100 protein-coding genes (2 of these 100 only partly in view) are annotated in these 114,026 nt (G+C 70.0%); 46 read left to right on the forward strand and 54 right to left on the reverse strand.

What is annotated here, in order from left to right; all coding sequences use genetic code 11:
- The 6 genes in view from AC07O8_RS21725 to AC07O8_RS21750 are tightly spaced (at most 59 nt apart) and all read right to left on the reverse strand, a layout consistent with a single transcriptional unit that may run on beyond the window.
- Positions 1–125 carry the 5' portion of a hypothetical protein gene (locus tag AC07O8_RS21725; protein WP_495050011.1) on the reverse strand. 973 nt of this gene lie to the left of the window's left edge, so only the first 125 of its 1,098 coding nucleotides appear in the window; the start codon lies at positions 123–125; its stop codon lies off the left edge, out of view.
- Position 126: 1 nt separating this feature from the next.
- The gene (locus AC07O8_RS21730) at positions 127–2,280 is read right to left on the reverse strand and encodes an FHIPEP family type III secretion protein (RefSeq protein ID WP_495050012.1); all 2,154 of its coding nucleotides are present in this window, start codon (positions 2,278–2,280) and stop codon (positions 127–129) included.
- Between the two features lie 59 nt (positions 2,281–2,339).
- Positions 2,340–3,566 (reverse strand): hypothetical protein, encoded by a 1,227-nt coding sequence (locus AC07O8_RS21735; protein ID WP_495050013.1) that lies wholly within the window; start codon positions 3,564–3,566, stop codon positions 2,340–2,342.
- Positions 3,567–3,597: 31 nt separating this feature from the next.
- Positions 3,598–5,397, reverse strand: a complete 1,800-nt coding sequence (sctC, locus tag AC07O8_RS21740; RefSeq protein WP_495050014.1) for a type III secretion system outer membrane ring subunit SctC — start codon at positions 5,395–5,397, stop codon at positions 3,598–3,600.
- Entirely contained in the window at positions 5,394–5,534 is a 141-nt protein-coding gene (locus AC07O8_RS21745) for a hypothetical protein (protein ID WP_495050015.1), read from the reverse strand. Before AC07O8_RS21745 ends, sctC begins: the two co-directional genes overlap by 4 nt.
- Entirely contained in the window at positions 5,512–6,327 is an 816-nt protein-coding gene (locus AC07O8_RS21750) for a FliH/SctL family protein (RefSeq protein WP_495050016.1), read from the reverse strand. Before AC07O8_RS21750 ends, AC07O8_RS21745 begins: the two co-directional genes overlap by 23 nt.
- Positions 6,328–6,575: 248 nt before the next feature.
- Here AC07O8_RS21750 and AC07O8_RS21755 point away from each other — a divergent pair, with 248 nt between their 5' ends.
- The 4 genes from AC07O8_RS21755 (at position 6,576) to AC07O8_RS21770 (ending at position 9,523) form a co-directional block, all read left to right on the forward strand.
- Entirely contained in the window at positions 6,576–7,661 is a 1,086-nt protein-coding gene (locus AC07O8_RS21755) for a FliM/FliN family flagellar motor switch protein (RefSeq protein ID WP_495050017.1), read from the forward strand.
- Positions 7,658–8,347 carry a type III secretion system export apparatus subunit SctR gene (sctR, locus tag AC07O8_RS21760; RefSeq protein ID WP_495050018.1) on the forward strand — a complete coding sequence of 230 codons (690 nt, stop codon included), beginning with the start codon at positions 7,658–7,660 and terminating at the stop codon, positions 8,345–8,347. Before AC07O8_RS21755 ends, sctR begins: the two co-directional genes overlap by 4 nt.
- 8 nt (positions 8,348–8,355) lie before the next feature.
- Positions 8,356–8,625: a type III secretion system export apparatus subunit SctS gene (gene sctS / locus AC07O8_RS21765; RefSeq protein WP_297527022.1), complete on the forward strand. Its 270-nt coding sequence runs from the start codon at positions 8,356–8,358 to the stop codon at positions 8,623–8,625.
- A gap of 148 nt (positions 8,626–8,773) precedes the next feature.
- Positions 8,774–9,523 (forward strand): sigma-70 family RNA polymerase sigma factor, encoded by a 750-nt coding sequence (locus AC07O8_RS21770; RefSeq protein ID WP_495050019.1) that lies wholly within the window; start codon positions 8,774–8,776, stop codon positions 9,521–9,523.
- A gap of 68 nt (positions 9,524–9,591) precedes the next feature.
- Here AC07O8_RS21770 and ubiB read toward each other — a convergent pair whose 3' ends face one another.
- Positions 9,592–11,145, reverse strand: a complete 1,554-nt coding sequence (gene ubiB / locus AC07O8_RS21775) for a ubiquinone biosynthesis regulatory protein kinase UbiB (protein ID WP_495050020.1) — start codon at positions 11,143–11,145, stop codon at positions 9,592–9,594.
- A gap of 8 nt (positions 11,146–11,153) precedes the next feature.
- Positions 11,154–11,687 carry a hypothetical protein gene (locus AC07O8_RS21780; protein WP_495050021.1) on the reverse strand — a complete coding sequence of 178 codons (534 nt, stop codon included), beginning with the start codon at positions 11,685–11,687 and terminating at the stop codon, positions 11,154–11,156.
- Between the two features lie 136 nt (positions 11,688–11,823).
- On the opposite strand from AC07O8_RS21780, the gene AC07O8_RS21785 reads away from it, so the two are divergent.
- The 12 genes from AC07O8_RS21785 to AC07O8_RS21840 all read left to right on the forward strand — a co-directional run bounded on the left by AC07O8_RS21785 (position 11,824) and on the right by AC07O8_RS21840 (position 25,704).
- On the forward strand, positions 11,824–13,218 hold the full coding sequence (locus tag AC07O8_RS21785; RefSeq protein WP_495050022.1) for an undecaprenyl-phosphate glucose phosphotransferase: 1,395 nt from the start codon (positions 11,824–11,826) through the stop codon (positions 13,216–13,218).
- A gap of 22 nt (positions 13,219–13,240) precedes the next feature.
- A complete protein-coding gene (locus AC07O8_RS21790; RefSeq protein WP_495050023.1) occupies positions 13,241–14,413 on the forward strand; it encodes a porin family protein in 1,173 nt (390 codons plus the stop codon).
- Positions 14,414–14,500: 87 nt separating this feature from the next.
- Positions 14,501–15,523: a UDP-glucose 4-epimerase GalE gene (galE, locus tag AC07O8_RS21795; RefSeq protein WP_495050024.1), complete on the forward strand. Its 1,023-nt coding sequence runs from the start codon at positions 14,501–14,503 to the stop codon at positions 15,521–15,523.
- 156 nt (positions 15,524–15,679) lie between these two features.
- Complete coding sequence (locus AC07O8_RS21800; RefSeq protein ID WP_495050139.1) at positions 15,680–17,089, forward strand: mannose-1-phosphate guanylyltransferase/mannose-6-phosphate isomerase; 1,410 nt, start codon at positions 15,680–15,682, stop codon at positions 17,087–17,089.
- Between the two features lie 104 nt (positions 17,090–17,193).
- Positions 17,194–18,474, forward strand: coding sequence for a nucleotide sugar dehydrogenase (locus AC07O8_RS21805; RefSeq protein ID WP_495050025.1), 1,281 nt, complete (start codon positions 17,194–17,196; stop codon positions 18,472–18,474).
- Between the two features lie 60 nt (positions 18,475–18,534).
- Positions 18,535–19,593 carry a dTDP-glucose 4,6-dehydratase gene (rfbB, locus tag AC07O8_RS21810; RefSeq protein WP_495050026.1) on the forward strand — a complete coding sequence of 353 codons (1,059 nt, stop codon included), beginning with the start codon at positions 18,535–18,537 and terminating at the stop codon, positions 19,591–19,593.
- Between the two features lie 3 nt (positions 19,594–19,596).
- Entirely contained in the window at positions 19,597–20,478 is an 882-nt protein-coding gene (gene rfbD, locus AC07O8_RS21815) for a dTDP-4-dehydrorhamnose reductase (RefSeq protein ID WP_495050027.1), read from the forward strand.
- Positions 20,479–20,491: 13 nt separating this feature from the next.
- Positions 20,492–21,382, forward strand: coding sequence for a glucose-1-phosphate thymidylyltransferase RfbA (gene rfbA, locus AC07O8_RS21820; RefSeq protein WP_495050028.1), 891 nt, complete (start codon positions 20,492–20,494; stop codon positions 21,380–21,382).
- Complete coding sequence (gene rfbC, locus AC07O8_RS21825) at positions 21,382–21,933, forward strand: dTDP-4-dehydrorhamnose 3,5-epimerase (RefSeq protein WP_495050029.1); 552 nt, start codon at positions 21,382–21,384, stop codon at positions 21,931–21,933. Before rfbA ends, rfbC begins: the two co-directional genes overlap by 1 nt.
- A 7-nt stretch (positions 21,934–21,940) precedes the next feature.
- Positions 21,941–23,092: a non-hydrolyzing UDP-N-acetylglucosamine 2-epimerase gene (wecB, locus tag AC07O8_RS21830; RefSeq protein ID WP_495050030.1), complete on the forward strand. Its 1,152-nt coding sequence runs from the start codon at positions 21,941–21,943 to the stop codon at positions 23,090–23,092.
- A gap of 265 nt (positions 23,093–23,357) precedes the next feature.
- A complete protein-coding gene (locus AC07O8_RS21835) occupies positions 23,358–24,422 on the forward strand; it encodes a glycosyltransferase (protein WP_495050031.1) in 1,065 nt (354 codons plus the stop codon).
- 127 nt (positions 24,423–24,549) lie between these two features.
- Positions 24,550–25,704 (forward strand): glycosyltransferase, encoded by a 1,155-nt coding sequence (locus AC07O8_RS21840; protein WP_495050032.1) that lies wholly within the window; start codon positions 24,550–24,552, stop codon positions 25,702–25,704.
- On the opposite strand, the gene kdsA is transcribed toward AC07O8_RS21840, so the two are convergent.
- The gene (gene kdsA, locus AC07O8_RS21845; RefSeq protein WP_495050033.1) at positions 25,652–26,491 is read right to left on the reverse strand and encodes a 3-deoxy-8-phosphooctulonate synthase; all 840 of its coding nucleotides are present in this window, start codon (positions 26,489–26,491) and stop codon (positions 25,652–25,654) included. The genes AC07O8_RS21840 and kdsA overlap by 53 nt on opposite strands.
- A gap of 221 nt (positions 26,492–26,712) precedes the next feature.
- Here kdsA and AC07O8_RS21850 point away from each other — a divergent pair, with 221 nt between their 5' ends.
- Positions 26,713–27,678, forward strand: coding sequence for an O-fucosyltransferase family protein (locus tag AC07O8_RS21850; RefSeq protein ID WP_495050034.1), 966 nt, complete (start codon positions 26,713–26,715; stop codon positions 27,676–27,678).
- Here the strand turns inward: AC07O8_RS21850 and AC07O8_RS21855 are convergent.
- The 27 genes from AC07O8_RS21855 to AC07O8_RS21985 all read right to left on the reverse strand — a co-directional run bounded on the left by AC07O8_RS21855 (position 27,650) and on the right by AC07O8_RS21985 (position 59,833).
- Complete coding sequence (locus AC07O8_RS21855) at positions 27,650–28,807, reverse strand: acyltransferase family protein (RefSeq protein WP_495050035.1); 1,158 nt, start codon at positions 28,805–28,807, stop codon at positions 27,650–27,652. The genes AC07O8_RS21850 and AC07O8_RS21855 overlap by 29 nt on opposite strands.
- Before the next feature lie 115 nt (positions 28,808–28,922).
- Positions 28,923–29,720 (reverse strand): glycosyltransferase family 2 protein, encoded by a 798-nt coding sequence (locus AC07O8_RS21860; RefSeq protein ID WP_495050036.1) that lies wholly within the window; start codon positions 29,718–29,720, stop codon positions 28,923–28,925.
- 147 nt (positions 29,721–29,867) lie between these two features.
- A complete protein-coding gene (locus tag AC07O8_RS21865) occupies positions 29,868–31,220 on the reverse strand; it encodes a UDP-glucose dehydrogenase family protein (protein WP_495050037.1) in 1,353 nt (450 codons plus the stop codon).
- 52 nt (positions 31,221–31,272) lie between these two features.
- Positions 31,273–32,280: an NAD-dependent epimerase gene (locus AC07O8_RS21870; protein ID WP_297527060.1), complete on the reverse strand. Its 1,008-nt coding sequence runs from the start codon at positions 32,278–32,280 to the stop codon at positions 31,273–31,275.
- A 281-nt stretch (positions 32,281–32,561) separates the two neighbouring features.
- Positions 32,562–33,584 carry a glycosyltransferase family 2 protein gene (locus tag AC07O8_RS21875; protein ID WP_495050038.1) on the reverse strand — a complete coding sequence of 341 codons (1,023 nt, stop codon included), beginning with the start codon at positions 33,582–33,584 and terminating at the stop codon, positions 32,562–32,564.
- Between the two features lie 123 nt (positions 33,585–33,707).
- Complete coding sequence (locus AC07O8_RS21880) at positions 33,708–35,012, reverse strand: glycosyltransferase (RefSeq protein ID WP_495050039.1); 1,305 nt, start codon at positions 35,010–35,012, stop codon at positions 33,708–33,710.
- Between the two features lie 13 nt (positions 35,013–35,025).
- Positions 35,026–36,069, reverse strand: coding sequence for a glycosyltransferase (locus AC07O8_RS21885; RefSeq protein ID WP_495050040.1), 1,044 nt, complete (start codon positions 36,067–36,069; stop codon positions 35,026–35,028).
- Positions 36,069–37,076: a polysaccharide pyruvyl transferase family protein gene (locus tag AC07O8_RS21890; RefSeq protein WP_495050041.1), complete on the reverse strand. Its 1,008-nt coding sequence runs from the start codon at positions 37,074–37,076 to the stop codon at positions 36,069–36,071. Before AC07O8_RS21890 ends, AC07O8_RS21885 begins: the two co-directional genes overlap by 1 nt.
- Positions 37,073–38,572: a lipopolysaccharide biosynthesis protein gene (locus AC07O8_RS21895; RefSeq protein WP_495050042.1), complete on the reverse strand. Its 1,500-nt coding sequence runs from the start codon at positions 38,570–38,572 to the stop codon at positions 37,073–37,075. The genes AC07O8_RS21890 and AC07O8_RS21895 overlap by 4 nt, the downstream gene beginning before the upstream one ends.
- Before the next feature lie 10 nt (positions 38,573–38,582).
- Entirely contained in the window at positions 38,583–39,608 is a 1,026-nt protein-coding gene (locus AC07O8_RS21900; protein ID WP_495050043.1) for a glycosyltransferase family 2 protein, read from the reverse strand.
- The gene (locus AC07O8_RS21905; protein ID WP_495050044.1) at positions 39,605–40,450 is read right to left on the reverse strand and encodes a WecB/TagA/CpsF family glycosyltransferase; all 846 of its coding nucleotides are present in this window, start codon (positions 40,448–40,450) and stop codon (positions 39,605–39,607) included. Before AC07O8_RS21905 ends, AC07O8_RS21900 begins: the two co-directional genes overlap by 4 nt.
- Positions 40,451–40,483: 33 nt before the next feature.
- The gene (locus AC07O8_RS21910) at positions 40,484–41,692 is read right to left on the reverse strand and encodes a glycosyltransferase family 2 protein (protein ID WP_495050045.1); all 1,209 of its coding nucleotides are present in this window, start codon (positions 41,690–41,692) and stop codon (positions 40,484–40,486) included.
- On the reverse strand, positions 41,685–43,013 hold the full coding sequence (locus AC07O8_RS21915) for a glycosyltransferase family 4 protein (protein ID WP_495050046.1): 1,329 nt from the start codon (positions 43,011–43,013) through the stop codon (positions 41,685–41,687). The genes AC07O8_RS21910 and AC07O8_RS21915 overlap by 8 nt, the downstream gene beginning before the upstream one ends.
- Positions 43,014–43,018: 5 nt before the next feature.
- Positions 43,019–44,497 (reverse strand): Atrophin-1 multi-domain protein, encoded by a 1,479-nt coding sequence (locus AC07O8_RS21920; RefSeq protein ID WP_495050047.1) that lies wholly within the window; start codon positions 44,495–44,497, stop codon positions 43,019–43,021.
- Between the two features lie 19 nt (positions 44,498–44,516).
- Positions 44,517–45,149, reverse strand: a complete 633-nt coding sequence (locus AC07O8_RS21925; RefSeq protein ID WP_495050048.1) for a serine acetyltransferase — start codon at positions 45,147–45,149, stop codon at positions 44,517–44,519.
- Entirely contained in the window at positions 45,146–46,720 is a 1,575-nt protein-coding gene (locus tag AC07O8_RS21930) for an Atrophin-1 multi-domain protein (protein ID WP_495050049.1), read from the reverse strand. Before AC07O8_RS21930 ends, AC07O8_RS21925 begins: the two co-directional genes overlap by 4 nt.
- Positions 46,721–46,722: 2 nt before the next feature.
- Positions 46,723–47,766 carry an acyltransferase family protein gene (locus AC07O8_RS21935; RefSeq protein ID WP_495050050.1) on the reverse strand — a complete coding sequence of 348 codons (1,044 nt, stop codon included), beginning with the start codon at positions 47,764–47,766 and terminating at the stop codon, positions 46,723–46,725.
- On the reverse strand, positions 47,763–49,307 hold the full coding sequence (locus AC07O8_RS21940) for an O-antigen ligase family protein (RefSeq protein WP_495050051.1): 1,545 nt from the start codon (positions 49,305–49,307) through the stop codon (positions 47,763–47,765). Before AC07O8_RS21940 ends, AC07O8_RS21935 begins: the two co-directional genes overlap by 4 nt.
- 53 nt (positions 49,308–49,360) lie before the next feature.
- Positions 49,361–50,122 carry an exosortase C-terminal domain/associated protein EpsI gene (locus tag AC07O8_RS21945; protein ID WP_495050052.1) on the reverse strand — a complete coding sequence of 254 codons (762 nt, stop codon included), beginning with the start codon at positions 50,120–50,122 and terminating at the stop codon, positions 49,361–49,363.
- Positions 50,123–50,144: 22 nt separating this feature from the next.
- Positions 50,145–51,071, reverse strand: a complete 927-nt coding sequence (gene xrtB / locus AC07O8_RS21950) for an exosortase B (protein ID WP_495050053.1) — start codon at positions 51,069–51,071, stop codon at positions 50,145–50,147.
- Between the two features lie 95 nt (positions 51,072–51,166).
- Positions 51,167–52,072, reverse strand: a complete 906-nt coding sequence (locus AC07O8_RS21955; protein WP_495050054.1) for a polysaccharide biosynthesis tyrosine autokinase — start codon at positions 52,070–52,072, stop codon at positions 51,167–51,169.
- On the reverse strand, positions 52,072–53,466 hold the full coding sequence (gene epsF, locus AC07O8_RS21960) for a chain length determinant protein EpsF (protein WP_495050055.1): 1,395 nt from the start codon (positions 53,464–53,466) through the stop codon (positions 52,072–52,074). Before epsF ends, AC07O8_RS21955 begins: the two co-directional genes overlap by 1 nt.
- Before the next feature lie 75 nt (positions 53,467–53,541).
- Positions 53,542–54,408: a polysaccharide export protein EpsE gene (gene epsE, locus AC07O8_RS21965; protein WP_495050056.1), complete on the reverse strand. Its 867-nt coding sequence runs from the start codon at positions 54,406–54,408 to the stop codon at positions 53,542–53,544.
- Complete coding sequence (locus tag AC07O8_RS21970; RefSeq protein WP_495050057.1) at positions 54,405–55,415, reverse strand: EpsD family peptidyl-prolyl cis-trans isomerase; 1,011 nt, start codon at positions 55,413–55,415, stop codon at positions 54,405–54,407. The genes epsE and AC07O8_RS21970 overlap by 4 nt, the downstream gene beginning before the upstream one ends.
- A 390-nt stretch (positions 55,416–55,805) precedes the next feature.
- Positions 55,806–57,731, reverse strand: coding sequence for a S8 family serine peptidase (locus AC07O8_RS21975; RefSeq protein WP_495050058.1), 1,926 nt, complete (start codon positions 57,729–57,731; stop codon positions 55,806–55,808).
- 10 nt (positions 57,732–57,741) lie between these two features.
- Positions 57,742–58,434: a DVUA0089 family protein gene (locus tag AC07O8_RS21980; protein WP_495050059.1), complete on the reverse strand. Its 693-nt coding sequence runs from the start codon at positions 58,432–58,434 to the stop codon at positions 57,742–57,744.
- A 328-nt stretch (positions 58,435–58,762) separates the two neighbouring features.
- Positions 58,763–59,833, reverse strand: a complete 1,071-nt coding sequence (locus AC07O8_RS21985) for an AraC family transcriptional regulator (RefSeq protein WP_495050060.1) — start codon at positions 59,831–59,833, stop codon at positions 58,763–58,765.
- 173 nt (positions 59,834–60,006) lie between these two features.
- Between AC07O8_RS21985 and AC07O8_RS21990 the strand changes: the two genes are divergently transcribed.
- Positions 60,007–61,224 (forward strand): MFS transporter, encoded by a 1,218-nt coding sequence (locus AC07O8_RS21990; protein ID WP_495050140.1) that lies wholly within the window; start codon positions 60,007–60,009, stop codon positions 61,222–61,224.
- A gap of 27 nt (positions 61,225–61,251) precedes the next feature.
- Entirely contained in the window at positions 61,252–62,322 is a 1,071-nt protein-coding gene (gene curA / locus AC07O8_RS21995; protein WP_495050061.1) for an NADPH-dependent curcumin/dihydrocurcumin reductase, read from the forward strand.
- Positions 62,323–62,370: 48 nt separating this feature from the next.
- Here curA and AC07O8_RS22000 read toward each other — a convergent pair whose 3' ends face one another.
- From AC07O8_RS22000 to AC07O8_RS22010, 3 genes are all read right to left on the reverse strand, one after another.
- A complete protein-coding gene (locus AC07O8_RS22000) occupies positions 62,371–63,927 on the reverse strand; it encodes a methyl-accepting chemotaxis protein (protein WP_495050062.1) in 1,557 nt (518 codons plus the stop codon).
- A 172-nt stretch (positions 63,928–64,099) separates the two neighbouring features.
- Positions 64,100–66,010, reverse strand: a complete 1,911-nt coding sequence (locus tag AC07O8_RS22005) for a bifunctional diguanylate cyclase/phosphodiesterase (RefSeq protein WP_495050063.1) — start codon at positions 66,008–66,010, stop codon at positions 64,100–64,102.
- Between the two features lie 68 nt (positions 66,011–66,078).
- Positions 66,079–66,492 carry a response regulator transcription factor gene (locus AC07O8_RS22010; protein WP_495050064.1) on the reverse strand — a complete coding sequence of 138 codons (414 nt, stop codon included), beginning with the start codon at positions 66,490–66,492 and terminating at the stop codon, positions 66,079–66,081.
- Between the two features lie 383 nt (positions 66,493–66,875).
- Between AC07O8_RS22010 and AC07O8_RS22015 the strand changes: the two genes are divergently transcribed.
- From AC07O8_RS22015 to AC07O8_RS22040, 6 genes are all read left to right on the forward strand, one after another.
- Entirely contained in the window at positions 66,876–68,975 is a 2,100-nt protein-coding gene (locus AC07O8_RS22015) for a CocE/NonD family hydrolase (protein ID WP_495050065.1), read from the forward strand.
- Between the two features lie 166 nt (positions 68,976–69,141).
- Positions 69,142–69,636 (forward strand): hypothetical protein, encoded by a 495-nt coding sequence (locus AC07O8_RS22020; RefSeq protein WP_495050066.1) that lies wholly within the window; start codon positions 69,142–69,144, stop codon positions 69,634–69,636.
- Between the two features lie 68 nt (positions 69,637–69,704).
- Positions 69,705–70,649, forward strand: a complete 945-nt coding sequence (locus AC07O8_RS22025; protein ID WP_495050067.1) for a DUF2145 domain-containing protein — start codon at positions 69,705–69,707, stop codon at positions 70,647–70,649.
- Between the two features lie 173 nt (positions 70,650–70,822).
- Positions 70,823–72,010 (forward strand): glycerophosphodiester phosphodiesterase, encoded by a 1,188-nt coding sequence (locus tag AC07O8_RS22030; protein ID WP_495050068.1) that lies wholly within the window; start codon positions 70,823–70,825, stop codon positions 72,008–72,010.
- A gap of 104 nt (positions 72,011–72,114) precedes the next feature.
- Positions 72,115–73,215, forward strand: a complete 1,101-nt coding sequence (locus AC07O8_RS22035; protein ID WP_495050069.1) for a hypothetical protein — start codon at positions 72,115–72,117, stop codon at positions 73,213–73,215.
- An 89-nt stretch (positions 73,216–73,304) separates the two neighbouring features.
- A complete protein-coding gene (locus tag AC07O8_RS22040) occupies positions 73,305–74,168 on the forward strand; it encodes a HEAT repeat domain-containing protein (RefSeq protein WP_495050070.1) in 864 nt (287 codons plus the stop codon).
- Here AC07O8_RS22040 and AC07O8_RS22045 read toward each other — a convergent pair.
- Entirely contained in the window at positions 74,126–74,725 is a 600-nt protein-coding gene (locus tag AC07O8_RS22045; protein WP_495050071.1) for a DUF4411 family protein, read from the reverse strand. The genes AC07O8_RS22040 and AC07O8_RS22045 overlap by 43 nt on opposite strands.
- 1 nt (position 74,726) lies before the next feature.
- Positions 74,727–75,584: a DUF8813 domain-containing protein gene (locus tag AC07O8_RS22050; protein ID WP_495050072.1), complete on the reverse strand. Its 858-nt coding sequence runs from the start codon at positions 75,582–75,584 to the stop codon at positions 74,727–74,729.
- 286 nt (positions 75,585–75,870) lie between these two features.
- Between AC07O8_RS22050 and AC07O8_RS22055 the strand changes: the two genes are divergently transcribed.
- The 9 genes from AC07O8_RS22055 to AC07O8_RS22095 all read left to right on the forward strand — a co-directional run bounded on the left by AC07O8_RS22055 (position 75,871) and on the right by AC07O8_RS22095 (position 84,774).
- Positions 75,871–76,788 (forward strand): LysR substrate-binding domain-containing protein, encoded by a 918-nt coding sequence (locus AC07O8_RS22055; protein ID WP_495050073.1) that lies wholly within the window; start codon positions 75,871–75,873, stop codon positions 76,786–76,788.
- Positions 76,789–76,938: 150 nt separating this feature from the next.
- The gene (mdcA, locus tag AC07O8_RS22060) at positions 76,939–78,618 is read left to right on the forward strand and encodes a malonate decarboxylase subunit alpha (protein ID WP_495050074.1); all 1,680 of its coding nucleotides are present in this window, start codon (positions 76,939–76,941) and stop codon (positions 78,616–78,618) included.
- 63 nt (positions 78,619–78,681) lie between these two features.
- Positions 78,682–79,005 (forward strand): malonate decarboxylase acyl carrier protein, encoded by a 324-nt coding sequence (mdcC, locus tag AC07O8_RS22065; RefSeq protein ID WP_495050075.1) that lies wholly within the window; start codon positions 78,682–78,684, stop codon positions 79,003–79,005.
- On the forward strand, positions 79,002–79,991 hold the full coding sequence (locus AC07O8_RS22070; protein WP_495050076.1) for a biotin-independent malonate decarboxylase subunit beta: 990 nt from the start codon (positions 79,002–79,004) through the stop codon (positions 79,989–79,991). Before mdcC ends, AC07O8_RS22070 begins: the two co-directional genes overlap by 4 nt.
- 11 nt (positions 79,992–80,002) lie before the next feature.
- Positions 80,003–80,704: a biotin-independent malonate decarboxylase subunit gamma gene (locus AC07O8_RS22075; protein WP_495050077.1), complete on the forward strand. Its 702-nt coding sequence runs from the start codon at positions 80,003–80,005 to the stop codon at positions 80,702–80,704.
- A gap of 41 nt (positions 80,705–80,745) precedes the next feature.
- Positions 80,746–81,426: a malonate decarboxylase holo-[acyl-carrier-protein] synthase gene (gene mdcG, locus AC07O8_RS22080; protein WP_495050078.1), complete on the forward strand. Its 681-nt coding sequence runs from the start codon at positions 80,746–80,748 to the stop codon at positions 81,424–81,426.
- Entirely contained in the window at positions 81,423–82,325 is a 903-nt protein-coding gene (gene mdcB, locus AC07O8_RS22085; RefSeq protein ID WP_495050079.1) for a triphosphoribosyl-dephospho-CoA synthase MdcB, read from the forward strand. Before mdcG ends, mdcB begins: the two co-directional genes overlap by 4 nt.
- Complete coding sequence (locus AC07O8_RS22090; protein WP_495050080.1) at positions 82,322–83,245, forward strand: ACP S-malonyltransferase; 924 nt, start codon at positions 82,322–82,324, stop codon at positions 83,243–83,245. Before mdcB ends, AC07O8_RS22090 begins: the two co-directional genes overlap by 4 nt.
- Positions 83,246–83,403: 158 nt before the next feature.
- Positions 83,404–84,774: an SLC13 family permease gene (locus tag AC07O8_RS22095; protein ID WP_495050081.1), complete on the forward strand. Its 1,371-nt coding sequence runs from the start codon at positions 83,404–83,406 to the stop codon at positions 84,772–84,774.
- A 7-nt stretch (positions 84,775–84,781) separates the two neighbouring features.
- Here AC07O8_RS22095 and AC07O8_RS22100 read toward each other — a convergent pair whose 3' ends face one another.
- Positions 84,782–85,144 carry a DUF3331 domain-containing protein gene (locus tag AC07O8_RS22100; protein ID WP_495050082.1) on the reverse strand — a complete coding sequence of 121 codons (363 nt, stop codon included), beginning with the start codon at positions 85,142–85,144 and terminating at the stop codon, positions 84,782–84,784.
- An 89-nt stretch (positions 85,145–85,233) separates the two neighbouring features.
- Here AC07O8_RS22100 and AC07O8_RS22105 point away from each other — a divergent pair, with 89 nt between their 5' ends.
- Entirely contained in the window at positions 85,234–85,884 is a 651-nt protein-coding gene (locus AC07O8_RS22105; protein ID WP_495050083.1) for a TetR/AcrR family transcriptional regulator, read from the forward strand.
- Between the two features lie 126 nt (positions 85,885–86,010).
- A complete protein-coding gene (locus tag AC07O8_RS22110; protein WP_495050084.1) occupies positions 86,011–86,613 on the forward strand; it encodes a thioredoxin family protein in 603 nt (200 codons plus the stop codon).
- Positions 86,614–86,719: 106 nt separating this feature from the next.
- On the opposite strand, the gene AC07O8_RS22115 is transcribed toward AC07O8_RS22110, so the two are convergent.
- Positions 86,720–87,466, reverse strand: a complete 747-nt coding sequence (locus tag AC07O8_RS22115) for a response regulator (RefSeq protein ID WP_495050085.1) — start codon at positions 87,464–87,466, stop codon at positions 86,720–86,722.
- A 344-nt stretch (positions 87,467–87,810) separates the two neighbouring features.
- Between AC07O8_RS22115 and AC07O8_RS22120 the strand changes: the two genes are divergently transcribed.
- Positions 87,811–88,419, forward strand: a complete 609-nt coding sequence (locus AC07O8_RS22120) for a 2-hydroxychromene-2-carboxylate isomerase (RefSeq protein ID WP_495050086.1) — start codon at positions 87,811–87,813, stop codon at positions 88,417–88,419.
- Complete coding sequence (locus AC07O8_RS22125; protein WP_495050087.1) at positions 88,416–89,831, forward strand: ATP-binding protein; 1,416 nt, start codon at positions 88,416–88,418, stop codon at positions 89,829–89,831. Before AC07O8_RS22120 ends, AC07O8_RS22125 begins: the two co-directional genes overlap by 4 nt.
- A gap of 572 nt (positions 89,832–90,403) precedes the next feature.
- Here the strand turns inward: AC07O8_RS22125 and AC07O8_RS22130 are convergent.
- A complete protein-coding gene (locus AC07O8_RS22130) occupies positions 90,404–91,201 on the reverse strand; it encodes a fumarylacetoacetate hydrolase family protein (protein ID WP_495050088.1) in 798 nt (265 codons plus the stop codon).
- A gap of 218 nt (positions 91,202–91,419) precedes the next feature.
- Positions 91,420–92,019: a TetR/AcrR family transcriptional regulator gene (locus AC07O8_RS22135; protein WP_495050089.1), complete on the reverse strand. Its 600-nt coding sequence runs from the start codon at positions 92,017–92,019 to the stop codon at positions 91,420–91,422.
- A gap of 151 nt (positions 92,020–92,170) precedes the next feature.
- Between AC07O8_RS22135 and AC07O8_RS22140 the strand changes: the two genes are divergently transcribed.
- Positions 92,171–92,638, forward strand: a complete 468-nt coding sequence (locus AC07O8_RS22140; RefSeq protein WP_495050090.1) for a nuclear transport factor 2 family protein — start codon at positions 92,171–92,173, stop codon at positions 92,636–92,638.
- A gap of 79 nt (positions 92,639–92,717) precedes the next feature.
- On the opposite strand, the gene AC07O8_RS22145 is transcribed toward AC07O8_RS22140, so the two are convergent.
- Positions 92,718–93,659 carry a helix-turn-helix domain-containing protein gene (locus AC07O8_RS22145; RefSeq protein ID WP_495050091.1) on the reverse strand — a complete coding sequence of 314 codons (942 nt, stop codon included), beginning with the start codon at positions 93,657–93,659 and terminating at the stop codon, positions 92,718–92,720.
- A gap of 130 nt (positions 93,660–93,789) precedes the next feature.
- Here AC07O8_RS22145 and pobA point away from each other — a divergent pair, with 130 nt between their 5' ends.
- On the forward strand, positions 93,790–94,971 hold the full coding sequence (pobA, locus tag AC07O8_RS22150; protein ID WP_495050092.1) for a 4-hydroxybenzoate 3-monooxygenase: 1,182 nt from the start codon (positions 93,790–93,792) through the stop codon (positions 94,969–94,971).
- A gap of 108 nt (positions 94,972–95,079) precedes the next feature.
- Here the strand turns inward: pobA and AC07O8_RS22155 are convergent, their stop codons facing one another.
- The 4 genes from AC07O8_RS22155 to AC07O8_RS22170 all read right to left on the reverse strand — a co-directional run bounded on the left by AC07O8_RS22155 (position 95,080) and on the right by AC07O8_RS22170 (position 100,074).
- Complete coding sequence (locus AC07O8_RS22155; protein ID WP_495050093.1) at positions 95,080–96,105, reverse strand: NUDIX domain-containing protein; 1,026 nt, start codon at positions 96,103–96,105, stop codon at positions 95,080–95,082.
- A gap of 114 nt (positions 96,106–96,219) precedes the next feature.
- Positions 96,220–97,926, reverse strand: coding sequence for an NAD+ synthase (locus AC07O8_RS22160; RefSeq protein ID WP_495050094.1), 1,707 nt, complete (start codon positions 97,924–97,926; stop codon positions 96,220–96,222).
- A gap of 17 nt (positions 97,927–97,943) precedes the next feature.
- Positions 97,944–99,185: a nicotinate phosphoribosyltransferase gene (gene pncB / locus AC07O8_RS22165; RefSeq protein WP_495050095.1), complete on the reverse strand. Its 1,242-nt coding sequence runs from the start codon at positions 99,183–99,185 to the stop codon at positions 97,944–97,946.
- Between the two features lie 13 nt (positions 99,186–99,198).
- Positions 99,199–100,074, reverse strand: a complete 876-nt coding sequence (locus AC07O8_RS22170) for a cysteine hydrolase family protein (protein WP_495050096.1) — start codon at positions 100,072–100,074, stop codon at positions 99,199–99,201.
- Positions 100,075–100,258: 184 nt separating this feature from the next.
- On the opposite strand from AC07O8_RS22170, the gene AC07O8_RS22175 reads away from it, so the two are divergent.
- Complete coding sequence (locus AC07O8_RS22175; protein ID WP_495050097.1) at positions 100,259–100,981, forward strand: NUDIX hydrolase; 723 nt, start codon at positions 100,259–100,261, stop codon at positions 100,979–100,981.
- Between the two features lie 66 nt (positions 100,982–101,047).
- Here the strand turns inward: AC07O8_RS22175 and AC07O8_RS22180 are convergent, their stop codons facing one another.
- Both AC07O8_RS22180 and AC07O8_RS22185 read right to left on the reverse strand, forming a co-directional pair.
- Positions 101,048–102,103 (reverse strand): alpha/beta fold hydrolase, encoded by a 1,056-nt coding sequence (locus tag AC07O8_RS22180; RefSeq protein ID WP_495050098.1) that lies wholly within the window; start codon positions 102,101–102,103, stop codon positions 101,048–101,050.
- A gap of 83 nt (positions 102,104–102,186) precedes the next feature.
- Positions 102,187–103,005, reverse strand: a complete 819-nt coding sequence (locus AC07O8_RS22185) for an isocitrate lyase/PEP mutase family protein (protein WP_495050099.1) — start codon at positions 103,003–103,005, stop codon at positions 102,187–102,189.
- Positions 103,006–103,343: 338 nt separating this feature from the next.
- Here AC07O8_RS22185 and AC07O8_RS22190 point away from each other — a divergent pair, with 338 nt between their 5' ends.
- Together AC07O8_RS22190 and AC07O8_RS22195 are read left to right on the forward strand one after the other, a co-directional pair.
- Complete coding sequence (locus tag AC07O8_RS22190) at positions 103,344–105,530, forward strand: TonB-dependent siderophore receptor (protein ID WP_495050100.1); 2,187 nt, start codon at positions 103,344–103,346, stop codon at positions 105,528–105,530.
- A 34-nt stretch (positions 105,531–105,564) separates the two neighbouring features.
- Positions 105,565–106,662 (forward strand): PepSY-associated TM helix domain-containing protein, encoded by a 1,098-nt coding sequence (locus AC07O8_RS22195; RefSeq protein WP_495050101.1) that lies wholly within the window; start codon positions 105,565–105,567, stop codon positions 106,660–106,662.
- A 6-nt stretch (positions 106,663–106,668) separates the two neighbouring features.
- Here the strand turns inward: AC07O8_RS22195 and AC07O8_RS22200 are convergent, their stop codons facing one another.
- A complete protein-coding gene (locus tag AC07O8_RS22200) occupies positions 106,669–109,350 on the reverse strand; it encodes a hypothetical protein (protein ID WP_495050102.1) in 2,682 nt (893 codons plus the stop codon).
- 282 nt (positions 109,351–109,632) lie between these two features.
- Between AC07O8_RS22200 and AC07O8_RS22205 the strand changes: the two genes are divergently transcribed.
- Positions 109,633–110,694, forward strand: coding sequence for a hypothetical protein (locus tag AC07O8_RS22205; RefSeq protein WP_495050103.1), 1,062 nt, complete (start codon positions 109,633–109,635; stop codon positions 110,692–110,694).
- Here the strand turns inward: AC07O8_RS22205 and AC07O8_RS22210 are convergent.
- A complete protein-coding gene (locus AC07O8_RS22210) occupies positions 110,643–111,650 on the reverse strand; it encodes a LysR substrate-binding domain-containing protein (RefSeq protein ID WP_495050104.1) in 1,008 nt (335 codons plus the stop codon). The genes AC07O8_RS22205 and AC07O8_RS22210 overlap by 52 nt on opposite strands.
- Positions 111,651–111,840: 190 nt before the next feature.
- Here AC07O8_RS22210 and AC07O8_RS22215 point away from each other — a divergent pair, with 190 nt between their 5' ends.
- Both AC07O8_RS22215 and AC07O8_RS22220 read left to right on the forward strand, forming a co-directional pair.
- The gene (locus AC07O8_RS22215) at positions 111,841–112,848 is read left to right on the forward strand and encodes a tripartite tricarboxylate transporter substrate binding protein (RefSeq protein ID WP_495050105.1); all 1,008 of its coding nucleotides are present in this window, start codon (positions 111,841–111,843) and stop codon (positions 112,846–112,848) included.
- Between the two features lie 62 nt (positions 112,849–112,910).
- On the forward strand, positions 112,911–114,026 hold the 5' portion of the coding sequence (locus AC07O8_RS22220) for a UxaA family hydrolase (protein WP_495050141.1). The gene runs 411 nt beyond the window's last position; only the first 1,116 of its 1,527 coding nucleotides appear in the window; the start codon lies at positions 112,911–112,913; its stop codon lies beyond the right edge, outside the window.

The following is a 114,026-nucleotide window of genomic DNA, read 5'->3' on the forward strand; positions in this document are numbered from 1 at the left end:
AGCAGGTCGGCGTCGTTGCCGGCCCCCACCGTCAAGACCTCCTCGAGCGGCAGCGCCGCGCCGGCCTGCAGGCCGCTCACGACACGCAGTTCCATCACGTCCGCCTCCCAGGCCGGCGTCGTCATCTCAGTACATCTCCGGCAAGGCGCGTCCCTCCAAGGGGACGCTGATCACGGCGCGCACGTTGACGCGGAAATCCGGCGGCAGCTCGGACATGCCGATCACGCCCAGCGACGGGATCCGATCGGCCAGCAGCTTGCGGATGTGCGGTCTCACGTCCTGCGCGCAGACCATGACCGGCCGCCCGCCGCCGCACGTGGCCAGGTAGGCCGCGGCGGTCTCGTCGAGGATCGCGTCGGTCAGGTCCGCCTCCAGCGCCAGGAAGTCGCCGTAGGCGGTCTGCCGGATGGCGGCCCGGACCTGGGCCTCGAGCTCGCTGTCGAACATCAGCGCCCGCAGCTCCTTGCGCTCGGCGTGGGCGTCGCAGATCTCGCGTTGCAGCGCGGCGCGCACGCACTCGGTCAGCACCGACGGGTCGCGCTCGCGCGGCCCCCACTCGATCAAGGCGTTCAAGATGATCGGCACGTTGCGGATGCTGACGTTCTCCATCAGCAGGCGACGCAGCACCTCGGCCATCCGGCTCAGCGGCACGGCGCGTTCCAGTTCCTTGGCGACCTCCGGCGTCTTGCGGCCACACCAGGCGGCGATCTTCTGCGTCTCTTCCATGCCGAAGTACATCGGCCCGACGCGCAGCAAGGTCTCCTCGCAGAGCTCTTCCAGACGGTCCCAGCAGTCCCGCAGGTCGGTCGGCGGGGGATCGAGCGCCAGGGCCTGCGCCTCGCCCAGCCACACGCGCGGCGCGCAGGCCACGCCGCCGCGCGACTCCACCTGCTCGGGCGGCAGGCCGAGCTCGGCCGGATCGCCGACCGTCCAGGTGCAGGTCCGCAGGTCCTCCCGCAACCACATGGAGAACACCGGCACTTCGCCATGGCAGAACTCGATGTCCGCGTGCTCGAGTTCGGCCCCGATGTCGAACTCGATCTGCGGCGTCACCAGCGCCAGACGTCGCACCAGGCGATTGCGGACGTGACGACACAGGTTGAGCGCGCGCTGCGCGCGCTCGGGATCGATGTGCCGGCTGACCCGCAGCGCGAAGGGTCGAACCAGATCGAAATCGCGCAAGGCTTCCACGACGGCCTCGCGCTGCTGCGTTGCTTCGCGATCCGCCTTGAGCTTGCGATGCATCATCGTCAGCCCCACCGTGGCGGCGCCCGTCGCCAGGCCGGCGAAGATCAGCAGCGGCATGCCCGGCAGCAGGCCGAAGGCCAGCATGGCGCCGCTGGCCGTCACCCAGGCCTTGGGCTGATGCAGCATCTGCGCGGTCAGTTCATTGCCGATGGCGCGCCCGCCCGTGGGCTTGGACACCCGCGTGACCAGCAGGCCCGCGGTCATGGACATCAGCAGCGCCGGGATCTGCGCCACGAGGCCGTCGCCGATGGTGAGGATGGCGTAGACGTGCAAGGCTTCGGCGGCCGGCAGGCCGCGCTGGAACACGCCCACCGACAGACCGCCGATCAGGTTCACCAGCACGATGACGATGCCGACGATCGCGTCGCCCTTGGCGAACTTCATGGTGCCGTCCATCGCGCCGAAGAACTGGCTCTCCTCGGTCAGCGCGTCGCGCTGTTCCTTGGCTTCGTCCTGGGTGATGCCGCCCGCCTTGCGCTCCATGTCGATGGCCATCTGACGGCCGGGCATCGCATCGAGCGAAAAGCGCGCGCTGACCTCGGCGACCCGCTCGGAGCCCTTGGTGATCACGATGAACTGCACGACGGTCAGCACCAGGAACACGACGAGACCGACCACCAGGTTGCCGCCGACCACGATCTCGCCGAAGGCCTCGATGATGTGCCCGGCCTCGGCGTTGAGCAGGATCTGCCGCGTGCTGGCCACGCTGAGCGCGACACGGAACAGCGTGGTGACCAGGAACAGCGAGGGGAACGCCGACAGGCCGGTGGTCTGTTTCACCTGCATCACCAGCACGATCAGGAAGGCCGACACGCAGAGGTTGATCGCGATCAGCAGGTCCAGCAGCCAAGTGGGCACCGGCAGCAGCATCGCGAAGACCACCGCCACGACCAGCGCGGTGACGATGATCTCGGCACGCTCGCCACGCGGCGCGATCTGAAGCGCCAGGGCCCGCGCCGGCGACAGGAAGGCCCGGTCGGCGGTGGGGGGCGCGGCGTGGCGGGGGGCGGTTCTGGAGGAGGGCGCGGACATGGTGACTGTTCAGTCGCCGCCCACCGCGCGGGGTTCGCCACCTGAATTTGCAGGCTTTGTTATCCCCCGACGCGACGGGCCAGGCGCTCCCCGGTCTGCATGCCGGCCGTGCGGTCCAGCAGGCCGTGGCGCGTCAGGTCGGCGGTGTTGGCGTTCCTCAGCTCGGTATTGACGAGCTGCTTGGTGTCGCCGTTGAGCCAGACCGCCTCGGGCAGGACCGCCAGCTCGCGCTGCAGCTGCCGGCGCGCGCTCGCCAGCACGCCGCCGCTGAGCTTCAGGACCGGACCCATCCGGCCGAGCGGGCCCTGCGGCGCGGTGGCGAACGAGAACTCCAGGATCCAACGCGCGGTCTTGCGCACCTCGTCCGGCTTGTCGAGGTGGGGGCAGGCGCCCGCCTTCATCACGCGGACACCCGACTCTCCGACCTGATGCGCCTGCCGGGCCATCCGCCCCAGGACGACATGGAGGAACACGACCTGCCCGCCGCCCAGTCGCGTGTCCATGCGACTGCGCAGCACGGACATCTCCGCGAGCCGGGCCAGTCCGGCGTCGTCCATTTCCATCATCTGCTTCAACGACGGCGGGGATTGCAGCAGGGCCCACATCGGCGACCCGGGCACGAGGGCCTCCGCGGCGGAGGTCGACTTCTGCGCGACGGCGGTGCGCATCAGTTGCCGGATCTCCCGTTCGGGATCGTCCGCCAGCAGGGCCAGGCGGGCTTCCAGCTGCGCTGCCTCCGCGCCGCTGGGCAGACGACGCAGCGCCAGTGCCAGCAAGGCCTGGCGCTCGGCGGCGCCGTAGGCGTCGCTGTCCAGCGTGTCGATCGCCACGGACGTGCTGCCTTGCATCCACAGCGACGCGAACTTTTCCGCGCGCTGCCGGATCGACGCGAAGGCCTGATCCCCGGCGAGCTGTCTCATCATCTGCTCGATGGTCTCGATGCGCCTCAGCGCGTCGACGCGCACGTCCTGGCCCTCGCGCGCGTCGCGCGCCTCGTCGTGCGTCTCCTGCTCGGCCCGCTCGCTCGCGCCGAAGGTGATCTCCTCCGCGCTGGCGCCGAGTCCGCCCGAATTCGACGCCGCAGTGGCCGCGGCCGCGGCGGCCAATGTCGACACCGCGGCCCGACGTTCGGAGAGCCGTTCCTGCTCGCGGAGGGTCGATTCCGACGGGCGCTCCGACACGGGCGGGCGGAATGCCGTCCGGCTGAGCGCCGTCGGATCCGGGAAACCGGCCTCCGGAGGAGCCTCAAAGGCGAGCGGGCCTGGACGAGCGGTGATCGGGTTCATGGCGGGACTCGGGCAATGGGAAGAGGAAGCGTCACGGCAGCGCGCGCGCGGTGAGGATGAAAAGGCGCTCGCGCTCGTTGTTCACGGCGCTGTCGCTGCGGAACAGCGCGCCGATCAGCGGGATGGACGCCAGGCCCGGCACGCGCGTGTTGGACACCTGGCGATCCTGTCGCCGATAACCGCCGACGACCAGCGATTCGCCAGGTTTCACGACGGCCTCGGTGCTGACCGCGCTGTTGCCGACGCTGGGGGTGCCCTGCTCGCTGCTGGCCCGGGTCAGCTGGCCGTCCTCGATGTCCAGGGTCACGCGGATCCCGCGCGCGTCCGCCCCGACGGCGTCGTCGCCGACGATGCTCGGCGTCACCTTGAGCAAGGTGCCCGCGGTGACCGTGCGCAGGTCGGTGCTGCGCTCGCCGACCAGCTTCACGTAGGCCGACTGGTTCATGTCCAGCAAGGCGCCCACGTTGTTCAGGGTCAGGACCGACGGGCGCGACAGCACCTGCGCCTGTCCGCGCGATTCCAGCGCGCGCACCCGCAACTCGAGGCGGTTGGACGCCCAGAGCACCATCGTCGAGCCCTTGACGCCGGTGTCCGCGGAACGGGCATCGACCTTCCCGTCGGCGCCCAGCGCCACTCTCGCGGCGCCTGATCCGGCCGCGAGGTCGACCGACCAGTCGCGCAAGGCATCCGCGCTGATGTCGAGGATGGTCACGTTGATCTCGATCAGGCGGCTGGGCAGGTCGAGCGCCTCGATGAGTTCGCGGTACTCGTCGCGACGCGACGGCAGGTCCCAGACCAGCACGGCGTTGAGCGGGGTGTAGGCGGCGATCGACGGGACCACCTCGGGATCCTCCGGATCGGCGCCGCGGGTGGCCGGCTTGCGAGTGCCGGCCGGATCCGCGAAGGCCGAGGACGCCGCGTCCGACGTGCCGGGGCGCCCGGAGGCGCCGGCGGTCGACGGCGTCGTCGGCAGGCGTGCGGCCGCCAGCCCGGGCAATGCCGCGCCTGGCGGTGCGTCCCCGCCGGCCAGCTCCCTCGCCAGCGCGGCCCAGGGGTCCTCGGCGGCGGTCGCCAGGGCGTTGGCGCCAGCGCCGCGCCCGTTCTTGAAAGAAGTCTGGACCTGGACGGTGCGGGCGTTCGGCAGGACCTGGTTCAGGGTGGTCACCAGGCCCGGCACGGCGACGCTGCGGTCGCGCGTGCGCATCTCGCGATCGGCCGCGGACGCATGCTTCAGGCGGAACACCATCAGCCGCGGGCGTTCCCGGCGCGGCCGTTCGGGCGGAACGGCCAGGACCCGCCGCACCTCGGCCACATAGGCGGGCGGACCGGAGACCAGGACGGTGGGCGGATCGGAATCGAATTCGCCCCAGCCGAAGCGGCTCTCGAGCAGTCCGATCCCGGCGAGGGCTTCCTTGGCGTCGGACGGACTCTGCGGGCCGAGGGAGATCCGCTCGCTGGTGGCGGAGGACCGCGCCGACAGGTGCAGCACGCCCTGGTAGACGAACCAGTCCAGCCCCGCGGCGTCGCCGAGCCGGTCGAGGAAGGCCGCGGGCGACGCCCCCTTGCCGCCCAGGCGCACCTTGCGCCTGCCCAGCGATGGATCGGCCAGCCTCACCTCCAGGCCCAGGGTGGTCGAGAAACGATCGAGGACTTGCGTCAGCGACAGCTCTTCATCGGCGCGATAGCTGTAGAGCGTGTCGCGCCAGGCGGCCGGAGCCACCGCGCCAGCCTCCGTGAGCGCAGGACCGAACGGACCGAGCAAGGCCGCCGCGCAGAGTGCGGCACGCCATCCGTTACGCGGCAGCATCGCCAGCGTCGCCAGCGCGCTCATCTCAGCACTTCGTTGAGGAGCTTGCGCTCGACATGCCGGTGCTCCTGGACCTCGACCTTCTGCACCGCGAGTTCCACCTGCATCTGGCGCTTGATCCCGATCGCGCGCTGGAGGTCATCGGGGCCGATGGCCGCCATGGCCTGGGACAGGCGCGTCGTGCTCGCCAACGAGGTCGTCAGTTGTCGGGAGGCGGAAGTGATCGAGGTCATGGGGGGTCTCCTGGAGAAACGGTGAAGGGAGGTCGTCAGCGGAAGGCGTGGCGGGCGTCGACGAGTCACGGGCGCCGGGCAGCGCCTTCAGCAACGCGTGGACGTTGTCGTCGTAGCGGGCATGAAGGCTGCCCGCGGGATGCGAGAGCACGCAATGGCCGCGGTCCAGCAGCGCATCGGGCGCGAGCGACCAGCCCGCATCGGCCGCGATGTCCTGGAGGAACACAAGGTCCTCGGGGTGCGCGCGCAGTTGCGGCTGGCCCTCTCCGCGCATCGCGCGCCATTCGTCGCGCAGCAGGCACGCACTGGATCGCGCCTGCTGGTCGGCGGGCAGCTCGAGCAGCAGGCGTCGCGCCGCGCGATGCGCGATCTCGACCAAAAAGATTTCGGCGGCGGCGCGCCATTGTTCACGCTCGTCGTTCAGTGCGATCGCGATCCGCGTCGCGTCGACCAGCGCCTGATCGCGCACGTCGATCGACTCGCGGGCGAGCTGGGCCAGGCATTGCTCGCGCGCCCGTTGCCGCCACCGGCGGGCGCGCTCGCGCGCGGCACGCAGGCGGCGCGCACAGGCCCGGCGGGAGGCCCGGACGACGTCGTCGGCCGACCGCACCACGTCCAGCGACTCGCGGCTCAGCACGAGCGCGTCCGCGCCCTCGCCTTCCTCGAGACGGAGGGCGACCGCGTTCAGCAGCAGACGTCGGGAGATCCAGGCGGGGTTCATTGCGCCGCTAGTGCGCGAACAGGCGGCCCGGGTTCCGCAGGCCGCGCGGCCTCGCGAGAACGGCATGCCGCCGACATCGCACTGACCGGCACCTCCGCTTTCTTCACCGCCGGCGCCACCGGCGGCCTGCTCCGATGCTTGCCGATCCGATCGCCAAAGCCCCCGTCCCGCCCGTCCCGCCCGCCCCACCAGTCTCCCCCCGGGCCTCAGCCGCGCCGCTGCGCCTGCCGACACGGCGAGCCGAAGACATGCACCTGCGTCAGCGGCTGCAGCGAGGCGTCGAGTGGCAGGTCGACGACACGAGTTCCCCGTGGGCCGCCTTCGAACTCACGCTCGGAACGCCGGACAAGGTCAAGGACAAGGACAAGGTCTGGGGCAGTGACCCGGCCACCGCACCGGCCACTGGCGGCCTCGCCCTCGGCGTGCCGCACGGCATCCTCTTCCTCGAGGACGACACGCTGATCGCGATCGCGACCGGCGCCCACCTGCCCCGGGACGCGGACGACCGGGTGGATGACGGCCTGCTGCGTCTGGCTTGCACGGCCTGGCCCCCGGCCCTCGCCCGCGCGCTCGGCGCTGCCCCGGTCCCGCTGCCGGCCGCACGCGACAGGCGCCCCATGGATCCAGTGGATCCAGTGGCTCCAGCGGCTCCGGGGGATCCAGAAAATCGCAATGCTGCCGTGGCGGCAGCGGGCCCGACCCACGCCGCGCTCTTGACGCTCGTCAGTCGCGACGGCGCCAGACAAGGCGTGACGATCCGCGCCTCGGCACGCACGCTCCTGGCGTGCGCGACGGCACCGGGCTGGCAGCCGCTTCGCGCGCCGGCGCCGCTCCCCGCGGCCATCGCCGCGATCGTCCTGCAGGCCGGCCTCTGGCTGGCGCGGGTCGCGTTGCCGGTGGCGCGGCTGCCGACCCTGCGGCCCGGGGATGCCGTGTGGCTCCCCGCCGAGGCGCGCGACCAAAACGGCCCGCTCTGCTTCATTTGTGCAAGCGGGCTAGTCCATTTAGGTCAGCTCGACCCCCTCACACGCGAGTTCCAGGGATGGGGCCCAACGGGGGGCTCGCCGTCCAATTCCCCTCATGCCTTTTCACCTTCAACGGAGCCCCGCAACGTGGATGCCCTGACCGTAGACCTGGACTTCATCGTGGGCCGCGTCGCCATGACCGTCGGCGAACTCAGCGCGCTCGCGGCGGGCCAGATCGTCCCCCTGCAAGCGCTGACGCCGGCGGCCGTGCGCATCGTCGCGCACGGCACCGAACTCGGCGCGGGGCAGCTGGTCGAGGTCGAGGGGCGCCTGGCCGTCGAGATCCTGCAGTGGGGGAGCCCGCGGTGAACGGGGGCGGCTTCGATCCGATCTCGCTGGCATTCCTGCTGGTGGGCCTGACGCTGCTGCCGCTGCTGCTGGTCTGCACGACGAGTTATCTGAAGATCTCCGTCGTCCTGATGATCGTGCGCAACGCGCTGGGCGTGCAACAGGTCCCGCCGACGATGGCCCTCAACGGCATGGCGCTCGCCGCCACGCTGTTCGTGATGGCCCCCGTGCTCAACGAGGTCGTGTCGCGGCTGCCCGTCGACGTCGCCCCCTGGTCCGATGCGGGCGGCTCCGCGCAGACGTACCGACGCCCGACGTCCGCGCGTCTGGGCATGAGCGATCTGGCCCATGCATTCGAGCCGATGCGCGGTTTCATGCTGGCCAACACGCTGCCCGAGAAGCGGCAGAAATTCGTCGACCTGGCCCGCCAGCAATGGGGGGACCGGATGACCGCGCCGCAGGACAGCGACTACGTCGTGCTGATCCCCTGCTTCGTCGTCAGCGAGCTCGAACTGGCGCTGAAGGCCGGCTTCGTGCTCTACGTGCCCTTCGTCGTCATCGACCTGCTGCTGTCCAACCTGCTGCTCGCGCTGGGCATGCAGATGGTGTCGCCGATGGTGGTGTCGCTGCCGCTGAAGATCCTGCTGTTCGTGCTGCTCGACGGCTGGACGCGGCTCTTCGACGGCCTGGTCCGTTCCTACGCCTGAGGCCCGCCGTGATCGAAACCATCGCGTTCTTCCAGAAGGGCCTGCTCATGGTGATCTGGCTCTCGCTCCCGCCGCTGATCGTGGCCGTGGTGGCGGGCGTGCTGGTCTCGCTGGTGCAGACCGTCCTGTCCATGCAGGACCAGAGCATTCCCTTCGCCGTGAAGCTGCTGGCCGTCGGTCTCGTGCTGGCGATGACCGGCCGCTGGATGGCGCTGCAGCTGCTGGCGCTGGGCGACCAGGCCCTCGCGGCGCTGGCCACCTTCGGCGGTCGGCCATGAGCGCCGCCCCGCCCTCCTTTCCTGTCACGCGCCTGGCGCGGCGCGACCTCTCCTCTGTCCCAGGGAGCCCCCGGCTCCGGAATCACCCCGTCGGGCCTGCGCCCGTCACCGAGCCGAACGGGGACCCGGACCTACTTCGAGTCTGTCTATGAACCACTCCACCGATGCCAATGCCGACAACACGGATGCCGACCAGGCCGTCGAGTCGGTCGAACTGATCGAACGGGCCGATCCCGCGGACGCGGCCGACGCGGCCGAGCCGGCCGACCACCTCGACGCCGTCGAGGCCGTCGAAGCCGTCGAGGCCGTGGACCCGGAGCTCGTGCGTCAACGCCAGCAACTGGTGCTGACCCACATCGTCAAGATCGCGCGGGACTCGCGCAGCGATTCCAGCAAGCTCAAGCGCTTCCTGCGACGCTATGAGCGCTCGCCGGGCGAGCTCGACGACATCATCCAGGACGCCATGCTCGAGGCGACGCGCTGCGCCGACCGCTTCCAGGCGCGCTCGTCGGTGGAGACCTGGTTCTTCGGGATCGCCGCGAACGTGGCGCGCAATCACGTCGCGCGCTGCTCCAAGCGCAGCGGCCAGATGGAGAGCCTGGACGAGTCGCCGCACATGATGGACGCCGAATCGGCCCATCGCCCCCGCGACGCGTCGATGGACGTCAGTCAGCAGGTCGCCTACCGGCAGTTGGCCGGCATCGTGGACGTGACGCTGTCGGGGCTGTCCCCGGACCTGCGCGGCACCTTCGACCTGGCCTGCCTCCAGGAAGAGTCCTACCGCGATGTCGCCGAGATCCAGGCCATCCCGATCGGCACGGTGCGCTCGCGCGTGAACCGGGTCCGGACGCTGTTGCGCTCCCGACTGAAGCAGGGTTTCGCCGACTACGCGACCTGAAGGGTCCCGGCCGCCGCTCCCTGCGAGGGGCGGCGTCAACGCGCCCTCAACGCGCCCTCAACGCGCCGTCAGTCGATCCAGCGCAAGGCCAGCTGGGTCACCACCAGGGCGAGCATGAATCCGCCGACGCCCCACAGCAGTGCCTGCAGCAGGTGGTTGGTGCGGCGCTGCTCCACCAGCAGTTGACGCGTCAGGTCGGCGTGGCCGTCCTCGGCGCGCTGGCGCAGCACCTCGTGCATCAGCCGCGGGAACTCCGGCACCATCTGCGCGAAGCGCGGCGCCTCCTTCTTCAGCTGGCGCAGGAAGGCGCGCCAGCCGATCTGCTCGTCCATCCAGCGTTCGAGGAAGGGCTTGGCCGTGGCCCACAGGTCCAGCTCGGGATCGAGCTGCCTGCCCAATCCTTCAATGTTGAGCAGCGTTTTTTGCAGCAAAACCAGCTGCGGCTGGATCTCCACGTTGAATCTGCGGGAGATCTGGAACAGGCGCATCAACACCTGGCCCAGCGAGATGTCCTTGAGCGGCTTGTCGAAATGCGGCTCGCAGACGGTCCGCACCGCGCCCTCGAGTTCATCGACGCGCGTCTCGGGCGGCACCCAGCCGGACTCGATGTGCAACTCGGCCACGCGCTTGTAGTCGCGCCGGAAGAAGGCGATGAAGTTCTGCGCCAGGTAGTCCTTGTCGACCTCGGTCAGCGTGCCGATGATGCCGAAGTCCAGCGCGATGTAACGGCCGAAGGTCGGCGCCTCCAGGCTGACCTGGATGTTGCCGGGATGCATGTCGGCATGGAAGAAGCCGTCGCGGAAGACCTGCGTGAAGAAGATCGTCACGCCGTCGCGGGCCAGCTTCCTGATGTCGACGCCCGCCTCGCGCAAGCGCTCGAGCTGCGAGATCGGCACGCCGCGCATGCGCTCCATGACGATGACCTCGCTGCGGCAGAGCCCCCAGATCATCTCGGGGACCATCACCAGCTGCAGGTCCTGCATGTTGCGGCGCAGTTGCGCGGCGTTGGCAGCCTCGCGCACCAGGTCCAGCTCGTCGTGCAGGTAGGTGTTGAACTCGCCGACGACCTCGCGCGGCTTCAGCCGCCGGCCGTCGGCGGAGAAACGCTCCACCCAGCCCGCCAGCGTGCGCATCAGCGCCAGGTCGTCCTCGATGATGTCCAGCATGCCCGGCCGCAGCACCTTGACGGCGACTTCACGCCCGTCGTGCAGCGTCGCGAAGTGCACCTGCGCGATCGAGGCGCTGGCCACCGGCTCGGCGTCGAAGGTGGCGAACAGCTCCTCGATGCGGCGGCCGAAGGCGCGCTCGATCAGTTCACGCGAGAGCTCGGCGGGGAACGGCGGGACGTTGTCCTGCAGCCGCGACAGCTCCTCGATCATGTCGGGCGGGACCAGATCGCGGCGCGTGGACAGCAGCTGGCCGAACTTGACGAAGATCGGCCCCAGCCGTTCCAGCGCCAGCCGCAGGCGCATGCCGCGCGGCTGGTCCCAGGCGCGGCCGACCGTGATCAGCCGGCGCAGGAAGCGGAAGCGGCGACGCTTGAGCGTGGACAACGCCAGGTCGTCCAGCCCGTGTCGATAGAGGGTCCAGACGATGACCAGCAGGCGGGACAGGTACCTCATTCAGGACCTCATGCCCGGCCTTGGCCGTCGGGCATGAAGCGGCCCGCCGTGCGGGCCAGCGTGGCCATCGCCGCGGCCGCAGCCCTGCCGAAGCGGCCGAGCTGATGCGCCACGGCCGGGCCGGTGATGGCCGCCAGGTCGTCCTCGATGTCCCAGCGCACGTGGTCGATCAGCCAGTTGAAGTCGCCGGCCAGTTGCGCATCGCCCTGCACCCGCACGTCCGGACGCGCGCCCGACAGCGCCGCGAAGGCCGCGGCGGCGGGGTTGGACGCGTCCAGCTCGATGAGCAGGTCCGGTTCTTGCCTAGGGGCATCCTCGTCGTCCATCCGTTCCAGCAGACCGGCGGGGGTGATGCGCAGGCGCAGGTCCGGTGCCGCCGGCAGCATGGCCGGCCAACCGGCCAGCCGCAACCGCAATGTCTTGCCCGTGTGCGGGGCCAGGCGCGCGGTGGCGACGGGCTCGCGGGACATGACATGGTTGAGCAACAGCGTGATGCGATCCTGGACTGCGGGCGCGAGGAGCTTGGACCATTCTTGAAGCATGGGGCGGATTGTAGGCAGGCCGCGACCGCGGCCCGGCCACGTCGGAACCGGTGACAAGCTAGGGGCTCCCGTTACGAGTCCGCGAATCGAATTGAGCGAGAATTTCCGGCTCTGGCCGGGGAAGGACCACTGGGTGATGTTTGAGGACCGAAATTACAAGAGAACCTTCTACAGCGCGCCGCAGTCGGTCCAATCCTTCATCGCGGCCTTCCTGGAACCGACGCTGATCGTCCTGGTCTACCTGGTGTTGCTGGCCTGGTTCGGCGAGCCGGTCATGCGGTCCACCTACACGCTGTGCATGCTGGTGTTCGCGCTGACCTTCCCGGGGCGCAACCGCTTCGCGGACCACCCCGCGAGCGCCGTCACCGACATCGTCGGCTCCTGGCTGATGCTGCTGCTGATCCTGGGCATGTTCGCCTACGCGACCAGCAGCTTCCATTACTTCGAGCGCCCGGTGCTGATGTGGTGGGCCGCGGTCACGCCGCTGGCGCAGATCGCCGCGGTCGAGATCGGCCGGCGCGTGCTGCGCTGGCGCTCGCGCCAGCCGTGGATCCGGCGCACCGCGGTGATCGTCGGCGCGGGACCGCTGGGCGCGAAGGTCGCGCGGGCGCTGCAGTTCGGCACGGTCGGCGGCGCCGACTGCCTGGGCTTCTTCGAGGACCGCACCGACGACCGGCTGCATCCCGACTGCCTGGGCCGGGTGCTGGGCACGCTGCCCCAGCTCAGCGACTACGTCCGCACGCACGGCGTGCGCGAGGTCTACATCACGCTGCCGCTGGGCTCGCAGCCGCGCATCCTGCGCCTGCTGGAGCAGTTGCAGGGCACGACCGCCTCGCTGTTCTTCGTCCCCGACGTGTTCGGCATCAGCATCATCCAGGGCCGGCTGCAGGACGTGAACGGCGTGCCCGTGGTCGGCATCCTGGAGACCCCCTTCACCGGCGTGAACGAGGTCGTCAAGCGGATCAGCGACATCATCCTGGCCTCGCTGATCCTGGTGCTGATCTCGCCGATCCTGCTCATCCTGGCGATCGGCGTGAAGATGAGCTCGCCCGGGCCGGTGATCTTCCGCCAGCGCCGCAACGGCCTGGACGGCGAGGAGATCATGGTCTACAAGTTCCGCTCGATGCGCGCGATGGACAACGGCACCGTCGTGAAGCAGGCGACCAAGGGCGATCCGCGCATCACGCCCTTCGGCGCCTTCATCCGCCGGACCTCGCTGGACGAGCTGCCGCAGTTCATCAACGTGCTGCAGGGCCGCATGAGCATCGTCGGGCCGCGCCCGCACGCGGTCGCGCACAACGAGGAATACCGCCAGATCATCAAGGCCTACATGGTGCGCCACAAGGTCAAGCCGGGCATCACCGGCTGGGCGCAGGTCAACGGCCTGCGCGGCGAGACCGACACCGTGGACAAGATGAAGGCGCGCGTGGAATACGATCTTGAATACCTGCGCAACTGGTCGCTGGGGCTGGATCTCCAGATCATCGTTCGGACCGTCCGGCTGGTGCTGTTCGATCGCCATGCCTATTGACGACAAGAAGGGGACCCCCTCGATGAAGCGACTCCACCGCCTGCCGTTGCCGTTCGTGCTGCTGGCCTCCGCGACCCTGGCCGCGCCCTGCCGGGCGCAGAGCGACGTCGGCAGCCCCTGGTACGTCGGCGGCTCGCTGGGCCATTACTACACCAGCAACGTGTTCCGTTCCGCCGCCGGCGAGAACAGCGACCGCCTGACCTCGATCAGCCTGCTGGGCGGCGTCGACCAGCGCCTGGGCCGCCAGCGCGTCTACGGCAACCTGCGGCTCAACGACACCCGCTACAACGACAACAGCCGGCTCAACAACAACGGCTACGACCTGGGCACCGGCGTCAACTGGGAGACCGTGGGCAACCTGTCGGGCACGCTGGAGTACACCCGCAAGCGCACGCTGGCCGACTTCAACAGCACCACCGCCGTCGCGCCCACGACCGAGAAGAACCTGCAGACCGACCAGAGCGCCACCGCGATCGCGCGGCTGGGCCTGCCGACGCTGAGCTCGTACTCGATCGAGGCCTCCTGGATCCACCGCGCGCGGGACTATTCGCTGGCGGTCTTCGACACGCAGGAATTCCGCCAGGACGCGCAGTCGCTGGGCCTGCTCTACAACGCCAGCAGCGCATGGCGCTTCGGCGTCGCGGGCCGCTACACCAAGGGCAAGGTGCCGTTCAACGGCTTCGAGTACGACCGCAAGGACATCGACCTCACCGCGCTGTGGCGCGCCACCGGCTCCAGCAACCTGAACGCGCGCATCAGCCGCAGCACGTCCGACAGCTTCAGCGGCGTCACCGGCGCGCTGAACTGGGAATGGCGCCCGGGCGGCCGCTGGTCGATGAGCACGCAGTTCTCGCGCGACACCGGCATCGAGACCTACTACCAGGGCATCACCAACGGCGTGTCCGACTTCAACCGCGTGCAGACGGCGGTGCAGACGCAGTTCAACTACCAGCTCACCGGCAAGGTCACGGCGCAGCTGGGCGCGGGCTACACCCGCATGAACCGCCACGACGACCAGTTCGGCACCAGCTACAAGGACAACACCAAGCAGTACAGCCTGGGCCTGGCCTGGCAGGCGCTGCGCAACGTCACCGTGGGCTGCCAGTACAGCCACCAGAGCCGCGACACCACCAACGTGCTCTACGCCTACGACGCCTACACCGCCGGCTGCTACGTGCAGGGGATGCTGCGCTGACGCGCCCCCCGCCCGGCGCATACTGACCGCCCCACCCTCCGATCCATCGCCACCTTCCCGCACGCGACCCGCGCGAGCCCCGACTCCATGGCCAACGAGACCATCCTGCTGACCGGCGCGACCGGCTACATCGCCTCCCACACCTGGCTCGCGCTGCAGGCGGCGGGGTATCGCGTGGTCGGCGTGGACAACTTCAGCAACAGCTCGCCGAAGGTGCTGGAGCGCCTGACCGAGCTCAGCGGCCAGACGCCGCTGTTCGAGAAGCTCGACGTCTGCGACGGCGCCGCGCTGGACGCGGTCTTCAGCGAGTACCAGCCCGCGGCCGTGGTCCACTTCGCCGCGTACAAGGCGGTCGGCGAATCCACGACCAAGCCGCTGAGCTACTACCGCAACAACCTCGACGGCCTGTTGACCGTGTGCGAGACGATGCGGCGCCACGAGTGCAAGCGCATCGTCTTCTCGTCCAGCGCGACCGTCTACGGCCAGCCGAAGACGCTGCCGCTGCGCGAGGACGCGGACCTGATGGCCGTGAACCCCTACGGCGCGACCAAGCTGATCGGCGAAGGCATCCTGCGCGACCTGGGCGCGTCGGATCCGCGCTGGCAGACCGCCTGCCTGCGTTACTTCAACCCGGTCGGGGCCCATGAGAGCGGCCGCATCGGCGAGGATCCGCGCGGCATCCCCAACAACCTGATGCCCTACGTGACGCAGGTGGCCGTGGGCCGACGCGCGAAGCTGTCGGTCTTCGGCGACGACTACGACACCCCCGACGGCACCGGCGTGCGCGACTACATCCACGTCGTCGACCTGGCCGAGGGCCATGTGGCGGCGCTGGACTTCCTGCTGCGCGGCGACGAGTCGATCTGGGTCAACCTCGGCACCGGCCGCGGCTACAGCGTGCTGGAGCTGGTCGACGCCTTCGCCGCCGCCAGCGGCCGCGAGATCCCCTACGAGATCGTCGCCCGCCGCCCCGGCGACGTCGCCGCCTGCTACGCCGATCCGGCGCTGGCGCGCGACAAGCTCGGCTGGACCGCGCGCTTCGACCTGCAGCGCATGTGCGAGGACAGCTGGCGCTGGCAGTCGGCCAATCCCAATGGCTTCGACGGCTGAGCGGTCGCCGCGGTCGCCGCGGTCGCCGCGGTCGCGACAGCCTCCGCGACAATCCGATTTCCAATTCAACTGGCGCGGCCCGACCCGGCTGCGCGACTGGCAGGGAGCAGTAACTTGAGCAAGACCTCGAACAAGATCGATGTGCAACCGGTGATCATGGCCGGCGGCAGCGGCACGCGGCTGTGGCCGCTTTCGCGCGCCGGCTATCCGAAGCAGTTCCTCGTGCTGAGCGGCAACAACAGCCTGTTCCAGCAGGCCGCCGAGCGCCTGGCCGCGTTGTCCGCCGAGGACATCGCGGTGAACGCGCCCATCGTCGTCGGCAACGAGGAGCACCGCTTCATGGTGCTGGACCAGCTGCGCGAACAGAAGCTCGCCCCCGGCGCCGTGGTGCTGGAGCCGGTCGGCCGCAACACCGCGCCGGCCATCACGCTGGCGGCGCTGCAGGCGCTCGAAGGCGGCGAGGACCCGGTGCTCGTCGTCACCCCGGCGGACCAGACCGTCACCGACAGCCCGGCCTTCACCGCCGCGTTGCAGGACGCCGTGCGTCAGGCGCGGGACGGCGCGATCGTGATCCTGGGCATCACGCCCGACCGGCCGGAGATCGGCTACGGCTACATCCGCGCCGGCGCCGAAGGCGCGGGCCTGCGTGTCGAGGCCTTCGTCGAGAAGCCCGACGCCGCGACCGCCCAGAAGTACCTCGACCAGGGCGGCTATTACTGGAACAGCGGCATGTTCGTGCTGCGCGCCAGCGTCTGGCTGCAGGCCTTGCAGCAGTTCCGGCCCGACATCGCCCAGGCCACGCGGATCGCCTTCGAAGGCAAGGCCGTGGACGGCGCCTTCGTGCGGCCGGCCAAGGAGGCCTTCGCGGCCGTGCCGTCGGAGTCGATCGACTACGCCGTGATGGAGCGCTGCCCCGGCAGCGCGATCTCGCTGCGCATGGTGCCGCTGGACGCCGGCTGGAACGATCTCGGCGCCTGGGAAGCGGTCTGGCAGGTCGCCGACAAGGATGAATCCGGCAACGCCAGCCGCGGCGACGCGATCATCGCGGACAGCCGCAACACGCTGGTCCACGCGACCAGCCGGCTGGTGTCGGCGGTGGGGCTGGACAACATCGTCGTCGTCGAGACGCCGGACGCGGTGCTGGTCGCCGACCGCAGCAAGAGCCAGGACGTCAAGAAGATCGTCAACCAGCTGACGGCCTCGCAGCGCGACGAGCAGAACCTGCACCGCAAGGTGCACCGCCCCTGGGGCTGGTACGACAGCATCGACATGGGCGAGCGCTTCCAGGTCAAGCGCATCATGGTCAAGCCCGGCGCCTCGCTGAGCCTGCAGATGCACCACCACCGCGCCGAGCACTGGATCGTCGTGCAGGGCACGGCCGAGATCGTCAACGGCGACAAGACGCTGCTGCTGACCGAGAACCAGTCGACCTACATCCCGCTGGGTCAGGTGCACCGCCTGTCCAACCCGGGCAAGGTGCCGCTGGAGATCATCGAGGTGCAGTCCGGCTCCTACCTGGGCGAGGACGACATCGTCCGCTACCAGGACACCTACGGCCGGAACTGACCACGGACCGCTGACCCTCACCCGGGGGGACGATGGCGGCGGCGACACGAAAGTCGGATGAAACTCGGATACAAAGCCGTCCTCGGAAAGAATTGGAGAAGACTGTGTCCGTGATCGCCGTCGTCGGGTTGGGGTATGTGGGACTGCCGCTGGTGGTCGAGTTCGGCAAGCACGGACGCACGATCGGCTTCGACATCGCCGTCGACAAGGTCGCCAAGTGCCGTGCCGGCACCGATCCGTCGCGCGAGCTGACCGACGCGGAAGTCCAGGCGGCCGTCCACGCCGAGTACCACAGCGACCCGGCCTGCCTGGCCGAGGCCGACGTCATCATCGTCGCCGTGCCGACGCCGGTGGACCAGGCCCACATCCCCGATTTCAGGCCGCTGGTGGGTTCGTCGACCAGCGTCGGGCGCCACATGAAGCGCGGCGCGGTCGTCGTCTACGAATCGACCGTGTACCCCGGCGCGACCGAGGAGGTCTGCATCCCGGTGCTGGAACGGGAGTCCGGCCTGAAGTGGAAGCAGGACTTCTTCGTCGGCTACAGCCCGGAGCGCATCAACCCGGGCGACAAGGAACACACGCTGACGAAGATCCTCAAGATCGTCTCCGGCGACACGCCCGAGACGCTGGACATCGTCGCGAAGACCTACGAGAAGATCATCGTGCCCGGCGTGCACCGGGCGTCCAGCATCAAGACGGCCGAGGCGGCCAAGGTCATCGAGAACACCCAGCGCGACCTCAACATCGCGCTGATGAACGAGCTGGCGATCATCTTCGAGCGCATCGGCCTGGACACCTCCGAGGTGCTGGAAGCCGCGGGCACGAAGTGGAACTTCCTGAAGTTCAAGCCGGGCCTGGTCGGCGGCCACTGCATCGGCGTGGACCCGTACTACCTGACCCACAAGGCCGACATGCTCGGCTACCACCCGCAGGTGATCCTGGCGGGCCGCCGCATCAACGACGGCATGGGCAAGTTCATCGCCGAGCAGACCATCAAGCAGATGATTGCCGCCGGCTCGCATGTCAAGGGCGCCAAGGTCAACGTGCTGGGACTGACCTTCAAGGAGGACTGCGGCGACCTGCGCAACTCCAAGGTGATCGACATCATCCATGAGCTGCAGAGCTACGGCGTGGAAGTCTTCGTGACCGACCCCGCCGCCGAGGCCGACGAGGCCATGCACGAATACGGCGTGCGACTGCACGCCTATGACGACCTGCCGCGCGCCGACGCCATCGTCGCGGCCGTCGCCCACCGCGAATACAAGGCGCTGAGCGCCGGCGAACTCGCCACCAAGCTCGTCGACGGCGGGGTCTTCATCGACGTGAAGGCCGCATTTGACGGCGACAATCTGCGCGCCGCCGGCCTGAGGGTCTGGCGCTTGTAATCCGAACGACGCCGCAGCCTCCGACAGGGGCGTGGCGTCATCACGTTTCAGGGAAGTTCCATGACGATCCTCGTCACCGGCGGCGCCGGTTTCATCGGCAGCAATTTCGTGCTCGACTGGTTCAAGTCCTCGGACGAACCGGTGGTCAACCTCGACGCGCTCACCTACGCGGGCAACCTCGAGAACCTCGCTTCGCTGAAGGACGACCCGCGTCACGTCTTCGTCCAGGGCGACATCTGCGATCGCGCGCTCATCGACCAGCTGCTGAGCACGCACCGGCCGCGCGCGATCGTGCACTTCGCCGCCGAGTCGCACGTCGACCGCTCCATCCACGGTCCCGGCGCGTTCATGCGCACCAACGTCGAGGGCACCTTCACGCTGCTCGAGGCGGCGCGCGCGTTCTGGTCCGCGCTCGAAGGCGACGCCAAGGCGGCCTTCCGCTTCCACCACGTCTCGACCGACGAGGTCTACGGCTCGCTGAAGGCCGAGGACCCGCCCTTCGCCGAGACGAACACGTACGAACCCAACAGCCCGTATTCGGCCTCCAAGGCGGCCAGCGACCACCTGGTCCGCGCCTGGCACCACACCTACGGCCTGCCGGTGGTCACGACCAACTGCAGCAACAACTACGGCCCGTACCACTTCCCCGAGAAGCTGATCCCGCTGATGATCGTCAACGCGCTGGCCGGCAAGCCGCTGCCCGTGTACGGCGACGGCCAGCAGATCCGCGACTGGCTCTACGTCACCGACCACTGCTCGGGCATCCGCGCGGTACTGGCCGGTGGCACGCTGGGCGAGACCTACAACATCGGCGGCTGGAACGAGCAGGCCAACATCGACATCGTGAAGACGGTGTGCGCGCTGCTCGACGAGCTGCGCCCCGACCCGGCCGGCCCCTATGCCCGCCTGATCACCTACGTCAAGGACCGCCCCGGCCACGACCGCCGCTACGCGATCGACGCCCGCAAGATCGAACGCGACCTGGGCTGGCGTCCCGCCGAGACCTTCGAGACGGGCATCCGCAAGACGGTGCAGTGGTACCTCGCCAACGAGGAATGGTCCGCGCGCGTGCTCTCGGGCGCGTACCGCGAGTGGGTCTCCAAGCAGTACGGCGGCTGAGCGATGAAAGTTCTTCTGCTCGGCAGGAACGGCCAGTTGGGCTGGGAGCTGCAACGCGCCCTCGCCCCGCTGGGTGAACTGATCGCGCTGGATCGCAGCGAAGGCGGCGACCTCGGCGACAGCGACACGCTGCGCGCCACCGTGCGCCGCGTCGCGCCGGACGTCATCGTGAATGCCGCGGCCTACACCGCCGTCGACAAGGCCGAGAGCGAGCCCGACGCCGCCCGCCAGATCAACGCGACCGCCGTCGGCGTGCTGGCCGAGGAAACCAAGGCCCTGGGCGCGCTGCTGGTGCATTACTCGACCGACTACGTCTTCGACGGCGCCGGCACGGACTGGCGCTTCGAGGATGCGCCCACCGGTCCGCTGAGCGCCTACGGCAAGACCAAGCTCGAAGGCGAGCAACTGATCGCCGCGGCCGGCGCGGACGCGCTGGTGCTGCGCACGAGCTGGGTCTACGCGGCGCGCGGCGGCAACTTCGCCAAGACCATGCTGCGGCTGGCCACGGAGCGCGACCAGCTGAAGGTCGTCGCCGATCAGATCGGCGCGCCCACCGGCGCCGACCTGCTGGCCGACATCACCGCGCACCTGATCCGCGCGACGCTCAAGGACCGCGCCCTGTGCGGCACCTACCACGCGGTCGCCAGCGGCGAGACCAGCTGGCACCAGTACGCCAGGCACGTGCTGACGCGCGCGCGGGACAAGGGCGCGACGCTGAAGGTCCAGCCCGAGCAGGTCGAGGCCCTGGCCAGCAGCGCCTACCCGACGCCGGCCCCGCGACCGCTGAACTCGCGCCTGGACAACCACAAGCTGCAGGACCGTTTCGGCCTGGTGCTGCCGCACTGGCAGACCGGCGTGGACCGGCTGCTGGACGAGATCCTCTGATCGGAGACCCCTGATGAGCAACGACACCCGCAAGGGCATCATCCTGGCCGGCGGCTCCGGCACGAGGCTGCATCCGGCGACCCTGGCGATCAGCAAGCAGCTGCTGCCGGTCTACGACAAGCCGATGGTCTATTACCCGCTCAGCACGCTGATGCTGGCCGGCATGCGCGACATCCTGCTGATCAGCACGCCGCAGGACCTGCCGCGCTTCGAGGCGCTGCTGGGCGACGGCTCGCGCTGGGGCATCAACCTGCAGTACCGCGTGCAGCCCAGCCCCGACGGCCTGGCGCAGGCCTTCATCCTGGGCAAGGACTTCATCGGCGGCGCGCCGAGCGCGCTGGTGCTGGGCGACAACATCTTCTACGGCCACGACTTCGCCGGCCTGCTGGGCAGCGCCGACGTGCAGACCGACGGCGCCACCGTCTTCGCGTATCACGTGCACGACCCGGAGCGCTACGGCGTGGTCGAGTTCGACGCCGACAAGCGCGCCGTGAGCATCGAGGAGAAGCCCATGGCGCCCAAGAGCAACTACGCGGTCACCGGCCTGTACTTCTACGACCGCCAGGTCTGCGACATCGCCGCCGACATCCAGCCCAGCCCGCGCGGCGAGCTCGAGATCACCGACGTCAACGCGCGCTACCTCGCGCAGCAGCAACTGCGCGTCGAGATCATGGGCCGAGGCTACGCGTGGCTGGACACCGGCACGCACGACAGCCTGATGGAGGCCGGCCAGTTCATCGCGACGCTGGAGAAGCGCCAGGGCCTGAAGGTGGCCTGCCCGGAGGAGATCGCCTTCCGCAAGGGCTGGATCACGGCCGAGCAGCTCGAGAAGCTCGCGCAGCCGATGCTCAAGAACGGTTACGGGCAATACCTGAAGCAGGTGCTCAACGAGAAGGTGTTCTGATGAACGTGATCCCCACCGCGCTGCCGGAAGTGCTGATCATCGAACCGAAGGTGTTCGGCGACGCGCGCGGCTTCTTCATGGAAAGCTGGACCGAGCCGAAGTTCAATGCGGCGGCCGGGTACGACGTGCGCTTCGTGCAGGACAACCATTCGCGCTCCAGCCAGGGCGTGCTGCGCGGCCTGCACTTCCAGCTGTCGCCGCATGCGCAGGGCAAGCTGGTGCGCTGCACGGCGGGCGCGGTGTTCGACGTCGCCGTGGACATGCGCCGGTCCAGCGCCAACTTCGGCAAGTGGGTCGGCGTCGAGCTGACCGGCGAGAACCATCGCCAGCTGTGGATCCCGCCGGGCTTCGCGCACGGCTTCCTGGTGCTGAGCGAGACGGCGGACTTCCTCTACAAGACCACCGACCTCTACGCGCCGCAGGCCGAGGGCTCGGTGCGCTGGGACGATCCGGCGATCGGCATCGACTGGCCGACGCTGCCCGTCGAATTCAAGCTCGCCGAGAAGGACGCGAAGGCGCCGCTGCTCGCGGACGCCAAGTCCTTCGCGTGAATCGCCGATGGCCGCGCCGCTGCTGCATCTGATCGCGGGCGCGCGGCCCAACTTCATGAAGCTCGCGCCGCTGGTGCGGGCGCTGCGGGCCGACGGCCGGCTCGCGTGGAAGCTGATCCACACCGGGCAGCACCATGACGCCGCGATGAGCGGCGTGTTCTTCGACGAGCTCGGCCTGCCGCCACCCGACGTTTCGCTGGACTGCCACGGCGGCGGTCATGCGCAGTTGACCGCGCGGATCATGCAGGCCTACGAGCCGCAGGTGATCGCGGACCGGCCGGCGGCCTGCGTCGTCGTCGGCGACGTCGATTCCACGCTGGCCTGCGCGCTGACGGCCCGCAAGCTCGGCGTGCCGGTGGCGCATGTCGAGGCCGGCCTGCGCAGCGGCGACATGACCATGCCCGAAGAGATCAACCGCCGCGCCACCGACGCGATCGCGGACTGGCTCTTCACGACCGAACCGAGCGCCGCGGCGCATCTGCGCCGTGAAGGTCATCCGGACACGCGCATCGCCGAGGTCGGCCATGTGATGGTGGACAACCTGCTGTTCCAGCTGCAGCGGCTAGACGCCGGCGATGCCGACGCACTCGCCGCCGACGCGGCGGCCCAGGCGGCGCTCGAGGCCGCCGGCGCCCACGGTGCGACCGCGGGTCGCTTCGGCGTGGTCACGCTGCATCGCCCGGCCAACGTGGACGATCCGGCGCAGCTTGCCGCGCTGATGGACGCGCTGGGCACCGTGGCGTCGCGGTTGCCGTTGCTGTTCCCGGTGCATCCGCGCACGCGCGCCCGGCTGGAAGCGCTCAACCTGACGCCCGCGCCGGGTCTTCACCTGCTGCCGCCCCTGCCCTACCGCCCGTTCCTGGCCTTGTGGCGCCGCGCCGCGCTGGTCCTCACCGACAGCGGCGGCCTGCAGGAGGAAACCACCGCGCTGGGCATCCCCTGCCTCACGCTGCGCGACAACACCGAACGCCCCGTCACGGTCGACCTGGGCACCAACCAGATCGCGGGCACCGATCCGGCGCAGGTTCTGGTCTTGGCGCTGCGACGACTCGATGCGATCGAAGGCCAGTCGCGCGTCGAAGTTCGCCAACCCCCTCTCTGGGACGGCCAAGCGGCCACGCGCATCGTCGGGCGGCTCGCCAACGACCTGCTTCGCTGAGTCACCGCCCTCGACCGTCTTCCTCAGCGCGGGCACCTGGCGGTTCGCCGAGGCGCACCGGGGCGCCCTATGCCCCGGACGGCGCCCCTTCACCTGAGGGGTGATCGCACCGGAACGGTGAAGTTGTCGCAGGAAATCGCTTCAAACTGCCCCAAAATCGCCGCTTCGTCCAAGAATCGCACCGCCCCAGTGCGACGGGCACGCGGGCCGCACGGTCCGTGACCGCGACCGCGCCTGCCCGGGCGTGACTCGGAGAGCGAGAACGATGACCCTGTACAGCACCATCTGGTGCGACGAGAAGCCCGGCCTGCCGCTGGACATGCACGTCCTGCACCGCGAACGGATCGGCCGCCGAGGCGTCTTCCGCAAGGTCCGCCACCTGGTGGCCGGCGACGCCATCCTGCTCAACGGCGCGCTCGGCGCCCGCGACCTCTGGTTCGACATGCTGCTGGCGATCTACATCCGCTGGTTCCGTCGTGGCGTGGGCATGCTGATCGCGGACGCGACCTGGCACGCGCGTGCGTTGCCCGGCGACAGTCGCGCCGGCGTCCTGTTCCCGGCCTACGCGCTGTTGCACCGCATGCTGCTGCTGCTGAGCCGTGGCCGTCACACGCACTACGGATTCCTGTCGACGGCCGAGGTCGCCCTGGTGGCGCGCGAAGCCGCCCTGCGACCGGGCGTGGCGCACTTCACCGCGTTCTGCTCGCAACTGCCGCTGGAGATCCTGGACGAACTGCGCGGCTTGTGCGCGCAGACCGAGGCCAGCGCAGGGCACCGTCGCCCGCGCATCTTCTCCGGCGGCAACGCGTTGCGCGACTACCCGTCGCTGGTCGAAGCCGCCACCGGCCTGGACGCGGACATCGAGATCGCCACGACCAAGGACCTCGGCCCGCTGCCGCCCAACGTGCGCGCGGCGGGACGCAGCCACCACGACTTCTTCCGCGACATGGCGCGCAGCGACATCGTCGTGCTGCCGATGTGGCACACCGAAGGCCGCAGCGTCGGCCAGCAGACCTACCTGAACGCGCTGGCCCTGGGCAAGCCGCTGATCGTCAGCGACGTCATCGGCGTGCGCGACCACCTGGTCGGCGACCTGCATGCGCTGATCGTGCCGTCGCACGATCCGGCCGCGCTGCGCGAGGCGATGGCGCGGATGCTGGCGCCGGCGCAAGGCACCGCGCGCGCGACGATGGCGCAGAACGGCCTGGCGCTCGCGTCGGAGATGACCTTCGCGCACTACGCCGCGCGCCTGTGCACACTGCTGCGCGAGATCCAGTCGCAGCTGCCGCTGCAGACCGGCCCGACGCCCCGCATCAACGCCTCGGTCTGAGCGCCTCTGCCGGCCTCCGCGACGCCCCCTCAAGCGCGGGGCGTCGGCGATCCGTGGGCCTGGCGACGCCCTCGATGGCCTGGAAGTTGCGAGTCTTCCTTCGGAATTTCCGTGGAGGACGCCGGCGATGGCGCTGTACAGCACGATCTGGTGCGATGAGAAACCGGGGCTGCACCCGGATGTGACCGTCTTGCACCGGGAGCGGGACGGCCGACGCGGTGTCTTCCGCGCCGTGCGCGGACTGAAGGCGGGCGACGCGATCCTGCTGAACGGCGCGCTGGGGGCGCGCGACCTGTGGTTCGACATGCTGCTCGCGATCTACCTGCGCGTCGCGAAACGCGCCGTCGGCGTGCTGATCTCCGACGCGACCTGGCATCCGCGCGCGGTGCCGCTCAACAGCCGCGCGAAACTCGCCTTCCCGCTCTACGCCTGGTTCCTCCGCACGCTGCTGCGGCTGACGCGCGGACCGCACACGCACTACGGGTTCCTGTCGACGGCCGAGGCGGACATCGTCACCGTCGAGGCCGGGCTGCGCCCCGGCGCGGCGCGCTTCACCGCGTTCTGCTCGCAGTTGCCGCTGGCGATGATGCCGGGGCTGCAGGAGCAGATCGCCCGGGAAGGTGCCGGGGTCGACGCGCACGCCCTCGACGCGCCGACGCGATTCTTCGCCGGCGGCAACTCGCTGCGGGACTACGGCACCTTGGCCGCCGCGGCGACCGGCGCGGGCGGCAGGTTCACGGTCGCGACGTCCAACGTCGTGGCCGGCATGCCGCCGCAGGCGCGCGTGGGTCCGCTGAGCGAGCGCGACTTCTTCCTGTCGATGATGCGCAGCGACGTGGTCATCGTGCCGCTGCTGCCGGTCGACGGCCGCAGCGTCGGCCAGCAGACCTACCTGAACGCGCTGGCGTTGGGCAAGCCGCTGATCGTGACCGACACGCTGGGCGTGCGCGACCATTTGATGGCCGACGTGCATGCGCTGGTGGTGCCGCCCGGCGACGCGGCCGCGATGCGCGCGGCCATCGACTGGATGCAGGACCCAGCCCACCGCGAGGCACGCGACGCGATGGCGCGTGCGGGGCAGCAACTGGCCGCGGAAATGACCTTCGCGCACTACGCCGACCGGCTGTGCCGGTGGCTGCGGGAGATCCAGACGGGCGTGGCGGTCATGGCGCCTGCGACGTCCGCGGCGGGCACCGGGGTCGGCGATCTGCCCGCCGTCGCCGCGACCCTCAGTGCGTATCCAGCGCCGGGAAGCCCTTCACCAGATCATCCACCGCCTTGACCTGTTCCAGGAAGGGCTTGAGCTGCGACAGCCGCAGCGCGCTGGGGCCGTCGCAGAGCGCCTTCTCCGGATCCGGATGCGCCTCCAGGAACAGCCCGGCCAGGCCGATGGCCATGCCGGCGCGGGCCAGTTCGGTCACCTGACCGCGGCGGCCGCCGGAGGCGGCGGCGCCGGACTCGCGCTGCTGCAGCGCATGGGTCACGTCGAAGATCACCGGCTTGCCGCCGCTGACCTGCTTCATCACCCCGAAGCCCAGCATGTCGACGACCAGGTTGTCGTAGCCGAACTGCGCGCCGCGGTCGCACAGCATCACGTTCGGGTTGCCGCCTTCCTGGAACTTCTCGACGATGTTCTTCATCTGCGGCGGGCTGACGAACTGCGGCTTCTTGATGTTGATGACCCGGCCCGTCTGGGCCAGCGCGATCACCAGGTCGGTCTGGCGGGCCAGGAAGGCCGGCAGCTGGAGCACCTCGCACACTGACGCCACCTCGGCCGCCTGGTGGGGCTCGTGCACATCGGTGAGCACGGCCACGCCGTGTGCCTTCTTGACCGCCTCGAAGATCTTCAGGCCGGCCTCGAGGCCGGGGCCGCGGTAGCTCTTGATCGACGAGCGGTTGGCCTTGTCGAACGAGGCCTTGAAGACGTAAGGGATGCCGAGCTCCTTCGTCACGCGGACGTACTCGCCGCAGACGTCGACGGCAAACTGTTCCGACTCCAGCACGTTGACGCCGCCGAACAGCACGAAGGGCTTGGCGTTGTCGACTTCGATGTGGTTGATCTTGACCATGTGAATCGCTTCCAGGGGAAGCTGGGAGTATCCCATCGCGACCCGCGACGCGGACACGCGCCCCCCTGAGAGCGGGTCTGGCGTGCCGCTCGCCCGTTTGAGGGGACAGCGGGATGACAACGCTGGCAATCACTGCATCCATGCATATCCTTAACGCCTGTGACCGGGTGTATCGGCGGCGACGCATCGCCGAGACCGGGCGCACGGTCAGGGAGCTCGCCATGAACCAGACGACGACGGCGCCGCGAGGCGTCATCGAGATGGATTTCGCCCCGGGCAACCTCGGGAACAAGATGCTGCAGTACCTCGCGGCCCTGTCGCTGCGCGAGCGTCTGCCGGGATTCGAGCTGTCCAACGTCCGGATCGGCGAATGGCAGATCGACCTGCCCCCGATCCCGCAGCTGACCTGGCACCACCGGCTGCGCTACACGTCCAACCGGTCGGCCGTCCTGGATGTCGACGCCATCGCGGCCCAGGTCGCGCGTCGCGGGACGGATCGGGTGGAGCTCAACTTCTATTCATCCCAGGTCGGCAACCTGCCGCCGGTCGAGGCGGCCCGCGCCCACTTCCCCCTGCTGACGCAGGCCGAGGGCTATGGCGCGGACGTGCTGCTGATCAATGTGCGTGCGGGAGAGATCCTGCAGGCGGTGCATCCCGAATACACGGTGCTGCCGGTGTCCTTCTATCGCCAGCTGGTCGCGGAGAACGGGCTGCGGCCCGTGTTCCTCGGACAGCTCGACGACAGCCGCTACGTGCGCAGCCTGCGCGAGGCCTTCCCCGGCGCCGAGTTCGTGGCCAGCCGCGGCGCGGTGCACGACTTCTCGGTCATCGCCAAATCGCGCCACATCGTGATGGCGGTCAGCACCTTTTCATGGCTGGCGGGCTGGCTGTCGCGCGCGGAGCGCGTCGTCATGCCGCTGTCGGGCTTCATGAACCCCTTGCAGTACGCCAACGTCGACCTGATGCCCGCGGGCGACCCGCGCTTCACCTACTACCTGTTCCCCGAGAACCGCGCCGTGGTCGACGCGGACATCGAGATCGCCCATCGGGCGCTCGAGGGCCGCTGGCGCGAGGTCGGCCACGCCGAGGTCCATGCGAACCGGCCGCGGCCGGCGCCGATCCAGCCGCAGACCTTCGCGGACAAGCTGCGCTGGCGTGTCAGGGATGCGCTGCGGCGGGTGCGGTGAGCGCCGGTCGACCGGCGACCAGCCGCTTGCCCAGCCGGATGCCGGGCGTCTCGACGAACCGGTAGATCGCCGCGCAGCACAGCAGCGTGGGCGGCAGGCTCAGCGCGATGCAGGCCAGGAAGCGCAGCACGCCCTTGAGTTCCAGGTACCAGGGCTGCAGCGTCAGCAGGCCCGCGACCGGGATCAGCCACAGCAGGTGGATCAGGTAGAGGCAGTACGCGTATTCGCCGGCTTGGCTGGCCAGCGGCGTGGACAGCGCGGCGCGCACGCGCGCGAGCGACCGCGACTGCGCCGGTCCGGCGACCAGCAGGCCGAAGCCGATCACGAGCAGCGCGAAGCAGGCCCCATGCACGCCGCCCTGGCGCCAGGCCTCGAAGAGGACGATGCCCGCGATCAAGGCCGCCGACACCGGCGAGAAGCCGCCGCGACGCCCGTAGGCCAGCAGCACGCCGATCAGGAAGACCTGCAACTTGAGGCCGAGGAAGGCCGGCATCTCGAAGCGCGCGCCGTAGCCGCGGAACAGCCACCAGGCGGCGAAGGCCAGCGCGACGGCCGACGCCAGACGGACTGCGCGGCCGCGCACGCCGATCAGCAGCATCAGGAAGGGGAAGACCGCGTAGAACTGCATCTCCAGGCCGATCGACCAGTCCGGCAGCGGCGTGCGGAACGCGTAGGCCGGCAAGGCGCCGAACACGAAGCTCGCATGCGCGGCGATGTTGGCGAGCGAGGCGTCGGTGTAGCGTTCGATGGGCGTCGTCGTGCCGGGGAACGGCCCGGCGATCAGCGTGCGGCATTCGCCGAGCCACGGACCGATCAGCAGCGCGACGATCAGCAACAGGTAATACGCCGGCGCGATCCGGAAGAAGCGCCGCAGCCAGAAGGCCCGCCAGGTGGCCGGCGCCGACCAGGGCTCGCGATCGCGGCGATGCAGGTAATGGTGGGCCATCAGGAAGCCCGAGATCATCATGAACAGGTCGACCGCCATGTCGCCCCAGGACAGCACCGGCAGGATGCGCATCCCGGTCAGCAAGGCCACGTGCGACAGATAGACCCACAGCGCCGCCAGCGCACGCAGTCCGTCCAGGGATCCGACATGGTGATCCGCGCCACCGCCGGTTGTTGTACTCATTACCGCTCCTCCGCCAAAGCGGAAGGGGCCAGCAACGCGCGCTCCCGGACTCGTTACTGGATCCTTCCCAGGTAACGGCGCGTCATCCGTGCATCAACGGCTCATCGCCGGACCGTCACTGCGAGGTCACGGTGCCCAGCAGGCGGCGCAACCTGCCCTTGGCGCGGCTGATCAGCGAGCGCGGCGCCTCGGGCACTGCCACATGGCGCGGGCCCGGCAGGCTGCCGTCGGCATTGCGGTCCAGGACGACCGGCCGCAGGTCGGCGAACCAGCCCATCACTTCCTCACGCGACACGTTCATGCCCTTGGCGTTCTTGAAGCCGCTGCCGCTCTTGCCGCCGAAGTGGTGGAGGTACTGCTCGTGCTCGGCGAAGCCGCGGACCGGGAAGCCGGCGCCCAGCACCAGGGCCTGCATCTTGGTCACGGCCCACCACCACTGGTGACCCTCGTCCAGCTTGAAGCGCCGGTAGAGATCGGCGTCGATCAGCAGGCAGTAGCCGTCCACGCGATCGGGGTCCGGCGCCACGCCGTAGGCCGTGATGCCGCGCTGGTGCTCGTCGAGCAGATGCCGCAGCCAATCGGGGTCGTGGGCCTCGATGTCGCTGTTGAGCAGCAGGTAATGCGTGGCCGCGGGATCGGCCATCTCGGACGCGAGGTTGTTGCCTTCGGCGAACAAAGAGTTGCGATCAAGCAGCCGCAGCTTGTCGATCAGCCCCTCTTCATGCAGACGCTGCACCAGCGCCTGCGTCTCGGGCTGGGAGTCGTTGTCGAGCACGACCAGCTCGTAGCGCACTCCCCGGGTGCGTTCGCGCACGCTGCGCACCGAGATCTCGACGTATTCCGGTGCGTTGTAGGTCAGCATCAGGATGCTGACGAATTCCTCGTTCGACTCCAGGCTCGCTGTACGGCTCATCTCGCGGACTCCCAGGCAGGGTGGATGCGCCTGGGCGACGCTCAGGCGTGCCTGGGGGTCAGCAATCTGCACGCCAGGGACACGCCCCTCGTGGCTTCAAACGTGGGGGTCACCGGCCCTGCAGCATTTGTCGCAGGGATGCGTGGTTCAAACGGGCGGGGTGTCCGTCGGCGCCGTCGTGCCGCGACCGATCGCGTGGTGCTCGATGCCCAGCGTCTTCATCAGCGCGGGCTCGTACAGGTTGCGACCGTCGAAGACCACCGGCTGCTTGAGCTCGGCCTTGATGCGGTCGAAGTCCGGCGTGCGGAATTCCTTCCACTCGGTGATGAGGATCAGCGCGTCGGAGTCCTGCAGCGCATGGTCCGCGCGTTCGCAGAAGCTCACGCCCGGCACCTGGCTCAGCAGCTTGGCCGCCTCGCTCATCGCCACCGGATCGTAGGCCGCCACGGCCGCGCCGCGCCGCGTCAGTTCCTCGATCACCACCAGCGCCGGTGCCTCGCGCATGTCGTCGGTGTTGGGCTTGAAGGCCAGGCCCCACAGCGCGAAGCGCCGGCCGGACAGGTCCTCGCCGAAGCGGCGCACGACCTTGTCGACCAGCACGCGCTTCTGGTGCTCGTTGGCGTCCTCGACGGCGTTCAGCACCTTCAGGTCCTGGCCGTACTCGCGCCCGGTGCGCACCAGCGCCTTCACGTCCTTGGGGAAACACGAGCCGCCGTAACCGGCGCCCGCGTACAGGAACTGGTAGCCGATGCGCGGGTCGGAGCCGATGCCGCGGCGCACCAGCTCGATGTCGGCGCCGACCTTCTCGGCCAGCAGCGCCAGCTCGTTCATGAAGCTGATGCGCGTGGCCAGCATCGCGTTGGCGGCGTACTTGGTGAACTCGGCGCTGCGCACGTCCATCACCATCAACCGGTCGTGGCTGCGCGTGAACGGCGCGTACAGGGCACGCATCATCAGCGTGGCCTGCTCGTCGTCGGAGCCGACGACGATGCGGTCAGGCTTCATGAAGTCCTCGATCGCCGCGCCTTCCTTCAGGAACTCGGGATTGGAGACGACCGAGAAGTTCACGTCGGCGCCGCGCGCCTGCAGGGCCGCGCGGATCTCGGCGCGGACCTTGTCGGCGGTGCCCACCGGCACGGTGCTCTTGTCGACGATGACCTTGTAGTCGGTCATGCGCTCGCCGATCGAGCGCGCCGCCGCCAGCACGTACTGCAGGTCGGCCGAACCGTCCTCGCCGGGCGGCGTGCCGACCGCGATGAACAGCACGGTGCCGTGGTTCACGGCCAGGTCCACGTCGGTGGTGAACTGCAGCCGGCCCGCCGCCGCGTTGCGCGCGACGATCGCGTCCAGGCCCGGTTCATGGATGGGGATGCCGCCATCGTTCAGGACCTGGATCTTCTCGGCGTTCACGTCCAGGCAGACCACGTGATTGCCCATCTCGGCCAGGCACGCGCCTGTCACCAGGCCCACGTAGCCGGTGCCGATCGTCGTCACTTTCATCTTGCGTCTCTCTTGAAGGTGTCCAGCTCAGCGCAGTCCGCCGGGATGGCGTTCAGGCCTTGTAGTAATCGCGGTACCACGCGACGAAGCGGCGGATGCCCTCCGGCACCGGCATCGCCGGACGGAAGCCCGTCCAGGCGGCGAGTTCCTCGACGTCCGCGTGCGTGGCCGGCACGTCGCCGTCCTGCAGCGGCAGGAACTCCTTGACCGCCTCGCGGCCGACGGCCTGCTCGATCGCGCCGATGAAGTCCATCAGCGGGATCGGGGCGTGGTTGCCGATGTTGAAGACGCGGTACGGCGCGTTGGAGCGCGCCGGATCGGCCGACACCGGGTCATACGCCGGATCGGCGGTGGCGGTGCGGTCCAGCACGCGCACCACGCCTTCGGCGATGTCGTCGATGTAGGTGAAGTCGCGGATCATCTTCCCGTGGTTGAAGACCTTGATCGGCTCGCCCGCGAGGATCGCCTTCGTGAACAGGAACAGCGCCATGTCCGGCCGGCCCCAGGGGCCGTACACGGTGAAGAAGCGCAGTCCCGTCGTCGGCAGGTTGAACAGGTGGCTGTAGGTGTGGGCCATCAGCTCGTTGGCCTTCTTCGTCGCGGCATACAGGCTGACCGGGTGGTCCACGCCGTGGTGCTCGCTGAAGGGCATGTGCGTGTTGCCGCCGTAGACGCTGGAGCTGGACGCGTAGGCGAGGTGTTTCACCTCCGCATGGCGGCAGCCTTCGAGGATGTTGGTGAAGCCGACGATGTTGGATTCGATGTACGCATGCGGGTTGACCAGCGAGTAGCGCACGCCGGCCTGCGCGGCCAGGTGCACGACGCGGTCGAACTTCTGCTTGGCGAACAGCTCGGCGATGCCGGCCCGGTCGGCGACGTCCATCTGCACGAACTCGAAGCCGGGCTGGCCGCTCAGGCGCGCCAGGCGGGCGTGCTTGAGGGTCGGGTCGTAGTAGTCGTTGAGGTTGTCCAGGCCGACCACCTGATCACCGCGCGCCAGCAGGATCTGGCTGACATGCATGCCGATGAAGCCGGCGGCTCCGGTCACGAGAACTTTCAAGCGCACTCCTGCAGTCTGGGTCGAACCGGCGCGCCACGCGGCGCCTGGTTCCGACGAGTTCCGGGGTGGAACGGCGCCGATTCTCCACCACCCCGGCCCGTGCACCGCGCCGGAGCCCCCGCTCGTTCAGGGGCCTGACGGCGCGCGGCGCAGGGCGCTGTATACCTCGTGCGCATGACAGGGGCCTGGTTCCCCGCCTTCGCGCCACGCAGGCACACCCGGGCACACCCAGGCACACACGGGAGCACACGGCCAGGCATGGCCGCGCGGCCCCGCCCGCCTCAGGGGAACAGGCTGCGCTTCAGCCTTGCCAGCCCGTCGTAGCAGCCGCGCGGCAGGTGGCTCAGCACCTGCAGCCGGCGCTTCTCGCCGCGGTGGACGGTGGTGCGGATCTCCGCCAGCAGGCGCCGGCCGACGTCGGCATCGCCCCAGCGGATCTGGTGGCGCGCATGCAGCAGGCGGAAGAAGTTCATGAACTCCTCGGCTTCGCGGCGCTCCTCGACACGCTCGGGATGCGCGCGGAGCCAGCCTTCGATCGTGTCGAAGAAGGCATAGCGCGCGGGCGGCGCATGCGTGTTCAGCGCGCGGTTGGCGGCGTCGACGAAATACTGCGCGCCCGGTCGCGGATCGAAGTAGACCCCGCCCCGGAACAGCAGCCGGAGCCAGGTGTCGATGTCCTCGCCCAGCCGCACGCCGACCGGGAACCCGCCGGCCGCCAGCAACGCCTCGCGGCGCACGACCACCGACGACGACGACAGCGGCGGCGCATGCCGCCCGATGCGGAAGTAGGCCAGCGGATCCAGCAACTGCGCCGGCGCGGCCGCCGGGTCCACGCCCAGCGCGCGGCCGCCGCCCGGCGAGACGATCTCGTAGTTCAGCGCCACGCCGGCAGCCTCAGGATGCCCGGCCGCCAGCGCCATCACGTCGGTCAGGAAGCTGGGTGTCCAGGCGTCGTCGGCATCGAGGAAGGCGACCCACGGCGCGCGGCTCAGCGCGACGCCGCGGTTGCGCGCGGCGGACACGCCGCCGTTGGGCTGGCGTTCCAGCCGCAGGCGCGGATCGGCGTAAGCCGCGACGACCGCCGCGCCGCCGTCGCTGGAGCCGTCGTCCACGACCACCAGCTCGAGGTCGGACCAGCTCTGCGTCAGCACCGACTCGATCGCGCGACCGACGTGGTGCTTCTTGTTGAAGAGCGGGACCACCACGCTGACGGCCGGCACTGCGCCCGTCGGCTCCGGGAACGGCTGCGGCGCGACGACGGTGTCGCGTCCTGCCGGGGCCGGCGCGGGGGTCACTGCGTTCACGGGAAACCTCCGACAGCGCCTGGCCGGGTGCGGCTGCGGCGCGCGATGCGCCGCCATCTTCATGGCGTCTTCACGCGCATAGTAGATCGCACCGCATCGCACCACGTCAGGGCGCGGAGTCCCTCAACCGGGGGGTTCTTGAACCGGTTTGAGGCGATCCGCCCTGGCGGCGTGAGCCTGTTCGGAAGGCGCCCGCGGCGCCTCCAGCGTCCGGGCGACCTCATCGGCAAAGTGCGCGAACGAGAACCGGTCGGCCGCGCCGCGCGCCGCCGCCAGGCCGGCCTCGACGCAGTCGGCCGGCGCGGCCAGCAGCGCGAGGCAGCGGGCGGCGAAGGCCTCGGCGTCGGCGCCCTCGTGCAGGCCGCCCAGGCCCTCGAAGCCCTTGAGCGCGTGCGGCGTGCCCACGCAGCAGCGGCCGTAGACCAGCGCCTCGATCACCTTGATGTTGGTGCCGCCGCCCTGGAACACCGGCGCCACCGCGAACAGCGCGGACGCGTAATACGGCGGCAGCTCCGGCACGCGGCCGTGCAGCACGACGCCGGGCACCTGGCGCCAGCGCGCGGCGGCGTCCTCGTCCTTGAGCTTGCCCACCAGGTTCAGGCGCGCCTGCGGGAAGCGCTCGACCACGCGCGGCCAGACCTGCGTGACGAACCAGTCGAAGCCCAGCAGGTTGGGCCGGTAGTCGAAGGCGGCGACGCCGATGACGTTCAGCGTTCCGCTGCCGTCACCGATGCTGCCCCCCTCGTACGGCAGCGGCGCGGCCGGCCGCGGGTAGTTCGCGAACGGGATGTTCGGCAGCACGCCGAGCTCGGCCCGGTCGAGCCGGCCGGCGTCGCGCGCCTTGGCGACCCAGCCGCCGGCCAGCCGGCGCGCCAGCTGGCGCTGCCGCGTCGCGTAGCTGTCGGCGATCTGCCGGTAGTAGGCCTTCAGCAGGCGGCTGCCGGCCTCGTCGGCGCGGCTCTGCCAGACCTCGGACTCGAGGTCGTCGAAATCCAGCCAGGTCGGCAGCTCGTCGATCACGCCGCTCTGCACGACCGTCCACAGGTAACGCCCCACGGCCAGGTCGTAGCCGCCGGCGCGCACCAGCGCGCGCAGTTCGCGGGCCAGCGAGCCGCTGCGGTACAGCGTGTCGCGGCTGCCCAGCAGCCAGCGCGTCAGGCGCAACACGTTCACGCCGATGCGGCCGTAGCCGAAGTGCAGGCGGCGCAAGGTCAGCAGCCCCGGATCCGGCCGCAGCACGGCCTTCAGTCCGAAGTCCTCGCGCAGCGCGCGCAGCGTGTCGCCGGGGATCTCGTTGGCGGTGATCAGCACCAGGTCGACCTCGCCCAGCCGCTTCAGCGCCTGGTACAGCAGGAAGCTGCGCTGCGCGCCGCCGGAGTCGGCCGGCCACGGCGGCACCGGCGCCACGAACAGGATCTTGCGGGTCATGACGCGGCGGTCCTCATTCGAAGCGGGTCTTCAGTCCGAGGAAGGTCTTCTCCGCCGACCCGCCGTAGGAGCCCATGCCCAGGTAGTAGCCCAGGTCGGCCAGGTCGGAGATCCAGCGCAGGTCGCCGCGCCGGCGCGCGGTGCGATAGGCCAGGAAGCGGCGCAGCCCCCGCCGGTAGCAGCGCCAGCGCGACAGGCCGAGGTCGGACGGCACGTCGCCGTCGACGATCAGGTAGTTGTCGGTCGGGCGGCGCGCCTTCAGGTGGGCGGTCGTCGCGCCGGCGAGGAAGTAGTACTCGTAGATGTAGGCCGCCGTCTGGCGGCCCGGCGGGATCAGGTGGTGCACCCGCGAGCCCGGCACCCACCAGCCGGTCGCGCCGGCCTTCATCATGCGGTAGAGCGCGTCGACCTCCTCGCCCAGGCGCTTGTGCGTCGGCGAGACGCCCAGCTCCGGGTCGTACAACGCCTGGCGCTGCTCGGCGGTCCGGACCGCGAAGTTGGCGCCGTAAGGCACGCGGTTGCCGGTGAAGCTCAGCGCCAGTTCCTCGTCGCCGAGGTCGCGATAGGCCATGGGGCTGGCGATCGGGTACTTCAGGTGCTCGTCGATGAACCATTGCGGCGCGCCGCCGCCCTCGAGCCGCGGCAGCACGCGGCCGCCGAAGACGGCCGCCTCGGGATGCCGGCGGAAGGCCTCGACATAGGCGGCCAGCCAGCGGCGGTCCATGCGCACGTCGTCGTCGGTCCAGCAGAGGTAGGCGCCGCGCGCCGCGCGAACGCCCTGGTTGCGCGCGTTGGACAGGCCCGGCGTGTCCTCGCGGGCGTAGCGCACCGGCAGCCGGTCGGCGAAGCCGCGGATCACCGCCTCGGTGTCGTCGCTGCTGCCGTTGTCGACGACCAGCAGCTCCCAGCGCAGCCCGTCGGGAACCTCGAGCTGGGTGGCCGAGTCGAGCACCTCCGCCAGCTGCCGCGCGCGGTTGCGGGTGCAGATGACGACGCTGACGTCGAGGTCGGTGGGCGTCATGCCCGTGGGCGTCATGCCGGTAGGCGTCGGGCTCATCACAAACCCCATGCCTTGAGGTGGGCCAGCACGTCGTCGGAGGTCCTGGCGCGGCGCACCTTCGGATAGACGCCGGTCCAGGCGGCCATGTAGCCGGCGATCTTGCCGTAGCTGTTGTCCAGCACCACGTGCGGGATGTCCATCATCGTGGACAGGATGTGGGCATGCAGCCGGTCCGTCACGACGACGCGGCCCGAGGCCAGCATCTTGAGCCCGCGCCGCACGCGACCCTGCGCCAGGCGGTTGTAGAGGTCCAGCGTGCCCTGCGGCGACGCCAGCCCGCCCTTGCCGGCCATCGCGATGCGGCTGCGCCAGGTGCACAGGCGGTGGAAGCGCTGCGGCTCGGTGACCCAGTCCGCGGCGACCGCGTCCGGGCGGCGCAGCAGCGGCTCGCGGTCGTAGTCGGCCCGTTCGGTGTCCTCGCGCAGCAGCATGAAGATCGCCGAGCTCGGCGACACCGGCTTCTCGATCGGGCCGATGCCGAAGGCCATGTCGGGCAGCAGCTCGACCGGGCAGACGAAATGCTCGCGGGCGAAATTCAGGCTGGGCTGGTCGCGCACCAGCAGCGTGAAGCGGCCGTGTTTCGCGATCGCCTGCGCGGTGGCGGCCACCGCCTCCGGCGCGCTGAAGCTGATGGACTGCGGCAGCTGGACGATGTCGCGGTCCGGGAAGTCCGTCATCAGCCGGATGCGGAAGTCCTGGTGCTTCGGATAGATGTCGCCGAAGTTGCCGCCGCCGTGGATGAAGATCGGGCCGGTCGGCGCGGCGCGGCGCAGCGCCTCCTTGGAGTAGCTCTCGACGGTGCTGACGTAGCTCGGCGCGCCGCCCAGCAGGCGCTTGAACAGCGCGATCTCGCCCAGCCAGATGGCGCTGTCGCCGACGTTGTAGTGGTCGGGGAAATCCACCAGCGCGAAGTCCTGGCCCGTCCTGACGAAGCGCGACAGCGCCTGCGCCGAGCGCGCGGCCTGGTCCTCGATCAAACGCCTGTAGTCGGTCGTGTCCGTCACGTCGCTTCCCTTCCGATCGGAATCAATTTGCCCAGCTTGCCGGCAGCCTTGCCGGCGAGTTCGATGAAATCCTGCTCCGCGCCGGCGGGCTTGCCCGCCAGGCCCCAGAGCGCGAAATGCAGGGCGAGGTAGGTCGCCCCGCCTGCCAGCCCCAATCCGGCCAGCCAGCCGGCGCGCTCGAGGGCGCCGCCGTAGACCGGCCAGTGGTGCACGGTCGCGGTCAAGGCGCTCCACATCACGGCCACGCTCAGCAGCGACCGCCAGCTGTTGAACAGCTGCTGGCGGATGGTCAGGCCGATCAGGCGCCGCACCAGCGTCGCGTTGATGAACACGCCCAGCGTGCCCGACACCATGCGGCCGAAGACGATGCCGACCATGCCGGCCCACCACATGCCCACCAGGATGATGGGCACGCGCAGGCAGAAGCCGAAGACGTCGCGGCCGAACATCATGCGCGTCTTGCCCTTGGCCATCGCCAGCGGATGCACGGCCGAGCTGATGGTCTGCACCGCGAAGACGCAGGACAGCACCTGCACGATGAGCACGGCCTCCAGCCACTTCGGCCCGAGCACCAGCTCGACCAGCGGCCGCGCCAGCGCGCCCACGCCGAAGCCCACCGGCAACGCGATCATCGTGATCAGCGCCTGCGCCCGCGCATAGGTGCGCCGCAGCCGCTCGGGATCGTCGGTGACCTGGCGCAGGCCGGGGAACAGGGCCTGCTCCAGCGGACCGATGGTCTCGCGCGTCGGCAGTCCGGCGAGGTTGTCGCCGACGGTGTAGATGCCCAGCGCCTTCGGGCTGATGAAAGTGCCGATCAGCAGGTGGTCCAGCTTCCAGTTGATCGTGTTGAGGATGTAGCTCAGCGTGACCCAGGCGGAGAACGACCACAGCTCGCGCACCTTGGACAGCGAGGGACGCGGCCGGAACGGCACGACGCAGTAGGACACGATCAGCCCCGCGATCTGCGTGGCCAGCGTGCCGGCCACCAACGCCCAGTAGCTGCGGAAGACCAGCGCCATGCCGACGCCGACCAGGAAGCCGGCCAGCTTCTGCGTGACCAGCACGGCGAATTCCTGCCAGAACTCCAGGCGCCGCGTGAGCACCACCTGCTTGGGGTTGTTCAGTCCGGCCAGTGCCATCGAGCCCGACAGCAGCAGCAGCACCGGCAGCAGGCGCGGGTCCTTGTAGAAGTCGGCGACGAAGGGCGACGCGATGCCCAGCACCGAGGCCAGCAGCAGCGCGCGCAGCGCGTTCATCGTCCACGCGCTGTTGAAGTGGTCGTCGGTCGGCGCCTGGTGGTGGATCAGCGCGGCGGACAGCGACATCTCCGTCACCGACTGCAGCAGCGCGATCAGCGTCATCGCGATGGCCACCAGCCCGAAGTCCTCGGGCGTGAGCAGCCGGGCCAGCACCAGCGTGCTGATCAGCCCCAGCACGTTGACGAGGATCTTGGCGCCGCTGAGCCACAGCACGCCGCGGGCGAGCTTTTCCTTCATGCGCGCCCCCTCAGCGGAACAGGGCCTGCCGCAGCCGCGACAGTCCCGTGTAGCAGGCGCGGGGCACGCGGCTCAGCAGCTGCAAGCGCAGCTTCTCGCGGCGGAAGGTCCGGGTCCGGGTCTGGCCGAGCAGCTGTCGGCCGGCGGCGGCGTCGCCCCAGCGGATCTGGTGGTGCGCGTGCAGCAGGCGGAAGAAGTTCTTGAACTCCTCGGACTCGCGGCGCTCCTCCACGCGCTCGGGATGCGCGGCCAGCCAGCGGTCGATGGTGTCGAAGAAGACGTAGCGCGCCGGCGGTGCGTGGGTGTTCAGCGCGCGGTTCGTGGCGTCGTTGAAGTACATGCCGCCGGGCCGCGCGTCGAAGACCACCGGGCCCTGGAACAGCAGCCGGAGCCAGGTGTCGATGTCCTCGCCCAGGCGCACGCCTTCCGGGAAACCGCCGGCCGCGGCCAGGGCCTCGCGCCGCACCGCGACCGCCGACGAGAACACCGGCGAGCCGTGCTTGCCGATGCGGAAATAGGCCAGCGGGTCCAGCAGCTGCGACGGGGCGCGCGCCGGGTCCACGCCCAGCGATCGCGTGCCGTTGGGCGCGACGACCTCGTAGTTCATCGCGACGGCGACCGCCTGCGGATGTCGCGCCTGCAGCGTCATCACCTGATCGAGGAAGTCCGGCTCCCACGCATCGTCGGCGTCGAGGAACGCGATCAGCGGCGCCGCCGTCAGCGCCACGCCTTGGTTGCGCGCCACCGACACGCCGGCGTTGGCCTGGCGATGCAGCCGCACGCGCCGGTCGGCATAGCCCTCGACGATGGCCGCGCCGCCGTCGCGCGAGCCGTCGTCGACGACGACGAGCTCGAAGTCCCGCCACGTCTGCGCCAGCACCGAATCGACGGCGCGCGCGATGTGGTGTTCCTTGTTGTAGAGCGGGATGACGACGCTGATCGCGGGCGCGCCCGGGGCGCCGCTCGTCGCGCCGTCCTGCTGGTTCTGCTGGCCGTGCTGCTGGCCGTGCTGCTGGCCGTTCTGCGCGCCGTTCATCGCGCCGCTCCCCGGCCCTGCGGCACGCGTCCGCGCGCCAGGCGCGCACGCCACAGCAGGCCGACGGCGAACGGGATGCCGTCCACCAGGTAGCGCCGCGCCAGCCGGCCCGGCTCCTGCACCAGCCGGTGCACCCATTCCAGACCGGAACGCTGCATCCAGCCCGGCGCCCGCTTCACGTCGCCGGCGACGAAGCTGAAGCTCACGCCCACGCCCAGGTACCAGGCGCGCGGCGCCAGCGGGCGCAGGCGGGCGATCAGCTTCTCCTGCTTGGGCGAGCCCAGGCCGATGAACACGATGTGCGGCTGCCAGTCGATCAGCAGCTGCTCCAGCCGGGCCATCTCGGCCGGCTGCTGCTCGAAGCCGAAGGGCGGGCACAGGCAGCGCACGCGCTCCGCGCCGCCGTCGGGCAGCAGCTTCGCGGCGGCGGCCTCGGCGGCGCCTTCATTGCCGCCGATCAGCGCGATGCGCAAGCCGGCGGCGTGAGCCTCGCCCATCAGCCGGATGAACAGGTCGGAACCGGTCAGCCGCGCCGGCAGCGGCGTGCCCTGCAACTGGCTGGCCCAGACGATGGGGCGGCCGTCGGCGGTGAAGATCGTCGCGGACTCGACCACGGCGCGGAAGGCCGCGTCGACGCGCCAGCGGCGCAGGATGTCGATGTTGGGCGTGACCACCCAGCCCCCGCGGCCCGCGCCCGCCTCGGCGACGATGTGCGCCGACACCTCCGGCACGGTGCTGGCGACGAAGTCCAGCCCGTCGACGCGCACGGTGGGCAGCACGGCGGCAGCCCCGGCGCGTGCGCCGGCAGCGGCGCCGACGGCGAAGGAGGCGGTGTCAGACATCGGCACGGTCATCGGATGGGTCTCGGGTCTTTCTCAGGAGTCGCGCTTGGTGCGCACCCAGTCGGTCTGGCGCTTGAACACGAAGCGCAGGTAGAGCGGGATCTTGGCCAGCAGGATGAACGGCGCGCGGGCCAGTTCGCCCAGGCTCAGCACATCGGCCGCCCAGCGCTGCTGCGCCACGACGATCGCCAGGCCGAGCAGGGCCAGCGTCAGCAGCGCCAGGACGAACGGTGCCATCCAACCGGCCGCGACGGCCACGACCAAGGTCACGAACGTCCATCCGACCAGCGACATCGCCAGCAGCGCCAGCGGCGGCACCAGCATGTCCATCACCTGCAGCAGCTGCGCGCCGCGGCCCGGCCGCAGCGACCGCCAGAGCAGGCCCGGGCCTTCGCCGACCAGCATCGCCAGGTGGCCGTGCTCCCAGCGCGTGCGCTGGCTGGCCTCGCCCTCCTGGCTGTTGGCGAAGACGCTGGTCACCCGCGCGTCCTCGCACAGCAGCGGCGGCGCGCCCAGCTGGGCCAGACGGACGCCTAGCTGCATGTCCTCGGCCAGGTGGCCGCTGGCCAGCGGCGCCTGCACGGCCACGTCCCAGGGGAAGGCCATGCCGGTGCCGTAGAGCCCGCAGGGCAGTCCCAGCTGATGCATGCCGCGCGGCCGCACCAGGTTCTTGACGCGCATCGCGAACTGCGCGACCCGGGCCTTCAGGCCGTCGTTGGCCGCTTCCATCAGGTAGGTCGCCTGCACCGGCCGGCCGGTGCCGTGCGCCACCGACGCGATGCGCGGCAGCAGCGTCGGGTCCAGCACGCAATCCGCATCGAGGATGACGACGACATCGGGCGCATGACCCTCCTTCAACGCCAGCGCCTCCAGCGCGCGCACGCCGAAGTCCAGCGCGTAGCCCTTGCCGCGCTCGGTCTCGTGGAAACGCTCGACGACGGTCACGTCGAACTCGCGCGCCTGCGCCGCGGTGTCGTCGCTGCAGTTGTCGGCGACCACGAGCAGCCGGTCCTGGGGGCCGAGCTGCGCCAGCGCCTGCATCACCGTCGGCCGCAGGCCGCGGCCCTCGTTGTGCGCCGGCATGATCACGGCGATGCGGCGCGGACGCGGCATGTCCGGGATCGTCCGGTCCGGCAGCAGCGCGAGCAGCACCTGCGCCAGCACCAGCGCCACCGGCGCGAGCAGCAGCAGCCCGACCGCGATCATCAGCAGCCACAGCACGAGGAAGACGACGTCAGGCATGCGCGCTCCCCTTCGCGCCGGAGGCGGCGCGCTGGCTCGAATAGGTCTTGGCGGGCGACGCGTACTCCTCGAACAGCGCCACCAGCTTGGCCGCCTCGCGGTCGACGTCGTGGCGCTCCAGCGCCGACGCCCGCGCCCGCTGACCGACGCGCGCGAGCTCGGCGTCGTCCAGCCGCAGGCAGGCGAGCATCGCCTGCGCCAGCGCGTCCGGATCGCCGGCGGGCAGCAGCCAGCCGTTCTCGCCGTCGCGGATCAGTTCGGGGATGCCGGCGATGCAGGTGCTGACGCAGGGACGGCCCAGCGCCATCGCTTCCATGATCACGACCGGCAGGCCTTCGGCGAAGCTCGCCAGCACCAGCGCCCGCGCCGCGAGCAGCTCGCTGCGCACGGTGTCGCTGGAGATCCAGCCGGTGATGCGGACGTTGCGCTGCAGGCCGAGCTGCGCGATGCGCTGCTCGATCGTCGCGCGCAGCTCACCGTCGCCGGCCAGGACCAGCTCGAAGTCCGGCACCTGGCGCGCGACCTGGGCCGCGGCCTCGATCAGCAGCAGGTGGCCTTTCTGCTCGGTCATGCGGCCGATGCAGATCAGCCGCCTGCCTTGCGGCGGCGGCGCGTCGACCGCGTGGAACTCCCGGTCCAGCCCGCAATGCACGATGCGCAGCTTGGGCCACTCGGTGTAGGCGACCCAGCGCGACAGCTGGCTGCGGCAGAAGGACGTGATCGCGGCGACGAAACGCGCGCCGCGGATCTTCGCGCCCAGGTGCAGGAAGTCCGGCCGGTCGAATTCCTCGGGGCCGTGGACGGTCAAGCTGTAGCCGGGGCCGCCGAGCGCCTCGATCAGCATGCCGAGCTCGGCCGGGTTGGTGCCGAAATGGATGTGCAGGTGCTCGATCTGGGCGGCGCGCAGCACCGGCATCGCGGCGCAGGCCTCCATCAGGTAGACGAGGTGGAAGGGCCAGGGTCGGTCGGCCCGGCGGCTCATCTTCAGCGCCAGGCTCAGCGCCGCGAGGAAGCGGCCCGGCGAGCGCGCCGCCTGCGCGAGCGTCGCCTTCAGCAGCCCGAGCCCGCCGTCCTTCAGCAGGTAGTGCGTGCGCGCCTTCTCGGCCTGGTCGATCGGGTCGGGCGCGTCGTCGTCCCAGCCCCGGACGGCCAGGCGCAGCACGTCCAGGCCCTGCTGCTCCACCGCCAGGATCTCGCGGCGGATGAAGGTGTGGCTGACCTTGGGATAGTGGTTGACGAGGTAGGCCAGGCGCGGATGGCGGGGCGCGGCGTCGGACGGCAAGGCGGTGGGCAAGGAGGTGGGCTCGGTCGTCGAGGTCATCGCGTTCATTCGTTCTGCGCGAGCAGGTCGCCGCCGGCCCACACCTCGCCGCCGCCGGTGGCGCGCACCAGCAGCCGCGCGCCGCCGAAGCGTTCGGGCCAGCGGAAATTCGAGGTCTTGCCGTCGACCAGGTCGCCGGTGTCGAAGGCGATGCCCTTCTCGCCGCGGATCTGCACGCGCAGCGTGGCGTTGGACGTGCGCGCGCTCAGCCGGCAGGCCTGGCCGGCCTTCGGACGGGCCCAGTTCACCGTGCTGATCGCGCGCCAGCCTTCGTTCACGACCACGTCGCCCGCGCTCGCGTCGCGCAGCACCACGGCCTGCTTCCAGCTGTCGAAGCGCGCGCGGGCGTCGCCGCGCTCGGCCTTCCATTCGCCGCGCATCGACAGCACGTTCAGCGGCGCCTGCAGGTCGACCGGCCGGCCGTGGCCGTCCAGGAAGCCCGAGGTCGAGCGCACCGGGCGCAGGCTCCAGCGCAGCTTGTCGAGGTCGCTCGCCACCTGGTTGTTCCAGCCGCCCATCGGATGCAGGCGCACCGGCGTGCCGATCTCGGCGTAGATCACGAAGGGCGTGCCGATGTTGCGGTCCACGACGTAGCCGCCGTAGACCTTCAGCGTCTCCGCGATCTTGCGCATCTTGGCGTCGTTCAGCGACTTGACGTCGAAATCCGGCGGCAGCATCAGCAGCGCGCCCTCGGGGATCGCGCCCTTGTTGCGCTCGGGCTGGTTGTCGCCCGAGGTGGCCGGGAACACGTAGTTCGGTCGCGCCTGCAGCGCCGAGAAGGTCAGCGAGATCGCCAGCGCGTGCCGGTACATCGTGTCGCCGTCCTCGAACTCGTGCTTGCGGATCAGGCCGCCCATCGTCGGCACGCCGGCCGCGCGCGCGCCCTGGAAGTAGTGCGCCGGGTCACCCCAGCCGCGGCCGTCCAGCCGCGTCCAGGCGTACTGCTGCGCGCGCCAGTCGTCGCCGACCCGCTTGAGCATGAAGAAGGAATGGATGATCCCCGTCTGCGGATCGACCAGGTCCAGGTGACCGTCCGAGCCCTTCGAAGGCACGGCCGCCTCGGGCCAGCGCGGGATCAGCACCTCGGGCTGGTGGGCCTCGGCGTCCGGGTCCCAGACGCCGGGCTGGCCGGGCAGGCCCAGCACGCGCTGGGGCCGGTCGTCGGGCCCGCACAGGAACACGCCGGTGGACCAGGTGCCGTTCTCGATCGTCGGGTAGTAATCGTCCTTGGGGATGCGGGTGTCGCCCAGCACCGGATCGACCGGACGCGAATTCCACGGCGACTGCGCGGAGAACGGGCGCTCGAGCGTGCCGAAGCGTGGCCGGCGGCCGCCCTTCTCCGCATCCTTGGCGTCCTTGGCATCCTTGGGGTCCTTCCCCTCGCCGTCGCCGGCCGCCACCGCGTCCAGCCACGGCGCCGCCGCACCGGCGGTCAGCCCGAGGCCGGCGCCGCACCAGCGCCGTCGATTCCACTGCATCGTCACGTCGGAACTCCTCCCATGGTCAGTCGTCCGCCAGCATCGCCGGCACTTCGGACGCACCGGAATGTCCGGGCGAAACGATCCCGGCCGTCCCGGCCCGGGGCGCCACTAGGGGCAAGATGCGTGCCGGGTTGCCCACGGCGGTCGCGCCCGGCGGCACGTCGGTCAGCACCACGGCCATCGCGCCGACCTTGCAGCCCGCGCCCAGCCGCACGCCGCCCAGCACCTGGGCATAGGCGCCGAGTTCGACGCCGTCCTCCAGCACCGGACAGGGGCCGTCCTCGACGCGGTTGCCCAGCGTCACGCCCTGGCGCAGGGTGCAATTCGCGCCGATGACGGTGGCCGGATTGACGAAGATGCCGCCGAAATGCCAGATCCTCAGCCCGGGGCCGATCCGGCATTCCTTGGGCAGGCTGATGCCGGTGAGCGTCTCCACGAACCGGAACAGCAGCCAGTAGAGCCGGGTGCGCCAGCGGCGCGCGAAGCCGGGCGGCATCGTGTCGACGCGCCGGCCGAAGCGGTGCACCCGGATCGCCCACAGCGACTGGTCCCGGTGCAACGCCGCACGCCCGCCGTAGCGGGCGAGGTCGGCGGCCCAGTCCGCGCGCGGATCGGTCTGCGCGGGGGGCGCCCCGGTGTCGCCGCGTGCGCTCATCGCATCAGCACCTTGCCGGACATCAGCGTCAGCGGCGAGTTCAGCACCAGCGTGCCGCCCACCGTCGAGACCGTGCCCGCCGCGCCGCTGTAGGCGAACAGCGCCGTGCGCAGTCCCACGCCGTCAGGCCAGGGGAACTCGACGCTCTGGCCGTCGGCGAGCTCGCCGCTGTCGACCAGCTTCACCCCCGCGCTGCTGAACAGCTGGAACTTCAGGCGCGCGCCGCCGGTCGCCCGCGCGGTCAGCTTGTAGGGCGCACCGGCCACCGGCCGGGACCAGTCCACCGTGCTGAGCACCCGGCTGCTGTAGTTCACCTGGATGACGTCGACCGCCTCGGGCGGGAAGGCCACCGCCTGCTTCCAGGTGTCGAAGCTGCCGATCGCGGTGCCGCGCTGCAGCGACCACTGGCCGCGCATCGACAGCAGGTTCAGCCGCCGCTCCGGCACCACCGATTCGCCGTTGGCGTTGACCCACCACGCGACGCTCATCACCTGGCGCAGCGCCGCGCGGATGCGGTCGAGCTGGACGGCCGTCGCATCGTCCCAGCCGGTGGGCATCAGGTTGAAGTTGCTGCCGTTCTCGACATAGATCACATACGGCGTGCCGTAGTTGCGATCGACGACGTAGGCGCCGAACTTCTTCAGCGTCTCGGCGACCTTGCGCAGCTTCAGGTTCTGGATAGAGGCGGTGTCGAAGTCCGCCGGCAGCATCATCAGCGCGCCCTGCGGGATGGCGCCGGTGTTGGTCGTGGCGGCGTTGCTGTCGGCCGACGTGGCCGGGAAGATGTACGGCACCGTCGCGCTCAGGCCGTTGAAGGTCAGCGACATGGCGAGCGCATGGCGGTAGAACGGCAGGCCGTCGTCGACCTCGCCCTTGCGGATGATGCCGCCGATCGCCGACACGCCGACGGCGCGCGCGCCCATGTAGTAGTGCGCCGGCTCGCCGAAGCCGCGTCCCGCCAGCGGCGCCCAGGCGTACTGGCCGGCGCGCCACTGGCCGTTGCTCTCGCGCCGGAGCTGGAAGAACGAGTGCACGATGCCCATCGCCTCGTCGACGATGTCGGCATGGCCGTCCGAACCCGAGGCCGGCGTGACGCCCGCGGGCCAGCGCGGGATCACCACGGTGGGCCGGTAGTTCTCCATGTCCGGGTCCCACACGCCGGACTGGCCGGCGAGCGGGTAGACCGTCACCGGGCCGTCGGTGCTCGCGGCCTTGAAGGCGCCGGTGGACCAGGCGCCCTCGGCCAGCGTCGGGTAGTACTGCGAGAGCGGGATGACGGCGGTGCCCAGCACCGGATTGATCGGGCGCAGGTTCCAGGGCGAGTACGACGCGAACGGGGCCTCGAAGCTGCCGTAGCGCGGCGACGGCACGCCCAGCCCGTACTGCGCGGCGGCGCTGCCGGCGGCCAGCATCAGCAGCGCGCCGGCCGCGATGGCGGCCAGCCGCCGCGTGGCGGGCGGTCGTCGCCGGGCGGGAGCCTCGCGGGAAGAGGCGTTGCATTCCCGGCCGGGCGCCGCGAGCGGGCCGGTCCGGGAACGGGGGCAGGAACGGTGGGGTGATGACAGCGACACTTTCATACCTCCTTCAGCTGCCGGCCGCGCCCTGCCCCAATGCGCTTGGCCAGCTCGTTGAAGCGCCGTTCCACCTGGAAGGTGGAGACGTGCGCGATGCCGAAGACCACCAGCAACAACAGCGGTCGTTTGAGGTATTTCGTCAAGTGCTCACCGCTGCCGAGCCAGGTGGCCGCCAGGGGCAGGTGCCACACATACAAGGCGTAGGAAACAGAAGCAATATAGGCAAATGCGGCTCCCCCCAGCCAGCGCGACAGCCAATGCCCCGGCTGCACCATGAGGGCACAGACGAAGACGGCGGCCGCGTACGGGCGCAGGAAGCTCAGCGGATACACACTGTGGTGGGAAATCAGGCTGCAGGCCAGCAACATCGCCAAGGCCAGCGGGATGACCGCGGGCCGGCCCAGCAGCGCCCGCGCCGTGGGCGCATGGCGCGACTGCATCAGCAACGCCAGGCAGGCGCCGGCCAGCAGATCGTCCGCGCGGAACCAGGTGATGCTCCCGGTCGTCGACAGATGCGTCACCCGCATCACCGTCACGGCCAGCAGCAGCGCCGGGAACAGCCACCCGATCGCGCGGACCCGCAGCCACAGCAGCACCGCCGCGAGCAGGTAGAACTGGACCTCGATGCACAGGCTCCAGAAGTGGTCGATCGGCCAGACCAGCCGCTGCGGCGGCAGGTTGGCATAGAAGAACAGGTAGCTCAGCGCCGTCTCGACATCGACCGGCACGAAGCACCACACCACCGCCATGCAGATCCAGGCCGCGGGCACGACGCGCAGCAGCCGGCGCGCGACGAAATTGACCACCGGCGGCCGCTTCAGCAACTGCTGCGTGATCAGGTAGCCCGACAGGATGAAGAACAGGGCCATGCCGAACATGCCCAGCGAATCGTTCAGCGAATGGCCGGCGACGCGCAGCGGAAACAGGTGGATCCACAGCACCGACAGGATGCTGATGGCGCGCACGCCGTCCAGCACCGGCTGGCGTCCGCCCTCGGCATGCACGGCGCCGGCGGCGGCGGGGTGCGCGGCGTCGTGGCTCATCGGAACCGCCCTCCGGTCAGCCGGGCCGGTCGCGCGGGCGAGGCCGGCAGCGGCGGGGGCAAGGTCGGATGGAGCGGCTCCGTCGGCGGGAAGTCCGGCGGCGGCCGGTACTTGCTCGGCCGGATGCCCCAGGGCCGGGCCTTGCGGCGTTCACCGGCGCCGGCGATGCGGCAGGCCAGCGCGCAGATGGCGCCCATCGTCAGCCAGAAATACCAGTTGTAGATCAGGTAGAACAGCATGTTGTCGGACAGGGAGACCAGGAAGTTGGCCCCCAGCAGCGACAAGCCCACCAGCGCCAGCAGCGGCCGCGCGCGCCACAGCGTCGCGATCATCCGGCCGGTGCGCCAGTACACCCAGCAGAACGCGCCCAGCCCGATCGCGCCGAGCTCGAAGAAGACCTGCACCGCGGCGCTGTGCGCGCCCCAGTTCACGCGTCCCGCCATCGAGAAGAAGGTCGGCGACAGCTGCTGGAAGGACTCCGCGCCGTAACCGGTCAGGTAGCGCGACGGCGACATCCATGTCAGCGCGTCGGTCCACAGCAGCTTGCGCCAGGCGAAGGAGTTCAGCTGCGCGTACTGCACCACCTCATTGCCCTGCGTCATGCCCATGACGCGTTCGCGGACCTCGGGGATCAGCATGGACAGCATCCCGCCGATGGCCAGGTAGACGATGTAGCGCCGTTCCCGGAACAGTCCGTAGACGACGAAGAGGAACACCACCGAGATCCAGGCGCTGCGCGTCTTCGTCGCGAACAGCAGGCCGATCAGCAGCAGCATGTAGCCGGTCACCGCCATCAGCGTGACCGGCTGGCGGCCGATCTGGCCGCTCTTCCAGCGGTAAAGCAAGACACCCAGGCACAACACCAGATAGAACGCCAGGATGTTGGCGTGGGGGAAGGGGCCGCCGTAACGGCCGGCCCCGGACTCGAAGCCGTCCACGCTACCAGCCGTCCGGCCCAGTCCGATGTAAACCAGGGTAACCAGTGCGACAGGCACCGACGACCAGGTGACCAACCTGAGCAGCTTGTTCAGATCCGCTTCCTCGGTGACCAGGTAGAAACTCACCAGGAACAGCGCCACCACCGACAGCTGGCCCAGGTAGAGCCGGATCGCCTGCACCTTCTCCGGCGAATAGACGATGCCCAGCGCCTGCATCGCGATGAAGGGCAGCCAGATCAGCCACGCCGCGCGCGGGACGCGCCTGGGATCGCGCGCGATGATCAGGCCGGCCAGCAGGATCACCAGCGCGTTGAGCAGGCCGCCCAGGCCGCCGATGGCGGCCAGGCGGGTCTCCTCGAAGATCGGGTTGGCGCCGGCGCGCACCAGCAGCACGACCATCAGGAAGGCCTCGCGGCTGTACACGAACAGGAAACCCGTCAGCAGCATCAGCGGCAGCACCGCCAGCATCGCAGGCTTGTCGGGCACCATCGTGCTGACCATCACCGTCAGGTAGCCGATCGCCACGGCCCCCGCGGCCAGGCCCATCAGGCCCGTCCACGACGTGCCGTCCATGCCCGCGCGCAGGCCGCGCCAGGCCGTCATCACTCCTCGGAACACACGCGCCACGCCGCCCCCACCTCTCGACCGTTCCGGCGTCATCGCACCAGCATCTTCCGCGCCGGGGCCGGCACCGCGGCCACCAGGTCGGACAGGAAAGACGCCATCAGCGCCTGCGACTGCGGCTCCGCGCCCGCCTGCGGCAGCCGCTGCGAGGCGCGCACCAGCATGCCGTCGGGGATGCGGCCGCGGAAGCCTTCATTCAGGATGTACCAGCGCGCGGCCAGGCCGTCGCCGCCGTACAGCTCGCCGATGCGGATCCAGTAGCGCACGGCCTCATAGCCGCCGCCGCCCTCGGTGAGGATCTCCGTGGTCGGCACCGGCTCGGCGCGCGCGCCGGTCGGGATCGCCGGGCCGGACGCGAGCTTGCGCACGAGATAGCCCTGCGCCGGATAGCAGACCTCGGGGCGGTGCACCTTGACGTCCTGCCGCTGGCGTTCGCCCCAGGCCAGCGCCAGCATGATGCGCTGGCCCTGGCTGTTGACGTAGGTGCGCATCACCGTCTGGTCGTAGGGCTGCTCCTGCACGGTCTCGACGCCCTGCGACACGTCGATCTGCGGCGTCGCATCCTGGACCGCGCGCCAGTCGCCGAATGCCTTGGGGACGACGGCGTCCAGGCTGGGCGCGCCCTGCATGGCCTGCAGCCGCGGCGTCGCCAGCCAGGCGCCGCCGGCCGCGGCCAGCATCAGCACGACGCCCGCGACGCAGGCGCCCAGCGACAGGCGCGGGAGGCGATTCAGCGGCGCGCCGGCCGGGGTCGGCGGCGTGGGCGGCATCGGTGCGGTGGAATTCGTGGTCATCGGCTTCTCCCGGTTCCCGGCCTCAGGCGGACCGGCCGCGCAGGCGCGACACCCGCAGCGACAGCTGGCGCAGCAACCCGTCCACGACCACGATCAGCATCAGCGCCGTCAGGAACAGCGCCATGCCGGAGAACTCGTGCATGAAGCCCTGCCCCACGTCGTCGCCCATGTGGTACGTCAGCAGCGCCAGGATCAGGATGCGCACGACGTTGGAGCAGTACGAGATCGGCACGATGAGGATCGCCAGCGTGATGTTGCGGAACACCGATTCGTGGCGCACGACGTTCATGTAGAGCAGTCCCAGCGCCTCGAGCGTGAACAGCGAATTCAGGCCCGCGCAGGCGTCGGCGACCATCAGCTGGTAGGACCCGATCTGCAGGATCACGCCGGCGCGCGCGACGGGGTAGCCGAGCGCGTACATCATGTGCTCCGCGCCCCAGGAGGCGGCGATCTTCATCGGCTGCGTGATGAAGTCGACGATGGATGCCGGCAGCGGCACGGCGAAGAGCAGCAGGAAGAAGGCGAACCAGTAGCGCCGGGCCAGGCCCGGTCCGAACAGCACGAAGGCCAGGCCCAGCAGCACCGGCAGCAGCGAGCCCAGTTCCAGGATGGCCAGTTGCTGCGAGCGGCCCAGCACATAGGCGAGCAGCCCGAGCAGCAGCACCGTCCAGCCGAGGACGGGCGAGGGGCGGGCCTGGAAGGTCTCGCCCTGGCCGGCCAGCCGTTTGGTCTGGAAGTAGAAGTACCAGGCCGACAGCGCCAGCACGATCGGGCCATGGGAGTTGCGGTCGCCCCGCCACGGTCCGTGGATGAAGTCGATGATGGTGGGCACGTACAGCGCCAGCAGGCCGGCCGCAAGCACCAGCAGCGCGGTCCGGTTGGCGGCCCAGAAGCCCGGCCCGAGGCGGCCCGGGCTGCCGGAAGACTGGGCGAAGAGATTGCGCGACATCACTTTCACTGCGATCCCTGCTGAAGCGTCAAGACAAGCGAAGACACGCCGGCCGAGGCCGGACGTGTCTCCATGGAAGGCTCTGCGGCCCTGGATCAGTATTGGTTCATGACCGTCCCGATCAGCGTCGTGGCGACGCCGTCGAGACTGTCGGTCAGTTCCTGCAGCGCGACGACGCGCGACTGGTTCTGACGGGCCAGCACCAGTGCGGCGCCGCAGCGCGCGGCGACGATCGCCGCGTCCGCACCGTACTGGCCGGCGGAGGTGTCCACGATGACGTGGTCGAACTTGCCGGCCAGCTCGCGCATCAGCATGCCGAAGGCGGGGCGTTCCAGCAACTCCACCGGGTTGGGCGGCACCGCGCCGACCGGCAGGACGAACAGGCTGTTCATGCCCTCCACCTGCTGGATCACGCGCGGCTCGCTGCGTCCCGACAGGATCGAGGACAGGCCGGCCTGGTTCTGGACGTCGAAGATCTCGTGCTGGCGCGGGCGGCGCAGGTCCGCGTCGACCAGCAGCGTGCGGCCGCCCAGTTGCGCCAGCGTGACCGCCAGGTTGGCGGTGAAGTAGCTCTTCCCGTCCAGCGTGTCGGGGCTGATGATGGCCAGCGCGCGGCGCGCCTCGCCCTCGCGGTAGAGCCGCATCATGATCTGGCTGCGGATGCCGCGGAAGACTTCCGCCTGCGACGAGAACGGCGTGTTCAGCGCCACCAGCTCGGGGCTGCGGACCTTGCGTTCGTTGGGCGCGTACGGGTAGTGGAACTGCTTGGACAGCGCCTCCAGCACGTCCTCGGCGTTGGCGTAGCCCAGCGCCACGGCGGCCTCGCCGAAGCGGATGCCGCGCTCGCGCTGGTACTGCAGCACGCGCTCGACCTGGTCGGCGCTGAGGTTGCGGGTCTCGGCGATGATCGCGCCGATCGAGCGGTCATGCACGCCGCCGGAAGGTTTGTTGGGTGCGTCCACGGGTTTGCTGTAGGCCAGGGGTTCCTTGATGTCGGACATCACGCGGCCCCCCGAGGGGTCGCGTGTCCTAGAAGCCGGCGCTCATTCGACGCCAGGCCGCTGGGCTGGCGCTTGCCCGGCGCGGGCAGCACGCCCAGCATGGGCAGCGGCAGCACCGCCATCACGTCGTCGGCGTCACGCACCTTGCGGTCGCGCAGTTCCAGCAGCAGTGCCAGGCCGATCGCCAGGATCAGGCCGGCGACGAAGGCCAGCGCCGTGTTCAGCCCGACGCGCGGCGACGCCGGCGCCCGCGGCGGCGTCGCCTCGGTCAGCACGTTGACGTTGCTCTGCGTGGTCTGGCTTTCCAGGCTGGTCTGGTTCAGGCGCGTGGTGATGTTCTCGTAGGCGCGCTGGGCGCTCTCGACCTCGCGCATCAGGCCGCTGGCCTCGTCGCGCGCCAGCTTCAGCTTGGCGACCTTCTCGCGCTGCGACTCGAGCTGGGCGCGGGTCTCGGACTCGCGCTGCTTGTTGATGTTGTTGGTCGCGGTGACCGCGCCGGTCACGCGTGAGATCTCGGTGCGCAGCTTCGCGCGGGTATCGGCCAGGGAGGCCTTGGCCTCGACGACCTGCGGGTGGTTGTCGCCGTAGCGGGTGCTGAGCTGCTGCAGCTGCGCCTCGGCGCGGCTGACGTCGGACTTGAGCTGCGACACCACCGGGTTGGCGAGCACGTCGGGCAGCGTGTCGGCGCCGCGCGCGGCCTGGCCCTGGCGGCTGCCGGACTCGGACGACTGCGCCTGCAGGCCGACCAGTTGCGAGGACAGCTCGGACAGGCGGGCCGTCTCGACGTCCATGCGCTCGTCGCTGGCGAGGATGCCGTGCTCGCGCTCGTAGACGGAGAGCTTGGCGCGCGCGGACTCGAGCTTCTCCAGCGCCGTCTTGGCCTGCACGTCGAAGTAGCCGGCGTATTGGCGCGCCGGCTCGACGCGCAGGTCCAGCGTCGTGGACAGGTAGGCCTTGACGAAGGCGTTGGCCATCGTCGCGGCGACCTGCGGCGACGGCGACTTGTAGGTCACCATCAGCACGTTGCTTTCCTTGGACGGCTTGACGTCCATGTTGCCGCGCAGGCCGTCGCCCAGCCATTGCTCCATCGTGCCGTCGAGCTGGGCCTCCTGCCATTGCTGGCGCAGTTCGGGGAGTTCGGTCAGGCGCAGGTCGCGCACGACGCGCAGCGCCACGCGGTCGCTGGAGATCACGTCGACCTGCGTGTTCATGTAGGCCGGCGAGGCCATGCCCGGATAGATCAGCGCCGAGACCGGATCGGGCTTGGCATCGACCAGCACCGAGGCGGTCGCGACGTAACGCTTGGGCAGCATGAGGCTCACGCCGAGCGCCGTCAGCGTGGTCAGCGCGACCACGAGCAGTACCAGCGACCAGCGGGCGCGAATGATGGACATCAATTTGCTGGGCGTCACCCTGCACTCCTTCGCCGGGCCCGAGGCCCGGCACTACACATCGTCAAAGCCGGACCGTCAGAACAGGCTCTCGCGCACGAAGATCACGTCGCCGTTGCGCAGCGACTCGTCCATCGCGGGCTTGATCTCCTGGACCTTGCCGCTGTCGTCCTTGCGGTGCACGCGGATGCCGCGGTCCGTGCCGCGCAGCGTCAGGCCGCCCCCGGCCGCCAGGCCCTGCAGCAGCGTCATGCCGCGCTCGAGGCGGATCTGCCCGGGCTTCTGCACCTCGCCGTAGATGTAGACCATCGGATAGCGGTCCACCCACAGCACGTCGCCGTTCTGCACGACGATGTCCTGCTCGCGGCCGTTGGGACCGAACAGCGTGGGCAGGTCGATCTCGAGGCGGAAGGGCTTGCCGCCGCGCGCGCCGCTGAGCACCAGCGTGTCGCTGCCGGACGAGGCGACACCGCGGGCGTTGGCCAGCAGGTCGGTGAGCCGCATGTCGGAGACTTCCAGCGGGTAACGGCCCGGCTGGTTGACCTGGCCCAGCACGCTGGCCTGGTTGCCCACGACCTTGATCACCAGGATGGTCACCTGCGGCTGCTTGACGAAGTTGCCTTTCTTCAGGCCGTCGGCGATCTTGGCCTCGGCCTCGCTGACGGTCAGGCCGCCGATGCGCACGACGCCGAGCAGCGGGAAGCTGATGGTGCCGGATTCGGAGACGCGGGTCTCGAGCGCCATGTCGGCGTTCTGGAACACGGTGATCTTCAGGGCGTCGCCCGATCCGAGGCGGTATTCCGCGGCGCCGCCGGTGGCCAGGGCGACCGGCGCGGGCGTGGCGGGACGCTGCGCGGTCTGCGCGAGCGTGCTGGTGGAGAGCACCGCGGCCAGCAGGGCCGGCGCGGTGATGGCGAGGATCGGGAAGCGACGCTGAGGTTTCATTTGATGCCGAGGCCCTTGGAAAGTGCGCTGTTGTCCACCGGGCCGCTGGCGCCGGTGGGGCTGATGTCGGAGGCCGCGGGCGGTGCGAGCACCGGGGCCGCGGGCGTGGCGGTCGACGCGGGCGCGGAGGCCGCCATGTCGGCGAACTTGCCGACGTATTCGATCTTGGCGTTGTCGCGCATGGCCTTGATGTCCTTGGCGACCAGTTCGGCGCGCCGCTGGTTCAGCAGGAACATCTCGATGGAGGCGCGTGCCTGGGCCTCGGTCGCCGGCTGGCGCTGCGAGCCGGCGAGGAAGAGCACGGTGATGCCGTTGGGCTGGCCGTTCATGATGAACTGGCCGTCCTTGAGCCGGGCGATCGCGTCGAGGTTGTTGAGCGGGATCTGTTCGGCCGAGCGCACGATCTGGGAGCCGACGAACTTGAAGTTGTCGGTCTTGAGCGCTTCGAGGAATTCGGGGAGGGTCTTGGCACCCTGCAGCTTGGCGCGGATGGCTTCGAACTGATCCGGCTTCGCCTCGATGTTGATTTCCTGCAAGTTGTAGATGCGACGCTCGGCAAAAAGTGCCGGTTTGTCGTTGTAGTACTGCTTGATTTCCTGGTCCGTCGGTTTGGCCACCGTCTCGCCGATGCGTTCAGCATAGGCCCTGGCGATGATCTCCCGCTTTGCGGTTTCGATCTGTTGCACCACGCGCGGGTCGCGATCGACCTTGAGGTCCTGGGCCTTCTGGACGGCGAGTTCCTGGTCGATCAGACGTTCCAGGATCTGGCGCGAGGCGGCGTCGACCTGCTCGGGCTTGACGTTGGGCTGGCGCTGGAGGACGAAGTTGATCTGGTGGACGGTGATCTCTTCCTTGTTCACCTTGGCCGCGGTCTGGGAGGCCTTGGCGCCGCTGCCGCCGCCGCAGGCGGCGAGCAATGCGGCGGCCAGGACGGCCGTGCAGACGGCGAGCGTCGGCGCGGTGGTCCGCGCCTGATTTCCGTGATCCCGAGTCCTCATCGCAAGCATGGTGTCGACCTTGATGTTGTGTCTGTCCGGCGGCCCCTTGAGGGGTGCTCTACGCGTACGCGAGCGGCGAGTGTAGCCCTGCACCATGACGGGACTACCCCGTTGCGGCGGGCCTCGTGGCCCCCATCCCGGGTTCGCAGGGGTCCATAGCAAGAATGGGTCCCGGGTCGGGCCTCCGGGCGGTCGGGGACCCCGTGAACAAGGGGGGTTCTCCCTGTAAAGCCGTGGCCGGAAACGCCCGGCGGCGCGTCATTGCAACGACGTGAAAAAGCCGTCAGCGGGTGAGCGTCGCGGCGCGCGGCGGGCACACCAGAACGACAAGGCCGCCGACCTTGCGGACGGCGGCCTTCGAAGGCTCGCTCACGCGCCGGTAGGCGCGCGATGCATCGATCAGGGCAGCTTGTTCAGCGCGTTCACCGCGTCGATCAGGCCGAAGCCGTCGTACAGGCTCCAGCCCTTGACCGCGGCGCCGCCCGAGAACGGGATCACCCGCGCCGCCGGCGTCGTCTGCAGGATGCTCTTGACCTGCTTGGGCGTCAGCGAGCCGGGACCGCCGGCCTTCTGCAGCATCAGCGCCGCGACCGCCGCCGCGTGCGGCGCAGCCGCGCTGGTGCCGAAGAAGTTGTTGAAGCCGTCGCCTTCGTAATCCGAGTTCGGATAGAAGAAGGTCGTGTTGCCGCCGTCCGGCGCGGCGATGTCCGGCTTCTTGCGGGTCTCGGCCGCGGCCAGGCGGTTGCCCGCGGCGTCGAACGCGATCGTCACCGGGCCGGGGCTGCTGAAGCTCTCGAACGCGGGGATGAAGGGGGTCTGCTGCGTCGCCGGGAAGCTGTAGCGGTAGGCCGCGACGCTGTTCGCGCCGGCCGCCGCGCTGTGGCCGAAGGTCGTCGGGCCGCTGCGCACCTGGAACGGCGCGCCGCCCCAGCCGTCGAGGTTGACCAGGCGCACGCGCGAGGCCAGCTTGGTGCCCGCGCTGGTGCGGGCGACCATGATCCGGTAGGTGCCGCTGGCGCCGCCCGACAGGCCGACGATCTCCTCGCCGAAGTCCGCCGCGATGTTGTTGGTCGCGAAGGTGAAGACGCAGTTGCCCGCCGCGTTGATCAGGTAGAAGTTCAGGTCGGTCGTGACCTTGCCTTGATAGAACAGGTCGTCCCACTGCAGCAGCAGCGTCGAGCCCGCGCCGTTGTAGGTCACCGGCAGCGCGTAGGTGCCGCCGCCGAAGTCCAGGAAGCCGCCGCCCTGGTTGGCCTTGGTGCTGCCCGACGCGGGCGAGCTGGTGCAGGTGTTCAGCGACGCCAGGTTGACGTTGCCCAGGTTGGTCGGCGTGGTCGAGAAGGTCGCCACCGGCACGTCGATCGCGCCGCCGCCGCCCGCCGAACCCTGGTTGCCCGCCGACGAGAAGTAGGACACCGGACGGCCCGCCAGCGTCGTGCTGTTGACGACGTCGTTGACCGCCTGCGCGACCTGGCCGTCGGAGAAGAAGGGCTCGTCGTAGTAGAAGACGTCGTCGACGATCACGTCGGCGCGGCAGGCGGGTTCCGTGCGCAGCCGGCGGATGTTGTCGGCGAAGGCGGCCTCGCCGGCGAAGGCGGTGGCGAAGCACTGGTCCGCGCCCGGGGCCACGTCCTGCACGATCTGCATCATCGCGCGGCCTTCGTCGGTGTTGCTCGGATCGGCACCGATGTCGAGGACCCACTTCGGCGGACGCAGGTCGCCGGAGGCGATGTCGTTGGCCGCGCGCACCGTGGTGAAGCTCAGCGGCGAAGCGTCATAGGAGTCCGACAGCACGCCGACGGTGATGCCCGCGCCGGTCCAGCCGGCGGCGTTGGCGACGTTGCTGCGCAGCACCGTCGAGCCTTGCGAGGTCGTGAGGCCCACGTTCTTGTGCGGACGACGCGTCAGCTTGGCCAGGTGCAGGCCGCTGGTGCCGGAGAGCGCGGCCAGCGCGGACGTCGGCACGTAGGCCGAGATCGCGCCGTTGTTGAACGCACGGTTGACGCCGGTCACCTGGGCGCCGGACGCCTCGAGCTGCGCCTTGAAGTCGTCGATCGAGGTGCCGGCCTCGAGGTAGATGTCCACCAGCACGCGGCCCTGCGCGTCGGACAGCGACTTGACGTAGGGCTTGAACTCATCGGTGTCGACGGCCAGCGAGCGCAGTTGGCGGCGCGACTGCTGGTCGACGAGGTCGGACAGCGCGCTGTCGAGCTTGGCGTGCTGCGCATAGGCGCCGCCGCAGGCGGCCAGGGCCAGCAGCGCGCTCAGGACGCGGAGGCGGGGGGCGGTACGGGCGGTGCGGGCGGTGCGATTGGAAGTCGTCATGGGCGGCTCCTCAGGCTTGAACGGGGGTGACGGGCTTGCGGCGGCGGATCAGGCCGGCCGCGCCGAGGGCGGCGCCGGCCAGCAGCAGGCTGCCGGGTTCGGGCACGTCGGAGGCCGCGGCGGCGCTCGCGCCCACCAGCTGGATCTCGTAGTCGCCGGACTCGCTGGTCAGGCTGCTCCAGCCGGTCAGCGATCCCGCGCCGGGATTGGCGGCGACGTTGCCGCCCTGGCCCAGCAGCGACGGGAAGATCGCCGTGCCGCCGCTCACCGGCGTGTAGCTGGCGCCGGTGATGGCCAGGTAGTACAGGCCGCTGACGGTCGGGATGTAGCTGGTCAGCGTCGACTGCGAGCCGCCGACGTCGCCGTCGTCGTCGTTGCCGATCAGGCCCTTGCCCGCCGCGTCGAACAGGTACAGGACCGTGTCGAAGAAGTTGTAGTCGATGCCCGAGGCCGTGGTCGTGGCGGAGAACGCCGTGCCCGCGGTCAGGTAGATCGCGAACAGGTCGGCGCCGCCGTCGAGCGTGCCCTGGATCGCGTCGATCGGGCCGGCGCCCGGGAAGGTCTTGGCCGTGACGAGGGTCTCGCCGGCATCGACGCCGCCCTCGATGAAGACGGCTGCGGCCTGGGCGGACGTCGCCGCGCCGAGGGCCAGGGCTGCGATCGGCAGCCAGGTGTGCTTGAAGCTCTTGACTCGCGTGAACATCGAACGTTCCCCCTCAAAAGGTGTGGACACCCGGCGCGGCACAACCACGCTCGGTGCGGTGCTGAACAGAGGGGACGATGCACAAGCTGTGCCAAGTGTCACGAACTTTCGAGGTACGTCGCAGGAAACCCCGATGGCATCGGCACTTGCGGGCGCCGTGCGCCGCACACCCCGATCCACGGGGGATCCCCGCGACGCGGGGGTGTAAAGCGGACCGACTCCGGGTTAGCCCGAGTCGTACGACCTCACGGCGTCCGGCACGGCCGCCCTGGCCGCATCGGCCGCATCGGCCGCAGCGGCCGCACCGGCCACCCCAGGCGCACCGGCGTCAGCCGGCGGCCCGCGCGGCGGAGCGCCGCAGTGCCCCCGGCGGCTGTCCGACGATGCGCTTGAAGGCGCGGCTGAACGACGCCTCGGAGTCGTAACCCAACCGGTCCGCCGCGACGGCGACGCGCATGCCCTCGTGCGCGATCCAGCGGCGGGCCTGGAACATCTTGACCTTGGCGACGTACTTGGCCGGGCTCTCGCCGACCGTCTTCGTGAACGCCTCGGCGAAGCGCGAGCGCGAGGCGCCCATCAGCCCGGCCAGTTCCGGCACGCTCCAGTCGCGCTCCGGCTCGTTGTGGATCGCGGCGATGACCTTGCCGATGCCCGGACACTGCACGGCCGCGATCCAGCCGCTGGCGTCGTTGCAGGCGCATTCCACCCAAGCGCGGATGATGCTGGCCGCCAGCACGTCGGCCAGGCGCGCAAGGATGCCGCAAGCGCCGATGCGGTCCAGCGCCACTTCGCGCTCCATCGCCTCCAGCAGCGTCGGCACGGTGGGATCGCGGCGCGCCAGGTCGTTGGCCCGCATCGCGTCCGGCATCATCGCCAGCAGCGGATGCAGCGGATCCAGGTTGAAGCGCATCGCGCCGCAGAACATGACATCGGGCGCGTCCTCGCCGGACGCGGCCTCAGGATGGCCTTCCGCATCGCCCTCTGCTGGGGCTCCCGCCCCGGCGCCCGCGCCCGCCCGCGCCACCGCTTCGGCACCGACCAGGTAGATGTCCTCCGCGACCGGCCGTCGCGAGATCGAATCGATGTCCACTGCCGGCAGATCCGGCGCACTGGCCAGCACATGCGCACTGCCGCGCGGCAGCAGGACCGCGTCGCCCGCATTCAGCTGGACCCAGTCGCTGCCCGGCGTCATCAGCCAGCAGCTGCCGCGCGCGACGAAATGGAACCGCGCTTCCTTGCGCGCCGGGAAGGCGATCGCCCAGGGCGCGCGCATCAGGCAGCGGCCGTACTCGACGCCCTCCAGTCGCAGTCCCAACAGGATCTGCGTCAGCAGGTCGGCGGGCTTCAAGGGCGTCGGCGGGAGCGGTGCTCCGGGACCGCTGGAGGAATCGTCATGCATTTCGGCTCTTCCGGCATGGAAACGCCCAGATCCTACCCATAAGCTGAAGGCCATACCCACTGTCCCTCTTCTCCGCCGTGTCTTCCTCCTGCACCGACTGCCTAGATGCCCCCCACCCGCCGGTGGGCTTGCCCCCGGGTTCAGCCTCGCCTTCCCCCTCACCGGGCGAGTCCATCGCCGCGGCCGCAGCGACCGCCGTCCCGACCGCCCCGTCTGCCCCTGTCACGCCGGCCGCCGAGGAACCCGCCCACTGGGCGGCGATCGCGTCGCTGACGATCGGGGTCTTCGGCCTGGTGACGGCGGAGTTCCTTCCCGCGAGCCTGCTGACCGCAATGGCGGCCGACCTGAACATCAGCGCCGGCGCCGCCGGCCAGACCGTCACGGCGACCGCGCTGGTCGGCGCCGTCGCCGCGCCGTCCATTCCGCTGCTGACGAAGCGCTTCGACCGGCGCCTCGTCCTGATCGCGCTGACGCTGCTGCTGGTGCTGTCCAACGTCATGGCGGTCACGGCGTCCAGCCTCGGCGTGCTGCTCGCGGCACGGGTGATCCTGGGCGTCGCGCTCGGCGGCTTCTGGTCGATGGCCGCGGCGCTGGCGATGCGGCTGGTGCCCATGCAACTGTTCGCGCGCGCCATGTCGGTGATCCTGGCCGGCGTCTCCGTCGCCACCGTCTGCGCGGCGCCCATCGGCGCCTGGATGGGCGACCTGTGGGGCTGGCGCAGCGCCTTCGTCGCGGCCGGCGTGCTCAGCCTCGTCACGCTGGCGGCGCAACTCCTGACCCTGCCCAAGCTGCCGCCCAAGGACAACCCCGACCTGCGTGTCCTCGGCGAGTTGCTGACCCGCCCCGGCGTGCGCGTCGCGCTGCTCGCGGTGCTGCTCGTGATCTCCGGTCACTTCGCCGGCTTCACCTACATCCGGCCGCTGATGGAGAACATCACCCACCTGCCGGTCTCGACGATCTCGGCGGTCCTCCTGGGCTACGGCATCGGCGGCTTCTTCGGCAACCTGGTCGGCGGCTTCCTCGCCGAACGCAGCGAACGGCGCGCCATCGTCGCCGGCGGCTCGCTCATCGTCGTCCTCGCCGCCGCCCTGCTGATGGCGGGCAGCTCGGTCTGGGTCACCGCGGTCGCCGTCGTGCTGTGGGGCTTCGCCTTCGGCGCCTTCCCCGTCGGTTTCCAGACCTGGATCGTGCGCGCCGCGCCGGACCAGGCCGAGGGCGCGGGCGGGCTGCTCGTCGCCGCCTTCCAGATCGCCATCGCCAGCGGCGCCATCGGCGGCGGCATGTTCGTGGACCACATCGGCGCGCTCGGCGGCCCCGCCTTCGCCGCCGCGGCGATCACGCTGGGCACGCTGCTCACGCTGCGTCACGGACCGCGCGCTGCCAAGGTCTGATCCCCGACTCGATTCGACACCGGAAGGATGCTCATGAGTCCGCTCGTCAATCGCCGTATCGTCCTTGCCGCCCGGCCCGCCGGGCGGCCGGCGCCGGAAGACTTCCGGCTCGAATCGGCGTCGGTGCCCTCGCCCGCCGAGGGTCAGGTGCTGCTCCGCACGCTGTTCCTGTCGCTCGACCCGTACATGCGCAACCTGATGGAGGAAGTCGGTCCGGGTTACGCGCCGCCCATCGCGATCGGCGATGTCATCGTCGGCGGCACCGTGAGCCGGGTGGTCGAGTCGCGTCACGCGGACTTCCGCGCCGGCGACCTCGTGCTGTCCCACGCGGGCTGGCAGGACTACGCGCTGAGCGACGGCAGCGACCTGATCGCGCTGGGCGACATGACGCGGCCCTCGCTGGCGCTGGGCGCGGCGGGCATGCCGGGCTTCACCGCGCAGGTCGGTCTCGACGAGATCGGCCGTCCACGCGCGGGCGAGACCGTGGTGGTCGGCGCCGCGACGGGCGCGGTCGGCGCGATGGTGGGCCAGCTCGCGAAGCGGGCCGGCGCGCGGGTCGTGGGCATCGTCGGCGGCGCGGACAAGACCCGGCACCTGATCGACACCTTCGGCTTCGATGCCGCCGTGGACCGGCGTGATCCGGATTTCGCCGCGCTGCTGCGAGCCGCGGCGCCTCACGGCATCGACGTCTATTTCGAGAGCGTCGGCGGCGAGGTGCTGGACGCCGTGCTGCCGCTGCTGAACATCGGCGCCCGCGTGCCGGTCTGCGGTTTCATCGCCCATTACAACGACGTGGGCGCCGCGCGGATCGAGCACACCGGCGGCACGCCGGATCGCCTCGCGCGGCTGCTGGCGACCCTGCTGCAGAAGCGTGTCCGCATGGAGGGCTTCATCGTGCTCGACCACTATGGCGAGGGCATGGCGCGCTTCAAGGAATTCCAGCGCGGGATGAACGCGGCGATCGCCGCTGGCGAGGTGAAGGCGCTGGAGCACGTCGTCGACGGACTGGAGCTGGCGCCACAGGGATTGATCGACCTGCTGGAAGGCCGCAACGTCGGCAAGGTCGTGGTGGCGGTCAGCCGCCCAGACGCTTCCTGACGGGGCCCTCACCCCCGGCCTCTCCCGCAAGCGCGAGAGGGAGAACGATCAACCGAGGCGGAACTGGGCGACCGACGCGACCAGCGCCTGCGCCTGCTGGCGCAGGCTTTCCGCGGCGGCGGCGGATTCCTCGACCAGCGCGGCGTTCTGCTGGGTCACCTGGTCCATCTGGTTGACCGCCTCGCCGACCTGGTTCACCCCTTGCGACTGCTCGCGCGTCGCGCTGCTGATCTCGCCGACGACGTCGGTCACCCGGCCGATGGCCGCGACGATCTCCGCCATCGTCGCGCCGGCCTGCTCGACCTGTCCCGTGCCCTGCTCGACGCGCTGGACGCTGTCCGCGATCAGCGACTTGATCTCCTTAGCCGCCTCCGCGCTGCGTCCCGCCAGCGCGCGGACTTCCGACGCCACCACCGCGAAGCCCTTGCCGTGCTCGCCGGCGCGCGCCGCCTCCACCGCGGCGTTCAGCGCCAGGATGTTGGTCTGGAAGGCGATGCCGTCGATGGTCCCGATGATGTCGGCGATGCGGCGGCTGCTCTCGTCGATGCCGCGCATGGTCTCGACGAACTGCGACACCACCGCGCCGCCGCGCTGCGCCACCTCGCTGGCGGAACGCGCCAGGCGGTCGGCCTGCTGCGCGTTCTCGGAGGTCTGGAGCACGGTCTCGCCGAGCTCGGTCATCGTCGCCGCGGTCTCTTCCAGCGCACTGGCCTGCTCCTCGGTGCGCTGGCTCAGGTCGTGGTTGCCGATCGCGATCTGACCGCTGGCGCTGGCCACCGACTCGCTGCCCTCGCGCACGCCGCCCACCACCTGTCGCAGGCCGATCTGCATCGCCTTGAGCGCCGCGATCAGGCTGCGGTCGTCGCCGGGCCGCACGCGGATCTCCCCGCTGAGGTCGCCCTCGGCGACCTGCCGCACCAGCCGCGCCGCCTCCGCCGGGTCGCCGCCGAGCTGGCGTCGCACATGCCGCAGCAGCAGCAGCGCGAGCCCGACGGCCACCGCCACCGACACCACCGTCAGCGACAGGCTCCAGCCGTGCCCGGCGGCATAGCTCTTCTGCGCATCCAGCCGCGACTGCTCGCTGCCGGCGGCGTTGTAGTCGGCGCTGCGCTCGATCGCCTTGACCCAGGCGTTGAAGCTGTTGCGGGAATCGGCGCGGAAGAAGGCCTTCGCTTCCGCGTCGGTGCCGTCGTTGCGGGACAGGTGCAGCAGCCGCTCCTGCGCCGCGAAGTAGGTGTCCCGCGCGGCGACGACCTCGCCGTAGAGCCGGCGCTCCTCGTCGTTGGTGATGAAGGGCAGGTAGGCCTTCTCCGCGTCCGCGAGCTCCTTGCGGGCGTGCGCGATGCTGCGCTCGATCTGCGCCATCTCCTGCTGGTCGTCGGACAGCAGGTGATCCGGCTCCATGCGCCGGATCTGGTTGGCCTTCACACGGATCGCCGCCATGCTCTGGATGCTGGGCAGCCAGTCGTCGGCGATCTCGGTCGTGCTGTCATGCACGCGGTTCAATTGCAGCAGACCCATGCCGCCGACCAGCGCGCACAGCGCCACCAGCATCATGAAGGACACGGTCAACTGCGTGGACAAGCGCCAGGTGCCGATCTTCATTGGAGTTCCCCCTTTTCAACCAAAGGAGTCGCCATGATGAGGCTTGGCGCCGGCGCTTTCCAGCCGGGCATGCCCCTTCCTTCTTGCTCCCTCTCCCGCTGCGGGAGAGGGCCTGGGTGAGGGCCTGCAGCCTCACGCACGAACCCGCGGCCATCGCCGCAGGCAAGACGGTTCAGGCCGCCACGGCCCATTCGGACTGCACGTGATCGGCGATCTGGATCTGGCCCTTGCCGGTGCGCTTGACCGCGTACATCGCCTCGTCGGCGGCGTGCAGCAGCTCGCGGCAGGCGTCGCCGCCGCCGCCGATCACCGCGCCGATGCTGGCGCCGACCGAGACCTTCTCGCCGCTGTCCAGCGTGATGCGGCGCTGGGTCGAGAACAGGCAGCGCTGCAGCGTCTGCTCGACGTCTTCCGGCCGGGTGACGCCGGAGAGCAGGATCGCGAACTCGTCGCCGCCCAGTCGCGCGACGACGTCGTTGCTGCGCACCAGCGCCTGCAGGCGCCGCGAGATCTCGGTCAGGACCTCGTCGCCGGCCTCGTGGCCGTGCTGGTCGTTGATGGCCTTGAAGCCGTCCAGGTCCAGGTAGCAGACCGAGAAGCCGCGGCCGGTGCGTCGCGCGGCGTTGATCGCATCGCCGACCTTCTCCTCGAACAGGCGGCGGTTCGGCAGGCCGGTCAGCACGTCGCGCAGCGCCAGGTGCTGCGCCTGTTCCTCGCTGCGCTTGAGGCCGTCGATGTCGACGAGCATCCACATCGATTCGTGCTCCGACAGCACCGTGCCGTGCAGGTCGACCCAGAACTCCGCGCCGTCCAGGCGGCGCATGCGCAGCTGGGTGTGGAAGCGGCCGCCCGAACGCATCGTCGCCAGGCTGGCCTCACGGATGCGGGCGTGTTCCTGCGGGCTGAGAAAGAGCGTCTGCGCGGGCTGGCCGACCATCCCGCCGGGCGGGTGGCCGAACATGCGCTCCATCGCCGGGTTGCCCCACAGCGCGTGGCCGTCGCGGATGCGGACCATGCCGATCAGGTCGTTGCGCAGCATCGCATCCTGCTCCCGCGCCAGCAGCTGCAGCGCGTCCTTGGCGCGGCGTTCGCGACGATGGATGCGGTGGATCAGCGCCGACGCGGCGGCCACCGCCAAGGCGACCAGCGCCGCCAGCAGCGACTGCTGCATGACCTGCCCGTGCCAGCCGGCCAGGAAGTAGTTGCTGCTCATGCCGGTGAACAGCGTCATCGCATAGCCCGGCACCTTGCGGTAGGCCGTGATGCGCTCGACGCGGTCGAGCGCCGTGGGGGTGATGTAGACGCCGCGCTCGCGGTTCTGCGCCAGCGACCGTTGCGCCTGCTCGGACAGCGACTTCGTGCCGAAGCCCTTGGTCGAGCTCGGCTCGCTGGCGGAATAGCGCGCCACCAGGTTCAAGTCGTCGGAGCGCAGCGAGACCGCGCCCGAGGGACCGAGCGCCACGCCGCTGAAGCGGTCGACGAAGTGCTGGGCGGTCACCACGGCATAGACGATGCCGCCGAAGTTGCCTTCGTGGTCGATCAGGCGGCGGGCCAGGATGATGCACCAGTGGTTCTGCGCGCGGCTGTTCAGCGGCTCGGAGATGACCATCGTGTCCGTGTGCCTCGCCTGGGCGAAGTAGGCGCGGTCGCCGACGTTGAAGGGCCGCTCGCCGTTCACCAGCCCGATGGTCACGGTGCCGTGGAGGTCGGTGACGCGCAGCGCGACGACCTGCGGCAGCAGGCCGCGCTGCTCGTCGAGCAGGCGCGCGACCATCGCCGACTGGTCCGCGGACTGGCGCGTGCTGCGGTAGCGCAGCGCGATCGTGGCCAGCGCGTTGTCGGTGTTGCGCAGCTCGGCGCCGACCTCGACCGCGATGTTCTGCGCGAGGTTCTCGACCACGTCGCGGGCGCGGTCGGTCTCGGTCTCGCGGTGGTTCCAGAGACTGAGCGCCGTCATCGCGGCCAGCGCCACGATCATCAGCAGGTTGCCGACCACCAGCCAGGAGGCCATGGGGCCGCGTGACGCCCAGGACAGCGTCGGCAGCGGGAACGGCAGCCGGGGCAGTGTCATCGAGAGCTTCATGGCGGGTCCTCCCAGGTCGGTGGATGCGGATGGTCCGGTCTGTGGGTGCCGGTTCGTGGATCGGGAACTCAGCCGTTGGCGACGGCACGGGGGCCGGCCGACCACGGAACGTTGGCGGCTCCCCGCTGGCACAGCTCGTGCAGATCGGCGAGCAGCTGCTCGAAATCGAAGGCCTTGTCGTAGAAGCCGTCCGCGCCGCTGCGGCGGCACGGTGCGGCGTGGGTGCCGGCGTCTTCCGCGCTGAGCACGAAGACCCGGCCGGCGTAGTCCTGGTCGCGCAGGCGGGACAGCACCGACAGGCCGGTGCCCTGCGACAGGTTGAGGTCGAGCAGCACGACGTCGGGCGCGGTGGCCATGACGGCGTCCACGGCCTCGTCCTCGCCGGAGGCCTGCGCGACGACCGTGATGCCGCCAAGCTTCTCGGCGCGACGGACCAGGAGTTGACGGACGGGAACGTTGTCTTCGATGACGGCGATGTTCATGGAGGTGATCGTCGTCGGAGGGGGCCGTCGCCGCCAGCGAGCGGCTGCCACTCGCGATGAGCGCCGCCTCCCGCAGCTGCTGTAGGGGCTTGACCTACAGCAGCGTCGCAAGGGCGGAACCCGACAGCGGGCGGCCGTCCAGCCGTGACATCCTGCGCGCGCCCGGGCGTGATGACCGCATCGTGCGGATCCCCTCCATGATCCGGAATCGGACGGTGTCCGGTCCGATGCGGCGCCGGCGGCGGCAAGCCGCATACCCATCGGCCTCCTGATTTCCCCCGTGCCGCGCGCGCCGCGGGGCGGCATAGTCGCCGGGCAGTTCTGCAAGAGCCCCACAGAGTCGCCACAGCGACCACCCGACCCTCGGGACCTGGAGACAAGACATGACCCTGGCCTTTCCGACGCCGCTTGGCGCCCTCCGCTCCCCGCACGCGCGCCGTCGCTCCGGCCTCGGCGCCCGCTGCCGCGAACTCCTGGTGGCGCTGGCCGCCGGCGCGACGCTCGTCGCCTTCGCGCAGACGACGACGCTGGGGACGCGCGGCACGCTTGCCGCGCCCAATCCCGCCGTCGTCGCCAACGCGGGCGCAGCCTGGCCCGCCGCGGCCTACACGCGCGGCCCCGACCACGCCCGCGCGGTCACGCTGCCGCTGCAGTTCATCCGGCTCTCGTCCGGCAAGCAGCTGGCGGTGCTGGTCTCGATGCCGGCGGACTTCCTGGGCTTTCCCAAGTCCGGACGGTATCCCGTCGTGCTGACGCAGACAGCCTACCGGATCGACGTCGGGCAGTTCCTCGGCGTGTTCACGCCGGCCGGCGGCAACACGCTGCTGATCGGCGGGCTGGACCAGTTCATGGTGCGGCGCGGCTACGTCACCGTCGCGATCGACGCCCACGGCACCGGCATGAGCGGCGGCGTGACGCAGCTGATCGGACCGGACGAGCAGCAGGCCTACCGCGAGGCCGTCGAGTGGGTGACGCGGCAGCCGTTCTTCAACGGCAGCATCGGCGTGGCGGGGACGTCCTACCTCGGCATCAGCTCGCTGCTGACGGCGGGGCAGCAGCATCCGGCGATCAAGGCCGCGTTCGCGACCGTGCCGATGGGCGACGCCTACCGCGGCGTCGCGGCGACGGGCGGCCTGTTCAACGCGCAGTTCCTCAGCACCTGGCTGCCGCTGACGCAATCGCTGAGCGTGGCCAACGCGCCGGAGCTGCTGCTCAATCCCTGGTACGCGAGCCAGATCAACGCCGCGACCGGCGATCACGTCGCGGCGATCGACACCTGGTATGCGCCGACCTTCGACGGCTTCGTCAGCAACGCGAGCGGCATCGCCACCGACGACGGCTCGTTCTGGGCGGGCCGCTCGCCGGTGGAGAGCGCCGGGCGGATCCGCGTGCCGACCTTCATCGTCGGCGCGTCGCTGGACATCTTCCAGCGCGACCAGCCGCTGCTGTACGAGCAACTCAAGCGCAACGTGACGGCCAAGCTCGCGATCCTGCCGGGCTCGCATCTGCAATCGGTGCAAGGGGGCATCGGCGGCTTCGGCGGCGCGCCGTCGTACGGACCGCCGAGCACGACCTCGCTGCTGCTGCAGTGGTTCGACCAGTACCTGCAGGGGCGCCCGGCCCGGGCCGACGCGTTGCCGACGGTGACCCAGTTCGTCGACGGCTACGGCAGCGGCGGCACGCCGCGGTTCGCGACGGCGAGCGACTGGCCGCATCCGAAGATGGCGCCGCAGCGCTGGTATCTCCAGCCGGACGGCAGCCTGGCGTCGGGCCTCCCGACGGTCGCGTCCGGGCGGACGGTCTCCGAGCCGCCCGCGCCGACGGCCACGCGCGGCACGGTGCTGGGCACGATCTTCACCGCGAGCGTGCAGGTCCGGGACCACAGCGACTGCTCGGCGAGCCAGGTGCAATGGACGCTGGGCCTGGCGGGACTGCTGCCCAAGCCGTGCTACTCGGACAGCGCGCGCGTGGAGTCGCTGCAGGGCGCGGCCGTCTACGAGACTGCACCGCTGGCGCAGGACCTCTACCTGAACGGACCGATCCAGGCGGACCTGTGGATCTCGGCCTCGCGATCGCAGGCGGCGCTGTCGGTGCGCATCGACGATGTGGATCCCGCGACGGGAACGGTGAAGCCACTGACCCACGGCCTGATGTCGGCGGCGCACCGCGCGGTGGACACGAGCCGGTCGCGCTTCGTCAACGGCACGATGATCCAGCCGTGGCATCCGTTCACAGCGGGCGCGGCGCTGCCGGTGGTGGCCAACGAGCCGATGCTGGTGCCGGTGGAGGTCTTCCCGGTCGCGGCGCTGGTTCGCGCGGGGCACCGGCTGCGCATCGCGGTCAGCGCGAGCAACCAGGCGCAGGGCATCTGGCCGACGCCGCTGCAGCAGCAGGCCAACGGCAACGTGACGACGATCCACGCCGGGCCGCTGCGGCCGTCGAGCGTCGTGCTGCCGGTGGTGCCGACGGGGGAACTGAACTGAGTTCCCCCTTGCGTGGGTGGTCGTGAGACCAGCGGGGGGAGTGATTCCCTCGCATCGCCTGCCGAAACTCCTGGTCCCCTGCGCGCACACCGCCGCCTGCACGTGTCATCGCATCCCCTATGCTTGGACCGTCCGGCCGCCGCTTCGCGGCCGGACTGACCAGCCCATGGACGGTTTTATGCGCCACAGTGCTTCCCCCTTCTCCCTCGCTTCCGCCGCCGCGGCGACCCTCGCCGTGCTCGCCGGCTTCGCTGCGCTGCCAGCGCAGGCCGAGAGCATCGCCACCTCGGCCTCGAGCGCCGGATCGGTGTCCTCGCGCCAGCTGTCCGACTCGATCGGCCAGTCCAGCGACAGCTCCAGCAAGGACCGCAAGGTCGCCGAGGGCGAGTACAAGGTCCTCGCCGTCGAAGACGCCGCCGGCCGCGCCGACACGCAGCGCCTGCGCCTGCAGCCGGTCCGCGCCGAGGGCGGCACCGAGTTCTTCCTCTACGTGCCCAAGCAGGCCATCGCCGGCCAGCCGCTGCGCGTCGGCGATCACGTGCTCGCGCACAAGCGCGACTACGGCTACGAATTCGCCCGCGCCGAGAACAAGCAGGCTTTCCTGCTCGCGCTGCACGACGACTGGCACCGTGAACTCGAATCGCATCCGGTGACGCTGTGATCCCGAGCGGGCCCCGCACGCGGGCCCGAGCGGCGCGGCACGCGCCGGCGATCGTCGCGATGGCGGCCATGGCGGCGATCGCGGCCGCATCGACCGCCCACGCCGCCACCTTCTGCGACCGCGGCCACGAAGTCAGCGCCACCGAGCAGGACCGCCAGCTCCAGGTCGTCGCGATCGCGCGGCGGGCGCTGGAGGCGAGCGGCGCCTCCGCCGCGCTCGTCTCGCGCTCCGGCACCGACCTGAGCCGCTTCCACCTGCAGTACTCCCACAGCGGCATTGCGCTGAGGGACAGCCGCAACAGCCCGTGGTCGGTGCGGCAGCTCTACTACGCCTGCGACGAATCGAAGGCGAAGCTCTACGACCAGGGCCTCGCCGGCTTCCTGCTCAGCGCCGGGCGCACCGAGCCGATCCGCCTCTCGATCGTCACGCTGCCCGCAAGCGGAGGCGCCCGGCTCGCCGCCGCCGCGCTCGACAACCGGCGCGCGCTCGCGCTGCTGTCGCCGCGCTACAGCGCCAGCGCCTACGCCTTCAGCACGCGTTATCAGAACTGCAACCAGTGGGTCGCCGAACTCATGGGCTTCGCCTGGGCGCCACGCGATGGCCACCCGACGGCTGTCGCTGCGGCTGAAACGGCCGCGACTCCCGCCGGGAGCGCTCTGGCGGCGGCGGGCGATACCCCGACACGCCAGCAGGCGCAGCGCTGGTTGAAGGACTTGGGTTACGACCCCGCGCCGGTCGCCGTGCCCTCGCACGCGGTGATGTTCGCGGCCCAGTTCGTGCCGCTGATCCACAGCGACGACCACCCCATCGACAACCTCTACGCGATGCGTCTGAAGGTCTCCACGCCGGCGGCGCTCGAAGCCTTCGCGCACCGGCTCGTGCCCGACGCGCGGCGGGTCGAGTTCTGCGCCACCGGCACCACCGTCGTCGTTCGCCGCGGTTGGGCACCGCTCCCGGCCGATTGCCACGCCAGCGAGGGCGACGAGGTGCTGCCGCTGGCCGGCGGCATGTAAGACCTGTTTCAGGGGACCTGCGCCCATCAGGGTCATCATCAAACCTTCATCCGCCTGGCCCTACCCTTCGGTCGCCACAGGGCCTCACGTTTTTCCAACGTGATCGTCACCCCGCTTCAACATGCGGCAACGACGACGTTCTGGACGTCGATTCCAACCGAAGGAGACCTCCGATGAAGCTGCTCCGTATTGCTGTCCTCTCGACCCTCACCGCCGCCTCGCTGGTGACCGCGGCCTGCGCCCATGGCGGCCAGCAGCCGCCGCGCGCCAAGGAGCCGCTGCTGATCGCGCACCGCGGCGCGAGCGGCTACGTCCCCGAGCACACGCTCGCCGCCTACTGGCTGGCGATCGAACAAGGCGCCGACTATGTGGAGCCCGACCTCGTGCTGACGAAGGACGGCGTGCTGGTCGCGCGCCACGAGAACGCCATCGCGATCCTGAATCCCGACGGCTCGGTGCGCGAGGCGACGACCGACGTCGCCGAGCGACCCGAATTCGCGTCCCGCAAGGCGACGAAGTCCATCGACGGCGTCGCGATCACCGGCTGGTTCACCGAAGACTTCACACTGGCCGAGCTCAAGACCCTGCGCGCCCGTGAACGCATCCCGCAGATCCGCCCGGGCAACACGCGCTTCAACGACATGTTCGAGGTGCCCACCTTCGAGGAGGTGCTGCAACTGGTCCAGCAGGCCAACGAGCGTCGCAAGGAAGAGGCAGCAAAGGACGGCAAGGACGGCCGCGGCCACGGTCATCACGGCCAGAAGCTCAAGCCGATCGGCGTCTATCCGGAGACCAAGCACCCGACCTACTTCGCCGGCATCGGCAAGCCGCTGGAGGAGCCGCTGGTGCGCATGCTCAACAAGTACGGTTACCGCGGTCCGGACGCGGCGGTCTTCATCCAGTCCTTCGAGGTCGGCAACCTGCGCAAGCTGAACCGCATGACGCGCGTGCCGCTGGTTCAGCTGATCAACGGATCGGGCCAGCCTTACGACTTCACCGCGAGCGGCGACACGCGCACCTATGCGGACCTCGTGAAGCCGGCCGGCCTGGCGGAGATCTCCAGCTACGCGCAGGGCATCGGCGCCAACACCAACCTCATGATCCCGCTGGTCGCGGGTCGCCTGGGCACGCCCACCACGCTGGTGAAGGATGCGCACGCCGCCGGCCTGATCGTGCACGGCTGGACCTTCCGCGCGGAGAACGTCTTCCTGCCGGACGACTTCGACAGCAGCGCCGACCCGACGGCGATCGGCAACCTCGCGGGCCAGATCGAGGCCTTCCTCAAGCTCGGCATGGACGGCCTGTTCAGCGACCAGTCGTTCCTGGCGCGCAAGGCCATCGACGCCTATGTGAAAAAGTAAGGCGGACGTCGGTCGCTTGGGCCGGAGAGGCGACCTCGGAGGGGCAACGCCGGGGAGGGGTCATGGCACTTCGCTAGACTCCCCTATCCACCGGAGTCTCCCTCATGTCTGCCCCCGTGCCCTTGCTGCTGCCCCCGCCCGAGTTGAAAGGCGTCGACCAGGTCGTCGCCGATCCCTTGCGCTTCAAGGCCAAGCTCGCCATCGGCGAGGCCGCCTACGCCTCGCTGCGCATGATCAACCGCGGTCGTGAAGTCTGGGACGTTCTCGGGGCCGCAGGCGCCGGCGCGGCCGTGGCCAAGACCGGCCTGGTGGCGTCGCTGCTGGGCGCGTCCGCCACGCCGATCGGCTGGGTCGCCTTCGCCGCGCTCGCGTCCGGCGGCGCCTGCTACGGCATGTACCGGCTGCTGAGCTCGACCAAGGGCGAGCGCGTCATCGAGATCCCCAAGTACCTCAACACGCCGCTGGACACGCTGGGTCTCGCGCTGTTCGACCTCATCGCGCCGCTCTCGCTGCGCCTGGCCGCCGTCGACGGTGCGGTCGAGCCCGCCGAGCGCCAGTACCTGATCGACCACCTGATCGCCGACTGGGGCTTGAACCGTGCCTTCGTCGAGCAGTCCGTCGCCGCCGTCGAGGCGCGCCTGGGCGGCAGCGACCTCGAGGCCATGGCCATGGAAGGCGCCGGGTTCCTCCACCTGAACCCCGATTGCAATCACGCCACGATCGCCAAGGACCTGGGCGTCTTCATGCGCGGCATGCTCGAGGCCGGCGGCCCGCTGACGCACGAGGAGACCGAATCGCTCGCCACCGTCGTGCGCCTGCTCGCGACCGCGCCGCCGGGCGAGTTCTCCAAGCGCTGGAACCAGACCGTCACGCTCGCCGGCGCCGCCGCCGGACAGGTGCGCACGGTGCTGGTCGATACCGCCGACTGGACGCAGCGGCGCCTGCCGAGCGCCGATCAGGTCCGGGTCACGACGGCCACCGCAGCGACGCAGGCCTGGGACGCCGCACGCAAGACGGCGGACTGGACGCAGCAGCAGCTGCCCACCGCGGAGCAGGTCCGCCACACGACCGCGGAGGCCGCCAACCAGGCGGTGGACGCGGCGAAGAAGGGGCTGATCTGGGCGAAGGACCTGTCCACGCGCGTCGTCGACACCACCGGCGTCGACCGGCTGCTGAAGCGGGACGATCCGCCGACGAAGCACTAGGCCCTGCACGGTGGGGACGAGGGCCGGCGACCTCGGCCGTCCACGACTGCCAGTAGAGTCGGCCCATCGCGTCTTCGAGTCCAACGCCGATGAAACGCCTTGCCCGCCGCCGGTTGAAGTCCTTCAGCATCGACCGCCTGCTGCGCCACGCGCTGCGGCACTGGCATGCGCAGGCGGGATGGCGTGCGGTCGAAGCCTTGCAGCGGCGAGGTTCTCCAGCGCTGCTCGCGCGCATCGAGGCGCTGAGCACCAGCCCGCGCGTGCGCCGGCGTGCGCTCGCGCTGTCGATCGCCGCGCAACTGATGCGTCGTGAGCACGGCCGCGACGTCCTCTTCGCCGAGCAGGAGACGCAGCAGCTCCTGCTGCGCGGCCTGTCCGATCCGCATCACGACGTGGTCCGTGCCGCCGTCGCCGGACTCGGGCAACGGCCGCATGGGGCGAGCGTCCAGGGACTGCTCCGCCTGTCGACGCATCCGGACAGTCGGATGCGCTGGCAGGTCGCCGTGGCGCTCGGTTCCTACGAGGAGCCGGAGGCGATCGCCGGGCTGATCCGCCTGTCCTCGGACCCGTCGGACGAGGTGCGGGACTGGGCCACCTTCGGCCTGGGCACGCTGCGCGACGACGACACGCCCGAGATCCGCGACGCCCTGCGCAGGAACCTGCGGGACCGTGACGAGGATGTCCGCGGCGAAGCGCTGGTCGGCCTCGCGCGACGGGGCGATCACGGCATTGTCGACGTCCTGATCACGCAGCTCACGCCGGAGTGCCACATGTACGAACTCGACGCGGCCGAGGCGCTCGCGGATCCGCTGCTTGTCGAACCGCTGCAGGCGCTGTCCCGGGCCGCGCCGCCTTCATGGACGGCGATCTGGCAGGCACGGTTGGACGAAGCGCTGGCGGCCTGCTCCAGTCAATCCGTACCGGTTGGCATCGAGCGCAGCAGCGCTTCCTGAACGTCCGCCGCTGCAGGTCTCGGCGGTTCGTCCTTCGAGATCTTCGCGAGGTTCGCGCCTTCGTAAGGCTCGTGGATCGGGCCAAGGACGAAGCGGGCCTGGAGCTCGCGCAGCATCTCGATCGTATTGATGCACCGCACCTTCAGTGCCCTGCAGGCATTTGGAATCTTCACTTTGTGGGCCGTTTCAGCCAGCTTCTCCTGTGTCACGACCGTGTGACCGTGTGCAAGCGCATAGGCCACGAGATGGACGTCCGCGCAACCTGTGAATCCAAGCATCGCCGAGTCCAGGTAGGACGCCTTGTCCAGCCACTCGTCGATCCGCTGATGTGCTTCGACCGTAGAGGCGCCTCCTGAACGAAAGAAGTCTGGCGTCTGCGCAGTGACCCAAGGTCGGATCTCATCGTCCTTCAGTTCTTCGCGCACCTCGACGATGCTGAGAACCTGACCGTCTGCGTGGCTGATGGTCAGCCAACGCCAGAAGGCAGGGCAGAAGTCCATGCCGTAGTGGTCGTTCTTGGCTTCCAGAAAAACATTGGCGTCGAGCAGGTAAGCCATGTCACAGCTCCGATCCGAGCGATCGACGGATCGCATTGAAGGCATCGGTCCCTGGGACGTCCAGCAACTGGAAGGCCTCCCGATACAGCGTTTTTCCCTCCAACGTGCTGGCAATCAAGGCTCGGCAGAACCGGCGGCTGGCCCGCAGGCTGAGGCGCATGCTCGAATCGTTCTCAGTCGGATCGTCGAGCACGAGCGCCCGCTCGTAGGCGAGATCGGTCAGCCTGTCGACCGCGTCCGCGGCCACCTCATCGCACCAGCGGCCGACCGGGCAGCGCGCTTCAGGATGGGTCGCCTCGCGACTGACTCCGGACAAACCCAGCCACAGCAAGGCCAGGTGCCTGATCAGGCAAAGAAGACGCTCTCGCGGCGGCTGTGCCCCATTGATGAAGATCACCGGCGCCATATCGTCGACCAAGGTGATGCCCCGGAAGTCGTCATGCAAGGCCGCAGCCAGCGTTGAGGGCAGATCCGCCGCGACAGGTTCGTCCATCATCACCAATGTTCCTGCCGCTTCCACCATCTCGACGACTGCGTCGAAAAGGTCGCCTCGCCTCGCAGGCCCGTCGACGGAACGTCCAGAGCGAAACAGGGAAAGACGCATGCTCCGCGCGGTGCCACGATCCCTTTCCGCAAGCAGCCGACTGCCCACGAAAGGCAAGCGGTCCTCGCCCATCTCGACCAGATAAGCGCGATACCACGCCTGGCGACGCTCGCAGTGACGCAACGTCGTCGAGAGATTCCTGCTGAACCTTCCGGTCGGATTTGCCGCCAGCGACTCGAACAACATGGACTGCGGAAAGCCAGCTGGTTCCGGGGCCGTCCGCAGCAAGAGGCCCACATCTTGAATTCGTTCCATGGGGCTCATTGCACTGCACCGCTTCCCGCAATGCGATCCTCAATTCGTTGGTAGATGCGTGCGCAACACCAACGACAGATGAAGGTCGGTGCGTCTCCATGGATGCCTGATTTGAGGGATGCCAGATCCCCGGAATCAGTCGGCGACAGCGGCTCTTGCGACGTTCGAACCAGAGACTGTTGATCATCGTCAGGCGATCTTGGGCGGTCCGCCCCTACGCAAATCGGTGGCACCGATTCGATGCACGCACAATGGACGTCTTCTCCGACTCCCCACGTCGCGCCCCATGCTTCCCCGCATCAGCGAAGAGATCACGTTCCGCAAGCTTGAGATCCTGATCACGTTCCTGGAGAGCGGCAGCCTCGCGCGCGCCGCGGAACGGCTGGGCACGAGCGCCGTCAGCGTGCACCGCGCGCTGCATTCGCTCGAAGCCGGCACGCGCTGCGCGCTGTTCCGGCTCGAGGGCCGCAACCTGCAGCCCACCGACGCCGCCCACGCGCTCGCCGACGTCGCCCGCGAGATCCTCCAGCGCATGGACGAAGGCATCAGCGCCACCCGCGCCATCGCCGGCTATGGCGCCGAACGCATCCGCATCGGCTCGCTGTACTCGCTCACCAGCGGCACCGTGCCGTCGATGATCATGGCGCTCAAGGCCCGCAAGCCCGACGTGCAGGCCGAGCTCATCCTCGGCTCCAACTCCGACCTCACCCTGCGCCTGCGCGACGGCACCATCGACGCCGCCGTCATGGGCCAGCCGGAGGCCGCCCCCGAGTTCGAGACCCACGCCCTCTTCGAGGACGACGTCTTCTTCGCCGCTCCCGCCCAGTCGCCCTACGCCGCGCTGAACAGCATCGACCTGCGCGACTGCGTCGAGGAACGCTTCGTCAGCCTGCAGGAAGGCTTCGTCACCTACAGCCGCTTCGTCGACGCCTTCCGCATCGCCGGCTTCGAGCCGCAGATCGTGATGAAGACCAACGACATCTTCTCGCTGATGAACCTCGTCGGCGGCGGCATCGGCTGCACCCTGCTGCCCGGGCGCGTGCGCGGCGTGCTGCCGCCCAGCGTGCGGCTCATCCCGCTCCAGGAACGCTACGCCGCCGTCCGCCAGACCATCGCGCTGTGTTTCCTGCGCACCCGGGAGCGCGATCCCAACCTGCTCGCGCTGCTGGCAGCCAGCCGGACGCTGAAGCTCGGCGGCCACTGAAGCGCCCACTGAACCGGCCACTGAACCGGCCGCTTCGATGTCCGGTCCGCGCCAGTGCGGGTATCCCCGCGTCAACCGTTCCGCTCCCCGTAATCGTCCCGCGCGCCGGTTGATTGATCGGGCGGCGCCGCGCCCGTAACTTCCGTCTCCATGGACCGCACTCCCATGGACACCAAGGCCCGCGACCGCGCCGCCCGGCTCGCCGCGGCCCGCGACGCGCTCGGCACCCGCCTGGCCGGCAAGCACGCCGACACCGACGCGATCGTCGACCTGCTCCACGCCGTGCTCAAGCCCGGCGACCGCGTCTGCCTCGAGGGCAACAACCAGAAGCAGGCCGACTTCCTGGCCAAGGCGCTGGTGCGGCTCGATCCGGCCCGCGTCCACGACCTGCACATGGTCCAGTCCGTGCTCGCGCTGCCGGAGCACCTGGACGTCTTCGAGCGCGGCATCGCCAGCCTGCTCGACTTCAGCTTCTCCGGGCCGCAGGGCGCGCGCCTGGCCAAGCTGCTGTCCGCCGGCCGGCTGAAGATCGGCGCGATCCACACCTACCTGGAGCTGTTCGCGCGCTACTTCGTCGACCTGACGCCCAAGGTCTCGCTGATCGCCGCGCAGGCCGCCGACGCGCACGGCAACCTCTACACCGGCCCCAACACCGAGGACACGCCCGCGATCGTCGAGGCGACCGCCTTCTCCGGCGGCATCGTCATCGCGCAGGTCAATGAGCTGCTGCCCGAAGGCAGCGCCCTGCCCCGCGTCGACGTGCCCGCGGACTGGGTCGACTTCATCGTGCGCGCGCCGACGCCCAACGTCATCGAGCCGCTGTTCACCCGCGACCCCGCGCAGATCAGCGAGATCCAGGTGCTGATGGCCATGATGGCCATCAAGGGCATCTACGCCGAGTACGGCGTGCAGCGCCTGAACCACGGCATCGGCTTCGACACCGCGGCGATCGAGCTGCTGCTGCCGACCTACGGCGAATCGCTCGGGCTGAAGGGCAGGATCTGCCGCCATTGGGCGCTGAATCCGCATCCGGCGTTGATCCCGGCGATCGAGGCGGGCTGGGTCGAATCCATCCACTCCTTCGGTTCCGAGCTCGGCATGGAGGACTACATCCGCGCCCGCTCCGACGTCTTCTTCACCGGTCCCGACGGCAGCCTGCGCAGCAACCGCGCGTTCAGCCAGGCGGCGGGCCACTACGCCTGCGACCTGTTCATCGGCTCGACGCTGCAGATGGACCTGATGGGCAACAGCTCGACAGCGACGCTGGGCCGCATCGCCGGCTTCGGCGGCGCGCCCAACATGGGCGCCGACGCACGCGGCCGACGCCACGCCAGCCCCGCCTGGTTGAAGGCGGGCGAGGAGGCGCGCGGCCACCTGACCGGCGCCGCGGCGACGCCGCGCGGGCGCAAGCTGGTCGTGCAGATGGTCGAGACCTTCCGCGAGCATATGCAGCCCGCCTTCGTCGACCGCCTGGACGCCTGGGAGCTGCAGCGCCAGGCCGGCATGGACCTGCCGCCGATCATGATCTACGGCGACGACGTGACGCACGTCCTCACCGAGGAAGGCATCGCCAACCTGCTGCTGTGCCGCAACGACGCGGAGCGCGAGCAGGCGATCCGCGGCGTCGCCGGCTACACCGCCGTCGGCCTGGGGCGCGACCGCCGCGCCGTGGAAAACCTGCGCGACCGCGGCGTGATCAAGCGCGCCGAGGACCTCGGCATCGATCCGCGCGACGCCACCCGCAACCTGCTGGCCGCGCGCGGCATGCGCGACCTGGTGCGCGCCTCCGGCGGGCTGTACCAGCCGCCGAAGCGCTTCCGCAACTGGTGACCGGCGCGCGGCGCACGCGGTGAGACGAAGCACGCCCCCACGAGACAACATGAGAGAGATGCCATGACTCCCGTTCCGCCTGGTCTCGAAACCCTGGATTTCCGATTCGCCGGCTCGAAGGCCTTGAGCGGCTTCGCGCCGGTGCTGGTCGGCGTGGTCGGCTCCGGCAACCTCGAGGTGATGCTCGAGCCGGACGCCGGCGGCGACTGCGCGGTCCGCGTCCAGACCTCGGCGCGCGGCTTCGCGCCGATCTGGCAGGCCGTGCTCGACGACTTCCACCGCCGCCACGACCTGGCCGGCGTGCGCGTGTCCATCAACGACATGGGCGCCACGCCGGCGGTCGTCCGCCTGCGTCTCGACCAGGCCGTGCAGGAGATGCAGCCATGACGCTCCCCTCCTCCGTCGCGCCCGCTGCGGCGGACGCCCCCACCGTGACCGCCGCGACCGCCGATGCGCGCCCGCTCTCCTACGCCGAATGCTCGGCGCGCGAGCGGCTGGCGCTGCTGCTGGACCCGGGCAGCTTCCACGAATGGCTGCCGCCGCAGGAGCGCGTCATGAGCCCTCACCTGGCGCAGCTCGGCGTCCCGTCGGCCTTCGACGACGGCGTCGCGATCGGGCGCGCCCTGCTCGACGAACGAGCGATCTTCGTCGCCGCGCAGGAAGGCGCCTTCATGGGCGGCGGCGTCGGCGAAGTCCACGGCGCGAAGCTCGTCGGCCTGCTGCGCCGCGCGCTGCGCGACCGGCCCACCGCCGTGCTGCTGCTGCTCGATTCGGGCGGCGTCCGCCTGCATGAGGCCAACGCGGGCCTGATCGCCGTCTCCGAGGTCATGCGCGCCGTGCTGGACGTGCGCGACGCCGGCATCCCGGTGATCGCGCTGATCGGCGCGGCCAACGGCTGCTTCGGCGGCATGGGCATCGTGGCGCGTTGCACCGACTTCGTCGTCATGAGCGACCTCGGCCGGCTTGCGATGTCCGGGCCGGAGGTCATCGAGGCCTCCCATGGCGTCGAGGAATTCGACGCCCGCGACCGCGCGCTGGTGTGGCGCACCACCGGCGGCAAACATCGCTGGCTGAGCGGCGATTGCGACGCGCTGGTGGAGGATGACGTCCACGCTTTCCGCCGCGCGGCGATCGCGGCGATGGACATGCTGCCGACATCGCGCCCCGTCACGATCGACGCCTTGGAAGCGGAACACGCGTTGATCGCGCATCGACTGGCGTTGCTCGACGAACCGGTCGACGGTGACGATGCGCAGGCGCTGTGGACGCGGCTCGGCGTTGCGCAGGCCACGCGCGTTCCGGACCTGGACGTCGCCGCCGTCGTGCCGCTGCGTCCTTCGACCTCCGCGTCGTCCAGCGACCGAACCCGGTAGGAAACACGAACATGGACTGGAAGACCTTGACCACGACGCTGTTCGGCTCGGACCGCGGCCTGACGCTGGACGGCGATTTCCTGCACGGCACGGTCGAGCTCGACGGCGAGCCGCTGACCGTCGTCGGCACGACCGGCCATGCGCCGATCGGCGTGAAGCTGGCCCTGGCACAGGCGCGCGTGGTGCTGGACACCCTCGCCCGCCATCCCGGCCGACCGATCCTGCTGCTGATCGACACGCAGGGGCAGCAACTGCGCCGGCGCGACGAGCTGCTCGGCATCAACCGCGCGATGGCGCACCTGGGCATGACGATCGACCTCGCGCGTCGGCGCGGGCATCGCGTGCTGGGGCTGGTGTACGACCAGGCGCTGTCGGGCGGTTTCATCACCTCGGGCCTGATCGCGGACGCCTGCGACGCGCTGCCCGAGGCCGAGATCCGCGTGATGCGCATCCCCGCGATGTCGCGGGTGACCAAGCTGCCGGAAGAGATGCTCACCGCCTTGTCCGAGACGAACCCCGTCTTCGCGCCGGGCGTCGACAACTACGTGGCGATGGGCGGCGTGCGCCGGCTATGGTCCGGCGACCTGCAAACGGCGCTGCGCCAGGCGCTGGCCGATGCGCCGACCGAGGACCGCCGCGCGATCGACGGCGCCGAGCGGGGCGGACGCCAGCTCGCGGCTGCCGTGATGCAACGCGTGCTTGACGCGGCATGACGCGGCGTGATGCGACGTGATGCATTGACCCGCCCTCCGCCATGGCCCGCCTTCACCGTCATCAACTCGTGCACCTGACGCCCGCGGCGTGGGACCGTCTGCGCGCGATCGCGCGCGACCCCGTCGAGCGCGAGTGCCTGACCCTGTGGGCCTCGCGCGGACTGCCCCTGGTCGTGACGCAGCAGCGCTGCGACGCGGGCACCGATCCGGCGTGGATCGCGATGGGACTGTCGGCGCCGCTGCGCTGGGAGTCTCGCCGCATCGGCGTGACCGTCGCGCGGAGCGAGGTGCTGTTCTTCGACGAATTCCCCGCTGCCCGCTCGGTGTCGAAGCTCTTGCCCGCACCGGCCCGTGCCGCGTGGGAAGCGCTGTGCCGCGCAGCGCTCGCCTGCGGCGTCCAGCCGCGCGTCTACGGCAGCTTCGGCTGGCAGGCGCTGTCGACGATGGGCCATGTGCGGACCGATTCCGATGTGGATCTGTGGGTCGGCGTGACCGACGCCGACCAGGCCGACCAGGTCGCCGCGCTGCTGGCGGGTGCCGAGATCCCCGGCCTGCGGCTGGACGGCGAACTCGTCTTCGACGGCGACAACGCCGTGTCCTGGCGCGAATGGCTCACCTGGCGCGCGGGCGGCGTGCGCTCGATCCTGGTGAAGTCCATCGGCGGCAGCCGGCTCGCGACGGCACTCGGCGAGATCGTCCGCGACGTGAAGGCGGCCGCATGAACATCGACGACATCGGCCGCGCGGCCACGATCGCGTTGTATGACGAACTGGCCTTGTCGCCCAAACCTGGTCTGGTCACGTTCAGCAGCAACGGCAGTCACAGCGACATGGATGCGCTGACCTTCATGCGCAGCCTCTCGTCGCTGCGCCCGTATTTCGGCCACATCGCCCGCCTCGGCGCGACGGGCGCGGCGTTCCCCGAACTCGAACGCGCCGGCATCGAGGCGGAAGCCCGGATGCTCGAGGCGACAGGCGGCGTCAACACGCATCGCGGCGCGATCTTCCTGCTGGGTCTGCTCTGCGCGTCGGCCGGTGCGGTCATCGGCGGACGGCAGCGTTTGTCGCCGGAAGCCTTGCGCGCCACGCTCATCGAGCGCTGGGGCGAGGCGCTCCGGCGACGGGTGTCCCGACCCTCGACCTTGCCGGGCGGCATTGCTGCGCGTCAGCTGGGCCTGCGCAGCGCGTCCGAAGAGGCCGCGCACGGTTTCCCCGCCGTCTTCGAGACGGCGATTCCGGCGATGCGTTCGGCCATCCGGCGCGGACTGTCGCGCGAGCACGCACAACTCGACACGCTCTTCCATCTCATGGCGACGCTGGACGACAGCAACCTCGCGCATCGCGGCGGCCTCGCCGGGCTGCGCTTCGCGCAGCGGGCAGCACAGGGATTCATCGAAGGGGGCGGCGCCGCGACGCCGGACGCCGGCGATCGCGCAACGGCGATCGCGGCCGACTTCGAAGCCCGCAGGCTCTCGCCCGGCGGTTCCGCCGACATGCTGGCCGCCGTGTGCTGGATGCGGCGGATCGGGGCGATCGGCGCGATCGATGCGGCCGACGCGTTCGATGCGGTCGACGCGTTCGATGCCGTCGATGTGGTGTCCGCACGCCTCGCACTGCCGTGAGCGTCGCGGTCGTCTTCAGCGGTCAGGGGAACCAGCATCCCGCGATGCTGCCGTGGCTGGACGACGACGCCGCGCTGTCGTCCATGAGTGCGCGACTCGGCGTTCCCGACTGGCGGGCGGCGCTTGTCGACCCCGCCTGGGCTCGCACGAACGCGAACGCACAAGTGCTGATCACGGCGACAGCGCTGGTCGCGTGGTCGCAGATCTCATCGCGACTGGCCTCGGGGTCGATCGAGATCGCCGGCGTGGCGGGCTATAGCGTCGGCGAGCTCGCCGCGTGCGCGGCGGCCGGCGTGATCGCGCCGGAAGAGGCCATCGCCCTCGCCGCCCGACGCGCCGCGTTCATGGACGACGCGAGCCGGGAGCGCCCCGGCGGTCTGTGCGGCGTGACCGGCCTGGCGGCCAGGGAGATCGAGGCCGCGCTGGCCGGCACGTCCGTGAGCATCGCGATCCGCAATGGCGACGACTCGGTCGTGATCGGCGGGCCGCTCGGCGACGACGCGCTTGACGCCGCCGAAGCGACGCTGGCCGCGCGCGGTGCGCGCTGCACGCGGCTGGCCGTCTCCGTCGCATCGCACACGCCGCTGATGCGCTCGGCAGCGCAGGCATTTGGCAATGCGCTATCGACGGCCGGCCTGCGCGACCCGACGCTCGCGCTGTTCGACAGCGACGCCAATCGCGTGTGGAACGCCGCCCAGGCGCGCGCCGGGCTGGCCCGCCAGATCGCCCACACCGTGCGGTGGGACGAGGTCATGGATCAGCTCGCCGCGCGCGCGCCGTCGTGCGTGCTGGAGATCGGCGGCGGCCAGGCGCTCGCGCGGCTCTGGCAGCAGCGGCACCCTGTGATTCCCGCACGCTCCGCGGATGAGTTCCGCACGCTGGACGGGGTGATCGCGTGGATCGAGCGCTGGGCGCCGTGAGGCGCGCGGCACGGGTTCTCCCTCAATCGTTGCGGCGCGCGTAACGGTCCGCGCGCGAGCTTGATTGAAGCGCCCCCGCACGGTCGATACCGTGCGTGCCATCGAGACACGATGCGGCCGGCGTCCGACACGCCGGACCGTCACAACAGGAGACGGCGATGAACATTCACTGGATATCCATCCTTCCACTGGCGGCCATGTTCATCGTGGCCACGGCGCTGCCGATCAACATGGGCGTGCTGGCCTTCGTCGGCGCCTTCCTCGTCGGCACCCTGGCGGCCGGGATGAGCGCCAAGGCCATCATGGCCGGCTTCCCCGCCGAGCTGTTCCTGACGCTCGCCGGCATCACCTACCTCTTCGCGCTCGCGCAGAACAACGGCACGATCGACTGGCTGGTGCGGCTCGCGGTGCGCGCCGTGCGCGGCCGCATCGCGGCGATCCCGTGGATCATGTTCCTGGTGGCGGCGCTGCTGACCTCGTTCGGCGCGGTCAGCCCCGCGGCGGTCGCGATCATCGCGCCCATCGCGCTGGGCTTCGCCGCGCGGCACGGCATCAACCCGCTGATGATGGGCCTGATGGTGATCCACGGCGCGCAGGCGGGCGGCTTCTCGCCGATGAGCATCTACGGCGGCATCACCAACAAGATCGTCGCCAAGGCGGGCCTGCCGCTCAGCGAGATCACGACGATGCTGGCGAGCTTCGGCGTCAACTTCGCAGTGTCGCTGGGGCTCTTCATCGCGCTCGGCGGCCTGCAGCTGATGCGGCGCGGCCGGGTCGCGGACGACGGCGAACTCGCACCCATCCCGCCGGTGGCGCGCGCACAGGGCGGCGCGCAGGTCTTCGGCGACGCGGAGGCCGCGTCCTACGGCGAAGGTCGCCGCGTGGCGGCCAGCAAGTCCTCGATGCTCGGCCAGGTTCAGACGCAGACCTTCCAGAACACAGGTCCGCACCAGGTGATCACGGCGCTGGGCCTGCTGCTGCTGGCCGTGCTGACGCTGGCCTACAAGCTGGACATCGGATTCGTCTCGATCACGATCGGCCTGGTGCTGAGCCTGATGCAGCCGCGGCTGCAGAAGAGCGCGCTGGGCCAGGTGTCGTGGCCGGAGATCATGCTGATCGTCGGCGTGAGCACCTACGTGGGCGTGATGGAGAAGATGGGCACCATCGACTACGTCGGGCACAGCGTCGCGAACCTCACGTCCCCGCTGATGGCGGCGCTGCTGCTGTGTTTCGTCGGCGCGGTGGTGTCGGCCTTCGCCTCGTCGACGGCGGTGCTGGGGTCGCTGATCCCCTTGGGGGTGCCGTTCCTGACGGGCGACAACTCGTCCATGGCGATCGGCTTCATCGCGGCGATGGCGGTGTCCTCGACGATCGTGGACGTCAGCCCGTTCTCGACGAACGGGGCACTGGTGCTGGCCAATGCCAAGGGCATGGACCGTGACCGGTTCTTCCGGCTGCTGCTGCTCTACGGCGTCGCGGTGACGGTCATCGCGCCGGTGGTGGTGTGGGGGCTCTTCGTGGTGCTGTGACCGGCGCTCACGCGTCGACGTAGGCCGCCGCGATCATCTCGCCGGCGTTGATGGGCGAAGGCTCGTCGACGCGCGGCGTGTAGATCATTTCGCCGATGCGGATGGCGGAGCCGGTGAGCACGCACACGCCGTCGCGCTTGGACGGCACCATGTCCCAGATCTGGTACCCGTAATGGCAGGCGCCGGGGTCGGACCAGGAGATGGCCGCAGTGCGAGGCGTCGGGCGGTCGAGCACATGGATGGTCGGTGCCGTCTTGAACTGCCGCGCGGAGGGAGCGGGCGGCGCGTCGGGCACGCCGCCGTTGCCCAGCCACGCCACTGTGCGCAGCCAGCCGTCCCGGGACGGATCGCTTGCGAGATCCCTGTACATGCGACACCGCCTTTCTCATCTGCCGACAATCGGCGTCAAAGCCTGAAATAATTCAACGCGTGATGAATATAACAAAGGCGGGGCGCACGATGAACAAGACCCCGAAGACTGGCGGGGCGCCGCGAAGGCGCGGGCGGCCGAGCGCGGACTGTGCGCAAGGCGCGGACAGCTTGCTGCGCACGGCGCGGCGGATCTTCGCGCTGCGCGGCTACGAAGCGGCCAGCGTGCGCGAGATCGCGCGCGAGGCGGCCGTGGACCCGGCGCTGATCGCGCATCACTTCGGATCGAAGGAAGCGCTGTGGCTGGCGGTCGTCGAGCAGATCCAGGTGCTGATGGACCCGATGCTGCAGACGGCGAAGGACCTGCGCGGCGATGCCTCGCTGGGTCCGCGCCAGCGTGTCGAGCGCTGCATGCTGTCCTTCATCGACCGCGTCTTCGAGCATCCGGACATCGGCATCTTCTTCTCGACGGCCGCGACCGAGGAAGGCGCGCGGCTCACCGTGCTGGTCGACACCCTCGTGCGGCCCTTCCACGACGTCTGCCTGCCGCTGTTCAGCGACGCGATGGACGCGGGCGAGCTGCACCGCTGCGAGCCGGCGCTGCTGTTCTCGGTGCTGGTGAACGGCATCAGCAAGACGGTGGCCTACGGGCATGTGATGCGGGCGGTGTCGACGCTGCCGGATGATCCGGCGCGATTCAAGCGCGAGCTGACGGACATCACGCTGCATCTGTTGCGCTGAGCATCGGATCGTCTTTCCTTCCCGGGCGGGATACACAGGCATACGAAACCCGTATCGCCGATCGACCGGTCCTCGAAGAATCCGATCCATCGCAGCATGCCGCTGTGAGCCTGGAAAGGATTCCCCATGTCGTCGATCCCCCGCCCCTCCCCCCTGCGTCGTTCCGTCGTCACGCTGCTGCTCGCCGGCGCTTCCGCCGTGGCGGCCGTGGCGTTCTCGCTCCCGCCGATGGCCTCGGACGCGGCGGCGGCTTCGCTCTTCGGCAATGCCGGCGGCACCGGCATGGCCGGCAAGCCCGCGCCCGCCTTCACCGGCATCGACCATTGGATCAACAGCCCGCCGCTCAGGATCGACGAGCTGCGCGGCAAGGTCGTGCTGGTCGACTTCTGGACCTACACCTGCATCAACTGCCTGAACCAGCTGCCCTACGTGAAGGCCTGGCACGAGAAGTACAAGGATCAGGGCCTGGTGGTCGTCGGCGTGCATTCGCCGGAGTACGACGAGGAAAAGTCCACCGCAGGACTGAAGGACGCGATCGCGCGCCTGGGCATCCGCCACGCCGTCGCGCAGGACAACGACTTCAAGACGTGGAAGGGCTACAGCAACCGCTACTGGCCGGCGATCTACCTCATCGACAAGCAGGGGAAGATCGTCTACTCGCACTTCGGCGAAGGTCAGTACCAGCAGACCGAAGCGCAGATCCAGGCGCTGCTCAAGCAGCCTTCGTGATCGAGAGCGAGGTGCCGGAAGGTGGCGAATCTAGGCGCAAAGCACAGCCGTAGCAGCGCTACGGCGAGCATTTGCAACGACGAGTCGCCGCCTTCCGGTGCCTCGCTCAGTCGCGGCCCTCCACAGCCATGGACAGGACATAGCCTTCGCTGCGGACGGTCTTGAGGTACTTCGGCTCGCGCGCGTCGTCGCGCAGCCGCTGCCGGATGCGGCTCACGAGCAGATCGATCGAGCGCTCGAAGAGCTCCGCCTCGCGGCCCTGCGTGAGGCTGAGCAGCTGATCGCGGCTCAGCACCCGCTGCGGATGGTCGAGGAACACGCGCAGCAGCCGGTACTCCGCGCCACTGAGCGGCACCACCGTGCCCTGCTGGTCGATCAGGTGACGCTCGATCGTGTCGAGCACCCAGTCGCCGAACGCCAGCCGCGGCGACTCGTCGGTCGACCGCATGTTGGGCGGCAGCATCCGCGCGCGCCGCAGCACCGACTTGATCCGCGCCAGCAACTCGCGCGCCGCGAAGGGCTTGGCGAGGTAGTCGTCGGCGCCCATCTCCAGACCGAGGATGCGATCGGCCTCGTCGCCGCGCGCCGTCAGCATGATCACCGGTGTCGCCTTGTGCTTGCCCGCGCGCAGGTCGCGGCACAGCGACAGGCCGTCCTCGCCCGGCAGCATCAGGTCCAGGATCACCAGGTCCACCGGCGTGCCGGTCTCCAGCGCAATGCGCATGTGGCGCCCGGTCGGCACGGCCGTCACCTTCAGGCCGTTGCGGGTCAGGTAGGTGGTGAGCAACTCGCGGATCTCGCGGTCGTCGTCGACGATCAGCACATGATCCTGGGTGGGCGTGGACGTCTGCATGAGGCTGGGCCTGGCGCGTGCGGCGGGCTTCGGAACGGGATGAGCGCAATGTACCGGCCCCGACCCCGCCAGTGGTACGGGCAGGCAATGTTGTGTCTCCGGTGCAGGACACGGATACACGCCAATACAAAGGCGCCCACAAGCGCGGCGCGCAGGCCTATAAACCGGCCTGCGGGATTCAGTACTGCCACCGCCGCTGGCCCTCACCCCCACCCTCTCCCGCAAGCGGGAGAGGGAGTAAAAGGGCCTCTGGCCTTCGCCGTTTCTCGCCTTCGCCTTCGCCGTGTCTCCGTCGCTTCGGAGATCCTGGCGATCGCCGTTCGCCCAACGCTCTGGAGACCCTCGTGAGCCGCGTCATCGATTACTTCTTCGCCCCGATCAGCCCCTGGACCTACCTCGGTCACGAGCGCTTCGCCGCCATCGCGCGAGAGGCCGGCGCCACCGTGCGACTGGTCCCGATCGACCTGATCAAGCTGTTCGCCGTCTCCGGCGGGCTGCCCCTGGCGCAGCGCCCCCCGCAGCGTCAAGCCTATCGCCTGCTGGAGCTGCGGCGCTTCTCGCAGCACCTGGGCCTGCCGATGAACGTCGAGCCGGCCTGCTTCCCGGTCGCGCCGCACAAGGCCGCACGGCTGATCATCGCGGTCGACCAGGCCGACGGCGCGGACGCCGCGATGCGCCTGACCGGCGCGCTGCTGCGCGCGGTCTGGGAGCAGGAGCGCGACATCGCCGACGACGTGACGCTGAGCGCCCTCCTCGGCGAACAGGGACTGGCCGCCGAGCGCCTGTCGCGTGCCGCCGAGGACGACATCGGCGCGCAGTACGACGCCAACACGCAGCGCGCGATCGACGCCAGCCTGTTCGGCGCGCCGAGCTATGTGATCGACGGCGAATTGTTCTGGGGCCAGGACCGGCTGGACTTCGTCCAGCGCGCGCTGGCGGCCAAGGGCGCATGAGCACGACACCCGCATCGCGCGCATCCTCCAGCGCGCCCGGCGCCGCGCAAGCACGCCTGCCCGGGATCACGCCGGCGACGAAGCGCCGCTTCGGACCCCGCACGCTCTTCGCGCGCGTGTTCTGGCTGATGGTGTTCGGCATCGCGATCGCGCAGGCGCTGGCTTACGTCGCGATCCGACAGGAGCGCTCGATGGCCTTGCGGACCTTGATGATGTCGGGCGTCGAGCGCGACATCGCCACCGGCATCGCGGTGCTGGATCGCCTGCCGGCGGCGGAGCGCGGCGCCTGGCTGGCGCGCCTGGAGCGTCCGAACTACCGCTTCGCGCTCGCCGACGAGATCGATCCGCAGGCCGGGCCGGTGGAGCGGACCGATTTCAATGGTCCCTTCGTCGACGCGCTGACGCAGGCGATGCAACCCTTCCGCATCGAGCGCGCGGTGCAGCGCGGCGTCAAGCGGTATCAACTGCTGGTGCGCCTCAACGATGGCTCGGCGGTGACGGTGCACGCGCAGCGCGTCGACATGCCCATCCCCGAGTGGGTGATGTGGGTGCTGGGCGCGCAGCTCGTCGTGCTGGCGGTGTGCAGCTGGATGGTGGTGCGGCTGGTGACGCGTCCGCTCAAGACCCTCGCTGCCGCGGCGGACGACCTGGGTCCGGACCTGTCGCCCACGCTGATCCCGGAGGAAGGTCCCGCCGAAGTCGCCCACGCCGCGCGCGCCTTCAACGCGATGCAGCAGCGCATCGCCGGCTACACGGCGGAACGGGTGGAGATCCTGGCCGCGATCTCACACGACCTGCAGACGCCGATCACGCGGATGCGGCTGCGCGCGGACCTGATGAACGACGAGGCCCTGCGTGACAAGTTCCGCCAGGACCTGAACGCGATGCATGTGCTGGTCCGGGAAGGCGTGACCTACGCGCGCACGCTCCACGGCACCTCGGAGGTGCCGGCGCGTCTGGACGCCGATGCGCTGCTCGCGAGCATCGTCGGCGACTACGAGGACGCCGGCGAGGCGGTGACGCTCGCCGGTGCGGCCGGCTCGCCGATCATGGCGCAGCCGCAGGCGCTCAAGCGCATCCTGGTCAACCTGGTCGACAACGCGCTGGCGTTCGGGGGCCAGGCCGAGATCCAGGTGACGCGCAACGGCGCGCCAGGGCCGCAAGACCCGACCCCTCGCCTGACGATCGCGGTGCTGGACCGGGGTCCCGGCATTCCTGAAGAACAGTTGCAGGCGGTGTTCAAGCCCTTCCACCGGCTGGAGATCTCGCGCAATCGGGACACCGGCGGCACCGGCCTGGGCCTGGCGATCGCGCTGCAACTCGCCACCGCCATGGGAGGGACGCTGTCCCTCCACAACAGGACCGGCGGGGGGCTCGAAGCCCGGCTCACCCTCCCTGCCTCGCTCCCCTGAACACTGTCCACGGGTTCTGTGGACAACTCTGTTGGCTGAACGGGCAGGGATGCTGCAAGCCGTTGATTCGCCACGGAATTCGTTGCAATGCCGCGAAATGAGGCAGTGATCCGAAGGGGCTATCCGACGCGTGTTTTCCAGACCGCCGAACTGTCCCTGTGAACTGTGGACAAGTCTGTTGGCTGCCTCTGCAGGGGGGAGGCAAGTCGTTGTTGCACAAGGGAAAAGCTTCCCGTGCTTCAAAACAAGGCAGCCTCCAGCCGTGGGCGGTTGGCAATCGGAGGGCCTTGACGCGACCGTCCGCGGCGGTGGGCAAATGCCGTTCCCTCCAAGCAGTTGCTCACAGTGCCCACCGGTTGTGCACCGGGGCGCCAGACTGTCCACGGGCGCTGTGGACAAGTCTGTTGGCTGCCCGGGCAAGGATGGCGCAAGTGCTTGTCGTGGCAGGGAATTGTTTGCAATGCTGCGGAATGAGGCAGCACCCTCTTCCTGCGGTGCGACAAGCGCGGGCACTCCACGAGGCATGGGGGGGGCCCCAGTGAGTCTCGTTGCTCGCGGGCCTGGGCGTGGGGTCAGACGATGCGGATGCCCAGGTTGGGAAGGCCGTCGATGTGGCAGTCGATGACGTCACCCTTGACGACCGGGCCGACGTTCTCAGGGGTGCCGCTGTAGATGATGTCGCCGGGCTTGAGCTCGAAGGCTCGGGACAGCTGTGAGATCTGCTCGGCGACGCTCCAGATCATCTGGCTGAGATCCGCATCCTGCTTGGTCTGGCCGTTGACCTTCAGCCAGATCGCACCCTTGGACGGGTGGCCGCCGAGTCGCGCGACCGGGTGGATCGGACCGATGGGCGCGGACTGGTCGAAGCTCTTGCCGATCTCCCAGGGCTTCTTCTGGTCGCCCATGCCGCGCTGCAGGTCGCGACGCGTCATGTCCAGCCCGATCGCGTAGCCGAACACGCAGTCGAGCGCCCGCTCCGTCGGGATGTCGCGGCCGCCCGTGTTCAGCGCCGCCACCAGCTCGCATTCGTAGTGGTAGTTCTTCGTCAGCGTCGGGTACGGGTGATCGGCGACGGTGCCCGGCGCCACGTTCTGGATCGCGTCGGCCGGCTTCTGGAAGAAGAACGGCGGCTCACGCGTGGGGTCGCTGCCCATCTCGCGCGCATGCGCCGCGTAGTTGCGGCCGATGCAGTAGATGCGACGCACCGGGAAACGCTGGTCGCTGCCGACGATGGGGATCGTCGTCTGGGGGACGTCGAACGGCGTCTTCGCCGTCGCGGACGTCGAAACAGCCTGGCCGGGCAGCGCGCAGCCAGCCACGGCGCCGGCGGCCATCACGGCCGATGTATTGAGCAGGGAACGTCGGTCCATCGGGGTCTCCTTCGAGCTTGAGTTGTCCGACGCGGCGCGCCCCTCGACAGCTGGTGACACCCGCGGCCGAACGAGCGTAGGCGCCGGCCTGCATGGCCGCTTCCGCGTTTCCCCTCGAAGTGCGGCGGGCGGGGCGAGACCCGCACGTCGACGCCGGATCAGGCGACACCGGGTGGGCGACGCCGGGTCAAGCGACGCCGGGTTCAGGCGGCGCCGGCTCAGGCGCCGCTGTTGGCCACCAGCCCCACCACCATCTGCAGGCTCTTCAGGACCGGCGCGGGATCCTCCGCGTACTGCGCCTGCACGATCGCGCCGTCGACCGCTACGGACAGCGCGGCGGCGATCTTCTTGCGTTGCCGCGACGCGGGCAGCAGCGCCGCGATCGCGTCGGTCATGTCCTGCTTGTGGCGACGGGTGACCGCGACGACTTCGGGCAGGCTGGTTCCCATCTCGCCGACGCCGTTGAGGAAGGCGCAACCGCGGAACTCCCCGAGCGCCTGACCGCCGAACCACTCGGCCATCGCCGGCACGAGCGCGCCAGCGCCCGCGCTCTTTGCCGCGCCGCCGTGGCGCTGCAGCGCGCCGGTGAACCAGTCCATCCAGCGTCCGTGCCGCAGGTCGAGGTAGGCCAGGATCAGGTCGTTCTTGCTCGGGAAGTGCCGGTAGAAGGTGACCTTCGTGACGCCCGAGGCCGCGATCACCCGGTCGATGCCGGTCGCGCGGATGCCCTCGGCATAGAACAGGTCGTGGGCGGTGCGCAGGATGCGTTCGCGGGCGGGCAGCTCGCCGATGTCCACGCTGCCGTTGGTGTCGTCCATCCGATCATTGTAGACAGACCTGTCTACATCCGCCAGAATCGGACCGCGTAGACAGACCTGTCTACATGCGCCGGTCGGCTTTCCCATCCGCTGATCGATCGACTGCCCGATCTCTACCGACTTTCCCGCCTTCGACGAAAGGACCTCGACCATGGACACCCGCCCGCCCCTGCCCCCGTTCACTCGCGAGACCGCGATCCAGAAGATCCGCCTGGCCGAAGACGGCTGGAACAGCCGCGACCCGGCGCGCATCGTGCTGGCCTACAGCCCGGACACGCAGTGGCGCAACCGGGCCGAGTTCCCGCGCGGCCGCGCCGAGGCGCAAGCTTTGCTGGAGCGCAAGTGGGCGCGTGAGCTGGACTACCGCCTGATCAAGGAGCTCTGGGCCTTCGAAGGCAACCGCATCGCGGTGCGCTTCGTCTACGAGTGGCACGACGACGCCGGCAACTGGTTCCGCAGCCACGGCAACGAGAACTGGGAGTTCGACGCGCACGGGCTGATGACGCACCGCCACGCCAGCATCAACGACCAGCCGATCAAGGCCGAGGACCGCAAGTTCTTCTGGCCGCAGGGGCGACGTCCGGACGACCATCCGGGCTTGACCGAATTGGGACTCTGAACCCCTCCGGTGAGGGGGAAGACGCGCGCCACGACGGCGCGCGCCCCGCGGCGCTACGGGCGCGCGGGACGGATCACTCTCACCCGCCCTGCTGGCGCCAGGCGCTCGGCGACCGCCCCGTCTGCCGCAGGAAGAAACGCGTGAAGTAGGCCGGGTCCGCAAAGCCGAGTCCGTCGGCGATCTGCCGCACCATCAGATTGGTGTACCCGAGCTCGCGCTTGGCCTCGAGCAGCACGCGCTGGTGCAGCACCGCGAGCGCCGAGCAGTGCAGATGCCGGCGGCACAGCCGGTTCAGCTGCGTCGGCGTGATGCCCAGCGGCCCGGCCAGTTCCGAGACCGACGGCTGGCGGCGGTAGTGGCGCTCGACCTGTTCGCGGTAGCGGGTCAGGTGTTGCAGCGCGCGCCCGTCGCCGGCTGCCTGCGCGTGTGTGCTCCCGTGCTGCGTGCCATGCCGCGTCCCGTCCGAGGCGCCGAGACGCGCCGCCTGCGTCGCCAGCAGGGCCACCGCGTGGTCCAGCGCGGGCGCGCGCCACGCACCGGCCCCCGCATAGTCTTCGCGCAGGCCGTGGCCGACGGCGAACAGCGCGCGCGTCACCGTCGCGCCGCGGTCCAGCGCCACCAGCCGCGGCTCGGACAGGCTGTCCAGGAGTTCCGGCAGATGATCGAGCAGGTCGCGCAGCCGGCTTTGGTCCAGCGTGACGACGAGCCCCTCGGTCTCCGGCGCGAAGCGGAAGCCGTGCACCGCCAGCGCCGGCACCCAGACCAGCGCCGGGGCGCGCAGCACGCGTTCCTCCTCGTCCATGCGGACGGTGACGCGGCCGCGTTCGATCAGCAGCAGCTGTACCAGCGCACCGTGGCGATGGGGCTGGATCTCCCAATTGTGCAAGCGGCTGCGGTCGGCGATCGACTCCAGATGCAAGCCGTCCAGCGACGAGGAGCGTCCGTCTTCCCCGTAGAGGTCGTAAACCGGCATCGAGCACGGACGGCGGGTCGATCGACGCTGCGTGTTGTCGGGATCCATGGGTTCGGATTGTGCAAGTCCAGGTCGGCGTCGTCCATTCTCCGCCGGACGGTCGGGCCGTAGGCTCCGACTCACGGAGACAACACCACGGCCTCTTCAGAAGGCACGAAGGCCTGAAGGCATCCAACCCATGAAGACCTCACGCACGCAGGTGCTCATCGTCGGCGCCGGACCGTCCGGGCTGCTGCTCGGCCAGTTGCTGCATCGCGCCGGCATCGACACCGTCATCGTCGAACGCCAGAGCGCTGATCGCGTCCTCTCGCGGATACGGGCCGGCGTGCTCGAACAGGGCACGGCCGATCTGATGGACGAAGCCGGCGTCGGCGCGAGGATGCACGCGGAGGGTCTGGTGCACGACGGTTTCGATCTGGCGGTCGACGGCGTCCGTCATCGCATCGACCTGCGCGCGCTCACCGGCGGTCGGACCGTGCTGGTCTACGGGCAGACCGAGGTCACCCGCGATCTCATGGCCGCTCGCGCCGAGGCTGGCCTGAGCACGTTGTACGAGGCGGCCGACGTCCGCATCGAGGGCTTCGACGGCACGACACCGCGCGCGCACTGCACCGTGCACGGCGAGCCGGTGGAGATCACCGCCGACTTCATCGCCGGCTGCGACGGCTTCCATGGCGTGTGCCGGGCCAGCGTGCCCCCGGACGCGATCCAGCAGTACGAGAAGGTCTACCCCTTCGGCTGGCTGGGCCTGCTGAGCGACACGCCGCCCGTCTCCGACGAGCTGATCTACAGCCGCCATGCGCGCGGCTTCAGCCTATGCAGCATGCGGTCGGCGACGCGCAGCCGCTACTACCTGCAGGTGCCGTCGACCGATCGCGTCGAGGACTGGAGCGATGCGCGCTTCTGGGACGAGCTGCGCAGGCGGCTCGACCCCGGAGCCGCGGCGTCGCTGGTCACCGGCCCGTCGCTGGAGAAGAGCATCGCGCCGCTGCGCAGCTTCGTGGCGGAGCCGATGCGCTTCGGCCGGCTGTTCCTCGCGGGCGACGCGGCGCACATCGTGCCGCCGACCGGCGCGAAGGGGCTCAACCTCGCGGCCTCGGACGTGCGCTACCTGTCGCAGGCGCTGATCGAGCACTACCGCGAGCGCAGCGACGCCGGCCTGGACCACTACTCCGCGCGCTGTCTCGCCCGCGTGTGGAAGGCCGAACGCTTCTCCTGGTGGCTGACCAGCCTGATGCACAACTTCGACCAGGAACCCGCCTTCCAGGCGAAGCTCCAGGCCGCCGAACTGGACTACGTCCTCGGCTCCGAGGCCGCTCAGCGATCCCTCGCTGAAAACTACGTCGGCTTGCCGCTATAGCCGACGCGACCCCGCTCGGGGCGCCTCGCGTTGTTGCAAATCCTCGCCATAGCGCTGCTATGGCTCCGGTTTGCGCCTAGCGACGCACCCCGATCGGGGCCGCGTCGGTCAGCATTCAATGATGTTCAGGAAGTGATCGATGATCACGAAGTGGTCCTCGAACAACTGTGACTCCATCGCCGCCAGCTCGTCGCGGTGGAACCAGCGCGCCTCCTTGACGTCGTCGCTGCCGAGGACCTCGGGCAGCGTGCCCATCTCGCCGAACTTGAAGTGGTGCGCCATCGTGATCAAGCGACCGCGCGCGCTGCGCAAGGGATCCTCGAAGGTCTCGACGCCGTGCAGCGCCGCCAGGATCGAGGCGGGCAGCAGCGGGAAACGCGTCTCCTCGATCAGCTCGCGGATGGCGCAGGCGACCAGCCTCTCGCCGCGTTCCAGGTGACCGCCCGGCACCGCCCAGAGGTCCTCGCCGAACGGCCCCTTGCGGCGCACCAGCAGCACGTGGTCACCGACCGTCACCACCGCGTCGCCCGTCATGTAGGCGACCGCGGTGTACTTCTTGCGATAGCTCGCGATGGCGGCGTGTTCGGCCTTGCGCCGGCGGTACTCCGGCAGGCGGCTCCAGGCCTGCAGCCAGGCCCGCACCGGCGCGCTGACGTAAGGCGTCATCACCGTCAGCGCGGCGTCCGGATCGTCGGCCTCGAAGAACACCTGCCGCATCGCCGTCGCGTCGACATCGGCGAGCCGCTCCACCAGTTGCTGCCGCCAGCGCGGGAAGTTGTTCAGGTAGTAGCTCGTGTGGTCCTTCTGGTGACCGACCAGCACGATGTCGGCGTCCTCGCCGGCGATGGCGCGCACGCCCATCGTCACGGCGGCGTTCCAGCGCTTGTCGTCGAAGTAGTCGCGCACCGGCAGCACGTGCAGCCGCTGCTGCTGCTCCGCTGTGAGGTTGGCCAGCAGCATCTGGCGGCGCTCGTCATGCACGAAGGGGTTGCGCGGATCGCGCGCCTTGTACGAGGACCCCAGCACCGCGATCACCTCGTCGGCGAGGCCGAAGGCGGCCTGGAACAGCGCCTCCTGGCCGAGGTGCACCAGTTGCCAGCGGCCGACAACGACGGCGACGGTCTTGCGAGTCATGCCTATCCTTCCTGTTGCATTCCATGTCGATTCGAGCGCGGGCGCTGTTCAGGCCAGGTTCAGGCCCGATTCAAGCCAGACGCCGGCCCGATTCGGGCCCGAGGCCGGCCCGGTTCAATAGTGCCTGGCCGCGATCGGCAACTGCCGGCCGCTGCCGAAGGCGCGCGCCCGCAGCCGCACGATGGGCGGCGCCTGGCGGCGCTTGTATTCGTTGCGGGCGATCATGCCCTTGATCCTGGCGATCAGCGCCTGACCTTCGTCGCTCCGGCGCAGCGCCGCGACCGCGGCCTCGGCGGCCGTGCGTTCGTCGTCGGCGAGGCGCTCGCCCTCGATCAGCACCTTCAGCACCTCGTCCAGCACCTCGTAGGGCGGCAGGCTGTCGGTGTCGCGCTGGTCGGGCGCGAGCTCGGCGCTCGGCGGCTTGTCGAGGATCGCCGCCGGGATGATCTCCCGGCCCGCCACGTCGTTGATGTGCCGGCTGAGCGCGAAGACCTCCGTCTTGTAGAGGTCGCCGATCAGGCCCAGGCCGCCGTTGGTGTCGCCGTAGAGCGTGCAGTAGCCGACGGCGATCTCGCTCTTGTTGCCCGTCGTCAGCAGCAGGTGGCCCTGCGCGTTGGACACGGTCATCAGCACGGTGCCGCGCACGCGCGCCTGCAGGTTCTCCAGCGCGAGACCGGACGGCCGCAGCGCCAGCGTGCTCGTCGCCATCGTGTCGCCGACCTGCCGGACGATGTCCTCGATTGGGCAGACGTCCAGCGGGATGCCGAGCGCGTCGCACAACGCCTTGGAATCGTCCACGCTGCCGGACGACGAGAAACGCGATGGCATCGTGATCGCCGCGACCTGGTCCGCGCCGAGCGCCTCCACCGCGAGGGCGAGGGTCAGCGCCGAGTCGATGCCGCCGGAGGCGCCGACGACGACGCGATCGAAGCCGCAGCGCCGCGCGTAGTCGCGCAGGCCGAGCACGATCTGCTTGCGGTAGAACGCCATCGTGTCGAGGCCCGCGCTCGCCGGCGGCAGCGGACCGCCGTCGCGCGACGAGAAGAGGCCGCGATCCGTCTCGAAGCGCAGCGTGACGATGTGCGATTCGAAGCGCTCGGCCTCGAAGACCACGCCGGGTTCCGGCTCGATGGCGAACGAGGCGCCGTCGTAGACCAGCTGGTCATGGCCGCCGATCTGGTTCACGAACACCAGCGGCAGCCGGTGCCGCCAGCACGCGGCGCGGAACACCGCATGGCGCTGCTCGCGCTTGCCGACGTTGCTCGGACTCGCGTTGATCGAGACGATGAGGTCGGGCGCGGCGTCCGCCAGGCGCTGGAAGGGATTGACCGCGTAGTCCTTGCCGTCGTCGTTCCAGCCGTCCTCGCAGATCATGAAACCGACCTGGGTGCCGACTATGCGCAGCACGCGGGCGACGTCGGGACCGGGCTCGAAGTGGCGGCGCTCGTCGAAGATGTTGTAGGTCGGCAGCAGCTGCTTGTGATAGTCCAGCAGCACCTCACCGTCGCGGATCACCAGCAGCGAGTTGCGGAAGGCCTTGCCGGCGCCCGGGTTGCGCGTCGGTGCGCCGACGACCCAGTACAGCGATCCCACCTCGCGCGTCGCCGCGAGCAGCGCGGTCATCGCGCGGTCGAGACGTTGGCGGAAGTCCTCGTCGTCGAGCAGGTCGGCCGGGTAGTAGCCGGTCAGCGAGAGTTCAGGGAAGACGACCAGGTCCGCGCCGTCGTGGCGCGCCTGCCGGGCGGCGTCCAGGTGCAAGGCCAGGTTGCCGTCGAGGTCGCCGATCGTCGGATTGATCTGGGCCAGGGTGATCTTGAGCATGACTTCGCTCCGTTCATTCATTGGGTGCCGACGCGGAACACCTGCCGCAGATAGTCGAGGAAGGTCTGGTCCTCACACAGCGTCTTGCCGGGCGCATCCGAGAGCTTCGCCACCGACTGCCCGTTGCACCGGACCAGCTTCATGACGATGTTCAGCGGCTTCGGCCCGAGGTCGTTGCTCAGATAGGTCCCGATGCCGAAGCCCACCGGCACGCGCCGCGCGAAGTGCGTGTGCAGGCGGAAGGCCTCGTCGCAGTTCAACCCATCGCTGAAGACCAGGCGCTTGGTGATCGGATCGATGCGCAGCTTCGCGTAATGCGCCAGCGCCTTCTCGCCCCAGACCACCGGATCGCCGCTGTCGTGCCGCAGGCCGTCGAAGAGCTTGGCGAAGTAGAGGTCGAAGTCGGCGAGGAACGCCTCCATGCCGATCACGTCGGTCAGCGCGATGCCGAGGTCGCCGCGGTACTCCTGCACCCAGCCTTCGAGCGCGGCCTTCTGCGACAGCCGCAGCTGCACGCAGACCGCCTGGTAGGTCTGCAGGTACTCGTGCGCCATCGTGCCGATGGGGATCAGGCCGTGACGACGCGCCAGCTCGACGTTGGACGTGCCCTTGAAGACCGACGGGATCTCGCGCTTCAACGTGGCGACCACCTCGTCATGCCAGTCACCGGAGAAGCGGCGGCGCAGGCCGAAGTCGAAGAACTCGAAGGGATACGCCGCTTCGCCCAGCGTGCCGGGCACGGCGGCGGCGTAGTCCCGCAGCCGCTCGGTCTTGGCGGCGAGCCGGGCGCGGCCTTCGGCCAGGACCTCGTCTTCGCGGCCCGCGCAGAGGCGGCGGAAGTACAGCTCGTTCACGATGGCGAGCACGAAGATCTCGAACGCCATCACGTGGACCTGCGGTCCCTTGGCGACGATCACCAGTTGACCGGCCTCCGCGCCCTCACCCGGCCGCGCCTCGATGAACCGGCGCTGGAAGCGGAAGATCCGCAGGAAGTCGATGAAGTCCGACTTCATGAAGCGCAGACCGCCGAGGTAGGTGAGCTCCTCCTCGCTGAAGCGCAGCGTGCAGAGGTGGTCCAGCTCGCGGTTGACCGCGTCGCTGAGCTCGGCCAGCGGGAAGGCCGGCGTGTTGCGGCAGACGAAGCGGTACTCCGCGTCGTTGGCGGGAAACGCATGCAGCAGCGTCTGCCACATGGTGAACTTGTAGAGGTCGGTCTCCAGCAGCGAGCGGATGACGGGGACGACGGGGGTGTCGATCATGATCTCGCTCCGATCAGGCCGACAGCAGGCCGAGCGCCTGCGCCGCGGTCATCGTCCGCACGCCGAGCGCGCGGGCGCGGTCGGCGAAGGCCGTCGCGCCGGCCTCGAAGCCGCCGACCGGACTCATCGCGTCCTCGATCAGCACGACGCGGGCGAGCCGCTCGGCGCTCATGTCCGCGAAGAGGTCCTCGGCCGTCGCCGCCACGCAATGGCTGCTGGCTTCCCCGGCGATGAAGGTGAGTCCCGGGAAGTCGACGATGCGGTCGACCAGCGCGCGGTTGGTCTGCGTGCGCGGGTCCGCGGCGATCGGCACCTCGGCACGCACGGCACTGTACTGTTCGGTCATCGGGTTCTGGCCCTTGAGGACCTTCTCCACCGTGCGCAGCCGCGCGGCTTCCCAGCGGCCCAGCGCGGCGGCGAGCTCGGCGTGAACGTTGTGGCCCCAGGTGCCGACGACGCAGTGCGTCGGCCACACCATCAGGATGTACTTCTTCGGACTGGCCTCGAGGGCGTCGAGATACGCCAGCACCTGCTCGCGCAGCGCGGCGTCGCGCGGGGCGAAGCGACCGGCGCGGACGTCCTCGGCCTTGATCTGCGTGAACGGCGCAACCGGCGCGATCGGCTGCGATGCGCCTTCAACGCCTTCAACGCCATCGCCCCCGAGGCCAGGCTGCTCCCAGAACGCCGGCCGCTCGATCGCGTAGACCGCATGCGAGTCCAGCGTCACGACGATGTCCTCGATCGCGCCGCCCGCCTGGTCCACCAGCGCGGCCAGGCGCTTCATGTCCGCGTCCGCGCCGGTGACGGGCAGCGTTGCGCCGGGGATGTCGCAGAAGTCGTTCTGCGGGTCGACGATCAGCAGTTGGAGAGGCTGGGTGCGAGGGGTCATGAGAACTCCGATTCCGTCTTTGTCATGTCGTGGCGCCAGCATAACCCACTTCGTGCTTGTTTGCACTAAGTCGCCGTCCGCACGACGTGCGGGGGTGCAACGAGCTGTAGCACGGCGTTCCATTGGTTCCAGGATGCGTTCGGACCGGCGGTTTGACGGCCCGAATCCTTGCCGCTCATAATTCGTGCCTTTCCGCACTAAGAAGAACAAGCGCGTGGACTTCGAACGCCCCATCGTCACCGTCGACATCGTCCTGCTGACGCTGCGCGACGGCGTGCTGCACGCCGGTCTGGCGCAGCGGGACAAGGCGCCCGCGGTCGGCGCGTGGACGCTGCCGGGCGGCTGGGTGCACACCGACACGGACCAGGACGCCGACGACGCGGCCGCGCGCATCCTGCGCGACAAGGCCGGGCTGGTCTCGCCGTACCTGGAGCAGCTCAGGACCTTCTCGGGCATGCACCGCGATTCGCGCGGCTGGTCGCTGTCGGTGAGTTACTACGCGGTCGTCCCCGGCGACGTCGAGTCCGCTGCCGGCCCCGGCGCGCCAGGCGGCGAGCGCTTCCGCTGGGCAGCCGTCGACAGCCTGCGCTCCCTGCCCTTCGACCACGCGCAGATCCTGCGCACGGCGGTGGAGCGCGTGCGGTCCAAGACCCTGTACTCGTCGCTGCCGGTGCACCTGATGCCGGCCGAGTTCACGCTCGGCGAACTGCAACGCACCTACGAGCAGGTGCTCGATGCCGAACTCGACAAGCGCGGCTTCCGCCGCCGCATCGAGGAGCTCGACGTGATCGAGGAGATCCCCGGCGCGTTCACCAGCGGCGGCAGCCACCGCCCGGCGCAGCTGTTCCGGAAGAAGGCGCACGCGCCCGCGTTGAAGACGGTGCCGAGCAATCTGGCGGTGGGTTGAAGCCGCCCGCCGAGCGGTCTTGCTGCGACCGATCCGCTCCATGCGCACGCCGCGCCCGCCGTGCGCTCACCGCGCGCTCAAGCCCTTGAGCAGCGCCTCGTGGAATTCCTTCGGCGATTCGACCTGCGGCGAGTGCCCCAGCGCCGGGAACTCGATCAGCGACGCGCCCGGAATCATCCTCGCCGTCGAGCGACCGAGCGTCGCGTAGTCGCCGAGCTTCTCCGCGATCTCCTTCGGCGCGCGGACCGCGCCGGGCGCGGTGCGGTCCTTGCCGCCGATCATCAGCAGCGTGCGCACCTGCAGCCGCGGCAGTTCCTGCACCACCGGCTGCGTGAAGATCATCTCCGACGTCTGCGCCTGGTTCCAGGCGACCAACTCGCGGCCCGGTCCCGCGTACTGACCGGCGGACATGCGCACCCAACGGTCGTAGGCCGGCTTCCACTGGCCGTTGTAATAGAAGCGCAGCTGGTAGGCCTTGATGGACTCCGCGGTCGTCTTCAACTCCTGCGCGTAGAGCTGGTCGATGGTCGCGTGAGGCACGCCGGCGGCCTGCCAGTCCTCCAGGCCCAGCGGATTCACGACGACGAGTTGCTCGACCTGCGTCGGATACGCAAGCGCGAAGCGCATCGCGAGCATGCCGCCCATCGAGTGCCCGATGACCGTCGCCTTCGCGATGCCCAGCGATTGCAGCAGCGCCTGCGTGTTGGCGGCGAGCTGGTTGAAGCTGAACTGGTAGCCCGTCGGCTTGCTCGACGCGCAGAAGCCGATCTGGTCCGGCGCGATGACGCGATAACCCGCGCCGGTGAGCACCTCGATCGTCTGCTCCCAGGTCGCGCCGCAGAAGTTCTTGCCGTGCAGCAGCACCGCGGTCCGGCCGTTGGGCTGCCCCTTGGGCGCGACGTCCATGTAGACCATCTCCAGCGCCTGCCGCTGCGAGGTCAGCTTGAAGCGCTGCTGCGGATGCGGGTAGTCGAAGCCCTCCAGGCGGGCGCCGTAGGCGGGCGTGTCCTGCGCGGCCGACGCGGTCTTCGCGGCCAGCGCGGGTTGTGCGCCTTGCGCCTGTGCGCCGAGGGCGGATGCCGCGAGCGCAGCGACGGACAACACGGACAAGATCTTCTTCACGGTGACCTCCAGGAACGACGAGAACGCGCGTCGACGCGAGCAAGTGTCGTTCCCTCTCTCCCCGCGTGCGTCCCTCCGGGGCTTCAACGCTGATCGAGATAGCCGAAGCTGCCGTGGTCCCGGATCTCCTCCGCGGCCAGTCGCGCGGCCTTCATCGCGTGCCGGAACAGCGACATCGCCAGGCTGACGCGCTTCACGCCGGCCTCGCCCAGCTCGCGCACGGTGAACGAGCGACCCGGGATGCCCGCCATGAAGTTGACCGGCTTGCCCACCGATGCGCAGACCCGGCGCACCGCGTCGAGGTCCGGCAGCAGCGGCGCGAACAGCACGTCGGCGCCGGCGCGCTCGAAGGCCTGCAGGCGGCGGATCGTGTCGCCCAGATCGTTGACGCCGTGCAGGAAGTTCTCCGAACGCGCCGTGACCAGGAAGGGGAACGGCAGCGCACGCGCCGCCTTGACCGCGGCAGCGACGCGCTCGACGGCGAGATCGAAGTCGAGGATCGCTGCCCCGCCCTCGCTCGACGAGTCCTCGATGGAGCCGCCGACCGCGCCCGCCTCCGCCGCGAGGCGGATCGTCAGCGCGCAGTCCTCGGGACGATGGCCGAAGCCGTTGCCCAGGTCGGCGCTCAGCGGCAGCGGCGTCGCGCCGGCCAGCAGCCGGATGTGCGCGAGCGTCTCGTCGCGCGTGAGCTGCCCGTCGCGTCGACCGACAGCCTCCGCGGCCGCGGCGCTCGACGTCGCCAGCGCGGAGAAGCCCGCCGCCTCGAGCATGCGGGCTGACGCGATGTCCCAGGCGTTCGCGATCACGAAGGGGCCGGGGCGCTCGTGCAGCGCGCGCAAAGCGGCGGCCTTCGCGGCCAGGGTCTCGAGGGTGGGCTCGGGGTTCGTCGACAGGGTAATCATGAAGGCTTCCTCGGTGGGGCAGTCGATGGATGCTAGGCCGCGTTCCTGACGCGGTCTGGCAGCAATCGGACCTGTTCCTCCACCCCCGTTTCCGCCCCCGTTTCCGCCCCCGTTTCCGCCCTGTTACCTCCAAAGGGGTGGCAATGCCGCCACGCTTTTTCCGCCTCCCCCTGCGAACGGGGGCGGATCGCGCGCCCTGCGCACCATAGGCCCCAACCACAATATTGCGAACTATTCGCATTTGATAACGTATCGCGTCACGCCGAATTCCTGCCTCCTCGTTCTCGTTCTCGTTCCCGTTCCCGTCCCTCTCCCGTTCCCGCTCTCCGCTCCATCCCATGCCCCTCCCTGCTTTCCGCCTCCCCGCGCCGCGCCTGTCCCTGATCTCCCTCTCCGTGCTGATGCTGCTGGCCCCGGCCGCGACCCGCGCGCAGAGCGCGCCGGCAGACGCGCCGGCTGCCGACGCGAAGTCGTCGACCGCCGCCGCCACCGGCGATGGCACGCAGAAGCGCTTGCTGGACGAGGTCGTCGTCACGGGCGTGCGCAAGAAGACCTTCGCGCCGACCACCGTGCGCGTCGGCGCCTTCCGCGACCAGGACCCGCTGGACGTGCCGCTGACCAACAACGTCATGTCGCGCGACCTGCTGGACGCGCAGGCCGCGCAGGGCCTGTTCGACGCGCTGAAGAACACCGCCGGCGTGACCCGCTCGCAGGTCAGCGGCTCCACCTACGACAACCTCTCGATCCGCGGGATCATTGTCGAGAACCGCAGCAACTACCGCCTCAACGGCAACCTGCCCGTCGTCAACCTGATCGACATCCCGCTCGAGAACAAGGAGCAGGTCGAGGTGCTGAAGGGGGCGTCGTCGATGTACTACGGCATGGTGCCGCCGTCGGGCATCGTCAACTTCGTGACCAAGCGCGCCGGCCCGACGCCGGTGACCTCGCTGACGACCACCGTCAACGACCATGGCGGCGCGAAGGTCCACATGGACATTGGCCGCCGCTTCGGCGCCGACGACAGCGTGGGCCTGCGCGTCAACGCCGCGACCAGCAAGGAAGAGACCGGCATCGACCGCTACCAGGGCGACCGCGACGTGCTGACCCTGGCCGCGGACTGGCGCGCGACGTCGTGGGCCAACTTCAAGCTGGACGTCGAGCATTACCGCAAGAACACCAGCGAGCAGGCCGGCATCCAGCTGCCCGCCGCGGTGAACGGCGTGATCACGCTGCCGCGCGTGCCGGACAACAAGACCAACCTCGCGCCCGAATGGGCCCGCTACGACGCGCAGGCCGACAACGTGCTGCTGCGCGGCGACTTCGCGCTGAGCGAGGACTGGGTGCTGAGCGTCGAGACCGGCCGCGCCCAGACCGAACGTGACCGCAACAACACGACCTTCATCAACTACAACCCGCAGACCGGCGCCGGCACGGCCAGCGTCAACACGCTGAAGGGTCAGAAGTACACCAACACCAATCACCGCGTCGAGGCCATCGGCCGCTTCGACACCTTCGGCGTCGGGCATGAACTGACCCTGGGCACGACCTACAACCGGCGCGAATCCGCCGGCTGGACCAGCGGCACGGCGACCGCGCCGCAGAACCTGTACGCGCCGGTCGACATCGCGCAGCTGAACCCGACGCTGCGCCAGGCCGGCTTCCCGTCGGAGATCAACGACCGCGGCCTGTACGCCTTCGACCGCGTCTCCCTCGGCGAGCAGTGGCAGTTCCTGGCCGGCGTGCGCAAGACCGTCTACCGCAGCGAGGCGACCAGCCCCACGGCGCCAGTCAGCGTCTATCGCGCCGACAAGGTCACGCCCAACTTCTCGGTGATGTGGAAGCCGATGAAGACCCTGAGCGTCTACGGCAGCCTGCTGCGCGGCCTGGAGGAGACCGGCACCGCGCCGCTGACGGCCGACAACGCCGGCCAGGTGCTGGCGCCCGCCGTGAGCAAGCAGCGCGAGCTGGGCGTGAAGGCGCGCGTGGGCGAGGTGCTGCTGCAGACGGCGGTGTTCCAGACGGACCGCGCGCTGACGACGACGATCAACCGCGTCTACCAGATCGGTGGCGAGGCGCGGTACCGCGGCCTGGAGTTCTCCGCCAGCGGCGAGATCGGCCGCGACTTCGCGATCGTGGCCTCGGCGCTGCTGCTTGACGCCGAGATCACCAAGGTCGGCACCACCAACGCGGGCGAGCTCGGCCAGTCCCCGGAGAACACGCCGAAGAACACGCTGAGCCTCTTCGGCGAATACCGCCTGCCGATGGTGCCGGGCCTGTCGCTGAACGCCGGCGTGTACCACTTCGGCAAGCGCGCGGTGAACAACCTCAACCAGGGTTGGGTCGGCGCGTACGAGACGCTGTCGATCGGCGCGCGCTACCAGTTCCGCGTCATGGACAAGGCTGTCAACCTGCAGGCCAACGTCGACAACCTGACCGACAAGGACTACTGGAGCACCGCCGGCAACAACCTGCTGGGCGTCGGCGCGCCGCGCACGGTGCGCCTGACCGCGAAGGTCGACTTCTGACCGCCCGATCGCAGGACCGTGGGAGCGACGAACCATGGCTCTGATGACCGCGCGCCGCGTCTGGATGTGGCTGCACCGCTGGCTGGGACTGACGCTGGGGATGTTGCTCGCCGCGGCGGCGCTGCTCGGTGCGCTGATGACGGTGCTGCGCCCGCTGGACGAGACCCTGCATCCGGAGCTCTTCCGCACGCCCGCGCGCGACGCGGCGACGGCCGTCGTCGCATCGAGCACGCCGTTGGAGACGCTGCGACGTCGCGTGGCCGATGAATTCGGCCCGAAGGCGACGATGACGATCCGCCCGCCCCGCGAGGAGGGCGAGTCGCTGCGCGTGGCGGTCCGGTCGCCGAAATGGGCGGGCACGGTCTACCTGGATCCGGTCAGCGTCGTCGAACTGGGCCGGCGCGGCGAGACGGAAGGCGTGGCCAACTTCGTCTTCGAGCTGCACAGCGAGCTGCTGCTCGGCGACACCGGCAAGGCGACGCTCGCCTTCACCGCGCTGGCGTATCTCCTGCTGCTGCTCACCGGCCTGATCCTGTGGTGGCCGATGAACGCGGCGCAGTGGAAGCACGCGTTCAAGCTGAAGCTGGACAAGGGCACGACGCGCAGCCTGTTCGACCTGCACCGCTTCGCGGGCGCGGTGCTGGGCCTGATGATCGCCGTGGCGGTTGCCAGCGGCGCGTGGATGGCCTACCGCCCCATCGGCGGCTGGCTCAACACGCTGGTCGGCGACGTCGCGCCCAAGCCGCCCAAGATCGAAAAGACGACGGGCGAGCGCGTGCCGCTGGACGTCGTCGTCGCCGAGGCCCGCACGCGCTGGCCGGGCGCGCAGCTCGGCTTCATCCAGCTGGGCGCCGCGGACACCCGGCCGGTGCGCCTGCGCTTCAAGCTGGCGGGCGACCCGCATCCGAACGGGCTGTCGTCGATCTGGGCGCATCCGGTGGACGGTCGCGTGCTCGGCCAGCAACGCCTGGAGGACCTCGACCTCGCCGTGCGGTCCACCGCGTGGATCTATCCGCTGCACGCGGGTGAGCTCTTCGGCCTCGCCAATCGCGTGATCACTGGCGCGCTCGGACTGGTGCTGTTCGGCATGGGCGTCACCGGCGCATGGCTGTGGTGGCGCCGTCGGCGCTGAGCCGGCTCAAGATCGGATCAGCTCGTCGATGCACCGGGCGACCAGCGCGCTGTCGTCATCGAAGTAATGGGTGTGCGCCCCGGCGCCGACGCAGACGTCCTTGCGCGGCGGCACATCCAGCGCCGCGGCGCCCGGCGCATAGAACGCGGACTGGTGGACGGCCCCGGGCGGCGACGGCTCCCAGATCCAGCGCCCGACGTAGTCCCCCGCGGCAAAGGCATTGGTCCACTTGTCCACGCCCAGCTGGTCCAGTGCGGGACCGGTGCGGACCCAGTGGTACAGGTCGGGGAAGCGCGCCGCGTACAGCTGGCGCAGCGGGCTGCCGGCGGTGAACAGGTGGACCTCGACGTCCTGCAGCCATTGGCCCAGTCGACCGGCGCGGCTGCCGGGATCGCGCATGGCGCGATAGGTCAGGTAACGGAGCAGGTCCGCCGTGATGACCGTGCCCTGGCTGTGCGACACCAGCACGACGCGGGACACGCCGTCCTCCTTCAGGTGCTCCAGCAGGGCCACATAGCGCGCAAAGATGCGGGCGCGCGGAATGGCACTGCGCGGGAACTCGCGCAGGTAGTTGTCGATGTCCAGCATCGCGTCCAGCGGCGCCCGCAGCCACGGCGCGTACTTGGACAGCGTGCGGCCGAACAGCGTCAACGCGCCGAGCGCCGACACCGACCCGATCACGAACGGCGCCAGCAGCGACTGTGACGCGAACCCCGTGCCGGTGATCGCCTGCTTCAGGTCCGCCGCCGTGAACGGCCCCACCAGCCGCAGCAGGTCCACCAGGTAGACGCCGCCGATGTAGGTGGTCGCCAGCGCGCTCACGATGGCGAGCAGCGCGATGAAGTCCTCCAGACGTTCATAGCCGCCGGTCAGCCAGCGGCCGAGGTTGCCCGCCGTCCCCACGCCGCGCTGCAGCTCGGCCAGCACGCTGGGCAGCAGGCTCACCAGCACGTAGGCCACCAGCGCCAGCAGCAGCATGGCCACCAGGAAGAAGGTCGCCGTGCTGTACACATACCGCAGCGTCAGGAAGCTCTCGGCCGGCAGCGCCCGGTAGATGTCGGCGGCGCGGTGCTGAAAGCCCCAGGCATCGGCGCTCACCTCGAACTGCAGGTCGAACAGCCAGGGCCGGTAGCCCCACTTGCCCCCCGCCCGTTCCAGCACCTGGTGCCCGGCGGCCCAGATCACCATGCCCACGGCGGTGAACGAGGTCACGGACACGAACAGCCCCAGCCGCGCCGTCGCGACGCTGGCCCGCGCCGCACCGCCGAGCCCCGCCTGCCGGACGCCGTACCAGGTCCACGGCACGATCAGGGCGGCGGCGGTGATCCACCAGACATAGGTGCCCATCAGCATCACCTCGATGGCGCGCAGCGCCGCGGCGGTCCACCAGGTCCAGAGATCCTGCCGCGGCGGGAACCCGAGCATGACGACCGCGATGGTGCCCAGGCTCACCGCCAGGAAGACCCGGCCGATCAGCAGCGTCGACACGAAGCGCCGGTCCGCGAAGTTCAGGCCGGCGTCGCACAGCAGCGCGAGCACGGCCAGCACGGCGATCCCGAGCACCCATGGCGCGGCGAAGCCTTTCAACGCGACGCCGGCGGCCACCGCCAGCAGGAGCAGCAGCAGCCGCCCCACCGGCGATCGCACGTGGCGATAGACCAGCCACCAGAAGGCCAGCGCCGGCAGCCCCACGGCGAGCATGGTCCGGACGCCCTCGGCGGTCTCGCCCTGCGGATCCCCGTGCAGCGCCGACATCACGACGATGAAGGTCCCCAGCAGCAGCGTCTGCAGGAACAGGTGGGACAACACATGCGCGAACGACCAGTCCAGCGCCGTCTGCAGCCAGGACAGCCGGGCCCAGCGCCGCCGGATCCCCGCGGGCGCCCCGGCGGCGTCGGCCGCGTGCCGCGCCTGGTCGATCGTGTCGCGCGCCAGCTTGGACAACCGGAACAGGATGGTGAACAGCTCGGTCAGGATGGTCGGCAACGCGCTGGACAGCCGCGACAGGTCGGCCCAGTACATCTCATGGAGGTCCACCTGCTGGGTGGTCCGCGCCTGCGCGTCCTCGCGCGTGATGCGGATCCGGTGGCCCTCGACCTGTTCGGTGGCCGCCTTGCCGCGCTGCGCCTTGAAGAGCAGGTAGTCGGTGAAGGCGATGCCGAGGTCCGGCTCGCCCCTCAGCGGATCGCCCGGTGCCTGCGAGCGGGCCCCCTTGGCGTCGTGCGCCGACCGGATCGTCGACTGGTAGTCCTGGACCTTCGCCCGGTCCTCGGCGACCCCGCGTGCCGAGGCGTCCAGCCAGCCGGTCCGTTGAAAATCCGATCTCAGCGACTGTCGCAACGCCTTCATCGCGGTGGGGCGTTCGTCAGGGTCGCGCACCGCCGGCACGCAGCCCTCGAGGACCGGGACCTGCAGCAACAGGCAGTCGCAGCTGCCGTCGCGGTAGTGCACATCCCCGGGCGGACGCGCCGTCAGGAGCGCCGCCAACGCATGCACGGTGGCGCCGGGCGCCTGGTCCGCCACCCCGTGCACGGCGACGACCGCCACGCGCGGGCCGGGCGCCAGGGGCGCTTCGAGCCCGTCGGCATCGGGCGAGTAGGGCGCATCGGGAGCATCGGGCGCATCGGAGGCATCGCGCGCCGCGATCTCCTCGCGTTCGTCACGCGGGTCCAGCCCTGGCTCGGTCATGGCATCCACCTCCCGGACCTGGAGGATGGTGCGCGCTGCCCGCGATGTCATCCCCCATGGAGGGGACACCCCCGGCCGGCAGCTTTTCCCGATGCCGGCGCCTCCGAGCAAGACCCGGCCCCGCATCGCCAGGACGAGCGTCCCCGACGACGGCGACGGGCTTCCCCACCCCCGGGACTCTCATCTGCCCACGGTCCTGCGCCATCGCCTCCCTCACCCCGGTGCTTCTCCAACCTGATGCCGCTGTACCACCTCCCGCCTTCGCCCATCCCGCCGTCCCCGGTGGGAATGCCTGCCACGCCCGCCGGACGGGAGCCGTCCGCCGAGAACTCCGAGATCGCCGAGATCGCCGGGATCGCCGCGGCCCCACCGCCGGCGCCGCCGCCCGACGCCCCCGGCGCACAGGCGCTCGAACGCCGCTGGGCCCGGTCGATCGCGACGCACGCGCTGTGGTCGCGGCAGGCGCCCGTCGTGCCGCTGCTGCTGGACTGGCTGCGCGACGCCGAGCCCATCGCCCGCACGCTGGGCCCGGCGATGTGGCGGCACTTCGCACAGCATCTGTTGCAGCACGCCAGCACCCGCGACCTGCGCGCGATGGGTCTGGACGAGCGCGTCGAGTCGCGCGTCTGGGCTTCCTGGCCCGAATGGCGGACCGCCGGTTTCCGCATCGCCGACGCGCCGGGGCGCCTGCACCGGGCCGTCGTCTGGTGGGAGGACGGGCGCCTGCCCGAGTACCCCGACACCGAGCGCGTGTTCGAGATGCCCTACGGCGCCGCGCTCTGGCTCGACGGCCGACTGCTGCCCTATCCGCAGGAGCTGAACTTCGGCTGCTCGGTCAACGGCTCGGGCGAATGGATCGACGACCGCTACTTCGTCGTCGACGTCGACGGCCCGACGGAGCATCCCGACTACGTCGAGGAACTCGCCAACGGCCGGGGCTCGGTGCTGAGCCTGCTGGTGGTCGACGCGAAGCACCGGACCTGCCACCTGCTCAACCCGCGCGCCCATGAACCGTGGCTGCGGCCACGCATCACCGTGCAGGACGACGGCCGCTGGCGCATCGATCCCGGCACCGACGCCGGGGATGCCGACACGCTGTACGACGAGGACGCCGACCGGCCCGCCACGCCCTCGCGGCTGATGCTGCCGTCGGACCTGCCCCCGGCCTCCATCGAGGCCGAGATCCCCGACGACGAGGCGGAGCCGCGCTCCCTCGCGCCGGCCTGGCGCCATGTCGTCGACGCCTGGAACGCGGACCGCGACCGGCTGGTCGGCCTGCTCGGCGAGATGAACTACGAACTGGCCCTGGACAGCTTCCGCGACGCCGCCTTGGGTTGGCGATGAAGCTGGCGATGAGGCGGGTGGGCGGCGGCCGCTTCCCGGCAGCAGGCCATGAACTGCGCCGCCGCCGGGGACGGCCGGCGGGCGCGCATCGTCAGCAGGCCCACCGGCGGCAGCTCGATCGGCACCTCGATCGGCAAGGCCTTCGCCAGCCCTTCCCGGGCGAGGTAACGCGCCACGTTGTCCGCCACGAACGCCGCCGCGCCGCGCTGGCGCAGGAAGGTCAGCGTGACCAGGAAGGACGCGCTCTCGACGATGTCGCTCGGCGGATCCAGCTGCTGTGAATAGAACATCTGGTTGAGCTTGATCCGCGACGAGGCCCACGGCGGCGGCATCACCCACGGCATGCGGGCCAGCTCGGCCCAGGGCGGCCGCTTCGACTTGCGGGCCGTCGCCAGCGGGTGGTCCGGCCGCACGACGATGCGCATCGCCTCCTCGACCAGCGGCTCGGTCGCCAGGTCCGGCGACGCGTAGCCCGGTTCCAGCCGGGCCACGATCACGTCGAGCTCGCCGACGCGCAGCCGCGGCAGCAGGCGCGTCAGGTCGCCCTCCTCGATGTGGACCGTCGTCAGCGAGGAATGGCGCTTGAGCCGCTCGACCGCGCCGGCCACCAGTCCGGGCGTCGCCACCACCATCGCGCCGACGCTGACGCGCCCCGCCGCGCCGCTGGCCACGGCGTCGATCTCGTCGCGGGTGCGCGCGAAGTCCGACAGCACCGATCGCGCGAAGCGCACCACCGCCTCGCCGAAGGGCGTGGGCTCGGTGCCGCGCGTGGAGCGCGTGAACAGGTCCAGCCCGAACATGCGCTCGACCTCGGCCAGCGACTTCGACACCGCCGGCTGGGTCTGCGACAGGAACTCCGACGCCCGGCCGAGATGGCGGAACTGGTCGAGCGCCACCAGCATCTGCAGATGCCGCAGCTTCAGGTTGGAACGGAGGACGCGATCGATCTGGCTCATGGGCGCATCTTAGGAGCCCGCCGCGCTTTCATTCCGTTCATGACATGAAGACAGTCCGGTTCTTCAATTGAGTCGCATGGAGCGGATGACCACAATGCATCGCACAGAGACCTCGCGGCACCGACCCAACGAGGCCCCCGCCCACGATCCCGATCGGTGCGAGCATCGATCCCGAGCCAGGAGACAAGACATGACCATCCGCATGGACCGCCGCCGCGTCCTGATCGCCGGCGCCGCCGGCCTCGGCGCCAGCGCCCTCGCGCTGCCGCCCTTCGTCAGATCGGCCCATGCCGCCGCGTATCCGTCCGAACGCGCCATCACCTTCATCTGCCCCTGGCCCGCCGGCGGCACCGCCGACGTGACGATGCGCTCGCTGTGCATGGCCGCGGGCAAGGTCCTCGGCCAGACGATCATCATCGAGAACCGGGCCGGCGCCTCCGGCATGCTCGGCACCAAGGTGCTGTCGACGTCCAAGCCGGACGGCTACACGATCGGCCAGGTGCCGATCTCGGTGACCCGCTTCGCGCAGCTGCGCACGGTGCAGCTCGACCCGCTCAAGGACTTCACCTACCTGGCCCGCGTCAACGGCCAGACCTTCGGCCTGGTGGTGCGCGCGGACTCGCCGTGGAAGACGCTGGCCGAGTTCGTCGCCGCCGCCAAGGCCAAGCCCGGCCTGATCACCTACGGCAGCGCCGGCATCGGCGGCGCGACGCACGTCGGCATGGAGGAGTTCAACCTGCTCGCCGGCATCCAGCTCAACCACATCCCGTACAAGGGCGGCGCCCCGGCGCTGCAGGACCTGCTCGGCGGCCAGGTGGACGCGGTGGCCGACTCCACCTCGTGGGCGCCGCACGTCAAGTCCGGCAAGCTGCGCCTGCTGGTCACCTGGGGCGCGACGCGCACCAAGGACTTCGCCAACGTGCCCACGCTCAAGGAAGCCGGCTACGACCTGGTCGTCGACGCGCCCAACGGCATCGGCGCGCCCAAGGGCATGGACCCGGCGGTCGTCGTCAAGCTGCGCGACGCCTTCCGCAAGGCGGCGGCGGATCCCGATTTCATCGCCACCTGCGATCGCATCGACTCCCCGGTGATGTACCTCGACCAGCCCGACTACGAGAAGTACATCGCCGCCACCTACCGCAAGGACACGCAGCTGATCGAACGCCTGAAGCTGCGCGAGCTGCTGGCGAAGGGCTGAGCATGACGTCGACCTCGGCCGGCGCCACCACCTCCGACGCGGTTGCCGCCGCGTCGGCCGCGATGGCGACCTCGTCGCCGCTGTTGCGCCTGCACCGCGACGACAACGTCCTGATCGCGCGCCAGGTGCTGACGCTGGGCCAGGCGCTGCCGGAATTCGGGCTGCGCCTGAAGGCCCAGGTCCCCGCCGGCCACAAGATCGCGGCGCGCCGCATCGCCGCCGGCGAGCCCATCCGCAAGTACAACGCCGTCATCGGCGTCGCCGCGCGCGACATCGAGCCCGGCGACTACGTGCACGCGCACAACATCGCGCTGGTCGAGTTCGACCGCGATCCGGCCTTCGGCGCGGACGTGAAGCCGGTGGACTACCTGCCCGAGTCCGAACGCGCCACCTTCATGGGCATCGTGCGCGCCGACGGCCGCGTGGCGACGCGCAACTTCATCGGCATCCTGGCCTCGGTGAACTGCTCGTCGACCGCGATCAACCGCATCGCCGAGCACTTCACGCCGGAGCGCCTGAAGGACTATCCGAACGTCGACGGCGTGGTCGCCTTCGCGCAGACCACCGGCTGCGGCATGTCCTCGCCCAGCCCGCACTTCGACCTGCTGCGCCGCACGATCGCCGGGTATGCGAAGCACCCCAACCTGGGCGGCGCACTGATCGTCGGCCTGGGCTGTGAGCGCAACCAAGTCTCCGGCCTGATGGAGTCGCAACACCTGGTCCCCGGCGAGACGCTGCAGACGCTGGTGATGCAGGACACCGGCGGCACGCGCGCCACGATAGCGGCCGGCATCCGCGCCGTCGAGGCGATGCTGCCGATCGCCAACCGCGTGACGCGTCAGCCGGTCAGCGCGGCGCACCTGAAGATCGGCCTGGAATGCGGCGGCTCGGACGGCTTCTCCGGCATCGGCGCCAACCCCGCGTTGGGCGCGGCGATGGACCTCCTCGTGCGCCACGGCGGCACCGCCATCCTGTCGGAGACGCCGGAGATCCACGGCGTCGAATACATGCTCACCCGCCGCGCGGTCACGCCCGAGGTCGGCCAGAAGCTGCTCGACCGGCTGGCCTGGTGGGAGGAGTACACCCGCGGCCAGAACGGCCAGTTCAACGGCGTCGTCGGCCCCGGCAACCAGGCGGGCGGGCTGGCCAACATCTTCGAGAAGTCACTGGGCTCCGCG

This window comes from Roseateles sp. GW821-FHT09G09 (assembly GCF_059415965.1).

Bases quoted from the DNA above. Each gene is read 5' to 3' on its own strand.
- AC07O8_RS21730 (WP_495050012.1), bottom strand. From the start codon at position 2,280: ATGTCCGCGCCCTCCTCCAGAACCGCCCCCCGCCACGCCGCGCCCCCC.
- AC07O8_RS21735 (WP_495050013.1), bottom strand. From the start codon at position 3,566: ATGAACCCGATCACCGCTCGTCCAGGCCCGCTCGCCTTTGAGGCTCCT.
- sctC (WP_495050014.1), bottom strand. From the start codon at position 5,397: ATGAGCGCGCTGGCGACGCTGGCGATGCTGCCGCGTAACGGATGGCGT.
- AC07O8_RS21745 (WP_495050015.1), bottom strand. From the start codon at position 5,534: ATGGCGGCCATCGGCCCCGATGACCTCCAGCGCGCGATCGGGATCAAG.
- AC07O8_RS21750 (WP_495050016.1), bottom strand. From the start codon at position 6,327: ATGAACCCCGCCTGGATCTCCCGACGTCTGCTGCTGAACGCGGTCGCC.
- AC07O8_RS21755 (WP_495050017.1), top strand. From the start codon at position 6,576: ATGCACCTGCGTCAGCGGCTGCAGCGAGGCGTCGAGTGGCAGGTCGAC.
- AC07O8_RS21770 (WP_495050019.1), top strand. From the start codon at position 8,774: ATGAACCACTCCACCGATGCCAATGCCGACAACACGGATGCCGACCAG.
- ubiB (WP_495050020.1), bottom strand. From the start codon at position 11,145: ATGAGGTACCTGTCCCGCCTGCTGGTCATCGTCTGGACCCTCTATCGA.
- AC07O8_RS21780 (WP_495050021.1), bottom strand. From the start codon at position 11,687: ATGCTTCAAGAATGGTCCAAGCTCCTCGCGCCCGCAGTCCAGGATCGC.
- AC07O8_RS21785 (WP_495050022.1), top strand. From the start codon at position 11,824: ATGTTTGAGGACCGAAATTACAAGAGAACCTTCTACAGCGCGCCGCAG.
- AC07O8_RS21790 (WP_495050023.1), top strand. From the start codon at position 13,241: ATGAAGCGACTCCACCGCCTGCCGTTGCCGTTCGTGCTGCTGGCCTCC.
- galE (WP_495050024.1), top strand. From the start codon at position 14,501: ATGGCCAACGAGACCATCCTGCTGACCGGCGCGACCGGCTACATCGCC.
- AC07O8_RS21800 (WP_495050139.1), top strand. From the start codon at position 15,680: ATGGCCGGCGGCAGCGGCACGCGGCTGTGGCCGCTTTCGCGCGCCGGC.
- rfbB (WP_495050026.1), top strand. From the start codon at position 18,535: ATGACGATCCTCGTCACCGGCGGCGCCGGTTTCATCGGCAGCAATTTC.
- rfbD (WP_495050027.1), top strand. From the start codon at position 19,597: ATGAAAGTTCTTCTGCTCGGCAGGAACGGCCAGTTGGGCTGGGAGCTG.
- rfbA (WP_495050028.1), top strand. From the start codon at position 20,492: ATGAGCAACGACACCCGCAAGGGCATCATCCTGGCCGGCGGCTCCGGC.
- rfbC (WP_495050029.1), top strand. From the start codon at position 21,382: ATGAACGTGATCCCCACCGCGCTGCCGGAAGTGCTGATCATCGAACCG.
- wecB (WP_495050030.1), top strand. From the start codon at position 21,941: ATGGCCGCGCCGCTGCTGCATCTGATCGCGGGCGCGCGGCCCAACTTC.
- AC07O8_RS21835 (WP_495050031.1), top strand. From the start codon at position 23,358: ATGACCCTGTACAGCACCATCTGGTGCGACGAGAAGCCCGGCCTGCCG.
- AC07O8_RS21840 (WP_495050032.1), top strand. From the start codon at position 24,550: ATGGCGCTGTACAGCACGATCTGGTGCGATGAGAAACCGGGGCTGCAC.
- kdsA (WP_495050033.1), bottom strand. From the start codon at position 26,491: ATGGTCAAGATCAACCACATCGAAGTCGACAACGCCAAGCCCTTCGTG.
- AC07O8_RS21850 (WP_495050034.1), top strand. From the start codon at position 26,713: ATGAACCAGACGACGACGGCGCCGCGAGGCGTCATCGAGATGGATTTC.
- AC07O8_RS21855 (WP_495050035.1), bottom strand. From the start codon at position 28,807: ATGAGTACAACAACCGGCGGTGGCGCGGATCACCATGTCGGATCCCTG.
- AC07O8_RS21860 (WP_495050036.1), bottom strand. From the start codon at position 29,720: ATGAGCCGTACAGCGAGCCTGGAGTCGAACGAGGAATTCGTCAGCATC.
- AC07O8_RS21865 (WP_495050037.1), bottom strand. From the start codon at position 31,220: ATGAAAGTGACGACGATCGGCACCGGCTACGTGGGCCTGGTGACAGGC.
- AC07O8_RS21880 (WP_495050039.1), bottom strand. From the start codon at position 35,012: ATGACCCGCAAGATCCTGTTCGTGGCGCCGGTGCCGCCGTGGCCGGCC.
- AC07O8_RS21885 (WP_495050040.1), bottom strand. From the start codon at position 36,069: ATGAGCCCGACGCCTACCGGCATGACGCCCACGGGCATGACGCCCACC.
- AC07O8_RS21895 (WP_495050042.1), bottom strand. From the start codon at position 38,572: ATGAAGGAAAAGCTCGCCCGCGGCGTGCTGTGGCTCAGCGGCGCCAAG.
- AC07O8_RS21900 (WP_495050043.1), bottom strand. From the start codon at position 39,608: ATGAACGGCGCGCAGAACGGCCAGCAGCACGGCCAGCAGCACGGCCAG.
- AC07O8_RS21905 (WP_495050044.1), bottom strand. From the start codon at position 40,450: ATGTCTGACACCGCCTCCTTCGCCGTCGGCGCCGCTGCCGGCGCACGC.
- AC07O8_RS21910 (WP_495050045.1), bottom strand. From the start codon at position 41,692: ATGCCTGACGTCGTCTTCCTCGTGCTGTGGCTGCTGATGATCGCGGTC.
- AC07O8_RS21915 (WP_495050046.1), bottom strand. From the start codon at position 43,013: ATGACCTCGACGACCGAGCCCACCTCCTTGCCCACCGCCTTGCCGTCC.
- AC07O8_RS21925 (WP_495050048.1), bottom strand. From the start codon at position 45,149: ATGAGCGCACGCGGCGACACCGGGGCGCCCCCCGCGCAGACCGATCCG.
- AC07O8_RS21935 (WP_495050050.1), bottom strand. From the start codon at position 47,766: ATGAGCCACGACGCCGCGCACCCCGCCGCCGCCGGCGCCGTGCATGCC.
- AC07O8_RS21940 (WP_495050051.1), bottom strand. From the start codon at position 49,307: ATGACGGCCTGGCGCGGCCTGCGCGCGGGCATGGACGGCACGTCGTGG.
- AC07O8_RS21945 (WP_495050052.1), bottom strand. From the start codon at position 50,122: ATGACCACGAATTCCACCGCACCGATGCCGCCCACGCCGCCGACCCCG.
- xrtB (WP_495050053.1), bottom strand. From the start codon at position 51,071: ATGTCGCGCAATCTCTTCGCCCAGTCTTCCGGCAGCCCGGGCCGCCTC.
- AC07O8_RS21955 (WP_495050054.1), bottom strand. From the start codon at position 52,072: ATGTCCGACATCAAGGAACCCCTGGCCTACAGCAAACCCGTGGACGCA.
- epsF (WP_495050055.1), bottom strand. From the start codon at position 53,466: ATGTCCATCATTCGCGCCCGCTGGTCGCTGGTACTGCTCGTGGTCGCG.
- epsE (WP_495050056.1), bottom strand. From the start codon at position 54,408: ATGAAACCTCAGCGTCGCTTCCCGATCCTCGCCATCACCGCGCCGGCC.
- AC07O8_RS21970 (WP_495050057.1), bottom strand. From the start codon at position 55,415: ATGCTTGCGATGAGGACTCGGGATCACGGAAATCAGGCGCGGACCACC.
- AC07O8_RS21975 (WP_495050058.1), bottom strand. From the start codon at position 57,731: ATGACGACTTCCAATCGCACCGCCCGCACCGCCCGTACCGCCCCCCGC.
- AC07O8_RS21980 (WP_495050059.1), bottom strand. From the start codon at position 58,434: ATGTTCACGCGAGTCAAGAGCTTCAAGCACACCTGGCTGCCGATCGCA.
- AC07O8_RS21985 (WP_495050060.1), bottom strand. From the start codon at position 59,833: ATGCATGACGATTCCTCCAGCGGTCCCGGAGCACCGCTCCCGCCGACG.
- curA (WP_495050061.1), top strand. From the start codon at position 61,252: ATGCTCATGAGTCCGCTCGTCAATCGCCGTATCGTCCTTGCCGCCCGG.
- AC07O8_RS22000 (WP_495050062.1), bottom strand. From the start codon at position 63,927: ATGAAGATCGGCACCTGGCGCTTGTCCACGCAGTTGACCGTGTCCTTC.
- AC07O8_RS22005 (WP_495050063.1), bottom strand. From the start codon at position 66,010: ATGAAGCTCTCGATGACACTGCCCCGGCTGCCGTTCCCGCTGCCGACG.
- AC07O8_RS22010 (WP_495050064.1), bottom strand. From the start codon at position 66,492: ATGAACATCGCCGTCATCGAAGACAACGTTCCCGTCCGTCAACTCCTG.
- AC07O8_RS22015 (WP_495050065.1), top strand. From the start codon at position 66,876: ATGACCCTGGCCTTTCCGACGCCGCTTGGCGCCCTCCGCTCCCCGCAC.
- AC07O8_RS22020 (WP_495050066.1), top strand. From the start codon at position 69,142: ATGGACGGTTTTATGCGCCACAGTGCTTCCCCCTTCTCCCTCGCTTCC.
- AC07O8_RS22025 (WP_495050067.1), top strand. From the start codon at position 69,705: ATGGCGGCGATCGCGGCCGCATCGACCGCCCACGCCGCCACCTTCTGC.
- AC07O8_RS22030 (WP_495050068.1), top strand. From the start codon at position 70,823: ATGAAGCTGCTCCGTATTGCTGTCCTCTCGACCCTCACCGCCGCCTCG.
- AC07O8_RS22035 (WP_495050069.1), top strand. From the start codon at position 72,115: ATGTCTGCCCCCGTGCCCTTGCTGCTGCCCCCGCCCGAGTTGAAAGGC.
- AC07O8_RS22040 (WP_495050070.1), top strand. From the start codon at position 73,305: ATGAAACGCCTTGCCCGCCGCCGGTTGAAGTCCTTCAGCATCGACCGC.
- AC07O8_RS22045 (WP_495050071.1), bottom strand. From the start codon at position 74,725: ATGGCTTACCTGCTCGACGCCAATGTTTTTCTGGAAGCCAAGAACGAC.
- AC07O8_RS22050 (WP_495050072.1), bottom strand. From the start codon at position 75,584: ATGGAACGAATTCAAGATGTGGGCCTCTTGCTGCGGACGGCCCCGGAA.
- AC07O8_RS22055 (WP_495050073.1), top strand. From the start codon at position 75,871: ATGCTTCCCCGCATCAGCGAAGAGATCACGTTCCGCAAGCTTGAGATC.
- mdcA (WP_495050074.1), top strand. From the start codon at position 76,939: ATGGACCGCACTCCCATGGACACCAAGGCCCGCGACCGCGCCGCCCGG.
- mdcC (WP_495050075.1), top strand. From the start codon at position 78,682: ATGACTCCCGTTCCGCCTGGTCTCGAAACCCTGGATTTCCGATTCGCC.
- AC07O8_RS22070 (WP_495050076.1), top strand. From the start codon at position 79,002: ATGACGCTCCCCTCCTCCGTCGCGCCCGCTGCGGCGGACGCCCCCACC.
- AC07O8_RS22075 (WP_495050077.1), top strand. From the start codon at position 80,003: ATGGACTGGAAGACCTTGACCACGACGCTGTTCGGCTCGGACCGCGGC.
- mdcG (WP_495050078.1), top strand. From the start codon at position 80,746: ATGGCCCGCCTTCACCGTCATCAACTCGTGCACCTGACGCCCGCGGCG.
- mdcB (WP_495050079.1), top strand. From the start codon at position 81,423: ATGAACATCGACGACATCGGCCGCGCGGCCACGATCGCGTTGTATGAC.
- AC07O8_RS22095 (WP_495050081.1), top strand. From the start codon at position 83,404: ATGAACATTCACTGGATATCCATCCTTCCACTGGCGGCCATGTTCATC.
- AC07O8_RS22100 (WP_495050082.1), bottom strand. From the start codon at position 85,144: ATGTACAGGGATCTCGCAAGCGATCCGTCCCGGGACGGCTGGCTGCGC.
- AC07O8_RS22105 (WP_495050083.1), top strand. From the start codon at position 85,234: ATGAACAAGACCCCGAAGACTGGCGGGGCGCCGCGAAGGCGCGGGCGG.
- AC07O8_RS22110 (WP_495050084.1), top strand. From the start codon at position 86,011: ATGTCGTCGATCCCCCGCCCCTCCCCCCTGCGTCGTTCCGTCGTCACG.
- AC07O8_RS22115 (WP_495050085.1), bottom strand. From the start codon at position 87,466: ATGCAGACGTCCACGCCCACCCAGGATCATGTGCTGATCGTCGACGAC.
- AC07O8_RS22125 (WP_495050087.1), top strand. From the start codon at position 88,416: ATGAGCACGACACCCGCATCGCGCGCATCCTCCAGCGCGCCCGGCGCC.
- AC07O8_RS22130 (WP_495050088.1), bottom strand. From the start codon at position 91,201: ATGGACCGACGTTCCCTGCTCAATACATCGGCCGTGATGGCCGCCGGC.
- AC07O8_RS22135 (WP_495050089.1), bottom strand. From the start codon at position 92,019: ATGGACGACACCAACGGCAGCGTGGACATCGGCGAGCTGCCCGCCCGC.
- AC07O8_RS22140 (WP_495050090.1), top strand. From the start codon at position 92,171: ATGGACACCCGCCCGCCCCTGCCCCCGTTCACTCGCGAGACCGCGATC.
- AC07O8_RS22145 (WP_495050091.1), bottom strand. From the start codon at position 93,659: ATGGATCCCGACAACACGCAGCGTCGATCGACCCGCCGTCCGTGCTCG.
- pobA (WP_495050092.1), top strand. From the start codon at position 93,790: ATGAAGACCTCACGCACGCAGGTGCTCATCGTCGGCGCCGGACCGTCC.
- AC07O8_RS22155 (WP_495050093.1), bottom strand. From the start codon at position 96,105: ATGACTCGCAAGACCGTCGCCGTCGTTGTCGGCCGCTGGCAACTGGTG.
- AC07O8_RS22160 (WP_495050094.1), bottom strand. From the start codon at position 97,926: ATGCTCAAGATCACCCTGGCCCAGATCAATCCGACGATCGGCGACCTC.
- pncB (WP_495050095.1), bottom strand. From the start codon at position 99,185: ATGATCGACACCCCCGTCGTCCCCGTCATCCGCTCGCTGCTGGAGACC.
- AC07O8_RS22170 (WP_495050096.1), bottom strand. From the start codon at position 100,074: ATGACCCCTCGCACCCAGCCTCTCCAACTGCTGATCGTCGACCCGCAG.
- AC07O8_RS22185 (WP_495050099.1), bottom strand. From the start codon at position 103,005: ATGATTACCCTGTCGACGAACCCCGAGCCCACCCTCGAGACCCTGGCC.
- AC07O8_RS22190 (WP_495050100.1), top strand. From the start codon at position 103,344: ATGCCCCTCCCTGCTTTCCGCCTCCCCGCGCCGCGCCTGTCCCTGATC.
- AC07O8_RS22195 (WP_495050101.1), top strand. From the start codon at position 105,565: ATGGCTCTGATGACCGCGCGCCGCGTCTGGATGTGGCTGCACCGCTGG.
- AC07O8_RS22200 (WP_495050102.1), bottom strand. From the start codon at position 109,350: ATGACCGAGCCAGGGCTGGACCCGCGTGACGAACGCGAGGAGATCGCG.
- AC07O8_RS22210 (WP_495050104.1), bottom strand. From the start codon at position 111,650: ATGAGCCAGATCGATCGCGTCCTCCGTTCCAACCTGAAGCTGCGGCAT.
- AC07O8_RS22215 (WP_495050105.1), top strand. From the start codon at position 111,841: ATGACCATCCGCATGGACCGCCGCCGCGTCCTGATCGCCGGCGCCGCC.